The organism is Paenalcaligenes sp. GW821-LYS-B07-1 (assembly GCF_058803365.1).
On the sequence record NZ_CM179516.1, the window covers coordinates 1313551 to 1427131 of the forward strand.

Here is a 113581-nt window from a genome sequence, read left to right on the forward strand (position 1 = left end):
TTCGTACAGACTACGGGAAAAGGCGGTACAGGCGAAAATCAGCAGTAACATGTTGCGTGTGACTGCCAGACTCATAGGTTGTCGGTAGAGATGAAAAATAATGGGTGGTCCAGGAATACCAAATAACCCACCGCATAGGCCAGAAATAAAGCCTGCAGAGAAAAAAGAGCGCAGGCTGGATATTTCGGTATGTTGACGGGGGCGTAGGGCAAAGCTGATGCCGCTATAGCCAATCACGCAGCCCAGCAAAAACTCCAAAATGCTAGTGGCTTGCGCATTCAGAAAGTTCAGTAGCACTACACCTAGCACACTGGCAGGAATCACGCCTAACAAGGTGGTATTAGCAAGCCGCCAATCAATGTGATGTAGGTGGCGCGGTAAGGCCACACCGCTGTTCACTAAACTCACTAGACTCACTACCGAGGCGATAAACGGCACGCTAGTGAGCCCGACTGCGCTGTTGATACCGATGACAATCATGGCTAGGCCAAAGCCAGTCACGGTTTGAAAGTACGTACCAACAATAATAATGAGCAGTAAAAGCAGGGTGGTGATCAAGCTCATGACGTGGAGTGTGTTTGCAGAGAAGTGATGGCAATCACAGCGTAAATATCGTCACTGCTGCAGCCTCTGGATAGATCATTAGCCGGTTTACGTAAACCTTGAAGCAACGGGCCAATGGCGGTGAGCTGGCCTAAACGTTCGGCCGCTTTATAGGCTATGTTACCAGCCTCTAGTGTAGGAAATATTAAGACGTTAGCCTGACCTTTGACGTGCGAATTAGGGAGTTTTCGTGCAGCAATTTCAGGCACTAATGCCGCGTCTAATTGTATGTCTTCATCAATGGCTAAATCTGGGCAGTGTTGTTTCACCAGTTGTGCCGCTTTGATGACTTTATCGACGGCAGGGTGGTGAGCACTACCCGCGGTAGAAAACGACAACATGGCAACGCGAGGTTCAGTTTGTAGCAGTCGTCGCGCCGATTCGGCCGCCGCTAGGGCAATGCTGGCTAACTGTTCAGCATTAGGATCAATGACTAATCCGCAGTCACTAAAGATCATGCCACCCTTATAAGGATGGTGGGGTTGGCACATGAGCATCAAGAAAAAGCTAGATACTAACTCCGCATCTGGGGCTTTGCCGATGAGCTGCAAGGCGCAACGTACGACGTCGGCAGTGCTATATACGGCACCGGCTACAGAGCCATCAGCAAGATTGCAATGCACCAGCATATTGGCAAAGCACAATGGATCTTGGATTTGCTTTGCGGCATCTTCAGGCTGCATACCTTTGGGCGCGCGCAAGGCTAGCAACGCTGCCTCTACTGTCGCTAAATGGGCTGACGTAGCAGGGTCCTCTATGACCATATCGTCTAGGGAAATCCCGTGTTGTTGGGCGCATGCCTCAATTTTTTGGCGTGTACCAACCAAAATAATGCGGGCAATACCTTTGGTCTGCGCACGCTGTGCAGCCGTCAAAATTCGAGGGTCATCGGCTTCACATAAGACGATGGTGGCAGGTTGACTACGTGCCGCCTCAATGATGTTGTCCAATAAGCGCACCTTAGTCTCCTTCTTGTTTATCGAGATAATTTGTTCTGTTTAATGAGATTTATAGCAGATTTTTAGCGTTTGAAACAAGTGTCAAGCATTTTTTGATATACAATGGAACGCAAAGAGTCTGAAAAGTGAGTTCTGTATATGGCTGAAAAACAAGCAGAAGTACGTGAGTCAAAAGTAAAAAACTCTGGCGATACACCCACTATGCGTTTGTTCGGCATATTGGAGCTGATAGCCAGTCAAGATCGAATGTTTGCGTTGCAGGATGTGGTGGATGCAATTGAGCTGCCTAAACCTACTGTGCACCGCATGCTGCAACAGTTAGAAGGCGCGGGTATGTTGGCTCGCGATACCGATGGCCGTCACTATTGTGTGGGTGGGCGTTTGCGCCGTTTAGCCGAAGATCTACTGCTAAACGACACTAAGTACGGTGCTAGACGTGCGGTATTACGCAATTTAGGTAATGAATTGGGTGAAAGCTGTAACCTGACAGCGTTGTCTGGCAGCGAAGTGTTGTACATGGACAGGGTAGAAACCGAAGCGCCATTACGCTTTTATTTGCGTCCAGGTTCTCGTGTGCCTGTGCATTGCTCGGCCAGCGGGAAAGTCTTGTTGGCACAGATGAGCCCGGCGCAGCGTAGACGTTTACTGGCCGATACGCCACTGGAAAGCTACACCAAAAACACCATCACCACTCTGGATGATCTAGAAAAAGAGCTAGCGCAAGTAAAAGAAAGTGGCTATGCCTTTGATAACGAAGAGTTCTTACCCGGGTTGTTTTGCGTGGCTGTGTTAGTGCCGCGTGCCGATGGTGGTCGTTCCAACATGGCTGTAGCCACTCAAGCGCCTGTCATGCGTATGACGCCTGACAAAGCGCTGTCGTGTTTGCCTGCACTAAAGCGTGCTGCTACAGCTTTGGCTAAGATCGAGAACCAAGGCCAAGGCGAGTAGGGCGCAGGCTGCGTATAAAATCATCTAGAAAATGGTTATCTAAGCCGTGCTCGAAATCCGCAATCAACGACTGCGGATATAGCCGGCTTAAATCCAACCCTATGCCTATACCCCATACTTCAATCCCTTGTTGGGTGGCCGAGCCTAACACCTGCAATAGGTGGTTTTCTAGATAGTGTTCGTTGTTCCCTAAGTTTGTGGCGCTGTCCATAGGGCAGCCGTCAGAAAGTACGTACAGTATTTTGCGTTGGCTTTCCAGCGATTGCAGACGTTGGCATGCCCACTGTACGGCTTCACCATCTATACCTTCGCGGTAATAATCCAGTTTCATCAGCGCGACGATGTCTCTATTGGCACGTTTCCATGGCGTTTTGGCGTCCTTGAATACGCGGTGGCTAACTTCGTTTAAGCGACCTGGGTGAGCAGGGCGTTGCCTAGCCATCCAGCGTTTAAAGGGACGACCGCCATTCCAGGCGTGAGTAGAAAACCCCAATACTTCTGTTTGTGCGCCGGCTTGTTCTAAGGCTCGACTCAGAATATCCACCATCAAGGTCACTGTTTCCGCGTGATGCTTCATAGAGCCTGAGCAATCCACCAAAAAACTGATACTGCATGGTGTGTGTGGCGCTACGGTGGGCTGCCTAAACAAACGTCGTTCATTTGGATTGCTGATGATTTGGCTTAATCGCGCACCGTCTATGTAGCCCGCTTCTTGATCATTCTCCCAACGAGGATCGCTGTATTGCGTGAGCGCCCTACGTAAACGCTGCAGCAGTAGGTTGATGTGCAAATTCTGCTGGCTAATGCGTTGGTTAATTTGTTCGCGATAACCATTCAGTAACTCAGGTCGTATGAACTCAGCCAGATGCTCTTCTTTGTCATATTGGTTATCGAAAATTTGATACCGCTCTTGAGTCATTGTGGTGCTGCGCTCAGTGTCGCTAAGCACTTCTTCGTAGGCAGCGGCCTCATCGCCATCAAAATCCAGCAGCAATGAAAAGTTGTCCCACTCTTGCTCGTCCTCTGTGTCGGTACCAGACTCAGACTGTGCTTTTTGCATGGCCTCTACTTCTTGGTGCACTAACGCTGCGACACGTAGTGCATAAGTGGCGTAGCTGGCTTGGTCGGCGCGATGCTTACGTAGTTCATACAGTAAGGGCCCCAGCACCGGCGTCAAATTAGCACGAGTACTTTCGATGAAGTCTTCGGTTTCTGGGTATACGGGCAGAGCGTTTAAGCGGCTCCAGCACATTTGTGCCAAGGTATATAGCCAAATGCCTAATTCACTTTCTGTGTGACGAGCATGGTAGTAGCCAGCTGACCAAAAATAAAAGCGTTGCTGTAGGTTGTGACGCATGCCGGGCATGGATTCCGGAGCTAACGATTCTGTGCGTAGTGCTTCCAACCAATCAAAAATCAGTCTAGAAACAGCATCTGCTGGCATCAGTTGTTGATGCAAAGCATGTTGCGTGTGCAGCAGGCGCAAGGCTAAGCTGTCGGCCACACCTCTAAGGTGTTGCAGGCTTTCGCTGTCGTGTACACGTAAGTGTGGGGCTAGCGTGACTAACGGGCGGTTTGCTCTAAAAAATAGCTGCTGGCGTATGTGTACGTGTGGGTCGTCAGCCAAAGCACGGGTCACCATGGCGCTAAGTTCTAGTACACGGCGTTGCTCACGTAAGTCTGGGGTGGGGCTGTTCATGCGAAGGCTCCAAAATCAATTCGCGTCGGTAGGTAGCAATTCCTCGTTAAAACAGCGCTGATACAGCTCTTTCACCAGATTCTGTTCGCTCTCATCGCATTTATTGAAAAAAGACACCACAAAGGCACGGCGCTTGTCATGAAACAAGGTGCAGTTCTCGGCCCAGGTAATGACTGTGCGGGGCGACATCAATGTAGATAGATCACCGGCAGCAAAGGCTTGCCGTGTGAGATTGGCTAACGCCACCATCGCTTGAATATCGTGTTTGCCTTGTTCTGTGTTTTTGATGGGAACACGGCCCAGCACAATGGCTTCTTCTTCTGCAGCAGGTAAATAATTCAAGGTGCTGACGATGTTCCAACGGTCTAGCTGGGCGTGATTCAGCGTGTGCGTGCCTCTATATAGCCCGGTTTGGTCGCCTAACCCCAATGTATTGGTGGTAGCAAAAATGCGGAAGTAGGGGTGTGGGTGCAAAACGCGGTTTTGATCTAGTAGGGTAAATCTACCGTCCTGTTCCAGAATCTGTTGAATCACAAACATAACGTCAGGTCGGCCAGCATCGTACTCATCCAAAATAAGCGCCATGGGGCGTTGCATGGCCCATGGAATGACGCCTTCCTGAAAACGGGTGACTTGTAGCCCGTCTTGAATGGTAATGGTGTCTTTACCTACTAAATCTAACCTACTGATGTGGCCATCTAGGTTCACGCGTATGCAAGGCCAGTTCAGTCTGGCAGCGACTTGTTCTATGTGGGTGGATTTACCAGTGCCGTGACGGCCTTGGATGAGCACACGTCTGTTGTGCGCAAAGCCAGCTAACAGCGATAGCGTGACCTCAGAGTCAAAGCGGTAGGCCTCATCAATGGCAGGAACGTATTCAGTAGCGTCACTAAACGCCGGTACCTGTAAGGGGCTATTTATGCCGAATTTTTCTTTAACCGATACTTTTTGTTCTGGTATTTCTATTTTTTGAGACATGTCTACTCCTTTGCTGCAGAACTTAGGGTTTACATCTATTTATACACAATATATGGTACTAAATATATCGAATATTGAGATTATTATCCATTTTATGATTGACAAGCATATTTTGTCTCGATAAAGTGTTTAAAAAATCTCGAAAAATAAGATTTTTGATGGATGTGGTGTGCCATGCACTGTATTTGTATATAAATGGAGACTAGGTGATGAGCCAGGTAGCAGATAACCGTAAGCCGGTAACCGGATTGACAAAAATGACCCCTTCAGAGGCTTTCGTAGAGACCATGGTGTCCTACGGTGTGAAGGATATGTTTGGGATCATGGGGTCCGCTTTTATGGATGCCATGGATATTTTTGCCCCAGCAGGTATTCGCCTGATTCCTGTGGTGCATGAACAAGGTGCGGCACACATGGCTGACGGTTACGCTCGCGTATCCGGCAAACATGGTGTAGTGATCGGCCAGAACGGTCCTGGTATCAGTAACTGCGTAACAGGTATTGCTGCCGCATACTGGGCACATAGCCCAGTGGTAATCGTGACACCTGAAGCTGGTACGAACACAATGGGTCTGGGTGGTTTCCAAGAGTGCAATCAGTTGCCCATGTTCCAAGAGTTCACTAAATACCAAGGGCATGTGACCAATCCTGCCCGTATGGCTGAATACACTAGCCTGTGTTTTGAACGTGCGATGACAGAAATGGGCCCAACCCAGCTGAACATTCCACGTGACTACTTCTACGGCGAAGTCACCTGCGAAATTCCTACACCTCGTAAATTGGATCGTGGTCACGGTGGTGAACAAGCCCTAGAAGAAGCCCTGGAATTGCTGGCTAGCGCTAAATTCCCAGTCATCATTTCTGGTGGCGGCGTAGTGATGAGCGATGCCGTTGAAGAATGTAAAGCCTTGGCTGAGCGCCTAGGTGCTCCGGTAGTGAACAGCTACCAGCACAATGACTCTTTCCCTGCTAGTCACCCACTGTGGTGCGGTCCTTTGGGTTACCAAGGTTCTCAAGCAGGTATGAAACTGATTTCCCAAGCCGACGTGGTGATTGCACTAGGTACACGTTTGGGGCCATTCGGTACGTTGCCACAGTACGGCATCGACTACTGGCCTAAAAACGCCAAGATCATCCAGATCGATGCTGACCACAAAATGCTGGGCTTGGTGAAGAAAATCTCCGTTGGTATTTGTGGCGATGCACGTGCAGTAGCTAAAGAACTGTTGGCTCGTATCAGCCAGCGTAAATTGGTGAGCGACGCCAGCAAAGAAGAACGTGCGAAGAAAATCGCTCAAGAGAAAGCAGCGTGGGAAGCTGAGTTGGATGCGTGGACACACGAAACCGATCCATACAGCTTGGACATGATTGCTGAAAACGCCAAAGAGAAAACCTTCAACGGTGGCGAGTACCTGCACCCACGACAAGTATTGCGTGAGTTGGAAAAAGCCATGCCTGAGAATGTGATGGTGTCTACCGATATCGGTAACATCAACTCGGTGGCACACAGCTACCTGCGCTTTGAAAAACCACGCAGTTTCTTTGCACCAATGAGCTTTGGTAACTGCGGGTACGCATTGCCAACTATTATCGGCGCGAAAACGGCGGCTCCAGATCGTCCAGCGATTGCTTACGCCGGTGACGGTGCTTGGGGTATGAGCATGATGGAAATCATGACAGCAGTACGTCATGAAATTCCAGTCACAGCGGTGGTGTTCCATAACCGCCAATGGGGTGCAGAGAAGAAAAACCAGGTGGAGTTCTACAACCGTCGCTTTGTAGCTGGCGAGTTGGATAATGCATCGTTCGCTGATATTGCCAAAGCCATGGGTGCTGAGGGTATAGTCGTGGATCGCCTGGAGGATGTAGGCCCTGCGCTGAAACGAGCCATTGACATGCAGATGAACGAAGGTAAAACCTGCGTGCTGGAAATCATGTGTACACGTGAATTGGGCGACCCATTCCGTCGTGATGCCTTGAAGCGTCCTGTACGTCTGCTGGAAAAATACAAAGACTACGTCTAATTTTTCTGCACACTGTAGTACCTGGAGGGGGCGCCTCGCCCCCTCACTATGAAGTCAACAAAAGAACAGGTTGTTTATGGAAGACGCACTCGTTATCGCAGGCCGCTCATACCGTTCTAGATTGCTGGTAGGTACTGGCAAGTACAAGGATTTTGTGGAAACACGCGAAGCGGTAGAGCAGAGCGGGGCAGAGATTGTCACCGTGGCCATTCGTCGCACCAATATTGGTCAGGATACTGGCGAGCCCAGTTTGCTGGACTACGTGTCCCCACAAGATTACACCTATTTACCCAATACAGCAGGTTGCTTTAGTGCTGATGATGCGGTGCGAACACTGCGCCTGGCGCGTGAACTGCTGGATGGTCATGCGTTGGCCAAGCTGGAAATTTTTGGTAGTCAGAAAAACTTATATCCCAATATGCCCGAAACCCTGAAAGCCGCGAAAACGCTGGTGAAAGAAGGGTTTGATGTGATGGTGTATTGCTCTGATGACCCTATACAAGCTCGTATGCTGGAAGACATGGGTTGTGTCGCTATCATGCCGCTGGCCTCTATTATTGGCTCGGGCATGGGCATTCTGAACCCATGGAATATCCGTTTAATTCTGGATCAAATTAACGTACCAGTACTGCTGGATGCAGGGGTGGGAACCGCCTCTGATGCCACCATCGCCATGGAGCTAGGTTGCGATGCAGTACTGATGAATTCTGCTATTTCGTATGCGCAAGATCCCATCCGTATGGCGCGCGCCATGCGTAGGGCAGTGCAAGCAGGGCGTGATGCATTTTTAGCGGGGCGTATGCCCAAGAAACATTATCTGGCCGAAGCGTCCTCACCTACTACAGGGCTAATACATAGTGACGCACAGCCGGTAATGCAATAACGACGATAACTGGAAGGAGCACAAAAGATGAATCAAAAATTAGAACTACTGAAAGCCTATAGCCAAGCGTGGAATGACCACGATATTGACACCATCATGAGCATGATGACCAAAGATTGTGCGTTCTACGCGATTGCGGGTAATGAAGTAGAGGGCACGATTCATCAAGGTCATGAAAAAGTGCGAGTGGCCTTTGAGTCAGCGTGGAAAAACTTCCCTGATGCGGCATGGCTAGATGGTGATTTCTACATGCTGGATGCTAACCATGCCATGTCTACATCACGCTTTAAAGGCACCGATCTGAATGGTGGCAAACACGAAGCCTTGATGGTGGATTTGTTCACTTTCGACGGTGACAAAATCGCCATTAAAAATGCTTTCCGTAAAAACCGTCCTCCAGTGACTAGCGGGAAATAATATGCTCCAAGAAACGTCAACACAGACTACGGCTGAGACGTTAGGGCATGCCACACCTGCTAAACGTCCCTATGACCCAGCTTATGACCCGTTCACTGCGCGTAGTAATCCTGGTGAGGGTACTGAATATGCGCCTACTTATTGGGTAGGCACCGCCGGTGAACCGCCTGAAGATGATGGCCCTATCACCCACGATATAGAAGTGGATGTGGCAATTATTGGTTCAGGTTTTACCGGTTTGACCACGGCTATTTTCCTGGCACAAGAACACGGCATCAAAGCTACAGTGCTGGAAGCTAACCGTACTGCGTGGGGTTGCAGTACCCGTAATGGCGGGCAGGCGCAGTGCGCATCTGGTCGTCTGAAACGCTCTCAGTGGATACAGCGCTGGGGTGTGGATACGGCGCTCAAAATGCACCGCGAGTGTGTAGAGGGCATGGAAAACTTCAAAGAGCTGATCAAAGATATAGACTGTGATCCGCAACCGGGTGGCCACTTGTATATCGCTCACCGTGAGCGTGTGATGCCCGTGTTAGAAAAAGAAGCAGCCTTGCTGCGTGACACCTTCAACTACGATGCACGCATTTTGAGTGCTGACACCGTACGTAATGAGTGGGTGAATGATCACGAAGCTCACGGCGCGATGCACGAGCCAGAAGGCATTGGTATTCACGCCGGTAAATTGGCGTTTGGATATTTGAAAAAAGCCCGTGCGTTGGGTGCTACTGTGCACCCTTCTAGCCCAGTACAAAGCTGGAAAACACGCAATGGCTACCACTATTTGCAGACACCAGGAGGAGTGGTGAAAGCGAAAGCGGTAGGCGTGGCTACAGGGGGGTATACCTCTAATGGTCTGCACAAAGAGTTCAAAAATCGCTTGTTGCCGATTTTGTCTAACTCTATGGTGACTCGTCCGCTAACTCCCGCAGAAATTGAAGCTTGTCGTTTCTACACGCACCAAGTACTGACTGATACGCGAGTGCTGCGTAACTACTATCGTTTATTACCGGATAACCGTTTGCAGATTGGTAGTCGTAGCGCGATTACAGGTAAAGATGCACCGCAGCGTAAGTATCAAGATCTGCTGGTAGGTGCAATGGAACGTAAGTTTCCCGAACTAAAAGGCATTGATATTGCGTACTCCTGGTGGGGCTGGGTAGATGTGAGTCACGACATGATGCCGCGTATTGTGCAACCTGATCCACAACAAACCATTTATTACGCCATGGGGTATGGCGGTAATGGCGTGATGTACTCATCCCAAGCGGGTAGACGCATGGCGCAATGGATTGCAGGTAAAGGCCAAGAGTTAGATCTACCTATATTCAAAGACCGTTTACCGTACCCGAATGTGCGGGAGATGGTTGAGTCTGAGTTTTTTGCCCCGTTCCGACGTTTTGGTCAGCGCTTCTTGTATCGCTGGTATCACTTGAAAGATGAGGTGCTGTAAGGGCTGAAATCCCCAAGCACTGGAAAAAGGAGTCTGGTGCTTGGTTTTGCTGTAATACACATACAACCTCTGAAAAAGAGGGAGGAGACTACGATGACACTCAAGAAATGGCTCACAGGTTCTGTTTGGGCAGCAAGTTTGTTGTTGGCAACGGCTGCCAGTGCTACAACCTTCAAGGTAGCGATTGGTGACGCAGCAGGTGGGACTCAGTATGAACTGGGCAAGGCGTTTGCCGAGCAGTTAAAAGAAAAAAGTGGTGGCAGCATGACCGCTGATCTGTTCCCAAACAGTCAGTTGGGCGATGAACAAGATACGATTAATGACGCAGCAATGGGGTTGCTGGACTTCTCTATTCTAGCGATTAACAACATTACCCCGTTTTCCCCTAGTGTGGCTGTGCTCACACTGCCTTATGTGATTCAAAGTCTGGACGATGCTAAAACCTTAACGCAAGGGGATGTTGGTAAAGAGCTGACTGAAAACACCATTCGTGATGCTGGTGTACGCATCATTGGTTGGTCGTATTCGGGCTTCCGTGTACTAACAAACTCCAAACGGCCAGTACGTACGTTGGATGACTTGAAAGGTTTGGTGATCCGTGTACCTAAAAATGAGTTGATGATTGCTTCCTACAATGCTTGGGGGGTGAACCCAACCCCTATGGCGTGGAACGAAACCTTCACTGCATTGCAGCAAGGGGTGGTGGATGGTCAGGACAATCCTTATATGACTATTTCTGCCATGAAGTTTGATGAAGTGCAGAAGTACATCACACCAATTCGTTACCTGTTCTCGTTGGAGCCACTGGTAATGAGCGAGCAAGTTTTCCAAGCGCAAACGCCAGAAGTTCAAGCATGGATTCTGGCAGCAGGCCAAGCAGCAACCGAGCATAGCTACGAATATATCCAAGCTACTGAAGACCGTATTAAGCAAGAGCTGCAAGCAGCCGGTATGGAAATCGTAGAGCCTGCTAACAATGAGCAGGAATGGATTGAGGCAGCAACAACTAAAGTGTGGCCTGCATTCTATGATTCCATCGGCGGCAAAGAGCGTTTGGATGCCATTCTGGCCACGCTGAATCGTTAACCCCGAGTTTTTCATCAAAACCTGAAGTACTGCAGATACCTGCCATGAGCCGGTATCTGCCTTGATGCTGCCTGATGCACGCCTAAATCAGGCTAAAGAGTGATGTTGGAGACAGGTATGACGATTAAAAAAGTACTGGTGCACATAATCGATCACGTAGAAGAATATATTTGTGCCTTATTGCTGAGCACCTTTGTGGTCCTGTTGTTTGTGCAGATTATCTTGAGGCAGTTTTTTGCGTACAGCATCCCCTGGGGAGAAGAGGTCGCAACCTACATGTTTGTATGGTTTGCCTATTTGGGGGCAGTGGTGGCAGCCAAAATGTCAGCGCATAACCGTGTGACGTTCCAGTTTAAGTTTTTTCCTCCCATCGTGAAGAAAGTGACAGAGAGCATCGCCGATTTGCTGTGGGTGGCGTTCAACCTGTATTTCACATGGTTGAGCTATGACTTCGTGTTCAATCGTATGAACCTGTTCTGGAAGTCACAGACTACAGGCATTCCAATGAAGTATTTCTTCATGGTGTTGCCAGCAGCGTTCTTGCTGATGTCAGTACGTATTTTGTGGAACAACTATTTGATCTGGTTCAAGCATGTGGAATTGGTTGACCCTGAAAGCCAAGAATTAGAAGCGATCAAGCGTCAGGGTGCTGAAGCCCGCGACAGCGTGGTGGAAGGAGCCTAAGCATGGAACAGTCAATTGTAGGGTTATTGTTTGGCGGTTTTTTTGTGCTGCTGTTGTTAGGGGCACCGATTACGGTGTCGCTAGCGGGGGCCGCCATGTTTGCCTTTTTGGCACTGGGTAAGAACCCCATTTCCTTTGTACAGATTGCATTTACCTCGGTAGGAAGTTTCCCGTTGATGGCGTTACCCGCATTTATTTTGGCTGGAGCGCTGATGGAGGCGGGGGGGATATCGCGGCGTTTAGTGGATATAGCTGAAACCTTAGCAGGGCCGGTTACAGGCGGTCTAGGCATGGCAACCGTTCTGGCCTGCCTGTTTTTTGGTGCGATTTCGGGTTCAGGTCCAGCAACAACAGCGGCGGTCGGTATGTTGATGATTCCTGCCATGACACAGCGTAACTACGACTTGAGCTACGCATCGGCACTGACCGCATCGTCGGGCGGTTTAGGAATCATTATTCCACCTTCCATTCCTATGGTGATTTTTGGGATTTCAGCTTTGGGCCTGCGTCCACCTGCAGAAGCCATTGCGTTGCACGGCCAGTTTTCTACCGTTTCTATTTCTAAGTTGTTTATTGCCGGTGTGGTGCCTGGTTTAGTGATGGCTAGCAGTTTATTGGTGATGAACTACATCATTTCACGTAAATCTGGCTACAAGGGGATGGGCTCAGGCTGGTGCTTGGCAGATCTTAAAAAAGCCTTGCGTCGTGGTGTGTGGTCTATTTTTGCACCGGTATTTATTTTGGGCGGGATTTACGCGGGTTTCTTTACGCCTACTGAGTCTGCGGTAGTGGCGATTTTCTACACGTTGTTTGTGGGGGTGTGTATTCACCGTGAAATGAGCTGGAAAAAACTGTTTAACTCGTTGCGCACTACAACGTGGATTACTGGTCGCGTATTGTTGATTCTGTTTGCCGCAACGGTATTTGGTCGCTTGTTGGTAGAGCAGCGTATTCCTGCCTTGATCGCAGAATCCTTGATTAGCTGGACAGACAACATGTATTTGATCTGGACTATCCTGATCGCCTTCTTGTTGTTCGTGGGTATGTTCATGGAAACCTTGGCGGCCATCATGATTTTGGTGCCAGTGTTGTTACCTGTGACCTATATGCTGGGCGTAGACCCTACACACGTAGGGATAGTGGTGATTTGTACCTTGTCAGTGGGATTTATTACACCGCCATTGGGTGAAAACTTATTTGTGGCATCGGGTATAGGGGGAGCTACGGTAGAGCAGGTAGTGGCTAAAGCATTGCCATTCATTCTGGTGTTGGTGGTGGCTATTTTCATCATTGCATTCGTACCGAGCTTATCGTTATGGCTGCCTGGCTTAATGGGGTATTGAGATGACGACACGACGCAATAAATGGCTCACGGCATTGCTCAGTGGCTGTGCGGTGATAGCAGTAGGAACAGTGCAGGCAAGCTCCATGGTAGTCAGTAGTGAGGGGGCTCAGGCGCAGATTAGTCAGCAGCAGCAACGCGTGCATCAGCTATTAAATAAAGCGGTAGCACACATACGTAAGAATGGCCCATCAGCGGTGAATGACTTTACGCATGATCCTGAGTTCATTGACCAGGACTTGTATGTGTATAGCCTTAGCCCCGCCGGACAAATGCTGTCCAGCGGTGGCTGGTCTGCCGGGTTGATAGGGCAAAACGTGCTGGAAGAAACCGATGACTCTGGTCAGCCCTTTTTCAAGCAAATGCTGAAAAAAGCCAAGCAAGATAAAGAGGGCAGCATTGAGTACTACTGGTTCAATCCTAACGATGGCCAAGACGAAATCAAAATTACTTATTTTGAAGTGGTAGACGGCATCGTTGTGGCAGTGGGTTTCTTCCCAGGTTATCCAACCGAAGAACAGGCCAAACAAATGTTAGAACTGGCTGTCAGCGAATATTTCGCTAACCCAATGCTGGCATTGCGTAAATTCCGTAATAAGCAGGGTGAGTTCAGACGCCAAGATCAGTATGTATTTGTGCTGGATAAAGCACAGCGCAAGGTAGTGCTGAACCCCGCATTTACAGAAAATAATGATGTTTCTGTCGATGATATTGCTGACGTGCAAGGCCAGCACTTCCTACGTGACATGCTAGAGCAAGCATCTCCCAACAGCATACAAGCCATTGACTACTGGTGGTTAAGCCCCGAAACGCGTCAGGTAGAGCATAGACGGGCATTTTTTCAGCAGGTGGGGGAGCAAGTCATTGCTGTAGGCACCAACGTATTTCCTGGCACTGAAGAATAAGAGTCATCTGCTCCAAGGTTACCGGCCCCATGGGCCGGTTTTTTTTATGCTTACGCCACATTCAGCACACGTATAGCCTCATCCAGTTGGGTAGTTTGTTTAGCCAATTCTGCAGCAGTGTGATGGATGTTTTCTATCAAGTCGCTGTTTTGTTGAGTGGTGTGGTCAATGTGTTGGATGGCGACGCTGACTTGTTTTAAGCCAGCGGCTTGCTGTTCCGATGCACAAGAGATTTCTGCCACGATGTCAGAGACGCGTTGACTGGATTCCAGCATTTGTTGCAGGTGTTGGCCTGAACTTTCAGCCTGTTTTACCCCTGCGTCTACGCGCTGAACGGATGCGTCTATCAGCGCTTTGATGTCGCTGGCGGCACTGGCACTGCGTTGTGCCAAGCGACGTACTTCGGATGCCACGACAGCAAAACCTCGCCCAGCTTCACCCGCACGGGCGGATTCTACGGCGGCATTCAAGGCCAAGATATTGGTTTGGAATGCGATGCTATCTATGAGTGTGACGATGTTGGCAATTTTGGTAGAGCCTTGGTGTATGTCTTGTATGGTTTGTATGAGCTGGCCCACTTCGTGACTACCACGCTCCGCAGTTTTCATGCTGGCTGCGGCCAGTTGATTGGCTTGCTGAGCATTGTCTGCATTTTGCTGCACGGTAGTGGTGAGCTGTTCCATGCTGGTTGCGGTTTCTTCAATGGATGCTGCTTGGCTGCTGTTACGTTCAGTCAGGTGAGCATTCGCGTCATACAGTGATTGCACTGCTTGGTTAGCGGCGTGTATACCATAGCGTGTTTCGCCAGCAATGCCAGTTAAGCTCTTGCGCATCAGCTCTAGGTTATAGAAGAGCTTTTTGTGCTCTTCTAAGCCATGCAGGGCTAGGTGATCAATATCCAGAATCAAGTTGCCGGTAGAGATCTGTTGCACGATGAGGTTGGCATGTTGCAGGGCGGGACTAAGGTTGCGCTGCAAGCGCCATGTGTATAACAGTACGGCCAATCCTAATACAGCAGGTAGTGCACAGAATACCCATGTTGGTGTTTCGGCTGGCAGATAGTAGGGACTGCCTACACTGGCAGCAATGGACAGCAGAGACAATGTGGTGAGGCGTGTTAATGCACCAGGAATGGTATTGCGGAAGGGGCGCTTTAGCGTATGCAGGATACGGCGCCATCCGGTAGGCACTAACAGCCCCTCTTGTAAGCAGGCAGTAGCGCGTTTTTCTTGCAGGGCTTTGTAGAAGGTTTCGGCGGTTTCTATTTGCTTGCGACTGGGCTTGGTGCGCACTGACGCATAACCTACAACCTGTCCGTTTTCATACAGCGGTGACACTAGCGCTTGTACCCAATAGAAGCCACCGTCTTTGCGGCGGTTTTTGACCAGTCCCATCCACGGTTTACCTTTTTGTAGGGTTTGCCAAAAATCAGCAAACGCCTCGGTGGGCATATCAGGGTGTCTAACAATGTTGTGGGCTTTACCGATGAGCTCGTCACGCTCAAAACCACTGATGGTGACAAACTCAGGGTTGGCGTAGGTAATACGTCCTTTGAGGTCGGTCTTGGATATCAGATACTGTTCCGGCCCTAGCTCGGTTTCAATCTGGGTAACAGGCATGTTAATGCGCATGGGATTGCTCCTCAATCTGTCGGAGTAAATACAGCGGCTCAGAGCGTTTGAAGGGCCTGAGTCCGCACGATAAGTGAGATCACGACGATTACGGCAAGCGGTGTATGTGCTTTAAGCTTAAATAGAAACATAAATGCAACAAATGAAACAGGAAACAATAAAAAATGCCTGTTCCAGTGCGGAACAGGCATGGATAGGGCGATAGCGCCCGTTTGAAATTTAGGCTGTTGTTACAACTTTAGTTCAAGCGTGAGTGTGGCGTATGCTCTAGCGCCGGTGTTTGGCGGGTAGCTTCTGTATTCAACACGCGTATAGACTCATCCAGCTCTGTGGCTTGATGGCTGAGTTGCTGCGTTGTGCGGCCTAAGTCATCGACTAAGAAACCGTTTTGGCGTGTGACTTCATCCATATGCGCAACAGCTTGGTTAATTTGCTGCAGGCCTATAGATTGCTCTTCAGATGCGTACGAAATTTCGTTAATGATGTCGCTCACACGTTGCACGGATTCTTCAATGTCGTGCATAGTTTGGGCGGCGTGATCGGCTTTTTGCACCCCTTCGTTCATCAACGTGACGGATTCGTTAATCAGCAGTTTGATTTCACCGGCAGCCTTAGAGCTACGTTGTGCAAGGCTGCGTACCTCGCCGGCTACGACTGCAAAGCCTCTACCGGCTTCACCAGCACGAGCTGATTCAACTGCTGCATTTAGCGCCAAGATATTGGTTTGGAAGGCAATGCCTTCAATTAGGCTCACGATCTCGCTAATTTGGTTGGCGCTACTGTGAATACCTTGCATGGTTTGGGTAAGCTCAGCGACGGCGCTACCGCCGCGTTTGGCGGTTTGCATGCTGTTGTTTGCCAGTTCGCTGGCACGAACAGCATTGTCTGCATTTTGTTTAACGGTGACGGTAAGCTCTTCCATGCTGGCGGCTGTTTTTTGCAGCGAGTCGGCTTGGTGGGCAGTGCGTTCAGACAGCAGTCGGTTATCTTGATCTAACTCTTTAGCTACTTGAATAGAGGCCAGCACACCTCTGTGGGTGTCAGCAGCAATGGCAATCAAGCTTTTACGCATGATTTCCAAGCAGAAGTTCAGCTCGCCAGTTTCATGGTTTTGTTGTTTAGATTGTTCGGCTTCATCAATGTGCAAATCTAAGTTACCGGCAGCAATTTGCTGGGTAATCTGAGAGGCGCTTTTGAGTGCTTTATTGATGCGTTGACTAATGCGCCAGCCATAAGCCATAAACGCAGAAAAACCTACGCCCAAAAATAAACCAGCGGGCAGTTGGTAGCCGTCTGGAATACCTTGGTTGAAAGCTGCCACGCTGATGGTGCCGGTAATGACAGTGGCTAACATGGACAGACGGAACATGCTGGCACGCAAGGAGCGATTAAATGGCCAGCTTGCCCATTGCAGTAAACGTCTCCAACCCGTAGGCACAATACGTCCAGCCTTGAGGGCGTAGCCACTGACATTGCCTGAGTTAACCTGTTCGTAAAACTGCTCTGCTTCGGCGACTTGTGCATCAGAAGGGCGTACACGCACGGATGCGTAGCCTGTTACCTGCCCATTTTCAAAGATGGGTGATACCAGTGCTTGTACCCAGTAAAAACCACCATCTTTACGACGATTTTTGACCAGACCTAACCACGGTTTATGAGCCTGTAGGGTGTCCCAAAGATCTTGGAAGCCAGCTGGTGGCATGTGCGGGTGACGCACAATGTTATGCGCTTTGCCCAGTAGCTCGGCGCGAGTGAAACCGCTAATGTCCACAAAGGCCGAGTTTGCATACGTGATGCGGCCTTTAAGATCCGTTTTAGAAATCAGGTACTGATTGGGGTGTACCTTGGTTTCTACCTCGGTAATTGGGTAGTTCTTGCGCACGGCTCAACCTTGTCACAGCAGAATTTACAATAGGGTCCTCTTTAACGGTTGGTTGGTAAAAAACTTTAGGCATGGTCATAAAGAGTAATAGTTTCTTCTGCCAGTATAGAAAGAGGCTTACGGCTATAATCCTATGAGTGATCCATCCATCATTGACAGGTTTGTGTGAATTTGAGTCATTCTGATATTTTGGTGCGAACAGAACTGGTAGCGGTATTGGTTGCTGTGAATCAAGGCCAACCGCGCGTATTGACCACAAGTGAGGGTCGCTGTCTACCGGCAGGTCCTTTGGAAAATACACACCACTCACTCCAAATGGGCTTACGAGCCTGGGTAGAAACGCAGACTCATCACCCCATAGGCTATGTAGAACAGTTGTATACCTTTGCTGATCGCAGTCGGTTCTCGGCGGCAGGTGAGCGCATCATTTCGGTGAGCTATTTAGGGCTGACACGAGAAGGTGATACCCCTAAAGATGCGGGGGTGAGTTGGCAGGATTGGTATCGCTACTTTCCGTGGGAAGACTGGCGCCAAGGTGAGCCTGCTCTGATACAAGACTATATTCTTCCGAAGCTGCAAGCTTGGGCGTCTGCTGATGTTGCGGTAAAAGCCGAGCGCTGGCAGCGGGTGTGCTATGCCTTTGGTTTTGATGGCGCGGCATGGAATGAAGACATGGTGCTACAGCGTTACGAGTTGTTGTTTGAAGCCAAGCTCATACCCGAAGCACAACGCGACAGCTCAGACGAACACCCCGGAGACGAAGGTAAATTGGGTTTACCTATGCGCTATGATCACCGCCGTATTTTGGCCACGGGCGCAGCACGGTTGCGTGCAAAAATTAAGTACCGTCCTGTAGTGTTTGAATTAATGCCTCCTGAGTTCTCGTTGTTGCAGTTGCAGCAAGCGGTAGAGGCATTGGCAGGGCGTGGTCTGCATAAACAAAACTTCCGACGCTTGATGGAACAACAAAATCTGGTGGAAGAAGCTGGTGGCATCGTCTCTAGTGGAGCGGGTAGGCCTGCCAAGCTTTTCAGGTTTAAAGGCGATGTTGTGCTAGAACGCTCTATTGCTGGCACGAAGTTGCCGCTGGCTCGTCAGGCACGTTAATCATAAGGAATAGCCATGCTTGCTGCACACACGCTTTTCAGTCCTAGCCAAGTGGCGATGTTAGATGCAGCAGCAGTAGAGGCAGGGGTTTCGTTGCAAACGTTAGTGTACGTGGCGGGTACGCGCGCAGCTGAAGCCATTCATGTACGCTGGCCTACGAAAGCGATTGTTGTGTTGTGTGGCCCCGGTAATAACGGGGCAGACGGCTGGATTGCTGCACAGCATTTACGTACGTTGGGGCACAAGGTACGTATACGCATCGTGGCACCCATAGAAAACGCAAATGCCCAAGTGCAATGGGCAGCCAGCTTGTGGCCAGAAAGTGTACAGCCTAGCGATGATTGTGATGTGCAGTCTGATGAATTGGTGGTAGATGCCTTGTTTGGTACAGGGCTGAAATACGCCTTAAGCCCTGTGTTGCAGCAGTGGGCTACGCATATTCAGGCTTTAGGTGTGCCAGTGTGTGCGTTAGACATTGCCTCAGGGGTGAATGGTGCAACAGGTGCCGTAGCAGGGCAGGCGATTAAAGCCACGTTAACGTTGAGTTTTTTGTGTGCTAAACCTGGGCATTATCTATTGCCTGGGCGCGAGTACACCGGTGAGCTGCAGGTATTGGCCCTGCCATTTCCGTTTGCTTTGTGGCAGCGTGTAGAAACCGATACCGCATGGCGTCAGCGTTTGGGTACTGTTGTGCAGCTAAATAGTCCAGCATTGTGGGGTACACAGTTTCCCGTTGCAGGTATGGCGGGACATAAATACACCCGAGGACACGCCAGTGTTGTAGGGGGTGAGCAGCTAACTGGTGCCGCTAGCTTAGCGGCGATGGCTGCCCAGCGTAGCGGTGCGGGCTTAACTAGTGTTGTGGCGTCCGCACAGGCATGGTCGGTATATGCCACGGCTTTGCCCAGCAGCATTATGGTGCAAAGCGTTGAGCCAACTGAGTGGCAGCAGGCGTTACTAGATGATCGTCAACACACATGGTTGGTAGGCCCAGGGGCTGGTGTGACTGAGCACACCAAGCAATGTGTGCTACAAATTTTGCAGGCAAAGAAATCGGTGGTGTTGGATGCTGATGCTATCACGGTATTCAAAGGGCAGGCGGCGTTATTAACACAGACCATTGCTTCGCACTGCGTGATGACACCCCACGAAGGCGAGTTTGCGCGGCTCTTCACGCGCAGTAGCGATAAGCTGCAAGACGTAGTGAATGCGGCCAAACAAACAGGTGCTGTGGTTGTGCTTAAAGGCGCAGACACGGTGATTGCTGCACCCGATGGGCGAGTCGTGATTAATGCGAATGCTCCTGCCTATTTGGCTACTGGTGGTAGTGGTGATGTATTAGCGGGGATAGTGTGCGGGTTGTTATCGCAAGGTATGCCGGCTTTTGAGGCAGCGTGTGCGGCAGTATGGATGCATGGCGAAGCGGCGCAGCAGTGTGGCGTAGGGTTAGTGCCGGAAGATCTGATCGCGGCATTGCCACTGGTGCAACGCCAACTGTTGCCGTTATTGCAGGGCTAAAGCATAGCCACTATACTGCGTAGATCGTAGCGCCTGTTGAGGCGCTTTACTTTCATCCATAAATACTCATAATGAGCATAATAATTCCTAGGAGCAAAGCATGACAACCGCTATCCATTCATTACCGCGCATCATGGTAGAACCCGTGGTACGAACCGCATTATTGGAAGATTTAGGCCGCAGTGGCGACATCACTAGCCAAGCCGTAGTGCCTGCGGGTACTCAAGCACACTTGCAATTGGTGGCGCGTGAGAATGGGGTATTGGCGGGGATAGAGGTCGCAAGGCTCGCTTTCATGTTGATGGATGAAAACTGTAGCTTCGATGTGCTGTGTGAGGATGGCGCTGATCTACAAGCAGGTACAGTGATTGCCGATATCCAAGGGGATGCCCGAGCAATGTTGACGGCAGAGCGCACTGCGCTGAATTTTCTGGGGCATTTAAGTGGCATAGCATCGGTTACTAGGCCTATTGCGCGTGCTGTTGCGCCGTATGGCACCACAGTCAGTTGCACACGTAAAACCTTGCCTGGTATGCGTATGCTGCAAAAGTATGCTGTACGTGTAGGAGGTGGGAGCAATCACCGTTTTGGCTTGGACGATGCAGTATTAATTAAAGACAATCACATTGCTATTACAGGTGGTGTGCGTGCAGCCTTAACGCGTGCCAAAGCGAATGTGGGGCATCTGGTGAAAGTAGAGCTAGAGGTGGATACCCTTGAGCAGCTAGATGAAGCACTGCAGTGCGGGGTAGATGTGGTGCTCTTGGATAATATGCCCATACCCATGTTGAAAGAGGCGGTGCAACGCATAGGAGGGCGAGCTATCTGCGAAGCGTCAGGCGGCATTACCCCAGAAAGCGCCATCGCTGTGGCGCAAACTGGGGTAAATCAAATTGCGATGGGTTGGCTAACACATAGTGTGCGTGTGTTAGATATAGGCTTGGACAGCGTGTAAGGCGTAACGGACCAAGCCTATGGCCTGTTGTTAGAAGCGACCAGAGTGTTGGCCACCACCGTGGCGAGGGCCATTGTGTGAACCATCCATGTCACCTCGGCAATCACCTCGGTCGCCACGATTACTGTGTCGGCTACCGCGCTGTTGATCACGGTTAGCAGCTTGAAACTGCTGCAGTTGCTGACGTTGTTCAGGAGTTAGTACCGCCATACGTTGGGCTTGCAGTCTAGTGCGTTGCAGGCTTAGGTCGGCTTCGGCTTTGGCTAATTTTTCGCTGCTGGCTTTAGCTTTGGCTTCATCAAAGGTTGCTGCGTTAGACACATTACGTAATTCGATGCGGGCATCGCGTACGGCATTGTGCAGACGGCGCATTTCCGGTTCCTGCTGGTGACGCAGTTCAAACAATTGGTCTTGTTGTGCTTGGCTCAGGTTCAGATCACGGAAGTCAGACATACCGTGGTTAGATACCGGGGTACCAGTGACTTGTATAGGGCTAGAGGCTGGTGGTGTGCTTTCTACCGCTTGAGTCAGAGGGGAAAACACAGCCGCTACGGCAACAGTGGCAGCCAAGAGGGAAGTACGTAGTTTCAGCATGGTGAATCTCCTTTTGCGTTAAGCGTTGAGCTGATGACTACATAGTAGGACCGCACTGTGCAGCAAATTGGCAAAAAATATGGAGAAAATGTGAAGCTTAGGCACTGCCTTCTTCAAATTTGTAGCCCACGCCATAGATGGAGCGTATGACCTCTTGGTCAGGGCGAATGGCTTCCAGCTTCTTGCGTAAGTTCTTGATATGACTATCTACAGTACGATCGGTTACGATGCGATGATCGTCATAAATCAACGTTAGTAGTTGATCTCTGCTGAAGACTTGGCCAGGGGAATTCGCCATCAGGGCAAACAACCGGAACTCTACGGGTGTAAGGTCTAGGGTGACCCCATCCAGTTGTGCTAAGAAACGGGTTTCATCAATATACACACCACTGGCGGTGGCGTTATCGGTAGCAGTTTGCGGCTGTTGATAGCGTCGTAGTACGGCTTTGGTGCGTGCGACCACTTCGCGTGGGCTGTAGGGCTTGCAGATATAATCGTCAGCGCCTAGCTCTAAGCCTAAGAGCCGGTCTATTTCTTCCACCTTGGCTGTCACCATGATGACGGGGATTTGGCTGTGCTGGCGTAACTCACGGCAAATAGTCAGCCCATCTTTGCCGGGTAGCATGAGGTCTAACAGTAGCAAATCGGGTTTGAAAGCGGTGAGCGCCTGTTCTACATCATTGCCATTGAACACAGCATGGCATGCATAGCCAGCGGCTTCTAAGTACAGAGTCAGCAGCTCTACCAGCTTGGGTTCATCTTCAACAATCAGTATGCGTGCAGAAATGGTCATGATGGTTGTCGCAAAGGAAGCATCACATGAATACGTACACCGCCTAACGGCGAGTGTTGCGCTTGAATAGTGCCGTGGTGGGCATGTGCAATGCGTTCACACAGCGCTAGCCCTAAACCTGATCCGCCTAATGCTCTGCTGCGCGACGGGTCTACACGGTAAAGGCGTTCGCATAAATGCGGTAAATTTTCAGACGCTACACCAGGTGCAGAGTCATCAATAAACACATGCAGGCCGTCAGCCTGTTGTTCGGCCTGTATGCGGACGTCGCCGGGCGCATGGGTGTAGCGCAGGGAGTTTTCTAGCACATTGCTAAATAGCTGATTTAAGCGCGTGCTATCGCCTTGCAGGGTGGGTAGCTCTGGCACATCAATGTTAAGCGTCAAGCCTTTGGCTTCCAAACGAGGTTGGTACGCATCGTAGCAACGCTGCAAGATAGCACGCAGGCTAGTGTTGGGTTGTAGGTCAAACTCTAACGCACCGGAGTCAGCAAGTGACAGCATGTGTAAATCATTAATGAGCTGATTTAATTGAACCACTTCTTGCTTTAAGGACTGTAGAGTCTCTGGTGTGGGTTGGCGTAGGCCATCCAGCAGGGCCTCTATTTCACCTTGCAAAATAGCTAGGGGGGTACGTAGTTCATGCGAGATATCAGCTACCAACGCTAAGCGTAGCTTTTCAGTGGCTGCCAACGAGTGCGCCATGGCATTGAAGTCTTGGGCAAGTTGGCCCAACTCATCTTGGCTTTGTGTGGGAATACGTACGCTGTAATCGCCAGCGGCTACTTGTCGGGTAGCGCGCGCCATACGCTGTATGGGCTCAAGCAACAGGCGGGCAAGTAAGTAACTGACCAAAGCGGCTAGCAGTACGCTCAACCCGGCTATAGACCATGTGGCCTGTAGTTGTTGCTGCTCAAAACGTTGTTCAGCTGCGCTATCAAAGAGTTCTATAGAAGGGGGAGGGTTGTAGAGCAGCGTACCAATGGTAGTACCGTCTTGCACCAGTTCGTGGCGTATCCACCCCGAGGTTTGTCGGCTTAACGACCCGGCAATGAATTTGTCGTTGGGATCAACTAAGGCAATAAAGGGCATACCGCCTTGGCCATGGCCACGAGGGTTACCATGACCAGGCATTTCATTGCTGGTGGCTTGTAGTGCACGCCACCAACGAGAACGGCCCTCTATAAAAGACCAGTTACCTTGTTGGGCATATTCATCCAATAAGAACGAGGCTAGTGACTCTATGCGTTGTTGCTCGCGCTCTAAGCGGTAGTCCACAAAACCGCGATCAAAACTCCAACGAATGGCGCCACCCATTGCCACAATCAACAAGATGCTGGTGGCGAGTATGGCTAAAAACAGCTTGAGAAAAAGATTCAGGCGCATGGCAACAATCCGGCGGCAGGGATAGTGCTAATAGTGTAGCGCCTTATGTGGGTTCGTCAGTCAACAATGAAAAGCTTGGCACCAGTTTGAGTGCTGGATCGGTGGGCTTCGGCGTGATCTGCCACCTGATAGCTAATGCCCGGGGTGAGCGTAAAGCGACGGCCGTCGTCCAGTTCGGTGTCTAAACAGCCTTCCAAACACAACAAAATATGCCCTTTGCTGCACCAGTGATCGGCCAAGTAGCCCGCTGAATACTCCACCATACGTACTCGAATATCGCCAAAGTGGCAGGTGCGCCAGTGCGCAACACCGTGTATGCCGGGGTGTTCAGTTGGAGAAATAGTGGACCAGTCGGTTAAGCCAAAAGGAATGTTGTGCAACTGCATGGGGGCTCACAGGGAGAAAGAGAAAACTAGGTTGTACCGTGAGTGCTATGGCTTGTCATCCTAGGAATCTCCCTGTTGGTTTCGTGATGACTTAGTGTGTGTGCTGTTGCATCCATTGCATAGCGGTTTCTAGCTGCGCACAAAACTCGGCAACACCAGAGGTGGGCGTGTGGGCATGTTGCAAAAAGAAGGGTAAAAACTCCGCTGAGCTAGGGTGGTGTGCTACAGCAAAGCTCACATACTCTTCTAACGTGTTAGGCCAGTAATCAGCCGAAACAGGGCGCAGAATATTGGTCGCACGTATCAGCTTTCTAGAGGCCTCTTTTTGCAGACGGCGTATGTGAGATTCCGGGGCAGTTTCTTGCAATCGCAGCCTGTAACCTTGCAGCACAGCAAGGTAGTCACCATTGACCGCGATTGCAATTTCATGTGAAGGTGAAAAAAGCGGAAAATGCTCACCCAGATCATCCCCCTTGATGCAACGGCAATGGTGTTTGAGCCAATAGCCCCAACTGTAATGATTTTTCTCGGTCAGTACCTCGGCCCTAGTCCCGCAATCAATATCGACTTTGCTCACACTGAAGTGGCGTGCAGCGGTAGTGGTACATAAGTCGGCCAACTGCTCGGTTTGGGCAATGCTCAGCGGATGGCGAGTAATCAAGCATAGATCTACGTCTGAGCTACCCACGGTAGCGGTGCCTCGGGCCACACTGCCGTAGAGGTAAAGACTATCTATAGCGTCACCCAGTATGCGCTCAAGAGCACGACAGAGTTCATCCACTACAGGCTGGAATTCCACCTGCAGTGGCATAGGGGCAATAGTAGGTAGGGTGGGGGCGTGTGTGGTGGTCATGACCTAAGAGCGTCTAGCTTGAGGTGTTTAAGATGCGAATAATGCTAGTACGGTCACATGTAGAGTATGTGGAGATTTGGATATGGATTATGGAGACAGCGTCAACACCATCGTTTGCGACAGCAAGGTAGAGCCTTCGCGCAATGGGGTAGGTGTACCGATGGGGGTAAAACCATAACGACTATATAGATGTATAGCAGCTGAGTTGGATTGTGTGACCCCTAACTCTACCGTGCGCATGCCAGCGTCTTTTGCCCAGTGTATGGCGGCATCCAGTAGGAGCTTGCCTGCGCCGTGCCCACGTTTGGCAGGATCAACCCACATTTGGAACAGGTCGGCGGTAGTAGCGGATTTAGTAGCCAGCTTGCACCACACCAAACCGCATGCGACGCCGTGATGATAAGCAATAAAAATACGATCATGTGGCGATGCTAGAGCGGTAGCAATGCGTTGAGCCCAGTCAGCATCAGAGCGTGTATGTTCAGCCTCGTAGGTGCTGCCAAATGCGTCGGGTGAGTCCTGCAACGCGTGTAGACGCAGTGTTTTATGTTGCTGCCATTGCGATGCGGCTAAAGGGCTGATGGTGATCATGGGGTACTGCCAAAAGAATACGTGCGTTTCAGTATGCCATGCTTATTCAGTGTGGTGGGTGCGGCGTTGATGCAAGCCTAGCCAGATTATTGATAATGCAGATAATCCTAACCACGGTAACAACATGAGGTTCATGCTAGCCCAGCCTATGGTTTCCAATAGCCAACCAGCGCTAAATGCACACACTACACCTACGATAAAGATCACCATGTCATTGGTAGCTTGAGCGCGTGCTTTTTCGTGTGGGCTATAGGAACAGGTGAGAAGTGTGGTGCTACCTATGTACATGAAGTTCCAACCCACACCCAGCAAAGTGAGTGAGCTGACAAAAGACACAAAGCTAGTACCCGTCATCGTTATGAGAATATGAGCGGCAAACAGTAGGGCGCCCACAAGCATGATGCGTAATACACCAAATCGTGTGATGAGCGATCCTGTAAAAAATGAGGGTAAAAACATACCCAGCACATGCAACTGAATAACGATAGTTGCTGTGCCCAGCTCGTGGTTGTGGTAGAGCATGGCTAAGGGCGTTGCTGTCATGGCCATAATCATGATGCCGTAGCTGGTAGCACCACCAAATAAGGCTACTAAATAGGTAGGCTGGGCCACAATATGCAGCAAAGATCTGGCGGGTGTGTTGTGGTGGGTTACCGCGGCATAAACAGGTGGTGCGTGAAAACTTAGCAGCACACCTACTGATATCAAGGCTATTAAAGCAATAAGTAAAAATGAGCCCAAGTAGTAGGGTTGCATGAGCGGTCCGCCCATTTGCGCGAGTACCGGTCCAATCAACGCTGCAGCGACACCACCAGCAAGCACCAGTGAAATGGCGCGAGGTCTGAAATCTGGGGCAGCAATTTCACTTGCCGCAAAGCGATAGAACTGAGCAAAAGCTTGATAGCAGCCAATAAAAAACGTGCCTAATCCCAATATGGCCAACGAGTTTTCCAAAATGCCTATGCTGGCAATAAGCCCACCTGCTGTGCCCAGCAAGGCTCCCACCAGAAAACCCATGCGTCTACCTACTTTGGCCATCCAGATTGATGCGGGAAACATCATCAGGGCGGTACCGAGGAACATAGTAGCGATGGGCAGTGTGGCCCAGCGAGCCGAGCCAGACATGGCTGCGCCCGCTAAGCCGCCAATGGTCATGATGGCAACATAAACGATTTGAAAAAGAGCCTGAGCACTAGCAAGAATAAATACTTGCTGGTGCATGGTTTTGGTGAACATACGCTGCCCCGCGTGCCTATACCTTGCTGCCCATGTACGCTAACCATAAAGGCTAGGTGCTGGTAGTTGTTTTATTCAATAAATCTTTTGATTGTTGTGTTGGGCAGGAAAAGTTGTCAAGAAAACATCTTCAACAGGGCGTAACGATTTGCGAATAATGTCTTTTGAAAGTAGGCGTTTAGCGAATGAAGGTGCCTTGGTGATAACGCATTTTCCAGTGGTCAGAGTCGCGTAACCACAGGGAACTGCGTAATGAGTGGGTCATGGTTTCAGCATGGTGCTTCTCTAGTCTATATGTAACAAGGATGACATCACTGCTGAGTTTCTGTGCTTGCATCTCGTGTACAGAAAACGTCGTTTCTGATTCTGTAGGCAAGGTGGCCAGCACAGTTTCTTTGCCAAAGGCCTGGCCGGAGGCCCCTACTTCTTGAAAATCATTACTCAGTAATGCATTAATACGCTGCTTGTTAGCACGAGTAGTAGGGTGCAGCAGCTCACGCTCCATGAGCATGACAAGGTTTAGGTCGTTATTCATCCAGATAGGGGGCGTGAGTAGCTACAAAAAATGATGGTCGAGTCGTCAGTCTAGCGTCAAAGCCAATATTTTGGGTAGCTGTCTGTGCTGCGGGCATTATTCACAAAGTACGCGATGATGACGATCACTAACGAGCCCAATAAAACGGGGGAAATCAAATAACTGATGGATGTGTGGGCGGCAATCACAATCAACGGGTCGGCACCTGCGGGGGCGTGTACGGTACGTGTAATTTGCATGGCAGCTAAGGCTAAACCCACACTAAGGGCTGCGGCTAACCATCCATCACCGACTAGCCATAACACCAGTAACCCTACGGCAGTGGCGACCAAGTGACCACCCACAATAGCGCGAGGTTGGGCTAAAGGGGAGTCAGGCACCCCAAAAGCCAATACACAACTCGCACCAAAGGGTGCCATTAGCCAAGGCGTGCCTGATAGCACGCTTAACCAACCCGTGATGGCGATGGCAATGGCCGCTCCTACTGAGGAAATAAAGATGAACTTTAGAGGTGGTGCAGGGGGCGCATTAGAAGAAAGTAAACGACGCATAGACATGGTTAATGCTCTTTTAAGTAGTCAAGAAGTGCTAGTTTGAGCTAGTATACTGATCAGTATCTTTAAGTCAACCGATCGGTATACTTGTTGCCATGACTACAGCACACCATATTGCATCCTCATCCTTACAGTTGTTTTATCAAAATGGCTTTCATGCGACTGGAGTAGAACTACTTAGCCGTGAGGCTGGCGTGACGAAAAAAACGCTTTATAGGCATTTCGCTAGTAAAGATGTATTGATAGCGGCAGCATTGGAGTTACGACATACATGGTTCATGGATAAAATGCGCTGCTTTGTAGAAGCTTCACCTGAGGTGGATCGCCCGCTAGCGTATATAGATTTCATTGCAAGTTGGACGCAAGAAGAGGGTTTTTTTGGTTGTGCGTTTATTAACGCAGCAGCAGAGTTTGCGGCCGCGGATATGCCGCCGCATCAACAGGCGGCTAGCCATAAACAAGAGGTATTGGAATACGTGCAGCAGTTATGTCGCCATGCTCAGGCTACACAACCAGAGCTGATTGGCGAACAACTGTATTTATTGGGTGAGGGGCTGATTGTGACTGGCCAAGTACAGGGGTACCAGCAGTCAAAAGTAGAATCTGCCAAACTCATGGCGAAAATGGTATGGCAGTCTGCGTGTTAAATGATCGCAAATAGCAAACCGGAAATTTTGGTAAAGCTGCAGGGGAATAAATGCTGGCGTTAATGCATTTGGGTTATGCTCATGCAATAGCGAACGCACGGTAAAAGGTTTTATAGTGATGTTTCGTGCTTCCCCAACATTGATATGCTATTTGGATTCTAAATATGTGCACCTCTTTACTCTATTTTGATCAACAAGCAGCACCATATGCGGGGCGCACCTTAGAGCTTCCTTTTGATATGCCGTATATTGTGGTGTATCAACCTAAAGGAACGGCCTTTTCATCGCAGGCGAATAAGCATGTGGCATTACCATTTATTGCCAAGTACGGGTTTTTGTCAGTGAGTATTCCAAATGGTTCGGTCGACGAACTTAAAACCGTAGAAGGGGTTAATAGCCAAGGTCTAACCTTTAGTCTGTTGGCGTTTGCGACGACGCAAGGCCCCGAAGACACCTTAGATAACAGCGTGCCAGTATTGGCAGCTATTGATCTGGGCAATTGGGTATTGTCACAGTTTCAGTCAGTGGCTGAGGTAAAAGAGGCCATCACCAATCAACCTGTGCTGACAACAGCAATTGAGCAGATGGGCGGTGCACAAACACCGTTTCATTACGCCATACATGATGCAACTGGTGCATCACTGGTGATCGAGTATTCGCATGGTAAACAGCAAGTGTATGACAACCCACTAGGGGTAATGACAAACGGCCCAGATTTCTCGTGGCATCTGACTAACTTAAGCAATTACACCTTCTTATCTAATATTGATCAGTCCAGTCTGACCATTAAGGGCCAAACGTTCCAGCAGCCAGATTCGGGTATTGCAACGGTGGCATTGCCAGCATCAAATACTGCGGTAGGGCGTTTTGTGCGTGCGGTGTACTACGCACACTTTAGCGAAAAAGCGAAAGACGCAAATAGTGCAGTAACAACGCTGTCGCACATTATGAATAACTTTGATAGGCCGCGTGGTATCACCATAGACTCACAAAGCACTAATAAGGGTGCTGATGCTATGGCGCCTGACGTAAACGGTTTTGCAGGTTACAGTTCTGAGTACACTACATGGACATCATTAACTGATTTGCGCCAAGGCCGTATCTATTTACGTACCTACGACCAACTGAATTATGTGCAGTTTGATTTGCAGCCGTTGTTAGCGTCTACACAGCGTATGTTGTTGCCATTGGCTAAGTTCCAAGCAGGAAGTTTGGACGGCACGAGCATGTTGCAGCAAACGGTATAAGGTTTAGTACGCGGCATAAAGAAACCCGTCTTGCGTGAGGAGGACGGGTTTTTTTAATGGGTACATGGGCGTAGTGCGTTCAAAAGGTGGTTTGTGGAGTTGCTGGGCTAGTTACCTGCGCTGTGCTCTAGTTCCATCATGTAGCCTCTATGCACAGCAGTGAAGCCTAATTGCACATAGAAACGGTGGTTATCTGGCCGCGCTGTATCGAAGGTTAATTGTGCGAATTGGCAGTGACGGGCTTTGCATTTTTCTATTGCCCATTTAATCATGCTTTCTATCAAGCTGTTGCCTCGGATAGTACGAGACACACGTATGGTATTGATTTCTCCTCGCCAGGCACCTTGGTAAGACAAGCCGGGGATAAAAGAAATTTGCAATGTGCCACAAATCACGCCATCTATTTCTACGACGGCTAAGAAGTGGTTAGGGTCGGAATCTAAGGCTTGAAAAGCATTTAAGTAGTTTATAGGAAGGGGCCAGCGTGAGTCTTCCCTTTCGTGGCCAAGTACGTCATCGGCTAGGATGGCGACGATTGCTTCTAGATCTGATTCTTGAGCGCGGCGAAAAATAGGGTCAGACATATATTCAATCTCCTGTTGGTTAAAGAAATGGCTACATGTTTTTAACTAAAGGGTTGTGATATGTCTTTCTATTTTTCATGAATTATTATCCCAAATCTAAGAAACAAAGAAAATAATTACGTGGATAATCAGTTTCTGATGGGAAGTCACAACACTAGAAGTGTTAGATGTAGTGCGGGTAAGCATTTTCAAATAATGAATAAAAGTTCACAATAGATACTTATGTGATGTGCCAAGGTATAGGGTAGGGATGAAAGAGATAGAAGGCAAATTGGCCTTTCTTGAAGCAGCGGAAAGTCTTAAAAGCGTATTGCGCAGTGGGTTCACCTCCAGCGGGCGTGCCAAGAGCACGGCCAAACACAGCAGCGTATAGAGCAAGACACGCAATAAAAAACCGCCTAAGGGCGGTTTTTTATTGGTAGTTAGTTTATTTTGAGTTGGCTGTAAATGGAGCAACCTTCAGAGAGTCCCGCTGCACAAGACTTTCCAAACCACGCCAGAGCTTCCGCATCACTTTGTGGTACGCCTTGGCCACGATAATGCAGCACACCCAATTGGAATTGCGCCAGCGCTTCATTCTGTGCGGCGGCACGGCCAAGCCATTTATGAGCTTCTGCATAATTCTGAGGCACAGAGTTCCCTTCTATATACAGCACGCCTAACGCCGCTTGAGCAAAGCTTTCGCCTTGTTCCGCCAATTTGTGCATTTCTTGTACTTGTTGTGGGGTGTAGTCGGCTTCTTGTGCTTGAGCACCAGTAGCTAACGCCGTAAAGAGGGCCACGCTAGCGGCAAGTTTCATCATTGTTTTAATCATGATTATCCTAGTGGTATGTAGCGATTCAAGCTGTTATGCAGTAGAAAATAGGGTGAGGCTTTTAGCCATTGTAGTACAGCGCATGTCAGTAACTGGTGTGTTGCCGCTGTCTCTATCACCGCTTTATAACAACTCTATTCATGTGAATGAAATTTTCATGCACGATAGGTTTCAGCAGTAGAATAAACATAAAAATAGTTTAGAACTAAAGGAGTTGAAAATGGGAGCAGAGACAACGGACGCTATTGTGATTGGAGCGGGTCACAATGGATTAGCTGCGGCGGTAGAGTTAGCCAGCCGCGGTTGGAAGGTACGTGTAATAGAAGCTAAAAGTTCGGCAGGTGGTGCTGTAAGCACACAAGAGCTAACGTTGCCAGGGTTTAAACACGACGTATGTGCCATGAACTTATCTTCTTTTGCAGGATCCGCCTTTTATCAGCGCCATAAAGAATCATTAGAGCGCCATGGTTTGGCGTTTGTACCAGCGCAGCATTGTTTTGCGAGTGTGTTTAGAGACCACAGCTACCTAGGTGTTAGTACAGATATAGACACGACCTTACAACGCATACGTGCCGTGTCTGAAAAAGATGCAGCGGCGTGGCAGAGCATGCTGGCAGATTTCCAGCGTAAAGCACCACACCTGTTTTCAGTACTGGGTAGCCCTATGCCTTCTACCGCCTTGGTGAAAAGTGTGTGGCGTAGTTGGCGTGAACTGGGCAAGGATGGGGTGGCTGAACTGTTGCAGTTGCTGTTGGCGACGCCACGCGACTTTCTCGATAAGCATTTCGAAAATGACTCTCTTAAAGCCATGATGGCAGCGTGGGGGTTGCATGTGGATTTCGCGCCAGATACAGCGGGTGGCGCCTTGTTCCCGTACTTGGAGTCTATGGCTAATCAAGCGTTTGGAATGGTGATAGGAAAGGGCGGGGCAGATACCATTATCAAGGCGATGATGGGGTTACTGCAGGAGCTGGGGGGCGACATTCTGTTGAATGCACCTGTGCAGCATATTGAGCAGACCAAAGGCAGGGCGAGTGGCATTGTGCTTAGCGATGGCCGTCGATTTTGCGCTACTAAAGCGGTGATTGCGAATTTACACCCGCAGTTGGTGTTTGGGCGTCTGGTAGACACACAAACAGTGCCCGTACCGTATCAGAAAAAAGTGGATGCCTTCCGTCCTGGTCTGGGCACGATGATGATTCACTTGGCATTGGATGAGTTACCCGACTGGAAAGCTGGGGCAGAGCTACAGCGTTTTTCGTACGTACATATAGCCCCCGATTTAGCCATGATGAGTAAGGTGTATGCCGAGGCGGCAGCCGGCTTATTACCGGCTGAACCGGTATTAGTGGTGGGGCAGGGAACGGCGTTAGATTCCTCCCGTGCACCGGAAGGCAAGCATACCTTGTGGGTGCAGGTGCGTGTGTTGCCTGCCGACATACGCGGTGATAGCTTGGGCGTGATAGCGCCTGCCAAATGGGCACAGGTGAAGGCCGCCTATGCAGAGCGTGTATTGGATGTGCTAGAGCAGTACGCTCCTGGGCTGCGCAGCAAAATTCTGGCCTCGCACATTCTGTCTCCCAGTGATTTAGAGCAGTTCAATGCCAATTTGATTGGTGGTGACAACCTATCGGGCAGTCATCACCTAGATCAGAACTTTTTTTTGCGTCCAGTGGCGGGGTATTCCAAATACAAAACACCTATCAAAGGTTTGTATTTGTGCGGAGCTTCGACATGGCCAGGGGCGGGTACAGGAGCGGGCTCTGGCTATATGTTGGCGACTATGTTGGCAGCGTAGTAATGATCATGAGCCAAAATACCTAGGTAAAAATAAGGCGCCGTATAGGCGCCTTATTTTTACTGATTAGTGTGCGTGAAAGGTACTATAGTGCCGTCTATGACAGCCCCGCGCTTTACCGCGTCGCCGTAATCATCCAGCTCTTCTACTATCCCATCAAATGCACCGTTTTTCAGTTGAGCGCGCATCGCTAACAGATTGCTGTCACTGTCGTGATACTGACGAAATGAACCATGTGGAATGCCATTTACCACAGATAGCTCATACTGTAGGTTGCCATTTGGGTAGTAGCCTTTTACTACGCCATTCGCCTTACAGTTAGAGATGGGTATAGAGGTTTTGGGCTTACCATTTTCATAATACGTGTCTAGCTTCTTATCGAGGCAATCACCACGCACCCACGAGTGCTGTTTGACTTGGCCATTAGGGTAATGTGCTATGAATTCTCCATCCTCTGCGTCCTGTAGCTCTTCAAGCTGGAAGTCTGGGAATGGGCCTAAATCCACCGCTAGTTTAGGCTTCGGGGCAGTACAGCCTGCCAGTAGCGATAGTGCCAAAATGGGGAGTATGTAGTGACGTGTCATGATGTGCGCTTAGAGTTGAGAAATTCCATCGATTTCGTTTACCCACCACAGGTCTTGTTTGTCCTGAATCAAGTCAATACTGGAGCTTTTTTCTAACCAGCGTGTGGGGCTATGACGAGTGACATAAGGTAGATCAATGTCATAGTAGTAGGTAAGCGAGTTGTCGCTGCCGTATTTTTTAACATCAGTAATTTTAAGATTTTTATAGCCACCATTATTGTTAACGTATTGGCCTATGTTTTCTACTACAAAAATTAGTCTAGAAGCAACGGTATCAGCAGAGCTTTGATCTACCTTGGAACCAAGGCCGGGAATAGACATGCAGGCAGATAATAAAAATACCCAAATAGCCAGTGATGCTATGTTGAGTAATCTCATGAAATCCCTTAGATAGTTTACGCCACGCAGTGATAGCGTTTTTCTTGTTGTGAAGCTGGCGTAATTATCGCATTCTTATTTTTTGGGGACGGTATATTGACACCGCGACACAGAAGGCGCGATTTATGAGAAATATGTGGCGGTATGTCTTGCCCTTAGTGGGCGGAGAGACACAGCCATATCCATTACAAGGGCGAGTCAGGTCTTTCTTTGTTTTTGGCCCTAAAGTAAGCCGTAATAGTGATGGAATAGCCCAGCATTCTTATCTCATCTTGAATTTCGCAAATACGTTTAGGGTTTGTGATGTGCTGTTCTTTGCAATACTCCTGAACCTCATTAGAAAGGGTAGTGTTTGCCGAGAGGTTGGTAGAGAAAATAGCATTCTCTATATCGTGGTTAGCAGAAGAGTCGGGCTTGCAATAGTAGTTTCTATTGATAGACATAAGATTTCCTATTTCTAGTTTCCTACATAGAGTCGTGGCATCACTTTTTGTTTACTAGCATCTAAACATCAGCATCTCTACCAGCCTGATGCCGTTTTTTGTCGTAGATGTGAATAACGCCCTCAACAAGGTGTGTAGTGAAGCTACCTAGAATATGCTCTCATCGGTAATGACGCTGTGATCATCAGTCATTGCTGTTCTCCTGTAGCGTACTGCGTGCGTGAGTTGCCATTAAGCACTACCATAATGCATGCTTTTCTAGACTCGGTATCGCACTGTTTGACACGTTTAATAGCGTCATGGCGGTCGGAGCTATTGACCTCATAGCGGCGTAAGCATCCATTCTCTCGTCTGAAATACACGTTCATGACAGGCTCCATAAGGGTGGTACATAACTAAGTGTTGGGCAGTGCCAATACGCATTGAACAGCCACACTTCACGACCCAATTCGTACGAGCTAATACAGATATTTATATGTTTCAGCCACCGCCACGTGTAGACCTTTTAGCCTTCTTGCTTATTATTTTTACGTGTTTTTGTCAGGGCTAAGTGGTAACTGCAGCAGTGCATAAGCAGTATGAATACAGCCTGATTTTGGCTATTACATATACTGTCTCTTCGTTTTCAGAGTAAACGCTTATCACGCCTGCATTCTTTGTTCTTAATCAAATCCTGCAAGGTTAAAGTGTTAGGTATTGATAAGCCGGCTATGCTTATAAGCTGATGTTATAAATAAGCATTTCTATGAGGCAGCCCCCGTTATTTGGATTGCTGCATTTGTTGATACTCTCGTAGCTCTTCTGCCTCTCGTGCACAGATGCGATCTTGCTCGGCTTTGGGTAGCGAGGCGTAGTGCTGTTTAGCGTCATGATAGATGGTCATGATCTCAGCAGCCTCGCCTTTGGTGGACTCATTAGACTCTAGTTTTTTAACGAACCTATCTATGGCTGCGTAGTAGTCTTGGCAGATTGGCGTGAGTTCGTTAGAAAAGGCGGCTGATGACATGGATAAGGCTACAACCGCAAACAGTATTTTTTTCATGATGCCCCTAGAGCTTTGAATTAACTATTAATCTGGCAGAGTGTCCGGAGAAGTCTGTAGGTAATTGGCAAGCATGCTACCACATCGTTAGTAGCGAGTTGTTGAGCGATAACATTATCGCCATATTTCAATAATTTGTTTCCAGTCTGTAGTACAGGCAGGAGTCATGTGTTTTTGGCGTGTCTTCCATGGCGCATTCTCTATCCCCAAGCTTCTGGCAGGGGCAATCATGCCTCGGCCAAATCGTTGATTAATGTCATCAATAACGTGCATGAGGTTAGAGGTAGTGCTTTGTTCTATGGGGTCGGCAATATCAAAGAGAGACCCTTGTATATTGTGTGTTTGCGCATTTTCAATATCCAAAAGGCACACTCCCGCTTTGGTGTATTTGGCTCCCTTTCTATAGATGTGGTCTAGCGCTTTTATTGCCGCGGCATTGAGTTCTGTGGTGCTGTTAGTGGCATGCAGTAAGGTGGTCACGGTGCTTGCAGAGTAGTGTGGGCTATCGCCAAACGAACTGGTGCGTATAAAGAGCAGCAAAGATGAGGTTTTGGATTGTTGAATCCGTAACTTTGCGGCCGCAGCTGTGGCAAAAGTTGATACGGCTTGTGCAAGGTCTTCTTTATCGTAGACCGGGCTGCCAAATGATCTGGAGTACATAATTTGCTGTCGCGCAGCAGGGACTTCATCCCAGGCTAAACAGGCCTCGCCACTCAGCTCACGCGCGGTCTTAGCTAACACAATAGAAAATTTGTCACGTATCACACGTCTGTCAGCTTGGGCGAGATCGGCCGCAGTGCGAATATTCAGCTCAAGCAGTTTCTTGCTCAGCCGGCGTCCCACGCCCCACACCTTATCAATGGGTACATGGCGAATGGCGCGCATTAATTGTGGGCCATCCAGCATACTTAAATCACAGACACCATCTAAGCGTGGTACTTCTTTTGCCAGATGATTAGCGAGTTTAGCGAGGGTCCTGGTTGATCCTATGCCCACACAGGTAGGAATACCTACCCATTGTTTGACGCGTTTTCTAATGGCTTGACCAAGCTCTCGGCCAGATTCTTGAATGCCGCTTAAATCAAGAAAGGATTCATCAATGGAGTAGATTTCCTGACGTGGCGAAAACTGCCCAATCACACTCATCATGCGACGACTTAGATCAGCATACAGGCTGAAATTGGCAGATAGAGCAATTAACCCATGCGATTGGGCCAAATGCTTAAATTGAAACCAAGGGGCTCCCATTTTGATGCCTAAGGCCTTAGCCTCTGCTGTGCGCGCGATGGCGCAGCCATCATTGTTGGATAGCACTATAAGAGGAAGACCTTCATAAGCAGGATGCATTGCCCGCTCGCATGAGCAGTAAAAGCTGTTTCCGTCGATGAGCGCTATACGTGTACGTGGTTTTTGAGCGTCCATGTAACGATTCCCCAGACGGATAGCTCCTGACCGTCTTTGAACTCAATATCGTGAAAAGCAGGATTAGCAGCTAAGAGCTTCACGTGCCTCTGTTGCTGGTAGAGCTGCTTGATGGTGAACTCTCCATCCACCACCGCCAAAACAATGTGACCATGTCGTGGTTCTATAGAGCGATCAATCACCACGTAATCGCCATCATCAATACCAGCATCGCGCATAGATGGCCCACGCACACGCATGAAGTAGGTCGCATCTGCTTGATGAATCAGCAAATCGGTAATATTGAGCGTTTTATGATCATAATCACCCGCAGGGCTAGGAAAACCGCACTGCACGGTGCTGTTCATGATCCGCACGGGAGTTGGGCTGGACGAAAGAGGGGCAGGCGAATCCATGTTTATTTTTATGCTGTATAAATAAACAGTATTTTCGCCGTTTATAGGAGGCTAGTCAATGGTGATGAAGAGGTTGTGTGGTGCAGATTAGAGGAGTTTTCTAGAGAGCATAGCAAGCGATAGGTGCTTATTGCTATTTTGTGGAGTGCCACGATAATTGCGGAGCAAACTGAAACCCGGCTTAAGCCGGGTATCTCGTTGCGTCTGTAGTGAGAGCGGCTTTACGCATCATTTTGATAATGGTTGTTCTGTACGGGCCTAGCGACTGGTATGTGGCTGCGCTAGCATCGCAGCGGGCGAAGACAAGTGTTCTACTTAATGTCTCCTGACGACTGATCAACTCTTTAGACAGCATGTCCTATCAGCGGCATGCTACTGGCGCTCAGTCAGGATTAGCTTAAGCAGGTCTGCTTGGCTTAGGTTTTCGAGTGCTTATGTCTTTCTAGAGGTAATTATAGGAATAATCTTATTCGTTTTTTCTATGAGTTTTGTTTAAATTAGTGAACGAAAGATAAAGGAAAAATAATGGCAGGAAAAACCAATATAGGGATAAAAAAAATACTCTCTCTTTTTTTCTATGCCAGCCTCATTGTTTTGAGCGCAGAGTCTCATGGACAAGTAGCTAACGTCTGCCAAATGAATATCGGTTTAAAGGTTAATAAGTGGACGATGGCTCCGGATGGAGGTGCTTTTTTTAATGGTCAAGTTATCGGCACTGGCTCAGCAAATACAGTGTTTTATTATGGTCCTACTGAGAAAAAAGCCTTCATAGATAGTAGAGGCTTAGCATCTTACCCTTTGAGTGCTATTCCTATGCCTAAAACGCCCGGGATAGGGGTACGTATCAGTTGGCAGGGGCATTGGTCGCATGGAGGGTATTCGTTTACTGTTGATAGTCAAAGACCTAAAGGAACATACGTGTCCACCACGCATTCATATAACCTGTTAACAGGGTCTGCACCCCGTAGTTTTCTTCTGAACTACAATTTTGATTACGAAATTGTTGTGATAGATGCCAGTAAATATAAGGGGGGGAAACCTGTTTTTACACATGAAGCTGATATCAAAGCTATGGTGTATTCAGACAATGTGAATGGTGGTCGACGTTTATGTAATCGAGGTGAGATTGATTTTCTTGATGCGTTGGTAAACGATGTCACTATTCCTGAGTTACCACGACCACCTGTACCAACCTGTTCTTCGACAGATATAGACCAGGTAATCACTTTACCTCCTGTGACGGTCTCGCAGTTGGCTGAATATCGTAGCGCGCGTAGTGAAGGCATGACAGCTGAGCAACGTTTTGAGCTTGTCGGTAGAAGGTGTCCACAAGGTACAAAAATTATGGCCTTTTTCACGGATGCGCGTTCCAGCGCAGAGGAAAAGGACTATTTGAAGTCTAGCCATCCAACCGTAGGTGTGCGCCTGTATCACAGAGAAAACCAAAACCCCATACAGTTCGGAGCAGCCCCTATTGGTTCAACCATCCCGAGTCGTCCTGCTATTGTAGAAAATCAGTTGGGCTCAGCGACCTCTGATATATATTTGCCTTTGACAGCGCAATACGTGATTGCTCCCAATGTAGATCGTAGTTTAGTAGTGCCTGGTGGGTTGAATGCTGAGGCAGTAGTAACGTTTATATATGACTAGGGGATGAATATAAGCCTTTTGTAGACGGGGCTATGACGTCGGCTTCTCTAGCAGAGAAAAGATAGGGACTAAAGGCTACCACTTCTCATGCCACACGTTTTTCGCCTCCCAGTGCATAGCGAAAATCAGCAAACAGGCGGTTTGTGACGTACTAATCGTTGGAGAAAGGTTTTTTCAACTACTTAAATGAGAACGTATCAAATGCAAAATTTTCGATATTACTCATACCATCCCGTTGCATCTCCATGTTGAAATGCATCTGGTTTCCATGCGCATACGTTTTTTGTTACGTACTCATAGGTGAGAGGTTTATAACCTTCTTGAATTAGAAAGTAATCTCCTAGAATTTCCCTGTACCGTGCGCCATTTTGGTTTTGTTCTACCTTTTTAATATTAATTGTGTTTGTTTTGCAATAATCTTTGTCTGTGTTGTTGATTCCATGACCACCATAAGAGTAAAGACCCACTAAATCTAAAGTACTTTCTTCTAATTTTGTATAATTTCTATTTGAAATAGCATTATTTAAACTTTTAATAGATGTTTCGTAATAGTAGTAGCCTTGATTGTTAATAATTAATGTCTCTAAAATTGATACGTAATTTCTGTTAAATGAAATTAATTTATCAATAATAATATCTCTATTTTCATTGCCACATATTAAATCAGCTATTTCGTAACCTTTTTCTATTTCTGGGTTTATTTTTTCTTTTTTTATTTTTGATAGAATTTTCTTGCTCTCTCTTGTGCTAAATTCTTCTCCGTCTTTAGTTATTAAAATTGGTTTTGACCAAATTGGTCCGCTCATTTCTTTAATTCCAAATGGGCATAACTCAAAGTAAGAAGAGCAGCCGGAAATGGATATCGATAATAATATTATTAATGGCGTTTTTTTTAATAGAATATTCATGTGCTGTTTTTTATAAAAAATAGATTTATGTTTTTAATTGCAGAATACCATTCTATGAAGTAAAGGTGGGTATTAGCTCCTGTAAAGCATATATTTAATTTGGTGGCAAAGTTGTAATAAAAAGTAGTTCTCAGAATAACTGTCCATAACATGAATATATCCAAAGTGTTTGTTTTTCAAAAAACACTTTGGTCTGTAGCAGGTGTATGCGTTTGGCTGCCATTATGCGGTCTCCTATAACGCTAGTTTTAGGGATTCTGGTGGTGGGTTACTGTGCGCTCGAACTCCATCAAGCTGGCTTCAAGTTCTTCGATAACCCCTCGTCACGCTCGATTCGGATAGTTTTCATTTTCCGTGGTTCGTGTACCCACAAAGCATGGTCAATCCATGTGCGACCAAGTAGCCATAGCGCGCCGTTACCCTGATCAAGGTAGTTGGACACACCGCTTTTTAGCTTTTCACGGCAGTATGAATAATTAAACCCTCAACCATGGTTGCTCCTGTGTGAGTATTTTCTTCTTGTCGATTTGGCAAACTAGTGGGGATGGATTGCAAAGACGCTACACATGTAACGGTATGATGAACCCTCTAAGCTTGCTACCTATGGACGTTGATCTTCAACAATCAACAGCGAGGGTGAGGGCGGAGAATGCTAAATCAGGTTATGCCAGAACAGTGCCTCTTCATGCTGATGCTCTAACAGTAATAAAGCGGCGCATGCGCAAAAGTTGGCATGGAGGATTTCAGGTTTCACGACCTGCGCCACACGTGGGCAAGCTGGCATGTTCAGTCTGGAACGCCTTTGATGATTTTGAAAGAATTAGGCGGATAGGAGACGTTGGAAATGGTACAGAGGTATACTCATTTAGCAGCTTCGCATTTGGCACATCACGCAAATTAGGCCATGTTCTGGGTGCGGCAAGCCGGAAAAGAAAAAGAGCAACCGTGCAAGGTTGCTCTAATATCTTGATTCTGATGAAGATTATGGTGGGCCCAGCTGGACTTGAACCAGCGACCAACGGATTATGAGTCCGCTGCTCTAACCAACTGAGCTATAGGCCCACGACCTTCATAAGAATGCAATTATGACATAAAGAAGGTCGCTTTGCCTAGTGAGTCCGGCAATGAAAAAAAACGCGATTTCGACTGTGTCTGCAACCGGTTATCAATGCTATGGTGAAGGGCGTATATAGGCAGACAAAAAGGACAGGTATGGAAGCATCTACTCGGAACGATAGCGCGCCAGGAACGAGCCGTAGCCGTGCGTATTTGTATACGTCTAAAGGGGTTGATCAGCACGAGGATGTGACTACGGTAGGGGAGTTGAATCGCTCGGAAGGGGATGTGCTGTGGGTGATGTTGTCAGACCCTACTGATGTCGAGGTTCAGCAGGTATGCGCAGATTTATATATTTCTGAGTATGTGCAGCAAAACATGCAAGAGCGTCATAGACGAACAAAGCTGATTAGCTTGGAAGACGTGGGTTTTATGGCGGTGATTACGGTGGCCCTAAAGGGGGAGCGCCCCCTGTTTGCCGAAATGCAGTTAATCATTGGGCGTAATGTGCTGATTACGGTCAGCAGAGGGCAAGAGCTTCATCATGAAGATCTGCAGCAACGTTTGTCGTCTTTAATGCGGGCAGCAAGGCGTGGTAGTGATTATCTGGCGTTTGAGTGGCTGGATTTGGTGATTGATCATTATGTGCAGTCGTTGGATGTGCTGGAAGTTGCGGTTGAGACAATGGAGCAACGTTTGTTGTTACATGGCTTTCAGCCTAAAGATGTACAGGGAATTTATCGCTTACGCCGCGATTTACTGCGTATAGAAATGGCGATTGCACCGTTATCCGAGATTTGCAGGCGTATAGCGCGTCTTGATACCCCTTTTATAGAAACGTCGAATCAAGCGTATTTTGCAGAGGTGTCTGATAGGGCGTTACGAGTCACGGAATTGATTCATGCTTTACGTGATGTATTGGCGTTTGCCTTTGAAGGCGGGCAAATGCTAGAGCAAATAAAGCAGACCGATACAGGACGAAAATTAGCCGCGTGGGCAGCAATTCTCGCAGTTCCTACGGCCATTGCAGGTATCTACGGCATGAACTTCAAGATCATGCCAGAGCTGGACTGGGACTTCGGGTATCCGATGGCGCTAATCGGTATGGGGAGCTTATGCGGGTTTCTGTATTACCGGTTCAAGAAAGCCGGGTGGTTGTAGAAGTGAGTTGTAGCATTTTTTTTGTGACCACTCTGCAAGCAGGTAATTACTGACCAACGAACCTCGTTTGTATGATTGATGCGTCTCTCGGTAGTTTCTTCTTAAGATATCCCCAAAGTTATCCACAGATTTTGGGGATATCTTTTGGCTTGACTTTTAACGGTTCTTAAAAATCGTTCAGTGCGATGTGAATACTCAGTCACAAACTGCCTAATGTTATTTGTTTGTTTTTGTTTCATAGGAAATAACCTATTTTAATCAATGGCTTATGTTGATTTTTTGGTTTTTTTGGCCATTTTCTGACATTATGCTGAATGTTTTTTTAGTGCCAATTCTTGAGGTTTAAAAGACTTGATAAGCATAAGTAAAGACTAGGAAATTTTAGCTTTTAGTCACGCGAAGATTGAAAGATATCCACTGTTTTTAAAATGTCAAGATGGAAATAACGAGGGGCTTGATCTTAGTCTATAGACTTGATTGTGGCTTCCACATCAATGACGGTGCCACTCGAGGTTGGGTTGCTTTGCTGGTGGGCTAACAGTTGGCTGGCAATGTTGAAACATTCGTCTATGTGCTTGTGACCTACTCGTCGCAACACAACATAGCTTAGACCTGACGCTGCTACTGAACCTAGCACTGGAATGTATTTGCCGCCATATTTGGTGGCTAGGCTTTTCATGCCCATACTTTGCAGCAGGCTGATGACCCGCTTGGGAGTGACGACTTTGCCTAATAAACCGATGCTGAAGTTAGCACCACCAACGACCAGGATTTTCTGTAGTTCGGGGCTTAATGCTTCTACTTGTTGAGCACTTAAGCCGAATTTTTCATTGATTTTCGGCAGTATTTGCAGCAATAGGGCAACGTCGGTACTAACGTCTAATCCGGGGATGGGAACGACGGCTGCGGCGGCTGAGATCAGTGCGCGTTGACTCACCAGCCTACGGCAGTCAGCACGTATTTGTTCGAGTTCGGCAAGAGATGTGGCAGCCATAAGGGTTCACTATATAAGGGTGCAGAAGGCCTACACGTCTTAATAATGCTAGCAGAAATAGCTAGGCGATGGCGGCGGTTTTTGTAGGAAGGACGGGGAGACGCCGCCCTTCCTGTATGGGTTAGCGCTGTATGCCCAACGCTTGCAAACACTGCTCTAAAGAGCGTTGTGCGGTTTGTGCATAGAGCTGCTGTTCATCAATCACGGTTTGACCCAATTGGGATTCAAAAATTTCTTGATTGGACAACTGGGCGTAGCTGCTGTTATTACCGTCACCCAAGTTGGATTGGAAAATACCTGCTGCACTGACAGGTAGAAAGTCTTCATATACGATGGGGGACAAACGTACGTCACCATCTTGTATCAACTGGGCAATAGAGGTGTTAGCGTCGTAATTGCTTGCTTTGGCTAAACCTTGGGTGGTAGGTAGATAGTTGAAATACACCAAGTCGTTGTTGAACATCTGCTCCAGCGTGTCGGGGAAGCTTTCAAAGTGCTTGCGCATCAAATGTGTGTAGGTCTCTGCGTTGTGCTCGGCTGGGGCTTCACCTAGTTCTACACGTGCCGCATTGAGCAGACGGTCATACAGTTCTCGGCCTTTGTGCGTGACGGCGGCCCCACGTTGTTCGATTTCACCAAAACGGGCAGTGTGGCTGCCTTGCTCGTGAGCATCTTGGTCTGCAAAACGCACAGGCTCATTTAAGGCCTTGAAGCTAGTTTGGCGCAGCAAAATAGGGTGCTGGCGAGTAGGAGGGCCCTCAATCACTGCTTTGGGCGTAATACCGTATTTAGGCATGTTTTCTTGTACAGAGTCTATGTCTAAGGTGCGCGGAGTCAGGTGATTAATATGCGGGCCTTTGAACGCTACCACGTCTGCAATCAGTCGGTGCTGGTCATGCAGATCTTTGTATTGCGCGCTAGATACGGTGGACTCGCCATGCCACCTAAAGGTTTTAATCGCTTCATTCACAAAGCGAGTGGCGTCATCAGCGCTGAGTCCGCCGTCTTGTTCGCACTGGGCAATCAGTTTGAGGGCATCAGGGCTGAAAATTTGACGATTAGCCAAAATAGCATGTGCTTCTTCACGCAAGCCGGCATCCTCGATTAACTCCAGACGTAGCAGTGAGGTGAATACGCGGAAAGGGCTAACACGTAGCTCATCTTCGTGCAGAGCACGAAAGGCTGTAGAGTGCACGGGTACGCCAGCAGGAGTTAAGTCGTAGTAGCCCACGGGATACATGCCCATGACTGCAAACAAACGGCCAATGGTGTGCAGCTCTTCAGGTGTACCAACGCGAATCGCGCCATGGCGTTCTTCGTCTAAGCGTTCCAGCTCTTTAGCTTGTTGCAGGTTTTTATGCAGGTCTTGGTCGGCTTGTAAGGTGTTCTGGTTGATGTCAGCCACCAACTCCATCAACGTACCGTAGAGTGGCACTTCATCTTTGTACATGGCAGACATGGCAGCAGAAAATTGCGCACGAATCTGGCTAGGGCTTACAAAATTAGGGGATGTCATACAAGCTACTCCTTTGCGTGATGACGGCATAGATCAATAGGAAATCAGTGACATTCAGCCAAGCATTCACCCAGAATGCTTAAGCCTTTATCCAGCAGTTCAGGCTCAATGGTCAGAGGAGCCAACAGACGAATCACGTGACGTGAGTCGCCGCTAGGCATCAACAACAGACCGCGTTCGCGAGCGCGTTGCAGGACTTTTGCTAGTTCTTGTGTGCCGGGGCCACCTTGTGGGTTACGCAGCTCAATGCCGCGCATAGTGCCCACACCTGTGAGGCGTTTGATGACCGGTAATTTTTGTGCTTCCCAGTGCTGATAGTGTTTGAGCACAAGGTTTTCATAGGTGCTAGCCCACTGCTGCAATTGCTGCTCATCACTGAGTTGCTGGATGATTTGCAACGCAGCGGCACAAGCAACGGCGTTGCCAGAGTAGGTACCGCCTAAGCTGCCAGAGGGCATGCTTTGAAACAATACAGAACGGCCCATCACCGCGCCTAAAGGTAGGCCACCAGCAATACTTTTACCTAACAGCAATAGATCGGGTTCTACGCCTAGTTGTTCGAAGCCAAAGCGTTTACCGGTACGACCAAAGCCAGATTGCACCTCATCCCACACTAGTAATATGCCGTGCTCATCACAGAACTGACGTAGGTAACGGGCAAACTCTGGATCTAACATTTGGAAGCCACCATCACCTTGTACGGGTTCAGCAATAATGCAGGCGATGTCGTTTACATCTAGCTCTACCTTGATTAAGCGCTGCAAGGCCGAGATCGCAGTTGCGCTGTCAACGTTGCTGTCGTGGCTGGGGTAGGGGATGTGATAGACCGGCCCTGGCAACGCACCTAAACCTTTTTTGTAAGGGGCAACCTTGCCATTCAGATTGAGTGCTGCCAGTGTACGGCCATGGAATGCGCCATCAAAGGCGACTACGGCACTACGTTGGGTGTTGAAACGAGCAATTTTTAAGGCGTTTTCAGTTGCTTCAGCACCGCAGTTGGTGAGCATGCCTAAGTACGGTTCTTTGCTGGGAATAAATGCGGCCAGGGCATCCATCAGTTGGCTGTAGGGCTGATGGGGGATGGCATTGAACGCTGAGTGCGTCATGCGTTGTGCTTGATCGATAATGGCAGCGACTACAGCAGGGTTGCAGTGCCCCAAGTTAAGCACGCCAATACCGCCGATAAAATCAATGTACTCGCGGCCTTCACTATCCCACACGCGGGCATTCTTGCCTGAGGTCAGCGTGATAGGGTGAACAATAGACAGAGCGGGGCTGATGTGCGCGCTGGTTTGCATGGAAAATCCTTTGTGATGTTGTCTCGATATTCTTCTTGGAGTGCGAGCCTGTATCACAGCAAAAATCATGCAGTGCAGCAAACGAAAAAAAGGGAGTGTGTTATTCCTTTTTTTCGTGTTCTTTAAGTTTCAAGTGTTGGATGAGCCAGTTAATTAATTGGCGTATACGGGGTTCATCTGCTGTATGTGCTTCATAGGCGACATAGTAGGCCCCCAAGCTGGGCAGTTCGTGCTCCCACGGGCAGACCAATAGTTGCTGCTGTAGCGCATCTGCTGCCAGAAATTTGGGTACTAAGGCGATGCCATATCCGGCTAAGGCTGCTTGTATACACGCAGACCATGTGGCGAAACGGGGGCCGTGGTAGCTGTGCTCTACAGGATCATTTTGATCGGAAAAATAGAGCTCCCAAGCATTCGGGCGTGAATGACATTGAATCAATCCAAAGCGGGCTAGCTGCGAGGCGTGTCGTATGGTTTTATTGCCTAATAGGCTAGGCTGGCAAACGGGAATCATGCCTTCTTCGAAAAGCTTAATACATTCCAAATTTTCCCAGTTTCCATGCCCAAATAAAAAAGCGACATCAATATTCTTTTGCGCCAAGCTAAAAGGCTGCAGTGAGTCGTGCATATCTATCTGTATATGCGGATGCAGATCATGGAAATGCTTCAGGAGTGGGATAAGCCAATGCGCCCCCAAGCTAGGGTGTGCGGCAATACTAAGTAACTCACGCTCGTGGTCGTAAGACAGCATTTGCAGGGTGGATTGCTCTATATGCAGCAGTATTTTGCGGGCTTGTTCCAGATACAGCTGTCCGGCGGGGGAGAGGCTTAATCGTTTGCGCAGCCGCCTAAATAGCGGGGTTTGCAGCGTGTCTTCTAACAAAGCAACTTGTTTGCTGACCGCGCTTTGCGTCAGATGCAGTTCTTTGGCCGCATGTGTGAAACTTAGGTGCCTAGCAGCCGCTTCAAAACATTGCAGCGATGTTATGGAAGGGTAGTGGTTACGGGAAAGGCCCTGAAAGCTCATGCTAAAACCTACACAAACAAAGAGTAGGGCTATTTTAGCCTGTGAAGGACGGAGAGGGGAAAAGGTGCGCGCAATAAAAAAACCAGCCCGCAGGCTGGTTAAGAGGAGGAGACCACCACAGAAAACCTGAAAGCTACAGTGCTTGATTTCATTATGGGTGTATTGGTTATAGCGTCAAGGAATAAATCCCATTAAGTTTTTGTAAATGAAAATGGTCAGTAAGGAGAAACAGCTATATGATGGTTGTAAAGCTAATGTTTATATGGCTTTGTGGATTTTTCTCGTAATTTATTAAATTGCTTTTTGTTACGATATAGCGATAAAAAAAAGCGAAATTTTGCGTGTTTTTCACTAAAGGAGTGCAGCAATGGCTAAGAAAATACTGATGTTGTGCGGTGATTATTGCGAAGATTACGAAACGATGGTCCCGTTTCAGACATTGCAGGCAGTAGGGCATAGAGTGGATGCCGTATGTCCGGGTAAGAAAAAGGGTGAAAGTATCGCTACGGCGATTCACGATTTCGAAGGGGAGCAAACCTATTCGGAAAAACGTGGCCATAACTTTGTATTGAATGCCGATTTTGATGCCATTCAGGCTGCTGATTACGATGCTTTAGTCATTCCCGGAGGGCGTGGGCCTGAATACTTGCGATTGAATCCGCAAGTGATTGCAATCGTGCAGCACTTCTTTGTAGAAGATAAACCGGTTGCAGCGGTGTGTCACGGAGCGCAATTACTGGCGGCAGCTAAGGTGCTCAATGGCCGAACATGTTCGGCGTACCCAGCGTGTCGCCCTGATGTAGAACTTGCTGGCGGTCGTTACGCAGATATTGCGGTGAATGCGGCGATCACGGAAGGCAACTTGGTGACGGCACCAGCATGGCCGGCACACCCCGAATGGTTAGCGCAATTCTTGAAGTTGCTAGGCACTAAAATCACGCTATAAGCGATTAGCTTATCAGCGAGTAAACGTAAAAAGCCCTGCTGTGTTTGCAGGGCTTTTTGTGGGTGCAGTGTGATGAAGGTTAAGCGCTGTGTGCTGGTTCTACCAACAACATAGCCCCTTCAATACCGACTACACGTACAGGATCGCCCTCAGCAATAGGGGCCGAGCATAGCGCTGTGTAAAAGCTGTCATCCAGGCGTACACGACCTTGGCCTTGGGTAAAGGCCGTAATGGCTACAGCCTGACGCCCTACATAGCTGATCAAGCCGCTGTTAAGCGAGCTTTGCTCTGGGCTGAGCTTGCGTTTGCGGTGCAATCGCAAGCCTACCCAAACTGATAAACCAATGGCTACGGCTAGCACCAGAAATTGTATGCCCAAGGGAGCCTCTGGCCACGCGCTCACGAATACGCCCACGACAATAGCCGCCACGCCTATCCATAGGATAAATACGCCTGGAATCAGTGCTTCCAGAGCCATCAGCAAGCAGCCGATAATAAACCATGACCATGGGCTAGCGAACATGTTGGAGCCTTCTCTTAGGGTTTAGGGGTGGTGTTGGTGGATAGATTTTTCAGTAGTTCACCAATACCGGCAACCGCGCCAGTTACGCCCGTTGCTTCCAGAGGCATCATCACCAGTTTGCTGTTATCGGCACTACCGATTTTTTCCAGCGCTTCCACGTATTTTAAGCCTAAGAAGTATTGCACGGCGTGCAGATTACCATCGGCAATCGCAGCGGATACATCACGCGTTGCTTTCGCTTCGGCTTCAGCTTGGCGCTCACGTGCCTCAGCGATCAGGATGGCGGATTCACGTTCACCTTGAGCACGTAATACGGCCGCTTGCTTTTCACCTTCGGCTTGCAGAATTTCGGCTTCACGTTGACCGTTGGCTTTAGTAACCAGTGCACGACGATGACGCTCGGCTGTCATCTGCAGGTTCATGGCTTCTTGCAGCTCTGGCGACATGGCCAAATCGCGAATCTCAATACGTGTTACCTTCACGCCCCACGGTGCGGTAGCGGAGTCTACAGCAGACAGCAGACGCTCGTTGATTTGCTCACGGTTGGACAGCATGTGATCCAGTTCCATGGAACCCAATACCGAACGTAGGTTGGTAGTAGTCAGGTTCACAATCGCACGTTGCAGGTTATCTACTTGGTAAGCAGCTTGTGCAGCGTTATCAATACGGTAGAACACAACGCCATCAGCAGTAATGGAAACGTTATCGCGTGAAATCACATTTTGTGTAGGTACATCCAACACTGATTCCATAACGGAAAGCTTGGTACCAATGCGATCAATAAACGGAACAATAAAGTTTAAGCCGGGGCTTAATGTGCGGGTGTAGCGGCCAAAACGCTCAAGCGTCCACTGTCTACCTTGAGGGATAACTTTGACCCCAGCACCTATTACTACTACCGCTAGAATGACTAAAACGACAGTAAAATCAAAAAAACCACCTAACATATGAGAAATCCCATTTAAAGTACAGTAAATTGCTATAAATTGATTTTAGCGTATTGCGCGAGGAAGTTTTTATGCTTGAGATGGTAATTGAAACTCGGTTACACAATATAGGGGCATTTGACGTAGGCAGAGTATTGCCTTTCCGCAAACGTAGAATGGTGGGGCCGTTTATTTTCTTTGACCGTATGGGGCCGCAACATTTTGCTGCACCTATTACAACTGACGCAGACGTATTACCACACCCGCATACAGGTTTGGCTACTGTCACGTATTTGTTTGAAGGCACCATGACTCACCGCGATAGCTTGGGCGTGCAGCAGCAAATACGTCCGGGCGAGTTAAATTGGATGAGTGCGGGTTCAGGCATTAGCCATTCCGAACGCTTTGACGATATGCGTGCAACGGGCGGCAATTTGGATGGTATACAAGCCTGGGTGGCATTGCCTAAAGAGTTTGAAGAAAGTGATCCTAGCTTTCAGCACTTTAATGAGCAGCAATTGCCTTTGCTAGAAGACACCATGTTCCGTGGCCGTTTGATCGCTGGTAAAGCCTTTGGCTGTGAGGCTCCTGTCGATGTGTTTTCACCGTTGTTTTATGTGGATTTGCAGGTGAAAGCAGGTGGGCGCATCCCATTACCTATGCCTTATACAGAGCGTGCCGTGTATGTGGCTAAAGGTTGTATTGAATACGGCGGTCATCGCTACGAGTCTGGTCATATGCTGGTATTTACACCAGGGGCAGATCCCGATGTGCGCGCAGTAGGCGATGCGAGGGTAATGCTGTTAGGTGGTGAATCGGTGGGTGAGCGATTCATGTGGTGGAACTTTGTGGCGTCCAGCAAAGAGCGCCTAGAACAAGCTAAAGAGGACTGGCAGTCGGGGCGCATTGCTTTGCCACCTATGGATAACGATGCGTTTATCCCGCTGCCAGAACAGTAAATTAGACTGTAGTGGTTGGTGATTCGGCTTGTTGCTGGAGTATAAAACAGGGTTTGACCAGCAGTGTCAGCGTGATTGCCAGCACAGCCAACGACGAACAGAAACTAATCAACGCTGCATGCATACCAAAATGGTCAGCAATATAACCTATGGCTAGCATGGGCAAGATAGCACCTAAATAACCCATAATCAGATAGGTGGACATCAGCGCGGCACGTTGCTGAGGCTTAGCCACCAAACTGACCGTAGCCGTGCCCGAGGTCAGACACAGGCCGTGGCCTAAAGCCGTAGTGAATACGCTCACAATAAACAGCCACGACCAGCCACTAAACAAGTTTGCCATGAGCAGTACGCCACTGATGGCAATAAACAGCATGCCTTGCTGCATATTTTGCTTGGGCGACCGGTGACGCAGCATGAGCTGGAACGAGGCTGATAAAAACAAAATAATGCCAATAGATAAGCCACTCACGGCTGGGCCATGCCAAGGCACCATGCTTTGCATGAAGCTAGGGGCTAGCGAGGCAAATAAACTGAAAATAGAAAACGCAATAAAAGCGGAGCCGCCTGCAATCAAGAACAGAGGACGGCAGGTGCCCTTAGGTAGCTCAATCTTGGGCAACGGTAGGCGCTTGGCTACATTCAGCCTAGCGGATTCTGGCGTGTTGTGACGCAATGAGAATAAGGCGTAGGTAGCCAAACAGCCCATCAAAATAGATGGAATATAGCTGCTACGTAGTGGCGCAGGGAAAATCTGTGCAATCAAGCCACCTATAGCGGGGCCCATGCCAAAACCAAAGGCCAGCATCAGACTGGTGGTCGAGGCTGCGCGTTGCAAGTCTCGAGACGGACTAAGTTGCGCTAAACCAATAGAAGCGGATGTCACAATGAGGCTGGAAGCCAAGCCAATCATGACACGGCTTACAATAAAGATGCTGAAGCTATTTGCCACAGCTGAGAGAATCAACCCCAATGTCACTAATACTAGGCCACCACGCAAAATAGGCATGTAGCCGTATTGGTCGCTTAACTTCCCTAGAAACAGCAAACTGCACAGCGCCGAGAACATATAAATCACGTAGACCAACGTGATGTCTCCGGTGCGTAAGCCCCACAGTTCTTGGTACAGCGGGTACAGCGGACTGGCTAAAGCTGTGCCCATTACGCCTACGAACATGGCGTAGCATACCCACGCATAGGGGTTGCGATGCAAATGTCGTGAAAAAACAGAATGCGGTTTAGCTGGTGGATGAGAATGTGACATGAGTGGAGTATTATGGCGGTGTTGCGCATCTGCCTATTCAGGCAAACCTTCATAGAATACAACCGCCTACATTATGAAAATAATTCCGTTATCTGTGTCCTTGGCTTTGGCGCTAGGGGGCGCCGTGGCGTCAGCACAAACTTTGAAAGCCCCTCATTTTACGCCTGAAATGGGCGAGGGGGGGCTAGGCCTACGAGCGGTTGTGGCAGATTTTGGCCAGAACGTCGCTGTATTGGGCCGCCAATCAGAGGCTCCCTTTATCGTACAGTGTGACGATCCTGAGGCTGTAGGCGCGGGTAGATGGCTAGATGCAAGGCGATGGGTCTATGAGTTTGTAGAGTTGATATCAGCTGGGACGAGTTGTACAGCGCAGACAAATCCGGTTTTTATTGCAACACAAGATAGAAAGCTGTCACCGAACGTTTCGTATTCGTTCAATTCAGGCGGACCTAAGCTTTTAAGTTCCAGACCTTACTACTATTCTGATATTAGCGAAGATCAGGCCGTGGTGATGCGCTTTGCTGCGCCGGTGGACCCTAAAGAATTAGAGCAACTGGGTGGCTGCGCGGTAGATGGTGTAGGGGAAATGATTCCTCTGAAAGTGATAGACGGCGAGCGCAGAACTGAACTGTTGAAAGCCGTGTTGTATGACTTTGATCCTGAGAACGATAGCGCAGCTGATCAGGTGGTGCAGTGCGCGCGGTTGTTGCCTGCCAGTGCCGATGTCAAGTTTGTGGTGGAAGCAGGATTAGGCAGCGCGTTTGAAGGGCGTGAGCCAGTACGCTACGCTGAGCCTATTTTGTTGAATTTCCAAGTACGCCAACCGTTTTTGGGCCGCATTACTTGCGAGCGCAGTAATCCTGATGCGCCGTGTAACCCCTTGCTGCCTATACACGTCGTGTTTTCTTCCATTGTGGAAGAGGAACTATTGAAGAAAGTGTATTTGGAAGGGGGCGGTAAACGTTGGGATCAGGCCAAACCAGAAGAAGACGAGTACTACTATGGCAATACGCGTGTGGTGCGTTTCGAAGGTCCATTCCCTCCAGAAATTAGCGTTAAGGTCAATATTCCTGATGGTTTTGTAGATGACAGTGGTCGTACGCTGGAAAATGCACAAGCCATGAAAGACGCGACTGTGGCGTTGGCGAGTTATCCGCCGTTGCTGAAGTTTGCTTCAGGCAACTTCGGTATTGTGGAGCGTTTCGCGCATGCTGGTGTGCCTGGCGAAGAAGATAACTCACCTGCTGCTGTACCACTGACTATACGTGGTTTAGAAGCTGATTTCCGTGTGAAAGAGCTGCAGCGTAGTGCAGGTAACGTCAAAGACTACGCTACTCAAGACGACCAAGAGGTTTTGCGTTGGCTATCGCGCCTGCGTAGGCTGTATGAAGGCACCATGCAGTTGCATCAGGTCGATAATATTTTGGCGGATAGAGAGTGGTCGTACACCAATGGTGGTGTGGATGTAGACACGCGTTCTATTTCTGTATTTCAACGCTTGGGTGTAGAGACTAAAGAGCTCACCTTACCGGGTGTGCCTGATCAAGGTGAAACACCGTTTGAGGTCATTGGTGTGCCGTTGACGGAACCTGGTTTCCACGTTTTGGAAGCAGGATCCGAAAAACTGGGTGAGGCTTTCCTAGCAGACCCAGAGCCTATGTATGTGCGTACTAGCGCCTTGGTGACTAACTTGTCTGTACATATGAAGCATGGTCGCGATGACATGCTGGTATGGGTGACAACGCTGGATGATGCGAAACCAGTACCAAACGCCGAAGTGCGTGTGCTGGATTGTGATGGCAACGAACTGATGCGTGGCACCACGAATGCTGATGGTGTATTTCATCGCGAAGCTACTATACAAAAGCAATATTGCCCTCGACTAGGTACAAGCGCATTGTATGCGTCTGCACGCATTCCTGCAGATCACCCACAAGCGTATGGCAAAGCAGATTTCTCTTTCGTCTTGTCGGATTGGAATAGAGGGATTGAGCCATGGCGTTTCAACGTGGCGGTAGGGTATAGCGAGAACAAAGATCGCATTGCACATACCATTTTGGATCGCTCGTTATTCAGAGCGGGCGAAACAGTACACATGAAGCACTTGTTGCGTGAACAAACGCGTAATGGTTTAGAGAATCCTAATTATGGTTCATTGCCTGATACGGTAGAACTGACGCATTACGGTTCAGGCGAAAGTTTCGAGCAGCCGCTGCGTTGGTCTAACGATGAGCACGGTTCACGCGCCTATTCCAGTTTTGAGCTGCCTAAAAACGCACCGTTGGGCGAGTACATGATTATGCTCAGTGGTTCCCGTGATTGGCATACCACTGGCACGCTGCGCATTGAAGAATTCAAGCTGCCGTTTTTGAAAGGCAGCATTAAGTTGAGTGATGGTAGTGATGCAGCCAGCATGGTGCGTCCAGCGCAGTTACAAGCCGATTTGCAACTGGGTTATGTGAATGGCGGTGCGGCCAGTGCATTACCCGTTACCGTGTCTGCCGTGTCACGTCCGTACTTCCCGAATTTCTCGCAATATGAAGAATATAGCTTTGGCAACGTACGTAACTACAGCTATGACGAGGAAGAAAACACTGCGCCATCCGAACAGAAGCTGTTCTTGAATAAGCATGCGTTGGTACTGGATGTGGAAGGCGGTGCCCGAGTACAAGTAGATGAAGTGCCAGTGGATGAGAAACCTCAGCAATGGTTGGTAGAGGCAAGCTTTCATGATCCTAATGGTGCTATCCAAACCTTGAGCCAAACTACAGTGGTATGGCCGTCGGCTGTAGTGCCGGGCATCAAGTCTGATGGTTGGATGAGCAAAGGCAGCAAGAATACTGTGAAGTTGTTGGCGTTGGATACACAAGGTCAGCCTATCTCTGGTCAAGCTATGACATTGCGTGGTCAAGTGCGCAAAACCTTGTCTACCCGTAAACGTTTGGTCGGTGGTTTCTATAGTTACGATAATCAGCAACAAGTAGAAGATTTGGGTCAACTATGCAAAGGCTCTACCAATGAAAAAGGAGAGCTGGAGTGTTCTATTGACCCTAAAAAAGGTGGTGAGATCGTCTTGATTGCCGAGGCAGAAGATGCCGCAGGCAATAAAGCAGATGCTTCCACCAACGTGTGGGTGAGCAGTTCCGAAAGACTATGGTTTGGCGGTGAAAACGATGACCGTATAGACCTGATTCCTGCTAAGAAAGTGTGGGCACCTGGTGAAGAAGCTGAGTTCCAGGTTCGTATGCCATTTGAAAAAGCCACCGTTCTGGTGAGCGTAGAGCGTGAGGGTGTACTGGGTTATGAAATCATGGAAGTGTCTGCTGACAATCCAGTGATCAAACTGCCAGTGCTGGCTGAGTGGGGGCCAAACGTGTTTGTGTCGGCGTTGGTCGTGCGCGGTCGTTTACGCAGTGTGCCATGGACGTCTTTCTTTAGCTGGGGGTGGAAACAACCCTTTGACTGGTACGATGCGTGGAGCAATAGCGATGCCGAATATGAGGCACCTACCACTACCGTCGATTTGTCTAAGCCTACGTACCGCTTAGGTCTGGCTGAAATCGAAGTACGTACTGATGAAAACCAGTTGAAAGTTGAGGTGAAACCTGAGCAGCCACGTTACGCAGTACGTGAAAAGGTAGATGTAGAAGTACAAGTTAAGTTGCCAGATGGCAAACCTGCGGCTGGCGCATTACTGAGCTTTGCAGCTGTCGATGAAGCCTTGTTAGAGCTGTCTCCTAACCGCAGTTGGGATGTGGTGAAAGCCATGTTGCAGCCACACGCCTACGGTGTGAATACGGCAACCGCGCAATCTGAGGTAGTAGGGCGTCGACACTATGGTCGTAAAGCCATTCCTGCTGGCGGCGGTGGCGGTAAAGCACCTACACGTGAACTGTTGGATACCTTGTTGCTGTGGCAAGGCGAAGTACGTACGGATGAGCAAGGTATTGCACGTATACAAGTGCCGCTGAATGATGCACTAACTGCCTTTAAATTGGTGGCCATTGCAGAATACGGCGAGCAGCGCTTTGGTACAGGCAGCGCCTCTATTGTGGTGAGCCAAGACGTACAGTTAATTTCTGGCTTGCCAGAGGTGGTACGTAATGGTGACAACTACCAAGCTACATTCACCGTGCGTAATAGCAGTGAGCAAGATCGCACCATCGTGTTGAAAGCCACTATGCAGTGGGCAGGTCAAGATAAACCGGTGGCATTACCTGCGCAAGAAGTAGCGTTGGTAGCAGGGCGTGCGCAAACCGTACAGTGGCCAGTAGATGTGCCTGCAGGGTTAGCCGGTGAGGGCGATACGAAAATTACGTGGCGCATTGATGCCGAAGATGCTTCGCAGCCTAATGCACGCGATTCGCTAACTGTGACACAAGTGGTGAAGCCAGCTGTGCCTGTGATCACTCAGCAAGGTTTCTGGGCACTGGTGAAAGAGGACAAGGCTTACGATGCGCAACTGAGCACACCAGAAGGGGCATTGCGTGATAGCGCAGGTCAGTTCTTGGGTGGTATTGCTATTCAGTTGCAATCAGGTTTGTCGGCAGACCTGCCAGACGTGCGTCGGTGGTTCCAGCGTTACCCCTACACATGCTACGAGCAACAAATGTCTCGTGCAGTGGTATTGGATGACACAGCATTGTGGCAACAGCTAACGTTGGGTGCGGCAGCTTACATTGCGCCAGACCAATTGCTGCGTTACTTCCCAAGCCCTGTGTTGAAAGGTAGCCCTGTGCTGACCTCCTATGTGATGAACTTGGCAGACGACGCCAAACAGCGCAATGAGGCCTTTAGCCTACCTACCACTATGCAAGCGCAGTTGTTGCAAGGTTTGCGTAACGTGGTGTTGGGTCATACCGTACGAGAAGAGTGGTTGTCACCTGAACAGCGTGCATTGCGTCAGTTGATGATAATTGAAACCTTGTCCCGTTATCAGTCGGCAACGGCCAATATGCTGGACAGCATCACGATTGAGCCGCAAAACTGGCCCGTAGAAAGTATCTTGGATTGGTTGCTAGTGTTGGATCGCGTTCCGAATATTGCGAATGCGGCAGAACATAAAGCGAAGGCTATAGAGATACTGCGCACCCGATTAGTAACGCGCGGTAGTTCCTTGCGCGTGAACGAAGGTGACTATCAGTGGTGGTTGATGCGTAGCCCTGTGACAGCACAAGCGAGATTGCTGGTGTGGGCACAGCAGCAAGACACTTGGCAAGATGACGTGCCACTGTTGTTGCAAGCGTTGATCAACATGCAAACCAAAGGTCATTGGCTGAGCACTACAGATAACGCCCAAGCATCACAGTCTATCGGTCTGTTAGCCAAACAAGTGAAGCCTGCTGAAGGTATGGCATTGCTGAGCTTGGGTGAGAAAACCCGTATGGTGAACTGGGCGACGGTGAACAGCAAAGGGCCTGATTCTCGCAGCTACAACCAGCAGTTGGATTGGCCAGAACATCAAGTGCCACTGCAGATACAGCAAGAAGGTGCGGGCGATGTGTGGGCGTTAATACGTTTGCAAGCCGCAGTGCCTACTGCTAGACCTGTGATGTCGGGCTACTCTGTGCAGCGTGAAGTGATTCCTGTCACGCAAGCAGTAGCCGGTGAGTGGACGGTAGGTGACGTGTACAAGGTGCGTCTGACTATTGATGTGAATGCGGCATCAGGTTGGACCGCCGTGAACGACCCTGTGCCTCCAGGTGCGGTTATTCTGGGCAGTGGTTTGGGGCGTGACTCGGCAATAGAAGCTGCAGGCACCCAACAAACCGGTATGTGGCCAAATTACGTAGAGCGCCGATTTGATGCCTATCAGGCGTACTACGAGAACCTGCCTGCTGGTAAACATACGTTGGAATACCAAGTGCGCTTGAATACGGCAGGAGAGTTTGTCTTGCCTGACACCAAAGTTGAGGCGTTGTACGAACCTGAAACGCACGCTTTGCAACCTAACGCGCCTATGGTGATTGGTGAAGCAAAGTAAGGTGAAGAAAAGCGCACTATGGATGGTGGGTGTGGGCGCTATGCTGCTTTCTACAAGTGGCATAGCGCGCTATCCCGATCTACCAACTCTACAGCAAGAAAATCCTGCGTCTGAGTTCATTGTGCAAGATCATAGTGGCTTGCCACTACAAGCTTTGCGCGTCAATTTCCAGCAGCGACGAGGCGATTGGGTGTCCTTGTCACACATTTCGCCAGCATTGCAGCGTGCCGTGTTGGCCTCTGAAGATCAGCGTTTCTTTGAACACGGTGGTGTGGATTGGTTGGCGGTGGCCAATGCGGCATGGGATCAGTTATGGGACCAGCGTGTGCACCGTGGAGCATCCACGTTGTCCATGCAATTGGCCGACTTGATGGGCTTAAGCGAGCGCCCAAGTGTGCAACGGCGTTCTTGGCAAGGTAAGCTAGATCAAGCCTATGCGGCCTATCAGTTGGAGTCCTTATTTACCAAAGCAGAGATTCTAGAGGCCTACCTTAACTTAGCTCCCTTTAGGGGAGAGCTAGTTGGTATTGATGCGGTAGCTCGCGTACTCTTTCAAAAGCAAGCCAATGCTTTGACGATGCAAGAGGCGGCGTTGGCTGCGGTGATGCTGCGTGCGCCCAATGCTTCGGCATCGGTATTGCAGCAGCGTGCCTGTTCATTGTTGATGAGCATGGGCAGAGCAGAGCAATGTGGGTCATTAGGGTACGTATTGAGTACGGCATTGTCGCGCATGCAGGCACCCATGTGGGATCAGCCGCAGTCTGCCAGACACTATGCACGCCTTCTACAAAATCAAGGGCTAACAACCGAGGGGGCTAACCTGCGTAGCAGCATAGATGCTAGCTTGCAGGCCGAGGCTAACCGTGCTGTTGATGCCACTTTGCAAACCTTAAATGTGGCACGTGTGAGCGATGCCGCTGTTGTGGTGCTAGATAACCGCAGTGGTGAGGTATTGGCGTACGTGGGGGCGAGCTCAGGGTCTTCGGCTATTGAGGTGGATCACGCTCGTGCTAAGCGGCAAGCAGGCTCGACGTTAAAACCCTTTTTGTATGCTCAAGCTATAGGGGAAAAACGCTTAACCGCAGCATCGCTGTTAGATGATTCGCCTTTAAATCTGGCTACCGCTAGCGGGTTGTATGTGCCACAAAATTACGACCAGCAGTTTTCGGGTTGGGTGAGTGTACGCACGGCACTGGCATCCTCCTTAAATATTCCTACTGTGCGTACCTTGGAAATGGTGCAGGTAGACAGCTTTGCCAATCACTTGCGTGCGCTGGGTTTGCCGTTAGATAAAGCCACAGAGCACTATGGTTTTAGTTTGGCTCTAGGCAGTGCGGACATTGATTTGTTGTCGTTAACCAATGCTTATAGGGCGCTGGCGAACGGCGGTTGCTACAGTCCTGTGCGGTTTGTGCCTAGCGATGCAGCGGATGCTGCGACATGCCAGAGCGTTTTGGATGCGGATGCCTCTTGGATCGTGGCAGATATTTTGTCGGATAGACAGGCAAGGTCTTACACCTTTGGGTTGGATAGCGCATTGAGCTTGCCATTTTGGGCAGCAGTCAAAACCGGTACCAGCAAAGACATGCGCGATAACTGGGCTATAGGTTTTAGCGATCGTTATACCGTAGGGGTTTGGGTAGGAAATAGTGACGGTTCCCCCATGCGTAATGTGTCTGGCGTAACAGGGGCGGCACCTATATGGCATAGGATGATGCGTACCTTGCACTATAATGCGTTGTCAGTGCCACCAGCTATGCCTGATAACGTCGTAGCACGTGTTTTACATTACGAAGGTGTTCCCGAAGCTGACCGTACCGAGTACTTTCTGGCAGGCACAGAGCAAGAGCTTATACGTTTGGCAACAAAGAATACTACAGTGCAGCAACAAGGGCGGGCACGCATCGTGTCACCAGCCACTGGCAGTATTTTGGCATTTGACCCAGACATTCCACGAGAGCATCAATTGTTGCCGCTGCGCGCCACCGGAGGCGGTCAATTGTATTGGCGTGTAAATGGACAGCCCTATGCGGAAGGTGCCGAAGCGTGGTGGGCTGTACAACCAGGTAGAATTACGGTGGAATTAGTAGATGAAAAGGGCGTAGTGCACGATAGCGTAACGCTGCAGGTTCGTGCGACTATTAATTAGAATTAACATTTAATCATGTTAGGTAACGTAGTATGCTGCTACACTCCCGACATATATTTACTTTGAGAGGAAAAGCCATGTCCGCGAAGCTCTGGATGAGCCGTACCCTTGCTCCAATTGGTTTGTTGGCTTTGGCTGCGTGCCAAACCGTACCGCAAAAAACGGATGCGGATGCTGCTAGCACAGCAGCAGCCCCAACTACGGCTACAGCACCTGCACAGCAGCCCGCTGCAGCACAAAACCAAAATGCACAGCAGATGATGTCTCCTGTATTGGTTTTCCTTGCAGACACCAAACCTCAAACAGGTTGGGCAGAAGTGAGAGTAGGCGAAAACAGCAGTCTATATCTAGAGCCTGAAGCCTTTTTGGCTTTGGAAGACTTCACAGGTGTAGAGGCTGGTCGTAGTGAATCGGGCGAAGGTTTGTTGGCGCTGGATATGAGCGAGCGAGCTATTGCTAACGTTACTCGTGTGACTTCTGCTAATCCAGGTAAACGTCTGGCATTGGTGGTAGATGGTACGTTGTTGGCTGTTCCTGGTTACTCCGAGCCTATTACCAGCAGCCGTCTGGTATTCATGGTGGGTAGCGAGCAGAACGCTGTAACTGCTGCTCGAATCATCGCTGGTGATGCAGCTCCTGCACCAACTCAGGCTCCAGCTAGAAAGTAATACGTTATAGATTAGCGTGTTATGAACAACGCCCCGGAATGTGTATAAGCACTTCCGGGGCGTTGTTGTATGCGCGTTGTTTGATTCCGTCTACAAAATAGTCTCAGTGATGTAAAAAAAACGCATACCTCTTCGTGTTTTGACTATAAAATGTGCGCATTGCGTATAGTTCTATGGAGCGAATGATGGCTGTTTCCCAACAAGTGTTTTTGCGCGATGCAATGCGTCGTCTGAATTTGACCCGAGATGTTTTTGCAGCTCGTGTAGGTGTGAAGCGTCGTGCATTAGACACCTGGTTGCTGCCAGAGGGTTCGCAAGAGTTTCGTTCTATGCCTGAAGTGGTGCTGCGTTTCGTGACTGAAATCGTAGAGAACGACTCGCTTTTGACTAAGTATGCGCAGAGCGTACAGTCAGGTCCTTTGCGTGATCGCATTGCGGTAGGTGGCAAACATCAGTTGCTGTCTGTAGAACAGTTCGGTCGTGAATCTGTAGAAGAGTTATTCCGAGTTGCTGACTTGATGCAGCCTATAGCACGACGCCAGAAAGTGTCGCGTGTATTAGAAGGCGCGGTGTTGGGTAACTTGTTCTTTGAAGCCAGTACTCGTACTCGTGTGAGTTTTGGTGCCGCATTCTGCCGTTTGGGCGGTTCGGTGTGTGACACCACTGGTTTTACGTTTTCCTCCATGGCCAAAGGCGAATCTATCTATGACACAAGTCGTGTCATGAGCGGCTATGTGGACGCCATGGTGATCCGTCACCCTGAGCAAGGTTCGGTGGCTGAGTTTGCACGCGCAACCAATATTCCTGTAGTAAACGGTGGTGATGGCGCGGGTGAACACCCTAGCCAAGCATTGCTGGATCTGTACACCATTCTGACGGAGTTCTCTCGTCTGGGTAAGTTGCTTGATGGTGCTCACATCGTGATGACGGGCGACCTGAAATATGGCCGTACAGTGCACTCGTTGTTGAAGTTGTTGGCTTTGTATCGTGGTCTGAAATTCACGCTGATTTCCCCGCTGGGTTTGGAAATGCCAGAAGAGATCATTGAGCATGTGGCCAAACTAGGTAATCACGTGATTGAGCAATCTCATGATTTGGCAGATGTGAAAGGCGCTGATGTGATTTACGCTACTCGTGTGCAGAAAGAGCGCTTCTCGGATGAGCAACTGGAAGGCTACACCGCAGAGTTCCAAGTATCCAAAGCGTTGATTGATCAGTACTGCGATGAAAACGTGATCGTGATGCACCCGCTGCCACGTGACAGCCGTGAAGGCGCCCACGATTTGAGCGTAGACTTGAACGACGACCCTCGTCTGGCTATTTTCAGACAAGCTGATAACGGTATTCCTGTGCGTATGGCAATCTTTGCGGTATTGCTGGGGGTAGAGAATCTAGTACAGCACTCCATGCGTGACGTGACATGGAACCCACCTTCACACGTGGGACCCGACGATGCTGTCTTCCACGGTATGTACTAAATAGCAAAAGGGCACCAAACGGTGCCCTTTTTGTATGCGGGGTACGTAGTTGTTTACACTACTTTTTTCTCACCACCCAGCGCATTCAGCAAGTCATCAAACAGCTTCGTTAATTCAGCAGTCATAAGTGTCATGTCTGAATTGAACAATTCTGCTTCATCACCAGCCAACACTTCGTTTTGCTCTTTCAGTACATCTAGAGGTGCGACGCGTTTTAGCTCTAGGCCATCGGTCAGAACGAAAGAAATGCGATCATCCCATGTTAGGGCCAAGCGCGTGCACTGTTTGCCGGACTCAATATGACGACGCAGTTCATCTGGCTCAGCGCTGTGGCGCACGTAGCGAACCACGGCACGGCTCTCGCTAGTAGAGCGCAACTCAGTGTCTTGGTCGATGCTGAAATTAGTAGGGGCTTCATCTTCGATCAGCCAAGAGGTCATCGCCGCACCGGGAGATAGTTCGGTGTAGAGCGGCAATACAGGGAAGGGGTTCAGGCTTTTCGCCAACAAACCCATCACTTCGTCGCCAGTTGCAGCCGACGCAGCATCTACCACCAACCACAGGTTTTTAGTATCAATCCAGATGCGGGTGTCGCGCGCAATACTAAAAGCACGAGGCATCAGCTCAGTGATGACCTGTTCTTTAATTTCACTCATTTGCTTGCGACCTGGTTTGTAGCCTTGTTCGGCTTCCATGTCGCGAGCTTTGGCGCGAGCCACCTGATTAATCACAGTGCTAGGCAGTAGTTTTTTCTCGCTACGCAGGCAAATTAGGAACTGGTCGTTCAGCGTGTGTACCAGCCCTTCACCTTCGCGTGGCGCAACCCAACCCAAGCTTAGAGGGTCTTGGCTAGTGCCTGGTTGAAAAGCATGTTCTTGCAGTGCTGCTTCTAGCGTGTCTGCAGTGTAGTCCCACTCGGGGGAGAGGCGGAAAATTCGTAGATTTTTAAACCACATGTGCAAGTGTCTTTGTTGAAAATGATGCCTGCTATGGGTGCAGGTTGGTGAATAGAATGGATGAATTGTACGCGCATTTGTCAGGCTGTCAGGTGAAAAAGTCCATGCATAGGCATAAAGTGCAGGCCTGTGTTTTAATGGCTGATTTCTTGACTATGTAGCAGTGTGGCATGGCGTATACGTACAATCTTGCATGGCTTTATACAGCGTAACGCACGTTCAAGCGGGCTTTGGCGCGTTACGCTACAACAGAAAATAGTTACGTAATTAGGTGTGGTGTAATACTGGATATCTGTTTATTTATACAGTATAATATTTTTTTGAATTTCATGCCTCTCTTTGAAGGATTACCCCATGGACGATAAGCGCAGTAAAGCGGTATCGGCAGAACGCGCCAAAGCGTTGGCAGCCGCCTTGTCTCAAATCGAAAAACAATTCGGCAAAGGCTCGGTTATGCGTTATGGCGATAACCAGATTGAGCACGATATTCAGGTTTGTTCTACCGGCTCATTAGGCTTGGATTTGGCGCTGGGCGTAGGCGGTTTGCCTCGTGGTCGCGTTATCGAAGTTTACGGTCCAGAATCCTCTGGTAAAACCACGTTGACCTTGCAAGTGATTGCAGAAATGCAAAAGCTGGGTGGTACATGTGCGTTCGTTGATGCCGAGCACGCGCTAGACGTACAGTATGCCTCTAAACTGGGTGTAAACCTGAGCGATTTGCTAATCTCTCAGCCCGACACTGGTGAACAAGCGTTGGAAATTACCGAAGCGCTGGTGCGTTCCGGTTCTGTTGATTTGATCGTGGTCGACTCCGTTGCTGCACTAACTCCTAAAGCCGAGATCGAAGGCGATATGGGTGATGCATTGCCAGGTCTGCAAGCTAGGTTGATGAGCCAAGCACTGCGTAAGCTAACTGCTACGATCAAACGTGCTAACTGCATGGTGATCTTCATTAACCAGATTCGTATGAAAATCGGCGTGATGTTCGGTAACCCCGAAACCACCACAGGCGGTAACGCGCTGAAGTTTTACTCTTCTGTACGTCTGGATATACGCCGTATTGGTTCTATCAAGCGTGGCGACGAAGTGATCGGTAACGAAACACGTGTGAAAGTGGTGAAAAACAAAGTAGCGCCACCATTCAAACAAGCAGAATTCGACATCATGTACGGCGCTGGTATTTCCCGTGAAGGTGAAATTGTAGACTTGGGCGTACAGGCAGGTATTTTGGATCGTGCTGGCGCATGGTACAGCTACGGCAGCACACGTATCGGTCAGGGTAAAGATAATGCACGTGATTTCTTGCGTGAGCATCCTGCCTTGGCAATCGAGATCGAAAACAAAGTACGTGATAAGTTTGGCGTGGCACAAGTTGCCGTGACAGAGTTCGTGCCCACAGAAGAAGAAGCTTCTGAAGGTACTCCCGAGCCAGATGCCGAGTAATGTCTTGGGACGATGAGTTCGAAACGGACCCCGCCGAGCGCTTAGAGCGTGAACAACGCAAAGAGCCTCAGGGGCCGTCTCTGAAAGCACGCGCCATAGACCTACTGTCACGGCGCGAGCATTCTAGGCTAGAGCTACAGCGTAAGCTGTCACGCTATAGCCAAGATGAAGACGAAATTACGGCGTTGTTAGATTTGCTGGAACGCGAAAAATGGCTGTCTAACACACGCTTTGCACAAAGTTTGGTGAACAGGCGTGCATCTAAGCACGGCACCTTACGCATCGTACAAGAATTAAAACAAAGCGGTGTGGCACAAGAAGATATTTCCCTCTTAACGGAAGAGCTGCGTGAAACTGAATTTGAGCGCGCTGTAGAGGTGTGGTTTCGTAAGTTTGGTTGTTTGCCCGAAGATCAAAAAGCCTATACCAAGCAGGCTAGGTTTCTGGTGTCCAGAGGTTTTGCCTTAAGTACCTTGCATCGCATTCTGGATGCGGTGAAAGCGGGTGATATCGATCTGGATGACTACTAGAAGCTAACCGGGTAGGCTTCCTCAATATTACTCAAGGTGGCAAAACATGTTTTGCGTGCCTGTTCCAAAAACGCTTGTATGTAATCCGAATCGTGATCCTCATCACGCAGTGCGGCATACAGGTTTCTCCATATCCCATGCTCGCCCAATTTAATGGTGCGCAGCCATCCCGAATGTGTAAATTCTGACAGCGCCCAGTTAGGCAGGGCGGTGACGCCACGGTGGCTGGCTACCAATTGCATAATCATGGGGGTTAGTTCGGCTTGTCGTATATGTAATGGCTCTATGCCGGCCGGGTCTAAAAATTGTGTAAACACATCTAGTCTGTTGCGCTCTACGGGGTAGCTAATCAGAGTTTGATCGCTTAATTGCGTTGCTTCTATATAGCGGTATTGCGCTAAGGGGTGGCCTGAACTTACGGCCAACACTAACTCATACCTGAATAGTGGTACGTAATTAACGCCAGGCAAGTCTTTAGGGTCTGATGTGATGACCACGTCTAAGTCGCCGCGCAACAAGGCAGGCAACGGGGCAAAGGAAAAGGCCGCCGATAAATCTAGGCTGACATCTGGCCAGTCTTGTCTGAATTTATCTAAGGCGGGCATTAACCACTGGAAGCAAGAGTGGCAGTCAATAGCGACGTGCAGTCTACCCGTGCGCCCAGAAGATAGACGCTGTAACTCGCGTTCGGTGTTTTTGATGCGCGGCAGTATGTCATCCGCCAAGGCAATGATGCGCAATGCTGCTGTAGTGAGACGGGCAGGGCGGGTGCGGCGGTTGAGTAGCCTCAGCTTGAGACGTACTTCTAAATCACGAATTTGGTGTGATAAGGCCGACTGCGTGACATAAAGCCGTTCCGCAGCTTCTTGCAAACTTCCTGTGTCACGTATGGCGCAGAGGGTTTCTAGGTGACGGATTTCAAGCATGGCGGCAAGCAAAAATTAAATATGAAAATTATTCATTCTAAGAATGGTGTATTTGATTTTTTTTCATTTAATTGTACAGGCACAATACATGGGTTGAAGAATTTTTCCTGTAAATACGATTTCCAGTAGGCATAAGATGACAGTGATTCATAACTTAGGTTTTCCTCGCATTGGTAAGCAGCGTGAGCTGAAGCGTGCTGTAGAAGCGTATTGGGCGGGTGACTTGCCACAAGACGTTTTATTGCAAACAGGTAAAGAACTGCGTAGCCACCATTGGGCACTGCAAAAAGCGGCAGGCTTAGACCTCATCCCCGTGGGGGACTTTGCGTGGTACGACCAAATTTTGGAGTGGACGTGCTTGCTAGGTGCCGTTCCTGCACGTTTCGAACACGCTGCGGCGGCGGATGTTGATCTAGATACCTTGTTTAGAATGGCGCGTGGTCGTGCTCCACAAGGTAAGCCAGCCGCTGCATGTGAAATGACCAAGTGGTTTGATACTAACTACCACTACATCGTCCCTGAAATTCAGCCTAACCAGAACTTTCGACTGGCACGTACTGTGTTGCTAGAGCAAATCGCCGAAGCCGTTGCGGAAGGCTATAACGTGAAGCCTGTTATTCCGGGCCCGTTGACCTGGCTGTGGTTGGCCAAAGGCGAGGCCTACACGCAGGGTGCTGCTGATGCAGCGAAATTGGATTTGCTGCCCGCGTTGCTGCCGGTGTATCAAGACGTCTTAGCGCGTATTCAAGCCTTGGGCATAGAGTGGGTACAAATTGATGAACCTATCTTAGCGGTGGATTTACCGACTGTATGGCGTGATGCGTTCAAGGGCGTGTACAGCAGCTTGAAGCAAGGTGGCTTGAAAGTGCTGCTGGCAACGTACTTTGACGGCCTGCGCGATAACGTATCGGTATTGCAAGGTTTGCCTGTTGAAGGTGTGCACATTGATGCTGTGCGTGCGCCAGAACAAATCGCAGCTGTGCGTGCTCAGTTGTCGGCTGAGCAAGTATTGTCTGTAGGTGTCATTAACGGCCGCAATATTTGGCGTACAGATCTAGATAAAGCCGCTCAGGTACTGAAGCCTCTTAAAGCAGAATTGGGAGACAAGCTTTGGATCGCGCCTTCGTGCTCACTGTTGCACGTCCCTGTGGATGTGGAAGGCGAAGAGGGCTTGGATGCCGAACTCTATAGCTGGTTGTCGTTTGCTACGCAAAAGCTAGACGAATTGCAGTGGTTGCGTGCGCTGGTCGATAACAAGGTAGATGCTACTGTTGAAGCTGCTTTGGAAGCGCAGCGCAAAGCGCTGAAAACACGAGCAGAGTCTCCACGTACACATAATCCTACTGTGGCTGAAAGGGTAGGGAAACTCGCTACCTTGCAACGAGATCGCGCACCGTTTGCTGAACGTATCGCTGCACAGCAAGCACGTTTGAACTTACCCGCTTTTCCAACCACGACGATTGGTTCTTTCCCGCAAACACAAGATATACGTAAGTTGCGTCGTGACTGGCGTTCTGGCGCATTGAGCGATACCGCGTATGAGAAAGAAATACGTGCTGAAATCGAGCGTGTGATCCGTTTCCAAGAAGACATAGATTTGGATGTGTTGGTGCACGGTGAAGCCGAGCGCAATGACATGGTGGAGTACTTTGGTGAGCTATTAGGTGGGTTCGCCTTCACCCAAAACGGGTGGGTGCAAAGCTACGGTTCCCGTTGTGTGAAACCACCTATTATTTTTGGTGATGTGCTGCGTGTAATGCCAATGACTGTGGCATGGTCTCAATATGCGCAGTCCCTCACAACGCGCCCAGTTAAAGGCATGTTAACGGGGCCAGTGACAATGCTGCAGTGGTCGTTTGTGCGTGACGATCAGTCTCGTGCCGATACTTGCCGTCAGTTGGCGTTAGCACTGCGTGATGAGGTACATGATCTTGAAGCGGCAGGGGTGAAAGTCATTCAGATTGACGAGCCTGCTATTCGCGAAGGTTTGCCACTGCGCAAAGCCGATTGGGATGCGTATTTGCAGTGGGCAGTCGATTGCTTCCGTATTTCTACTAGCAATATCGAGAACGACACCCAGATCCATACTCACATGTGCTACTCAGAATTCAATGACATTATTGAAGCCATTGCGGCCATGGATGCAGACGTGATCACCATCGAGACTTCACGTTCCAATATGGAGTTGTTGGAAGCTTTTGAAAACTTCCATTACCCCAACGATATTGGCCCTGGTGTGTATGACATTCACTCGCCTAACATTCCAGACCAAGCGTGGATGGTTGAATTGATGCGTAAAGCGGCGAAGCGTTTGCCCGCAGAGCGTTTATGGGTGAATCCAGACTGCGGGTTGAAAACACGTGGTTGGCCAGAAACTACGGAGGCGTTGAAAACGATGGTAGCGGCTGCCAAGGAGTTACGTCAGGCTTAACACCGGTTTCAATGTAGAGGTAATGAACGCCATGCGTGCAGACGCATGGCTTTTCTTTATGCTTGAAATTTATGAATAGCGCGTGCTTTTGTCATCAGGTTGCATGAGTGGTCATCTGCCATTACGCCTAAGATCAATCTGATGAGCTGGGCATGATTGGTTTTCTTTTGTTGGTAGTACGCGCATGTTTCTAAATAGGTTTAGTTTACTTCGTCGATTCAGAGTCACGATTTGGGTGTTCTGGTGTGTGTTTGTGCTGGCAATGGCGGCAGGTATCTGGGGCTTGATGCAATCCAAGAAAAGCTTGGAGACGGTGTATCAAACTCGTATGAGTACGATGGCGCAGGTAGATAACATGGTTCGCAATTTCTACAACACCCGGCAAAGTGTGTTGTTGGCGTTTCAGCACGACCCTAATGGGCCTTTGTATTCATTGCATGATCATCCTACTTCAGCACATTTGGATGATGTATGGATGAATGTGCAGCGCAATGGCGAAATACGTAAATTGCTAGCTGAACGCATCCAAGATCAGGACGAGTTGCAGCTACTTGAGCAGGCGACTAAGGCGCAAGCTGAGTGGCGTAAAGTGCTAGAGCAAGCGGTAGGGCAATTGGAAAAAGGCAACTTTTCTCCTGAAGTCATGCAAGCGTTTTTGATCGGTGGGCGCACTCAAGGCGAGCAGGCGGTCACGGCGTTGCAAGGTTTACAGTACTACCAAATGGCGCAGGCGGACCAAGAGGTAAAGCATGCCGAGCGACGCTACAACCAAGGTCAGATGCTGTTTGCTGCGATTGCATTGTTAGGGGCGCTACCTGTAACCATCATCTTGTTGCTGACATTGCGTCGCTTGAGCAAAGGTTTTGCTGAAGTGAATTCAGCGGCGCAATCTATCGCTAAAGGCGATTTAAGCCGATCTGTGCAAACCGATGGTGAAGATGAAATTACTCAGTTGCTTCAACAAATACGCACGATGCAGCAAAATCTGCGCTTGTTGATTTCCCGCATTACACGTAGCGCCGCGACGTTAGCGGATGTCACTAACCATGTGGCAGATAGTGCATTGTTGCTGTCAGATAGAACTGATCAGCAAGCAAGCTCACTACAAGAAACCTCTGCGGCAACAGAAGAACTCAACAGTACAGTGCATCAAAATGCGGCTAATGCTCAAGAGGCTGAAGAGGTGGCAGATCAGGCAGCTTACGCCGCACGACGTGGCGGTGAGACTGTGGGTAGCGTTATTTCTACGATGGAACAAATCACGGCATCTTCCCAGAAGATATCCGATATTGTGGGTATTATTGATAGCATTGCCTTCCAGACTAATATCTTGGCGTTGAATGCGGCCGTAGAAGCTGCTCGCGCTGGCGAGCAAGGTAGGGGCTTTGCCGTTGTGGCGTCTGAGGTACGAGCCTTGGCCCAGCGTTCTTCCAGTGCTGCACACGAGGTGAAGCTGTTAATTGAAAGCTCTGCGCAAGTAGTGAGTCACGGCGCGGGCTTGGTGGGTGTGGCAGGCGATACCATGCACGAAATCGTGACCAATAACGAGCGTATGTCCACGTTGATTCGTGAGATAGCGAGCGCTAGCCAAGAGCAGTCGTTGGGCTTAAGTCAGATTAATCAGGCTATTACGCTGATGGATGACACCACACATCAGAATGTATTGCTGGTAGAGCAAACCAGTGAGGCAGCAGCGGCATTACGTACCCAATCTGACGAGTTAGTGGCATACGTGTCAGCGTTTAAGCTAGGCGAAACGGTGGATGTGGATGTGATTGAGACCGTAGAGTCAGATACTCATGAGCGGGTAGCGCTAGCAGATAATAGGGCACAGTTAGCCTAATACATGAAAAAAGCCCCATTATGTCAATGGGGCTTTTTTTATACTCCACCAATCAGCTGCGGTATACTGGGGCGTTTATCGTTATTTTTACCCTTGGTGAGAGATGCCACTTCCACCGTCTACTGTATCCCGTAGTCTTCTGCATACCCGTACGTATCAGGCTCAAGCATTTGAGCGTGAGGACGGGCTATTGGATATAGAAGCAGAGATCATGGATGTCAAAGACTATGATTTTCCGTCGAAAATGTCGGAAAGTGGTGTGCATAATGCGGGCGACCCAGTGCATCACATGTTGATGCGCGTCACCATCGATAAGAATTACGTTATCCAAGATGTAGTGGCTACTTACGGCGCAGCGCCGTATAGACAACATTGCACGGGTATTGCGGATGCGTATCGCCAGCTTATAGGATTAAGCTTGGTCAAAGGGTTTAAACGTTCGGTAAGAGAAATTATGTCTCGTACCTCTGGCTGTACACACATGACCGAATTGACTGATATTCTGCCTACGGTGGCAATTCAGTCTATGGTGAAAGAGGCGCGAAGCACCAAACAAGCTGCAGAATCAAATGAATCGCAACAGCGACCGTTCCAGATTGATGGTTGCCACGCCTTACGTAGTTCAGGCGAGGTAGTGAAGATGTTTTACCCTAAGTGGTATGAAGCAGTTGAACACACAGAAGTTGTACCAGAGTAGTCAACAGTGGTGGATGTAGGCAAAGTTTTTTTTGTGTTTTTATTAAGACTGACAGGTAATCAATGAAAATTCATGAATATCAGGGTAAGGCCCTGCTAAGAAAATACGGAGTAGTTGTTCCGCGCGGCAAACCTGCTTTCTCGGTAGACGAAGCCGTTGCCGTAGCAGAAGAGCTAGGCGGCCCAGTATGGGTTGTTAAAGCCCAAATTCATGCGGGTGGTCGTGGTAAAGGTGGTGGCGTTAAGCTGGCACGTTCCATGGACGAAGTACGTCAAATCGCCGGTGAAATTCTGGGTATGCAGTTGGTAACACACCAGACTGGTCCTGAAGGTCAGAAAGTACGTCGCTTGCTGGTAGAAGAAGGCGCGGACATCAAGAAAGAATACTATGTTGGTATCGTAACCGACCGTGCTACTCAGCGTGTTGCCGTGATGGCATCTGCTGAAGGCGGTATGGAAATTGAAGAAGTGGCTGAGCGTAACCCTGACGCCATTCTGAAAGAATTCGTAGACCCAGCGGTTGGCCTGACTAACGAGCAAGCTATAAAACTGGCTCGTGGTATTGGTGTACCTGAGGCTTCTATCGAGAAAGCTGTTGCTGAGTTCCAGAAGCTGTACCAAGTGTACACAGATACTGATGCTGAACTGGCTGAAATCAACCCACTGATCCTGACTGGTTCCGGTGACATCATTGCATTGGACGCTAAGTTCAACTTTGATAGCAACGCCTTGTTCCGTCATGATGACATTCTTGAGTTCCGCGATCTGGACGAAGAGGATCCTGCAGAAATCGAAGCTAGCAAATTTGACCTGGCCTACATTCAGCTGGACGGCAACATTGGTTGCTTGGTAAACGGTGCCGGTTTGGCGATGGCCACAATGGACACCATCAAGCTGTTTGGCGGCGAACCTGCCAACTTCTTGGACGTTGGTGGTGGCGCTACTGCCGAGAAAGTGACCGAAGCTTTCAAAATCATGTTGGCTAACAAAGACGTTAAAGCCATCCTGGTAAACATTTTCGGTGGCATTATGCGTTGTGACGTGATCGCCGAAGGCGTGATCACTGCGTGTAAGGCAGTAAACCTGAACGTACCTCTGGTTGTACGTATGAAAGGTACCAACGAAGAGTTGGGCAAGAAAATGCTGGCTGAATCCGGCTTGCCTATCATCAGTGCCGACACGATGGCTGAAGCAGCCACTAAAGTCGTTGCCGCCGCCAAATAAGTACAGGAAGGGATTTTTCAATGTCGATTCTGATTAATAAAGATACCAAAGTTATTACTCAAGGTATTACAGGTAAAACCGGTCAATTTCACACACGTATGTGTCGTGAATACGGTAACGGTAAAGAAGCGTTTGTTGCTGGCGTGAACCCACGTCGCGCAGGCGAGGACTTCGAAGGCGTGCCTATCTACGCAAACGTAAAAGATGCACGTGATGCAACTGGCGCAACTGTGTCCGTTATTTACGTTCCACCAGCAGGTGCTGCTGATGCGATCTGGGAAGCAGTAGATGCTGATCTGGATTTGGTGATCTGCATTACCGAAGGCATTCCTGTTCGTGACATGCTGCGTGTACGTAACCGTATGCGTGCTGAGAACAAGAAAACCTTGTTGTTGGGCCCTAACTGCCCAGGTCTGATCACTCCAGACGAACTGAAAATCGGTATTATGCCTGGTCACATCCACCGTAAAGGTCGTATTGGTGTGGTTAGCCGTTCCGGTACATTGACATACGAAGCTGTTGCTCAGGTAACTGAGTTGGGCTTGGGTCAATCCAGCGCGGTAGGTATCGGTGGCGACCCAATCAACGGTCTGAAACACATCGACGTACTGAAAATGTTCAATGACGATCCAGACACTGATGCCGTGATCATGATCGGCGAGATCGGTGGTCCAGACGAAGTGAATGCTGCTCTGTGGGCTAAGGACAACATGAAAAAGCCAGTAATCGGCTTTATCGCTGGTGTTACAGCGCCTCCAGGGAAACGTATGGGTCACGCAGGTGCTCTGATTTCCGGTGGTGCTGATACTGCAGACGCCAAACTGGAAGTTATGGAAGCTTGCGGTATTCGTACTACACGCAACCCATCCGAAATGGGCAAGTTGCTGAAGTCCGTACTATAAGAGCTGTTCATGCCCAGTTGCGGTAAACTGGGCATAGGCATGCAAAAAGAAGTGCCCTGCATTGCGATGTAGGGCACTTTTTTGATGGTGGAATCATTACATGCGTGAATAGCCTAACTTTGCCATTCAGAGGATAACGCAAAGTAAGCTATGACCATTATCTAGGTTGGACACTACAGAAGCTCAATGATCGAATTTTTTGAAACGCTCCATTTGGGCGCATTGTTTCAGATCGTTTTAATTGATATTTTGCTGGGCGGGGATAATGCGGTAGTTATCGCGTTAGCGTGCAGAAATCTTGACCATAAGCAACGCATCAAAGGCATATTGTGGGGTACGGTAGGGGCGATTATCCTGCGTGTACTACTGATCTTCTTTGCCTTAACGCTACTAGATATTCCATTTTTGAAGCTGGCAGGTGCAGCAATGCTGTTCTGGATAGGCTTGAGGTTGCTGGTGCCTGATGAAGGTGGGCACGGTAATGTGCAAGCGGGCAGTAGTGTATGGTCAGCTGTCAAAACCATTTTAATTGCAGATTTTGTGATGAGTCTGGACAACGTGATTGCGATTGCTGGCGCTGCACAAAATACGCAGGCTGATCACCAAATGTTGTATGTGATCTTTGGTTTGCTGCTAAGTGTACCCATCATTATTTGGGGTAGCACCTTAGTATTGAAATTGATTGACCGGTTTCCTGTGCTCATCACCCTGGGCGCTGCCTTGTTGGGCTGGATCGCAGGGGGCATGTTGGTGACTGATATTGCTGTTACTCGCTATGTGGGTGATATCTCCTCTACAACGAAGTTGATTGTAGAAGCCTCAGTTGCCGTTATACTGGTCATATTGGGCAAATGGATGGCAATGCGCCAACCTACCACTAAATAAAGGATGAAATCATGAGTTTTTTACCTGACTCTGATCGTAAAAAACATGAATCAGGCCTGTCCTTACTGCAAGGGCTGGCGATTTTGGCTATCTTGGGGATCGTAGGCGCCGCTGTGGCCCGTTACTTTGCTGGGTAGGAGTTGTTTTGTTGGTACCTGATCAGTTGATTATTGCAACACGTGCTAGCCGACTGGCATTGTGGCAGGCCGAATTCGTACGTGACTCTTTACAGACGCTGTATCCTACCTGCAAGGTTGAGCTGCTGAGTATGACTACTCGCGGTGATCAAATCCTTGATCGCACGCTATCTAAAGTAGGCGGTAAAGGGTTGTTCATCAAAGAGCTGGAAGTGGCTTTGTTAGAAGGCAAAGCCCATTTAGCAGTGCACTCCTTAAAAGATGTGCCTTTTGATCTGCAAAGCCCTTTTGCTTTGCCAGTGATTATGAAACGCGAAGACCCGCGTGATGCCTTTGTATCTAACCACTATGCGTCGTTGGCTGATTTGCCTGAAGGCGCGGTAGTAGGTACGGCAAGTTTGCGTCGTGAAGCGCAAATACGTGAGCGTTACCCGCACCTGACCATCAAGCCTTTACGTGGCAACCTAGACACCCGCTTAGGTAAACTGGATAACGGCGATTACGATGCCATTATTTTGGCAGCAGCTGGTTTGATCCGTTTGGGGCTAGGTGAACGTATACGCTCATGGTTGTCCCCTGAAGACAGCCTGCCTTCAGCAGGCCAAGGTGCGCTCGGTATAGAAATTATGGAAGCCAATGTAGAGCTACAGGCTTTGTTGGCTCCATTAGCATGTGCAGAGTCTACAGCGCGTGCGCTGGCGGAGCGTACTGTGTCACGCTTGTTGGGGGGCTCATGCCAAGTGCCAATGGCTGCTTATGCCACTATTGAAGACGACCAATTGCATTTGCGTGCGTTGGTTGCCGAACCTGACGGTTCTCGCATTATTCGCGCAGAAGCTCGTGGTAATGCCGACGATGCTGTTGCATTGGGTACTCAAGTAGCCAATGCACTATTAGCAGATGGGGCTAAAGACATTTTGTCTAGATTGTCCATTGCGAGTAGCGAGAACTAACGCGTGAGCGAAGGGCGTTCTGCTACCGCCATACTGACTCGTCCAGAAGGCCGTAACCAAGCCTTGCAGGAGGCCTTGCAGCAGCAGGGCATGCAAAGTTTGGTGCTACCTGCCTTAGTGCTAGAAGAGCAACACCATAATTTCGACCCCCTTATTCATCACCCCTCTAAGTTTGATGTGGTGGTGTTTGTCAGCAGCCAAGCGGCACTCAGTTACCTCAATATCATTGCGCAGCATGGCATCGTCTGGCCGGCTAACGTACGGGTAGCAGGTGTGGGGCAGGCGAGCGTTGTGCCGTTTCGTGAGCAACGCGTGGTATCGGAACAACTGTTGCTGTACCCCGCTAGTCATACAGCACAAGATTCCGAGGCATTATGGCAAGTGTTGCAACCTCATCTCTCTGCACTCAGTAATGTGCTGGTAGTGCGAGGTCAGAAAGGCCGTGAATGGTTAGGTGCAGCGCTAGAGGCAGAAGGAAAGCAGGTACAGCGTTTAACGGTCTATCAGCGCCAACCAGCGCTATGGACGGGCGACGAAGTCGTGCAGTTGCAGCAGGCTTTGTCGGCTACACAATGCTCCATCTTATTTAGCAGTTCTGAAAGTGTCACAGCGATTTTGGATAACGTGTGCCGCCTGGGTTTAGAGCCGTATTGGGCCAAGGTAGGTGGCGTAGTCATTCACGAACGCATAGGGAAACGACTACAATCGGAACAAGAGAAGCGGAATTTGGCCCCGCTACATAGGCTGCGTTATGCTTCACCTAGTGTGGAGTCCATGTGCGTGGCCTTTAGCGAGCTGGCCAGCGTCAACAAAACGTAATCGGATTACATCTTGCTATGACAGATAAAACAGATAAAACACCTGAAATCGATCCGTCTCAGCCCGAGAAGGCCATTGTGCAGGATACGCCTGCCACAGTAGCCGCTGAGCAAACCGGCAAGAAAAGCACCTATTTTTCGCAGAATGACACTGCCAAGCAGCAGCCAGCCGCTAAAAGCAAGCATGGCTTAACCGTATTGGCGGCAGCGATTGTGTTGGCATTGGTTGGTGGCGGTGTATGGTATGGTCAGCAACAGCAACAAAAAGACTATGTTGACCTTGAACGTCAATTACAGGCCAACATTCAGGCAAGCAACAAAGCGGTAGATCAAGTGCAGCAGGTGCAGTCCCAGTTACGTGACCTGCAACAAAAATACCAGCAATTACAGCGTGAACTGGCCGACAGCCAAGAGCGTACGCAAGATTTGCACCAAGCCTTTCAAACACTCACAGATGCAGGCGGGCAGCAAGCTCTCTTGAATGACGTCGAGCATTTGGTGAATTTGGCTCAGCAGCAATTGCTGATAGGCGGCAACGTCAATAATGCAATTGTGTCCATGGAAACAGCGCAAGCGCGTTTGGCCCGAGCCAATCGCCCAACGCTGGCCTCGCTACAGCAAACCATTAATGGCGATCTGCAACGTTTGCGTGCCATTACCGTAGTCGATGTGTCCTCGCTATCCCGTCAATTAGACACCTTGCAGGCAGAGCTAAATCGCGCTGTGTTGTTGGCGCCTGATGTCGCGGTAGAAGCAGGTGAAGAAACCGTACAAGAACCTACCATTCCAGAGCCTGTGTTTACGGAAGAAACACCGTGGTGGGAACGTACCGCAAAACAAAGCTGGTACTGGGTAGAGCGCGGCTGGGATGCAGTATCTCAAGACTTAGGTGATCTGGTATCCGTACGTCGTATTGATGATGCGTCTGCTTTATTGTTGTCACCCGAACAAGCTGACCGCTTGCGCGATAACCTGCGTTTACGCATCACCACAGCGCGTTTGGCGTTGATGACAGGTCAACCGTTGGTGTGGCAGTCTGAGATGAATGCCGTATTGGCCGTATTGCAGCAGCGTTTTGATGTGCAAACTGGTGCAGGCGCAGAAGCGCTGCAATTGACACGCAGTCTGCTCGAAACACCTATAGTGACCCACTTGCCTACACTGGATAACAGTTTGCAGGCATTGGAGTCCATGATGCAGAAAGAGGCTGTAAACGATGCCGCAACGGCAAATGAGGCTGATGAACCCGCCGAAGCGGGCACAGAGGCAGTGGAGCAAGAGGAAGCAGGGGATGCGGTAGCGGATGAGCCTGACGCAACTACTGATAACGCGACTCAAGCTGCATTGCGCACACTGGCCACCCCTTTTCAAGGATAAGTCATGAGAGCCTGGATTTGGACGCTGGTAGTATTAATTGCGGCGGTGACTCTGGCGCTGGTATTGCGTGAGCACAGCGGTAACGTGGTGGTGTTGGTGCCACCATATCGTGTGTCGTTTGGCTTGAACTTTGCCGTAGTCGCTGCAATCGTTATTTTTATCGTCCTGTATGTGACACTGCGCTTCATCAGCTGGATTTCCGGTAGCCCTGAGCGCTTTCGCTCGTGGCGTGGGCGTAGAGCGCAAAACCGTGACCGAGCATTGTTGGAAAGTGGTTGGTTAAATGTGTTGGAAGGCCGATACGACCAAGCCGAGAAAGATCTATCTAAGTTATTGGCTAAAACACGTTCGCACAGCAGTCGTGTATTAGCGGGTTTGGCCAGTGCTAGAGCTGCCCATAATCAAGGCGAATATCAGCGCCGTGATGAGCAGTTCAAACAAGTACAAGATGAAGCTGCTAAAGACGAGCGCCTGAAAGTGGCTGCCGCAACAGCGATGGCTGAAATGTGGTTGGATCAAGGTAATCCTCAAGAAGCCGTTGCACTGTTGCAGCCGTTGCAAGACGTTAATGCTCGCTTTTTGCACACCACTCGCTTGCTGTTACGCGCTTACCGTCAGTTAGGGCAACACGATCAGGTGTATGAACTGACCCGTCTTTTGGTGCGTCGTAGTGCCATCGACCGAGACGAAGCTTTAGCTGCTATAGAAGAAGCCGCTGCTGCACGCATTAAAGCGGGTGGCATAGAGCAGTTTAAAACGGTTTGGGGCGATCTGCGTGCCGACGAAAAAACACTGCCTATCGTGGCATTGGCCGCTGCACAAGTGAAAGCTGAGGCCGACGAGTACGACGATGCTACTCGTATTCTGGAAGCTGCTATCAATGTTCGTTTCGAACCTTCGTTGATCATGGCATATGCAAATTGCACGCCAGAACACTATGCGCGTCGTTTGAGCAAAGCGGAAGAATGGCTACGTAAGTACCCCAATGATGCCGATCTGTTAGCAGCATTAGGCCAATTGTGTTTGACTGGCCAGTTGTGGGGACAGGGCGAACACTATCTGAAACGCAGCATGAAAATCCGCAATGACATGCGTATTCATGCATTGTTGGGTAACTTGTACGACGGTTTAGGCCGTAGCCAAGATGCGATGCGTCATTGGCAGTTGGCTTCTGCAGTTGTTGTGGGAACGTTGCCTAGCGTACGTACTAGCCGTTCGTTACCCGCAGCCGACACTCAGGCTGATCCTGATATTGTCGATACAGCGTTTGTACCTGATGCCGTGCTTGCTGATCCAACGGATGAGCAACCTATAGCAGCCAGTGCCGCTGACTTTTATTCTGACGATCCAACTAGCCCAACACCGGCAGTTGACGTGATAACACCATCCTCCACAACACCGGCAGCAAGCTCATCTAACGATGATGACGAGTACTTTGACTCGGCTCTGCCACCAGGGGTGGATACCAGCATTATTTCTGACCGCCCTGATCGCAGGGTTGATTAATCATTATTTGAAGGTTCGCTCATGAGCTTAAATCTCGTCACCCCAGGTGCTAATGCACCGGAAGAGTTCAACGTCATCATCGAAATTCCCATGAATTCCGATCCAGTGAAGTACGAAGTGGACGACGAAACTGGCGCGATCTTTGTAGATCGTTTCATGTTGGCCGCTATGCACTACCCAGTGAACTACGGTTACGTTCCACAAACTATCGCTGACGACGGAGATCCAGCTGACGTGTTGGTATTGGCTCCATTCCCAATCCAAATCGGTGCAGTGGTGAAATGCCGTGCGATTGGCGTATTGATGATGGAAGATGAAGGTGGTGGCGACTCCAAAGTATTGGCTGTGCCAGTAACTAAACTGTACCCTCCATACCGTCACATCAATGGTCCAGATGATCTGCCAGAAGAAGAATTGGCTCGTCTGAAACACTTCTTTGAGCGTTACAAAGACCTGGAAAAAGGTAAATGGGTCAAAGTAAACGGTTGGGAAGGTGTTGAGTCCGCGAAACGTGAAATTTCCAACAGCATTGCTCGCTTCCAAGAAGGACAAAAATAAAATGACTTGGGCAATCCAACCACAGGACGTTGTTGGGCTAGAGGTGACAGGTAGTGAACAGCGTTTTCCGGTAAACCGCATTTTTTGTGTAGGCCGGAACTACGCTGAGCACGCTCAGGAAATGGGTCATAGCGGTCGCGAAGACCCATTCTTCTTTGCCAAGCCAGCGGGTGCCGTATGGGTCATGGGGACTGATTCAGCCCCCGTATGGCCTTATCCAGTACAAAGCCAAGATGTGCACCACGAAGTAGAGCTTGTGGTGGCATTGGGCTCTGGCGGCAAGAACCTTAGCCTAGAGCAAGCGGAACAGAGCATTTGGGGTTATGCCATTGGTTTGGACATGACCCAACGCGACGTGCAGACGCAGTTGAAAAAACAAGGTAGACCTTGGGAAGTGGGTAAAGCATTTGATGCATCTGCTCCTATGGGGCCTTTGCATCCACGTGCAGCGCTTGGTGTGCTGACCAAAGGGACTATCAGCTTGGATATCAATGGTGAGCGTAGACAATCTGGTGATATCAACCAGATGATCTGGCCTATCGTTGAAACCATTGCCTACTTGTCTACACGCTTTACTTTGCAAGCAGGTGACTTGATCATGACAGGTACGCCAGCAGGCGTAGGCCCTGTGCAGGTCGGTGACGTGCTGACAGCAACAGTAGAGGGGTTAGGCAGCGTACAGTTAACTGTGGGGCGCTCGTAACTAGCGAGTACTACAGTAGTAGCAACCCGGTTTTGCAGCACAGCTCAACCGGGTTTTTTTATGGATGACACATGAAGCAGGCAACACAGCAACGTGGTTGGAAAGCAGTACCAGGTGGCGTTTGGGCACTAGGCTTTGTCTCTATGTTGATGGATATTTCGTCGGAAATGATCCACGCCTTATTACCCATCTACATGGTAACGGTGCTGGGGACATCAGCACTTAGCGTGGGCTTTATTGAAGGTATAGCCGAGGCAGTGGCGTCCATCACTAAAGTGTTCTCTGGGGCGGTGAGTGATAGATTAGGCAAGCGCAAGATTTTGGCGGTGTGTGGTTATGGACTGGGCGCCTTAACCAAACCAGTATTCCCCTTGGCGGGTACCTTAGGGTGGCTGGTAGGGGCAAGGTTCGTAGATCGTATAGGTAAAGGTATACGTGGTGCGCCACGTGATGCGTTGGTAGCGGATATTACGCCTGCTGAATTACGCGGTGCAGCCTTTGGTTTACGCCAAACCTTAGACACTATAGGTGCATTCTTAGGGCCTTTGCTGGCTATAGGGTTGATGTGGCTTACCGCAGATTCTTTCCAAAGCGTATTTTGGATTGCTGTCATTCCGGCATTTTTAGCGGTATTTGTGCTGATTGTGTATGTCAAAGACCCAGCGCCAAGCTCTTTAAAAAAAGACCCTAAAAAGGTTTTGAAATGGCGTGATTTAGTGAAGCTGGGCAGTGATTATTGGTGGGTGGCTGGAGTAGGGGGCGTATTTGCCTTAGCGCGTTTCAGTGAAGCTTTCTTGATCTTGCGCGCCGAGGCGGTAGGCATAGAAATTATGTGGACGCCCATAGTGCTGGTGTTGATGAGTCTAGCGTTTTCGGTCTCTGCGTATCCTGCAGGAGCCTTATCTGACCGCATCAATAGAATCAGTGTGTTGGGTATAGGTTTGGTGCTATTGATTGCTGCCGATTTGGTGATTGCGTTAGTGCCAGGCTTAACCGGTTTGCTCGTGGGTGTAGTACTGTGGGGGCTGCACATGGGCTTTACCCAAGGGTTGTTTGCTGCATTAATTGCCGATTGCGCACCAACGGAATTGCGCGGTACGGCTTTTGGTATGTTCAACCTGCTAACGGGTATTGCGTTATTTATTGCTAGTGTAGTGGCCGGTTTGTTGTGGGATGTCGTGGGCTTCCAAGGCACGTTCTTGGTGGGGGCGGGGTTTGCTGTACTGACGGCAATAGGGTTGGTGGCATTAAAACGCAAAACGTCCTTATAACGCTGTAAGTATTATCGCTGCGCAACACACATGAAACCATGCCTAGTCATCGTGCATGGTTTCTTTATTTAGCTAGGTGTAAAGTAAAGAGATAGTGAGCATATCAATGGGTTTATATAGGGCAGAGAGGTACTCAGCATGCACGTAGTCGTACAAGAAGAAACCACCGGATGCGGTATAGCATCGGTCGCCAATATTTTGGGTAAAACATACGCGGAAGTAAAGGCGACTGCCAATGTGATGGGTATTTATGCAGAAGACACATCGCTATGGTCTGATACCCACTATGTACGTAGGCTACTCAGTCATGCAGGCATCAAAACCTCTGCAGATGAACTACCTTTTGAGTCGTGGGCAACACTGCCCAATACCGCGCTGTTATCCATTAAACACCACGAAGAAAATGGGAAAAACTTCTGGCATTGGGTAGTGTTTAAACGTGTTCAAGGTGAAGCTACTGTATTGGATTCTGCCAGTTATTTACCGTCGAATATACGTAAAGATTTTGCTGATATGCAGCCTAAGTGGTTTATTGCCGTAGACGCGTAGCTAAGGTTGTTATTCGTTGCAGAGCGTGACGATCTTGTCATGCGCATACGCAGGTCTGCGCTGTATACTGAGCCACTTTTTAAGTAAACGACTAACGCGGGCTAGGGGTATACATGTTTTCTAGAATATTTGGTTCACTGGATAGAACCTATTTGATCAGAGCGTATTGCGTAGGTGCTCTGTATTTCGCCTTGTTTCTATTCATGGAAAACAACATAGGGTGGAGTACCAATGGGTTGTGGAATCGCATTATTCCTGGCGTGATTTGTTTGATCCTTTTTCCGTTTTCTAAATTGGTGTACGACGAGCTAAAACGCTTTGTGTTTGGCGATAACGTTTTCTACATCAACACATGGGTGATGTTGGTGGGGAAGATCATCATTAACCTAGTTTTGTTTGTGATGGCGTGGATTATTGCTCCAGTGGGTATTGCCTACATTTGGTTTAAAACACGCGGGCGTTAATGCTGCGGAAACTAGGTTGCTTGCTCTAAGCTAGTCTGCAATCCCTGATTAACTGATAAAAGGTTCGTTTCACATGACACCCAAGCTAATGCGGGTACTACGTAAGCTATATAAGTATCAAAATGGTGAGTACGATGCCGAGCGTCGCGTGTCTATCTACAATGAGCAAACACTCAGCGATAAAGAGCGCGACATTTTGCAAGAACATCAGTGGCAAAGTAATACCATCACGTATTTTTCTGGTCACGAAGAAGTAATTGAAAAACTGCTGTCGCTAAAAGATAGCCCAGAACTCACACAAGAACGCATACTGACAACCTTCATTGCGGGAGTAGGTGGCAGTTATTTGCGTGGGCGATCGGTATTATCGGCATGGAATAAACTGAAAAATATCGCCGCCCATCATTATCTAGAGCGGCCCGAATACCGCTGTTGCTGGGTGTGTGCGAATCATGACGAACCTAAATATCTGCATGATTCCTATTTGCAGTACTGTTTGTATGTAGGGAATGCTTACAGTAGTACGCCTACCTACGCATATTTGAATTTGACCCATTTGTTGACGCAGCCAGCAGTGGTCGCGACAGCAGAGGATAAACAGGCCTTTCTCAGCTTGATTGATTTGCTGCGCAATGCACCAGATGACGAGACGCCTGGGCAGTTTGAAAAACGCTTAACTGCAGCGAAGATTATCAAGGGTGATGTCTATACTAAACGCGGCATACTAGATAGTTTGGCAAGGCTAGGCGTGATACCCAATCAGTTCCTCGTGTTAAGCGATAGTACATGGACTGACTTTGGAGATATTGTGAGCTGTGAAAATCAGTTGAAGAACACCAAAGGTCGATCGGACATGGAAATGCCATGGGCTGGTTGGAAAGGGCATTTAAAAGTTGATGAATCTAGATTGCAAAAGGTTTTTGGCGCATATGTGTAAAGCACAGGTCTTTAGCGATAGGATGCGTTTCATGCTTATCTGGTGATATTCGTCGCATGTGTTTTTGCTAGTAGTGCTATAACCATCATATGGTTTGTTGAGGAGCAATTATGTACCGCATGGGAATAGTAGTTGCAGCAGTGTTATTGGCTGGCTGTGCGCCAATAGAGCCAAGAGCAGGTATGGCGAACCCGGCTTCTGTCTATTGTGTGGATATGGGCGGGACAGTGAGCATTCAAGATCAAGCGGGTGGGCAAGTAGGAATTTGCACCTTGCCGGATGGTAGCGTGGCTGAAGAGTGGGAGCTTTTCAGGCGTAATAACCCCCAAAACTAAGATAATCACTTTAGTGCTTGACAGAATATCTTTTAGAGCCCATAATACTGTCTATCAATACAGTAATGGTTGATAAGGATTTTAAAGCCTCGCTTTAGCGGCGAGGTTTTTATTTGGTCAGACGCGGGATGGAGCAGCATGGTAGCTCGTCGGGCTCATAACCCGAAGGTCGTAGGTTCAAATCCTGCTCCCGCAACCAAACGTATCTACGTCCCCTGAGGCACACGCCAAAGGGGACGTATTTATTTCTACCCACGGAAAACCGTGATCATCTTGCCCAACCACGGGCGCCCCAAGTATTTCACGCAGAATCTCACGAGCCACTTCGGTATCGTCTTTCAGCGCATCATCTAAATTCTCCAGCATCTGTCGATACGTATTGATTGCAGCCTGCAGCTCAACTTCCTGCACGGGCTCATGTGGTTTCGAGCGCAAATCAGCCAGCTCTTTTTCTGCTGCAGCTAGCCGCTCCCCCAGCGCATAGGAGTAACCCATTTTCACCAATGCATCCGTTAGACGCTCTATCTCTGTTTGCAGTTCAGAAATACGGCGGTTGGTGTGGTGAGTGTGCTGCTTAGCTTCTTGCTGCTGCGCCTTGGCAATTTCCTTTGCTTGCCGCTGCATATCGGCCAAGGCTTCAGGTGATAATAGGTCGCTGCGGATGATATCGACCAAACGAGCATCAGTGTCTACTCGCGGCACAAGCAGGCCAGAGCAGGTGCCTCTATCTTTTTTTGCTGAGCAGCCGTATTGATATTGGGATACTGCTACTACAGGCCCGCCACAGTTAGCACAGCGTAGTATGCCGCCGAGTAGTGTGGATTTTCTTCCCCCTTGTTGTTTCTTGTCCCGCCGCGACATTCTTGCACGCGCAGCAGACCAGTGAGCATCATTCACTATTCTAAGGTGCGGCATTTCCGTCACCGACCATTCGTCTAGGGGGCGATCCATGCGAGTGCGCTTTCCAGTGTCAGGGTCTTTTACCCACTGGCTACGGTTCCACACATATCGGCCAACATACAGCTCATTGTTTAGAACGCCAGACATGCGAGTGGGGTTGCCATAAATAGCAGACACAGCCCATGTGCCGCCGCGCAGACTAGGTACGCCAAGGCGGTTCAGTTCATGGGCAATGCGCTGACATGACCAGCCTTCAGCGTAACGCGCAAAAACCCAACGCACCCATTCGGCTTGCTCTTCATTGACTTCCAGCTTGCGGCCACCATCGGCAGCTACTGAGCGGTACCCGTAGGATAGTCCGCCAGCATGCATGCCACGACTAACTTGGCCAGCTAAGCCGCGATGCGTCTTTTCGCGTAAGTCATCTAAATATACTTCGTTGATAATGCCGCGCATTCCGCGATGCAGTTTGCGAGTTTTAGATTCAGAATCATAGCCATCGGCTACGCCAATAATGCGTATGCCACGATGCTCCATGCGACGAATGATGGTCTCTTGCTCCACCATATCGCGTGAAAGTCGGTCAAGGCCTTCAACTAGCAATAGGTCAAAACGGCCTGCCAGCGCGTCAGCTAGCAGGGCCTTTCCGCCAGGGCGCATAGCAACGGGAACGCTTCCGCTTACCCCCTCATCGCCGTGTTCGATCTGGATGGATGTACCAAGCGAAGCCGCGCGCGCGGAACATCCTCGTTTTTGGTCAGAGATACTTGTTTCTCTCTGCCTGTCGGTGCTGAATCGTCCGTAGAACGCTGTACGCATTTGAATGATTTCTCCAAAAGGTGTCTGATTAAAAGTCGGTGGGCTGGGGTAAGCATCATAGCGCGCCCCTTATTTTTGGTTTGCAGTGGCTAGCTGCGCTATAGGTACATCTGTTTTTTTCTTCATTGTTATCTCCAACAAAAACCCGGCTTATGCCGGGTGTGTAGTTGCGTCTGTTTTATCCAGTATTTTGATAATGGCCGTTCGGTACTGTCCTAGTGATTGGTAAGTGGCTGCGCTGGCATCGCAGCGGACGAAGGCAAGAATTTCATTTATTGCAGTTTGGCGGCTGGCCAACTCTTTAGATAGCATGTCCATATCATCTGCATGCTGCTGTAGTGTGTGGAGGTGATGCTCTATTAGAGCTTCTTTGCTCATGTCTTCGTATGCTTGTATCTGTGTCATGTAAATAGCTCCTATGTATAGGCGCAAAAAGAAACGCACTAAGCTAAACTTGTGCGTCTATGGGATGGAGGGGGTATGGGGAATTATTTAATAGAGAAAGTAAAAGTAGCACTTACAAAAGAGTGGGTGCGGGCATTTTTGATTTTTGCTCTACTGTCTATGGTGGCTGTGAGTGTTTTTTACAGTAAAGATCGCTGGGCTTCACTTGGGGTTGTTGGTACATGGGTTACCGGCACTATGGCTATTCTCATAGCCTATAGACAGAGCCAAGAATCAAAGCGTAGAAAGATAGAACTTGCCAGAAAAAGTGCTGAATCAATTAACCATAAAATAATTCTATTTACAGAAGATCTCATTTATCTCTATAGAGGGGTTTTCAACTTATTGGCTCTTTTCGAGAAAGATAAACGGTATAAATCAGTTTTTCTAAAAGGAGCACATCAAGAAATATCAATTTGTATTAACAAGATCGAGTCTATTGAAATTGGAGATTTTGAGAAGGAAAATAGTCATGATCAGTTGATTCAAGATGTGAATAAGCTAAATCATGGAATTTCTCATGTGAAGCAGTTAGCATCAAATTACAATAAAGACAACGATAATGGTGGGTATTTAGCAAATTTTGCCAAGAAATTACTACAAGCGGGAGATGAGGCAATGAGCGTATCTGCCCGAATATACAAAGAAAATCCAATGATTAGTACTCTCAAGCATTTTGAGCTCTCGCTTAAGGTGATTATAGAAAAACTACTCTAATACATATTCTATTTCGCTGCAGGCTGTAAGGCTTAAAAGAAGGGAGGGCCTTCTTCGTTTGTTTCATAGATGCTTCCATCCGCCTTCGCAAAAACTCATACAGTCTGGTGAGATTTCGGTACCGAGAGCGATTTTTCCAGTTGAGTGATAGCAGTATGTTTTGCAGCGGCTGAGCATTTTTAGCTTGTGGCCGCCGTCAGCTGCGGTAAGGGTAAAAAATTGCCCCGGTTCAATATGCTGAATGCGGGGCTTAGGCTTGTATCCATCGGATATTTTATTTTCTGGTTCGCTCATAGGCCACCACGTTTCACTACTTCATTGAAATAGACTAGCCAACCGGCAGCAGCCAAACAAATGACTACTGCCAAGATGGTCCAGACTGCGCACTTCTTACACCACACGCTTTTCGCCTCCTAGCGCATCGAGCAAATCAGCAAGTAGGCGGCTAAGCTCTCGCGTGATGAGTGCCATTTCCGAGTTAAAAATCTCGTCATCATTGCCAGAAATGGACGTTTCTTGCTCTTTAATGACGTCCAAAAGGGTGATGCGTTTCAGCTCTAGACCATCGGTCAGCACAAAGCTGATTCGGTCATCCCATGTGAGTGCCAGACGTGTGCATTGCTTGCCAGCCTGAATGTGCCGGCCAAGTTCTGCGGGTTCAGCGCTGTGACGCACGTACTTCACTAAGGCACGGTTTTCGGTGGTCGAGCGAAGCTCGGTGTCTTGGTCGATAGAGAAGTTGGCCGGCGCCTCGTCGTCCAACAACCAGGTCGTCATGGCACCACCAGGCGAAAGCTCGGTATAAAGCGGCAGCACAGGGAATGGGTTAATCGTCTTGGCCAACAGCCCCATAACTTCATCACCAACAGCACCAGAGGCTGTATCAACGCACAGCCAGCGGTTTACCGGATCAATCCAGACCTGAGTATCACGCTGCACCGCAAAGGCGCGTGGCATCAGATCAGCGATTACCTGCTCTTTGATTTCCTGCATTTGCTTGCGACCTGGCTTGTAGCCTTGTTCGGCTTCAAACTCAACGGCTTTGGTGCGTGCCACCTGATTAATTACGGTACTGGGCAGTAGCTTTTTCTCACTACGCATGCACAGTAACAATTGCCCGTCATTTTGGTAGACTAGGCCGTGTCCGGAGCGAGGCTCAACCCAACCAAGTGATAGAGGGTCTTGGCTGGTGCCTGGTTGAAAGTGATGGCGCTCAAGCAGTTCGGAGAGCTGGGCAGCATCGAGCGCCCACGATGGATCTAAACGGTAGATCCGTAGGTTTTTAATTTGCATGATAGGTATTAAGACAAATGACCGAAGAAAAAGCCGATCAGATTATTAGGTGTGTGAAGGAGTGTTGGTGGCAGGTTTTGATTCTGCTTACTGTTGGGTTTGGGCTTTCTTTGGCTCTTTTCCGAGGCTGGCCTGCTGGGGAGTGGAAGCTCGGATGGACTGCTGTTGCTGCTATAGCTACTTTTTTTGCAGCATGTGTTGCTCTGGTTTTGGGCAGGTCTCAGCAGAATAAAGAGCGAAAAGAAAAGAGGGCTAGAGCATTGATTGCCGCCTCATATATGGAGCCAATCTTAAAAAAAACATCCATGACTTTATCTTTCTATTCTCTAATAAGAGATGATGTTGAGCTTTCTGAGCAGCAACGTTCATCACTTAGTGGGCTATGGGATATCTCAAGAATCACCCGCACAGATTTAGCTGACTACTCTGCATTGGAGCCAAGAAATGCTGCTGTCATCTCACAAAGTATTTCTATTTTAGAAAACCTTCTAAATATGTGCGGTGTCCCAGCAAAGAGAGCACATTCAATGGATTACTCTGCCTTCCTGCGGACTTTACAGAACAAAGAGTTGATTAGCTCAGTTATTCGAGTTTTTTCAAGCTCCGCAGCGACTATGGATGCCTACAAGCAGATGCATTAATAAAAAGGATATACCTAGCAGTGCAGCTTTATCAGGTTTATAAGTCACAGATTCTGTTTTAGGTTGCAGCGGAGGGGGTTAGGCAAGTTCACGTGCTATTTGCCTTAACGCTGCACTACTTCCAGTCACAGTCTCCCCACAATCGGTTTTTGCGTAAGCGCATCGTATGCGATGTTTTTTACTCGACTCAGGACGAGATCCGTAGACTGTAACGGACTCTCTTGCCTCAAGGCGCCGCGGCCAAGGGCCTCTGTCAAGTAGTATAGGTTGTGTGTATGCACTTCTGTTTGTGGTCCCACGATGGAACACACCAACTTCTATAATTGTGACTGGGAAGTTGCTTCGATTTATGACCTCTATGCAGAAATCAATGTGTGAATCAGCGGCGCCAAATTGGATTGCATGTTTTGGGGTCACTTTCATCTTCAACTTGCTTTGGTTAATACTATGCCAAGTATTGATTATTCCTAGTACAGCCCCTAAGGCCGCAAGACAAAGAGTGATAGCTTCTGTATAGGTCATTTGAATTTTCGGCAGATAAATTACAGAGGTGTATGCTAGCTTAGCTTACTTCTAAATAGAGGGGTAAATTGCCATATATTCCTCAGAACGGGATATCGTCATCCATATCAGCCAGATTATCGACAGGGGCTTGGTATGGATTGGCGGCTGGTTGTCGTGGTTGTTGATGTGATTGCACGGGCGCAGATGGTTGAGTCTGGCTAGCGCTCTCAGGGTGTGATGCGAACTCTATGGCAGTTATTCGCCCAACCAACTTGCTTCCTCTGGTTCCATCTTGTCGCTGGAAGTCCTCAATATGTGGGTCATCCAAGGTCACAACGACTTTCGTACCTTTTTTGAGGTAGGGGGCAAGTGACTCTGCGCGCTGGCCCCAGAGTGAGCCATCTACCCACTGCGTTGGTTTATTGCCTGTATTTGGGTCTTTTCTGCCGTAATTAAATGCGAGTGATACGCCAGCCACTTGTGTACCATCTTGGGTGTACCTAACTTCGGCATCACGGCCAATTCTTGCCAGTCCGATAATTTGTGCCATTATGCGGCCTCCTTTAATGCGAGTTGTAGGGATGTTTGGTGACGGGTAACGGTGCGCTCAAACTCCACCAGGTCAGCTTCCAGCTCTTCGATGACATCCTCGTCACGCTCAATGCGGATAATTTTCATTTTCTGTAGGTCGTGAGCCCACAAAACAAGATCAATCCATTTGCGGCCAAGAAGCCATAAAGCGCCGTTGCATTGGTCTAGGTAGTTGGATACATCACCATCAACGAAAGCCGTAAATAGGGTGTCGCTGCTAACCATGGTTTTGATTTCGATAAGACCATCGTCACCAACAAGGCCATCCACGCTCACGCCAAACAGACGATCGGCAGAGGTAATAAAACCCGCTTCTTCCACGATGTGGCCTGTCTTACGCTCGTAAAGCATACGAGCATAAGGCTCTTGCTCCGTGCCGAGGCGCATGGCGCTGTTAGAGAAAGCCTGTAATGGTTCACCACCTTCACGTTCACGCGCCACGTCTTTAGCGTAATCAATGCTTTTCTTTGCTGGCGCACCGCTCTTTAGTTTTTCACGGCAGTCACGGAATCGGCTGCCAGTGATTACGCCTTTACGGGCCTCTAGCCATTCGGCTGTGCCTTGTTCGGCAGTATGGATAATCAAACCTTCAATCATGATTGCTCCTGTGTGAGTATTTTTTTCTTGTCGGTCACGGCCTTTTTAAAGGCGTTGTAGTCGGCAAGGTTGTTGGTTGCGTAGATAATGTTGCCGCCTTTATCCCAGATGGATTCCAGCTGCTCTAGTGTTTCGGCTTGTGCTACTTTGCTGATCCAGTCATCCCGCAGGTCTGTGTTGCTTGGTGGGTTGCCGTCAGTGTCGTCGTCTTGCTCAGAGAGGCCTGTAATAGCTTTCAGTGTGTAGCGCTCAAGGTATGACTTAGCGCTTGCTCTGGCTTGAATAGCGTTCTTTGCGCCACCAACATCGGGTGGGCCGCCCATGCTTACGCTTTCTTCGTGGCCGCCAACGTGGCGTAGGTAGCAAGTAACCTCTAGCCAGTCCTTATCATCTTTGGTTAACTTCCACGACGATGAAAGGCCGTGCTTAGATAGGGCAGGGGTTACGGCATTCACCCAGTCGTGCAGCTTGGCGTAGGACTTGCCGCGCAATGGACCGTCTTTCACGTCCTCACTTTTGATTACCTTGATGCTTTCAGCCTTAAACGCAGCGAATGCCACGTCATAAGCTTTCTTGGCCTGCTCTTTATCCCAGCGCTCCTGTAGATCCATCATCTTTTCGATTTGATCTAGGCTGGCACCTTGCTGCATGGCCGCCATCATCATTCCCATGGGGGAGTTTGCTGGCGCACTTGATGGAGCCGAGGCAAGTTGTGCCTGCGGTGCCTCAACAATGTCTGTACTCATAATGTCCTCAGTAATGAATAGCGACCGCAGGAATAACGCCCTTAGCGATCAAGATGACGGCTTGCTTGGCGCATTCCTCGGACAGTCCGTTTGCGATGAAAGCAGCTAATGCAGTGTTGTTGATGCTGGCTTTATGGGCTTTATCAGCCTCGCGACGCCGCTGTTCGGCTTCTGCTGCGGCCTGTGCATCTGCTTGACGTTTGATTTCAGCCAGTCGTGCGGCTTCGGCGGCATCTTTGGCGCGTTGCTCTGCTGCCAGCTTTTCAGCATCTGCACGGGCTTCGGCTTGCTTCTGGCGTTCGATAGCTTCGGTCTTTTCGCGTTCGGCTAGTTCTGCCGCTGCTTTGGCATCAGCTTCACGCTTGGCGGCTGCGTCACGTTCGGCCTGTGCTTTGGCCTCAGCATCTGCGCGGGCTTTCTCTGCGGCTTCTTGAGCAATACGGACGTCGCGGTCTTTCTGCTCCTGCTCGGCCTGTTTACGGCGAAGTTCTACAAGTTCAGCTTGTTCGGCTTCGCGCTTCTGGTGCTCCGCATGCATGGCTTTTAGATGTGCCAGCGCCTCAGCCTTGGCGCGGTGCGCTTCGGCCTCAAACTCTTCCCACGATTCATCGACTACTACTTTTTCCTCCAATTCGTGAAAGAGGATTTCGTAAGGCTGTGGATCGCCACCAATAAGACCTGCTGCACAATCTTTGATGTGCTGGATGCCTGCTTGATGAGTGGCTATACGCCGTGCCTCGGCTTCCTCCCACTCAGTAAGCGGTTTGCGAATCTCGGCTTGTAGCGCATCAAAGCGTTCTTTGCTTTGGCGGCGTGCAGCATCAATTAGCTTCGGTATTTCTTTGTGCTGCGCAGACAGCTCAGCCCCCATCTTTTCTACAGCTTGTTTACTACGCGCGACTTTGTAGGCATCACTAGCGCAAGCATCACGGTCTTTCTTTTTGCTCATGTCGTACACGACACCGGATACCTTTTGCTTTACCTCATCAAAAAGGCGGTCTAGGCCGCCTGGTGTAGTAAATGCTTCCAGCGCTGAGGCTGGGTCGGGGAGGGTGACTAATTCAGTCGTTTGGTTTGCTTGCATGTCTTTCCCTTAATATTTGATCGTTTATGTCTTGGACTCGCAGAGCGGCATACTCACGCTCATAGTGCGTTTCAGCCCAAATTTGGTTGTCTGTGGGTTCTAGCTCTGGCTCGGCCGGCACGATGCCTGTAGCCAAAAGCAGAAGGAATGCGGCTATGTAGTGCCAACGTTTGATGGGGTAGTCATCCATAGATAAGCTCCCGCATTTCAGCAGCATCCATTGCGTCTACAGCTTCTTTGGCGAGGTCGCGAACGGCGTCGTTAATACGTTTACGCAGTGCGTCTCTTACCGGTTCAGAATCAATAGAGTCAAAAAAATCCCAGAGGAGGGATTTAGGAGGGTTGCTGCCGTCGAGTTGTTCTTGGATGAGCTGCGTTATGTCGTCTGGCGTGTACTCGATGCTTCGTAGCCATACAGTTGCTTTACGACCGCCAAGCACATCATTGATCTGATCTATCTTTAGCTCTAGCGCTCGTTGCTCCTGCCAGTCAGTAAAGAAAACAGAGCCATTGGAGAGTTCTTCACGTTGTAGTACTGACATTGGATGCTCCTGATAGCGTGGCTTTGGCTAGTCCTTGGATTCTGTCTAGTCGCTCACTGCATGGATGTTTTCTAGGATCGAGATGAGCAATTTCGATAATCTCTTGCAGTACCTTTTCCAGATTCTGGACGGTTTCCACTCTTTGATTGTCTGGTTTTGGAGCAGACATTAGGTCTTGGTTACGAGCCAAAAAGTGATTGATGATGACGTGGTTAATGGCTGTTTCAGGCACGGATACAGCACCGCCACCTACTAGTGGTAGTTCGATATTTTTCATAGTGGATTCCTAGTGCGCCTCAGCGCTGGATAGTAAATAGCCAGCACCGTGCGGAGCCGATGCAATAGTGGCTCTGGCTGTGCTGTTAAGGGAGTGTCTCCCGCGTTATCAACAGATCGTGGGGATAAGGTGCTAAGTAGATCTATGTTGATCTATATGTGTATTTGGTACCCTCATAGATGAAGGGATCATGTGGCAAGAGGTTGACTAATCGTCGGAATGAAGCTGACAACTAAGGTGTTACGTGCTGTAATCCATCGCGATACATGAATTAATTAATCTGCTGCACTATTCAATACTAATTAAGAGGGAAGCAGTGAACGATTTGTTAGACGCAATAAAGTCACGCCTCAAGGCACCATACTTCGGGTATGCCATTCTTGCTTTTTTCGCTTTGAACTGGCGTAGTGTCTTTATGTTGGTAATGACTAAAGGCACGCCACAAGAGCGCTTAACGGCCTTTGATAGTCATACAAATATCTGGTTTTTGTATATTCTTCCGATAGCTACAGGTTTTCTCGTTACTGTTGCTACACCATGGCTTCAATGGTTCTTTAATTGGTGTTCGCGCAAACCTTTTGAGAAAACAGCTTTTCTTGCTTTGGTAGCTGATAGCAAACAAATCGCTGAAAAAACAAGGTTAGAGCAAACTCGATCTGAGCAATTAGCTAACAGAGAAAAGGAGTTGATTGCCCGCGCTGAGCGTGATGAAAGCATTAAAAATCTAGAAGATAAAGAGCGAAAGGAGTTACTACAGCAGGAGATCCAAGTACTACGAGAAGAGCGTGATCGGCTATTTAACGAGAAAGAAACATCTTACCTCCGATCTGTGTGTGAGTATGAGTTACTCAGCCGAGCCGGTAAGACTAAAGGTGGGCTAATTTCCATTCGTCAATATGGTACATCCCGTGTTCTACAAGCAGGTACCATGATCTTATCGACAGACTCAGCTCCCGAGTTTCATGATTACCTATCAGCGATTGAGTCTTTATTGTTGCAAAAACTCATTGAACCAACGGCTATGGATCAGACCTTTTCACTCACCGATAAAGGTTGGGAGGTCAGTAGCTCTTTATAACCATCTTTTGGGGAAATAGTACATAAGTACATATCAATATTATTTCAGTTTCTGGGTATGCGCAGCAGGGATAAATAAATCTGTGCGCTTGGCTAAGGCAATCCAGTCATTGCAGAACTGCGGTGCGCAGAACTCAGTTGAGACCTGACGAACCCTGCCGCTTTTAAGGATCTCTAGCGCTTTCTCTTTGCGCCATTCTGCTAGCTGTTCGGGTGTAAGTGCTTTACGTTGAGATAGGGGGGTGGGACTTGTTTGCCAATTGCTTGGCCACAACATCAGTCATACCAAAAACACAAAAGGCAGACATAAATATCCTCGCTTCAGAAAGCCCTCACTATTAAGGGCTTACCAAAGCGGCCTCCGAAAAGGCCGTATTTCTTCAGCTATTTAGCACCACCAGAGAAGCTGACATAACTCAGAGTTAATGAGCAGGGCAGATTGTCTTGCCTACCGACCACTCAAGCGCATTACCCGCCATGCGCTCCCCAGGCGTCCAGTCGCTTATCAATAAGTGACCAATGGATCGTTGCCGTCGTTCGTATAAGCGCTCCTTGCGCACGAACCGTACAGTTTTTCGCAGGTTTTACTCCAGCCCCCACGTCGTCCGGCTGCCGATCTCCTTACAGCGCTTTCGCACGGATCGGTGTTTATGGTGCATTTTGTAAAAGAACAGTTCGGCTAGTGCCTGCAACTCTGTTTGGCTGCCCTTTGGGCTAGGCTTTGGTGAGTTGTTGATATTAATATTACCTATGGGTAATTTATACGTCAATACCTATAGGTAACTATATTTGGGTAAGGTTATAGGTAAGCATTAAAGTAAGATGGGCTAAAGAGATCGCCCGCGCACGGCTACGCCCCAACAATAGGTGGTAAGATTTTGTGGCGTATAAAAATATCTAGAAGTGGAGTGCGAAGAGGTTTTGAAACTTACTTACGCTTTTACTGAGGAGGAATTCGTTGCAGCTTGCGCGGAGGAGCTGCGGCGTGACGAATCTACTGTCTGTGAAGACGTCTTCTGCGTCCTGTCGAAATTTCTCTCCAATCCAGTTGCTAATGATGCAATAAATAGCAAGGTGAGAAGTAGTTTCGTATTTGATTACTATGACGAGTCGCTGTCTTTGCTCGATTACATTGAGGCCGGTAGCTTGGGGTTTCCGTACCTGAAGCTGACGGTTTATGGTCCGAGAGGTGCTGATCTAGATATAGTAGCAGTGGATTTGCCTGCTTTTCTGGCTTTAGATGAATATAACTATGGGTCTAATTGTTTGCGCTCTTTCAAGATCAAGCAGGGAAACCTAAAGACTAAAAGCAAAGCAGAGATCCAGCTTAATTGCTTGAGGGTCAGCGCAAGTGCGCTGCAACAGGTGCGCGACAGGCTGGCTCATGCGCCGAGCAAGCTCATCCCGTCACGATTGAGTGTGTACGAGTGGCGACAGACGTTCTATAACAAGATATCAGGGGACTGTTTTCTGTGTGAGTGCTTTAGAAAAGTCGTTGAGGTAAGCACTTTAGGCGCACGTGACCGACACGTGGAGCGCGCGCTAATCAAAAGCTCTTTCAAGGAGGGTATTTGTCATCTTTGCACGGGTGACAACTCTTCGCTGTCGTTCTGCAGCACAGTGCACGGATCTACATTCAAAGATCGCTATGGAGCCTACATCACGAAAATCAGTATCGAGAAAAACCTTGATGAGCGCACGGCCGAAAATTTAGTTCGTGAGATGAGAGGCGTAGCCAAAATCGGTGAGCGCTGGGTCAATGAGACTCTGCTTTTCAACTATATCAAGATGCTTTTCCCCAATCTCGCTGTTGAGCGTGAAGCATCTCCAGCATGGATTGGTAGGCAACGCCTTGACATGTACATCCCAGAACTAGGCCTGGCAGTGGAGTACCAAGGTAAGCAGCATTATGAGGTTATTCAGCACTTTGGCGGTGAAGAGGGTTTGGCGCGAGCGCAAGAGCGTGACAAGCTAAAAGCGAGGCTTTGCAAGCAAAATAATGTCGATCTGGTGTACTTTACATACAGGGAAAATCTGACGGAAAAGCTGGTGAATAAGCGACTGAAAAAGTACGTGGAGAGAGCGATATCATCAATTTGATGCATGGTTTTAGGTATTTGTTTGTCAGTTCTCTATACTCAAACCCCATCTTTTGACAGTTGTAATTGGGAATGGATACCGCCCAACATTTGCTTAGTTGGAGTAGACGCAAAAAAGCCCTCGGAGGAGGGCTTGGATGCAGGAGCGTTGGGGCTGCTAGTCTGGCTGATCAGCCTTTAGCTTGTTGTTTATGTTATTTATCGACCTAAGGGCGACAGTGCGTCACCATACCCAAAGCAGTTGAGGATGCAAGTCGACTAACTGGCCAGCGGCCAAAAAATTGCCCTTATATGCTGAATCCAATGCTTCGCAGGTTATAGTACACCCAGTGTAAGCGTGTCGGACTTCACGCAATTTTTAAACCTGAGCATTTACACAGAGAGTGGGGCGCAAAGCCAAACTACAAACCAACCCCAAGAGAAATTAGTGTCCAAAACCCCTCAGCACTCAATTTATTTCTCAAGTTATGCGAGAAGCATTACGTTAAGCCTGAATTTCAGTCAAGATTATTGCCGATGAGATTACTTCGTTTTTTCCTGTTCGCAGGGGTATTTTTAGGCCCGCTCGTGGCATACTTTTGGGTTTTTCATGGCGAGCTATCTGGTGTTCACGGCAGGTGGGGAGAGTTCGGGTCGTATCTGGGCGGCGTTTATGGCAGTCTTGCCCTCATTATCTTGGCGTACACAACGTATCTCACACGTGAACAATTTCGGCGCCAGAATGAAGACGAAATGTTTTTTCGACTTTTTGACTCCATACAAAACAGAATTGGATCCAGCTCAATCGAGGTAGGCGGGAGAACGTTGTCTGGACACCAATGCCTGAAACATATTGTAGAAAGATTCGATGATGAGCTTTCTGTTGAGGCGGTAGAACTGGCTCGCCTACTTCTTACCAAGACCCCTGAAGCCGTTGACAACACACAATATATGAAGCTTTTCTATGCCATGCAGGAGCCTAATCTCTACACAACCTTTGAGGGGGGGCGATCGGAGTTCATCACTGAAATTCAGTCTGCAGGAGACCTTAATGAAAGATGGGAGAAATTGAAACACTACATTGGCTCCAGGGGAGATGAGACTGAAAAAGTCCGAGAGGCTCTTTGCTCAATGGGAAGCGTCAATTTTTACAAAATCCCATTTAAAGATCGTCAACATCATTACGCTGCTGCGCTTGGTCGGATCATGCAGGATTATGGGGAGTTGCTTGATGGCTATTTGTCGACGGTGCTTCTTGTTGTTGATGTCGCGCGTAGTGCCGCGAATCGAAGTATCTACGAGAGGTACATTCAGTCTCAACTCTCTCGCTACGAGGTGATTATTATTTTCTACATGTTGATTGGTCCCTACGATCAGATTAATGGGCAAGAAGCCGTGCGCGATGTTGGGGCATTGAAGCGGTTACGTACATTAGATTGCCGAGCACTAATGATTGATGTGCCCGACGCTGAGCAAATTGATGCCGAGCTGAGCCACCTTTTTTCTTATTGAGCCTTGCGCAAGTTCAAACAGCAGGTGCAGCGCAGCCACACAAGCATTCACCACCAGTCTAGTTGGTTGCTCAACAGAGGCTCCAATACTTTGCCGTATCGGTTCCTATTTACTTTGACATAGAGCGACCACTGTTCCCTACCACCATCGGCTGCTTTTGACCGATAGCTGACATTATGAGGTCTACCTAGAAATAGGGCAGTCCACAAGAAAGCCCTCGTAAGAGGGCTTTTTTCTTGGGCGGTGGTTATTCTTCGTCCGGCTGATCGGCCTTTAGCTTGTTGGGTATGCTGGCCTTCGAAGCTGAGCAGCCTTCAATCTTGAGTGCATGATTGAGGGGGGGTGACCAAGAGGGCTGTGACGTCAAGTGAGCATGCTTTTGCTTAGAAGCAGAAAAAGGTGAGTCCAAAGTCCCCAGAGCTATACATACCCAATCATCCCAATCGCCAGTTTGTTTGGACCAGAAAAGGGAGGAGCCGCAATGCTTACAAAACTGTCTGAACACCGTTTCCGAGGATGCGAAGGACTGTATTGCCTCGTTACCCGCAACGATGCATAGGTCTTTACGAGGCACTGCGCCATAGGTAGCAAATGCAGCACCATGACTCTTTTGACATTGTTTGCAGTGGCAATGAGTTACAGCCTTTGGTGATGATAACAATTGGTAGCTGACTCGCCCACATAAACAGCTTCCTAAATAATGCTCCATCGCGTCTCGATCTCCAGGTTCAAAAGGCGTATCGTAAGCAGCGCAGCCTAATTTCATGAGTTCCCGAATTTGGCCGATTGCGGACATTATAAGGTTACCTGCGGAGAATGGGCAGCCCACAAAAAAGCCGCCTAGAGAGGCGGCTTTTTTAAGGGGGTAGATATTCTGTACTGCTTAATTTAGGTTTTCATGAGTTCTTTGATGGAGATTACAGGGGCCATGTTCTTGGGCAGAAAAATATCGTAGTTTACGCCTAGAAACCGGCTGACTGCTTTTGCAGATAAAGGAATGTCTCTTGCAAATTCCTGTGGTGATTTAATGCCATGGTCAACTATTAGTTCAAAAGACTGCCTTAGCATTTCAGGTTCTTCGATTGGAATCTCGTCATCAAGAGGCTCAATAGTTCTCATTTTTTGGGCACTGATTTGCTTCCTTAGATTTAGAACTTGAGCATCACTAAAAAGCTCAAGTGAACTGCACCTGTAAATCATTGCTGCAATAGAAACCTTCCATCTCTTTTTTAGCTGCACAAAATGGCTAAGCCGGCTAGAGAAGATCTCAGCTGGGAAGGAGGTGTGTGGTAGTAAAAAAGCCCCAGCAAAAGAGTTGGCTTCCATTTCTATTCTTTTTAGGGTTTCAGGGTTTTCTTCTAGCTGGTCGCTGGTTATACCGCCGTGTAGGATTAGATGTCCTAATTCGTGAGCAGCATCAAACCTTGATCTGCATGAAGAGTTTTTATCAGACCCTAAGAAGATAAACGGCCGTCCACCATACCAAAATGAAAAAGCATCAATCTTGTCATTTGATAGCTCAGAACGGACTACAACTACACCATTTGCCTCGAGTAGTTCGACCATATTGCCAATAGGGCCATCCTGCAATCCCCACGCTGATCTACACTGCATGGCGATAGCTTCAATATCCTCAGAAGAATAGACCTCATCTTGGTACTCAATGAGGTTCACCTCAGATAGATTGATGTACTTTTCTATTTGGCTATAAATATCAGTGAGCCATTGTTTCTGCCTTATACATGCCTTACGTGATGAGGCGGCTGCAGATTTAAAACTCCGAAAAAAAGCCGGTCCTGAGGCTGAATGAGATAGCCCTCTTCTTGTCGTAAAGAAAATTGATGGCTGCTCTAGAGCAGCTTGAATTTTTGAGAAAACCTCTGGACTCGGCTTTAGACTACCAAGCTCATATCGAGATACGGCCTGCCTTGTTACACCTAACCTATCAGCTAGGTCTGTGAGGTTGAGGGCTTTAGCCTCCCTTGCTTCAGTGAGTCTTTCCGGGATGAAGTCAGCAATACTCTCTTTGTTAAGGCATTCTGTAATTAGTGCCATTTCTTTCTATCCATTCCTTAAACTCTTCCTTGACCTGTGGTTTGACTTTTTCTGTTGGTCTTTCTTCTTTAGGAAGGTCTGTTTTGACAGTCTGGAGTTGCATCATTATATTCTCCGACCTCCAGCTCCACGTCTTTCTTTCAGAGTGCGGAATATATAACCTAGCAAAATCAGGCTCTTGGTAACCGTGGCCAAGTATAAGGTGAAACCTTTCTTTTTTTGGCTGTACAAAAGCGTTTTCACTGAGTAGAGTGAGCTGCGCTGGGTTGTTATTTAATCTCAGATTTTCTCTAAAAACGGCTTTCCGAGGAATTTGATTATCATCTTGCAGACGACTAGCTGTAATGATGGAAGATTTCGACATGATTTGTAGGTATCTTCCTGTAGGTTTAGGGAAAGCCTCCCACCGATAGTCAAATGGCCATTGTCCGCTTTCTATTAGCATGATTAGTTGATAATCAACGGAGTACTGGATGATATGTCCACGCGCAGCCATGCTGTGATTTTTTGATAGAAAGGGAGTATCTGTGATTAGAGCATCAGCAAGGTCGTAAGCCCGTTTAAGAGCGCCAGGGATGTGTGCTTGGCTAGCTGCAGGAATTTCCGAATCTACTAATTGATCATAACTTTCGATGGTCATATGCGCCTATGTTGTCAAATTATGTTGTCAACATGATATGAAAATCAATGACTTTTGTCAACCAAACGGAAAGGCTTTTCCACTTATACATCAGACCGCAGCGATACGACTTGTGCGCGGTGTTACTGCTGGGTGGGGCTAGTGTTACGCCTAAAACTCTTGGCTACGCCATACCTTCAAAACACGCCCCAAGACTTGAAAGTCCATCTTTGGCGTGATGTTGAACGCTTCGTATGCGCTTTTATTTTCTGAAATGGCACGTATAACTAAACCATCCTCGGTAGGGATGCGTTGCAGCCGCTTGATATAACCCTCAGTGCCTACTCTAAAAAAGAACACCGCATCAAACTCAACACACGTAACTCCTAGGTCAACCAGTAATGGGTCACCTGGATTAAACATTGGCTGCATTGAGTCGCCAAACCCCGTGACGATACAAAGGTTGGTGCTGCCGGAGTGGTTTTTGACGTTCTGATTCAGCCAGTCCTTGCTGACACGCCAGCTTTGAATAACGCCAGGCTGGTCCCTCAACTCTAATCCATGCCCCATAGCCCCCGCTGCATCCTCTGGATCGTACTGAGTAATGATTACGTCCGTTGTTTTCTTGGTGCTGGAAATGGACCCTATATCTTCGCCATCATGCTCATCAGACAGATGGGCCGAATCAGGATCTAAAAACCAGCCAGGGAACGCTTGGTTTAAGTCATCAAGCGAGTCCTCGCCAATTCTTTTGTAGCCACTCTTGGATGGTGGATAAAGCATGCGCGAGACATAGCTAGGATCCTTGCCGATTTTTTCAGCAATTTTCCTGATGGCTCCGTGGCCAATGCTTTCTCGTAGAGCAATAAGCGCTGCTCTTCGCGCTTCGTATTTATCCATGTGCGTATTTCATCAAACACTTACCTGTAAGTAAATGACCCACAGGTATTGATATTTATCTTACCTATGGGTAATATTTCGGCATGAACGAACTAATCAACTACCTAAACAGCATGAGTAGTGCTGACCAAGCAGGTTACGCCAGCAGATGCGGCACGACTGTTGGGTACCTGCGCAAAGCATCCTCAATCGGCCAAAGATTGGGCGAAAGCCTATGCATTGCCCTAGATAGAGAATCTGGCGGCAAAGTTCGCTGTGAAGTGCTTAGGCCTGATGTTGATTGGGCTTACCTATTGCAGCGACCGACGCCGCTTGTGGTTACTGAGGCCCACCTTTAATGCAGGTCATGAGAGGAGTTTTGCGGCTCAAGAACTTCTTGCATGTCTTGCTCCATACATAGCCGCTCAAAAACGGCATGCAGTAATTCGTAGCTAATGTCTGATCGTTTTGTCACAGATTGGCAGATCAGGTTGGCTTGTGTCAGTAGTTTCTCGGTCGAGGTAATTGCGATCATTTTTAAATAATTTCCCGTTGGAGATTGATATGGAAACAGTATCGCCTGAGCGGGTTGAAAGCACCCGCAAGAATGGCGCAAGAATTCAATCAGTAGTTTTGCGCAGACTTGCAGTGGTCACTCAAGACCGTGCAGCTGCTTTCATGGAGGTTTCTCCAAGCACGGTGAGTAGAACAAAAGAGGACCTAGATAAGGTCTGTCACCTGCTGGCAGCGCTAGGGCTCCAGATTGCACCAATTGATTCTGTGGTGATGAGCCAAGACGATATCCGGGCGCTTGAGCGTATGGCCTACAAGTACCTGCAATCAAAGGTAGACGAGTCAGAAGAGGGTTGATATGCAAATCGTGAATAGTGATGAGTCTTTACAGCGGTTCATGGGCGATGTTCGGCAGCAGTTTCAAGCTCATCGCTATCTACGCATTTCAATTAAGACCGGTAAAGCACGCACCTTGCCTCAGAACGACATTACCCATGTTTGGTATGGGCAGATAGCTAGAGAGCTACCTGAGGACGATGCACTAGGCTGGCGCTGCTATTGCAAGCTTCACCATGGTGTGCCGATTCTTCGCGCCGAAGATGCTGAGTTTCAGGGCATGTACGACTCAATCATTAAAGGCCGCAGCTACGAAGAAAAGCTATTGATGATGAAGTACCTGCCAGTCACGTCGATCATGAGCCGCAAACAGTTAAGTGCATATGCAGAAGCCGTGCGGGCTGATTTCCGTGCGCGTGGCGTGATGTTGGAGTTTCCGGGGGCGTCACGATGAAAGCCTACAACAGCACCTTTAAGGCACCTACCAAACCAATGAAACGTAGTGCCTGGGTGAAACGATCATCTAAGCGCAGCACAACAAAAGCTGAGCGCACTCACATGAGCCAACAGGCTGGCGCTGGCTGCATTCTTTGCCGTCATTTGGGCTTTGGCGCTACGCCAGCAGAAATACACCACCTACGCCACGGCATGGGAGCAGGGCAGCGCAATAGCAATCTACTGACTATTCCACTATGCCCAGAGCATCACCGAGGCAATACCGGCTATCACGGCTTGGGCCGACGCGCATTTGAGCGTACGTACGGCGTAACAGAAATGGATTTATACGCGATGACCCAACAAGAAAACCATACAGCCGTACGAGCTGTTTGTTTTGAGAGTGCGATATGAAGCCACTAGATATGACGATCACAAGGGAAGAGGAAAAATGAGTACTCAAAAAATGCCATGGTTCCGCGTGTATACGGACTTTCTGAATGACCCAAAGATGATCTCTTTGGCTTTTGAGGATCAACGCCATTTCATGGGCGTGCTGGCTCTTAAGTCTGATGGTGCACTTGATGAGGGCTGCGATGCGGACTTATTAGACCGTATCGTTGCTCAGCGCTTATGGATCGACCACGCCGTCATTCGTGAGGTGAAGAAGCGCCTCATAGCTGTTGGGCTAATTGATAGCGACTGGCAACCCTTAGCGTGGGACAAGCGCCAAATGCGCAGTGATGTAGACCCTACTAATGCAGAGCGTCAACGCCGCTACCGACAAAAAAAGAAAGAAGAAGAGCCCGCCCCAGAGAGCGCTGATAGTTCGGTGAGTTCAGATAGTAACGGCAGTAACGCGTTACGTAACGCACCAGTAACGGCGCTAGATAAAGAAACAGATACAGATAAAGAAACAGAAGTAATAACTACTTCGTCCGGTTCTGCCGAACCAGACATAGTGGGAAAACCTAAAAACCGGTTCCAAGAGTTTTGGGAAACCTACCCAAGCACTGGCCGCAAGGTGGCAAAGGCAAAGTGCGCCCAAGTCTGGAAAACCAAAAAGCTCGAATCCATTGCTGACGAAATTCTGGATCACCTACGAGCCGTGAAAACCACACAGCAGTGGACGACTGGCTATGAGCCTGCGCCGCTTACGTACCTGAACCAACGCCGTTGGGAGGATGGGTTGCCGGAAGCTGTGCCAGCACAAGGGCTTCATGTGATCAGCAGATCCGCTGCGCCTACTGGCGGCATGAACAAACAGGAAGCGCTAGAGGCGCGAAACATGGACGTAGCCCAGCGTTGGGCACAAAGGGGCATGTGATGCAGATATCGGATCAACCTCAGTTCGCGGCAACGCTAAGTGGCGTATACGCAATGTACAGAAGCGATCTAAGCGACGCACTGATCAGTATTTGGTGGGAAACCTGCAAGAGCTTTGATTTTCCTGCTGTTAGCGAAGCATTCACACGCCATTGCATGAATCCCGATAACGGCCAGTACTTGCCAAAACCCGCTGACATTATCCGACTTCTTGGCGGCACATCGCAGGATGGCGCATTGGTTGCATGGGCAAAGGTAGACCGTGCTGTGCGTAGCGTGGGCACTTACCAGACAGTGGTGTTTGATGACTCAACAATCCACGCTGTGATTATGGACATGGGCGGATGGGTTTCATTTGGTATGAAATCCGAGGATGAGTGGCCCTTTGTAGGTAAGGAGTTCCAGAACCGGTACCGCGGCTATCGTTTACAAGGTGGGGCGCGTGAGCATGTGAAATCGTTGATCGGGCTGGCTGAGGCACAGAACAGCCAGAACGGTATGCGCTCACAGCCGCCAGTCCTGATTGGTGATACACCCAAGGCAATGCAAGTGTTGGCTAACGGTGCGGAAAAGATTGCTATTGGCTGGAAGCAAATGGATGCCGCAGAGCATTTACAGCTTTCTGCGCCCGTTCGGGAGGTGGCATGAGAAACCCATCTTTTGCGCTAGGCAGGCTGAAAGTAGGCCAGATGAACAAAACAGAGGCCGCCTATGGCCAACACCTTGAGATGCTGCGAGTTGCTGGTGAAGTGGCGTGGTTCAAGTTTGAGGGTGTGAAGCTTCGTCTAGCAGACAACACGTTTTACACGCCTGACTTCGCGGTGATGCGTACTGATGGGGTTATGGAACTGCACGAGGTTAAAGGCTTTTGGCAAGACGATGCCAGAGTAAAGATCAAGGTAGCCGCTGACTTGTACCCGTTTCGTTTTATAGCGATCAAAGCCAAGACCAAGAAAGAGGGTGGTGGCTGGGCATTGGAGGAGTTCTGATGATGATACCGGCGTGGGTAGATGATGAGATCTGGAACTGGTCACGCATGCACTGGGAGGGCGAGTATCCGGGGCCAAAGAAGATAGGGGAGGCGGCGCGTACCTGTGCGTTTCCGTATCAGGAGGTAGAGGCAGACGATGAGAGCAGCATTCCGGTAAACCACGAACGCGCCAAGACGGTAGAGGCCATCTACCAAACGCTATGCCACGACGAAAAGCGCGTCATCCACGCAGAGTACACGCGCATTAAGGAATACGGGAATTTGTCAGATCACATCAGAGGGGAGAAAGCCAGCCGTAATATCGGCATATCGGCTCTCTACTACAAGCTGGCATTAAGGGATTTTAAGGTAAAGGTTTGGGAGGCGTTCAGATGAAGTACGCAAGCGAGGTGATCGATCTGATGGGGTGTATGCCAGGGCGTCGCTTTAAGGTGATTGAGATAGTTCGCCACGTAGTGAGGGGAAAGCCAAACAAAGCTGAGTGGGAGCGAGTTAGGCGTGGCGTTAGACGAGTGCTAGAGCACCTAGAGGAAACGGGTGTTGTGGAGTCTGATAAGGCAGATCTAGTAAGCGGCGGCGCAGCTACATATGCTTGGAAAAAGCGGGACATGAACTTTTGCAAAGCGGGACTGAAAGCGGGACAATATCAGCAAGCCCCGGTGCGCCTATAGGTTTTGAGCACTAGCGAACAGAGTCATTTCAGGTATTGAGTAAGCAGCCCGCCAGTCGAAAGATTGAGCGGGTTTTTCTTTACGTGAAGGGCTGTCCGGCTCTTTCGGATGGTCGTATCAGAGCGCAGAGAATATATAGAAATACACCGCAGAAAAGCCTGCACTTAGTACCGTAATTGCAAGGCTGAGTGCCCGATCAACGCCGCGAGTTCGCCAGGCTAGGACAAGTGAAAGCAATGTAATGATCGGGATCAGGATAGTAATTGGCATGAGTTGGCTTTTCCTGTGGAGAAAGCGTGCGATTTTATCACTCAACAAAGGTAAATTATGCCCGCCTATTGTGAGATCGGCGGGTTTTTTGTTAGCGAACAAACTGTTTAGCAAGTTCTTGAGCTATATGGTCTGGGCATGATGGTGCGCACTCATGGATCTGGGAGTGTGTTGCATCACTGAAATGTCCAGATTTAGTACGTATTTCTTTCGCAATACCGAACACGTTTTTCCCAAGCCTCCTCACAAGTTGCCTAGCTTGGCTATAACTCTTCATGTTGACATGAGGTTGTTCAACTAGGAGAAGTGCGCAGCAATGTAAAGAAAACTCTACTGCCAAACCTTCTTCAAGCCAGTTCGCACCAGCTTCGGGTGTTGATGGTCTTGGGTCTAGTAGGTGCAATGTTTCATGGGCAAGCTCGTAAATTGCGGTAGGCCAATAGTTAGCAGCGTTAAGGCTTAGCTCAGCATACCCTCCATCGAGATTGGGGGTGTTTCGAACAAATGGGCCATCCTCTGCAAACACTGGTTGGTAGAGTTTCTTGTTTTTATTTCTGCTGCCGAATAGTTCCTGAGCTATTTCATCAAGGAGTAATTGTAGTTCCCACATTTTTTCAGGGGATTCTATTGGAGGTATTTCAGGGATGGAGAATTTTTTTTGTAATGACATATTATGCGGGCTCTCTTGTTTTTGGAAAAATCTATAAGTTTCACCATCAGATATTCTGTTGAGTCAAAAGTTTTATAAACATTAAATTTGACCACTTAAAGTGAGGTGGCACTCAGTGTTTGGGTGTCTAGTCGGACAAGGCTATAAGGTGCTTGGTTTGTTGTAGGTATGAAATCAGCAGGTCAATTTGTTCTTGTGTAGTAGCAATAGGGTATTGACCGTGGGTTGCTCTCAAGACCCCTCGATGATCGAGTGAAAAGATGTCGGTCTGAATATAGTTGCTGTATAGCTCAGCGCTGGATTCTCGCATTTGGTCGGTATCCATAACATCCTTACCTGCCTGAAATTCAATTTTTGTATTTGGGTAGTTGGACATCACTCGCATCCTTAAAATAGGTGAATTACATGGCGCTTACCGCAAAACAGCGCCGCTTCTTGGTAGCGGTTAGCCTTTGAGGCACTCAACCAGGGCTGCACGATTTTGCTGAAATTCACTCAAGAGTTGCTGCCTCCGTCCTGCATCTGGTCTAGAAAAGACATCTGGGTCACCGACAACAACTATAGATGTCAGGTTATCGAGTCTCTCCTTACTGTTTTTTGTTAACTCATCTAAATACGCGCATTTTTGTTGTGCCGACGCTTTAAAGTTAGCAGAGATTAACTCCTGTTGAACGGATAGAAGAGACTCTTGTAAGCGAGCGCTTTCAGCGTTGTGTGTGGCCGTGATGTCATCAATACGCTGCCTAAGAGATGCCACCTCTAGATCTAAACGGTCAGCCCTGTCTTTCTCGCGTTGACGTTGGTTTTCAAGGTCTGGAATTCTGGCTGTTTGGATTTCAAGCTGCATCATTTTTTCGCTTTCTGCGCCTCGCCTCCAGAAGTCTGAGAGTAACCAAGTGGCTCCGCCGCTAATAATGGCAGTGAGCAGGCTTATAGCTGCAATTTTTTGATCAAATTTCATTGAACCTATCTTAATGTAAAAACTCTTCACTTCGTGGGGAGGTTTCTGGCAGTTTTATATGTTTTTTATTATGCCTTTTCCAAATCTGGCTCTGTGAAGTTTCATATATTTTCGCTGCTCTTTGTTGAGTTTGGGTAACGAGAAAGCGGTGATTCCAAGTGCGTGCATCTGGTCAGCAACTCTCTCACTCATAATCAGTTTTCCGCTATCAGAAAAGCTGATGAGATGGCGATCAAATAAAGCATCGATGCTGGCAGCAAGCAAAAGCCCATTGTTTACATTCAGTCTGTCATGGTTGGACGCCCGTTTGTCGGCCCAGGGGAGAATGTGTGAGGCACGGAGGGCTTCAGGGATAGAGCATCCGGTTATTGGGCAGGTTTCATCCCATACTTCTAAAAGTTTAGCGCGGAAAGGTCCTTGGCCTACCCGGGCTTCTATTAAAGCTGTTCGCGTTGTTTTTGATGGTTCTGCCTTAACAGCCTTGAGAGCTTGTTGTCTATCAATATTTTCATCGGTAGTAAGGATAACGTCAGGGTCAAACTTATTCCAAATAAGCTTGGTTGGGTCAAAACCAATTTTTTTAGTTGGTATATAGCTGAAAGGTGACCGATTTACAGGCCCATATTTAGGGATATTAAGATATGCGTACTCACTTATGTTTACGCATATACGGTCATATCCATTAGTGGTGACCCCGTTTACTCTCCCTATAAAAAATGCCTGCCTGTGTAAGTCGGGGGATTTTTTTTGATTATGAGTGCAGATTACGAAGTCACATTTTTCTACTCTCTTTTCTGCAGCCGTCCACCAGCCAATGCCATCCTCATCGAAGAAATCTGCCATGCCTTTACTGGTAAGAACTATTAGCGATTCTTTCATGTTTAGCCGACCACTCCTCTTTTTATGTTGTGTTGTGTTTATTGTAAGGCTCTAAGTTACAAAGTGTGTGCTCTTGCGTGAAAACCAATTGGAGGAGATGTATGACAGCACAAAGCAAGGAGGTTGCCAAATCTAAGGGCGGCCGCCCATCACGATACAAGAAAGAGTTTGCTGAGCAGGCATATAAGCTATGTTTGCTTGGGGCTACTGATAAAGAGTTGGGTGATTTCTTCGATGTATCAGAGCAAACAATCAACGCCTGGAAGAAAGCACACCCGGAGTTTCTTGAGTCCATAAAAAAGGGCAAGGAGATTGCTGATGCTGAAATTGCGTCAAAGCTTTTTCATCGCGCATCCGGTTATGAGCACCCTGATGTTCATGTAAGCAACTATCAGGGTGAGATAACGGTAACGCCGCTCATGAAGCACTACCCGCCTGATACCACGGCAGCGATCTTCTGGCTCAAGAATAGGCAGCCAGCTAGATGGCGTGACAAGCAAAACATTGAACATACAGGCAAGGACGGAGCGCCGTTAATACCTACAGGGTTGGGTCATTTTTATGGAGAAACAGAAACCGACTCTTAACCCTGTTTTAAGAGATTTTTGGCTAAAGCCTGCTCGTAACCGTGTTCTGTACGGTGGCCGAGCATCATCAAAGTCATGGGATGCAGCAGGCTTTGTTGTCTATCTAGCTGATAACTACAAACTGCGCGTTCTGTGCGCTAGGCAGTTCCAGAACAAGATTGCTGAGTCGGTGTATTCGCTACTCAAAATCCAGATTGAGCGGTTTGGCCTGATTGACCGGTTTGATATCCAGCGAGACAAGATCATTAATCGCCACACCGGCACAGAGTTCATGTTCTATGGCTTGTGGCGCCATATTGATGAGATCAAGTCACTAGAGGGTATCGATATCCTTTGGATCGAAGAGGCGCATAACCTGACCGAAGCGCAGTGGGAGGTTTTGGAGCCCACGATTCGTAAGGCTCACTCTCAGGTTTGGATCATCTTTAACCCTAGATTGGCGACTGACTTCACGTATAAGCGGTTCGTTGTTGATCCACCGCCAAATACGATAGTCCGCCGCGTTAACTACGATGAGAATCCATTCCTCTCGCAGACGATGCTGGATATCATCGCGGCTGCAAAAGAAAGCGACTACGAGGACTACCAGCACACATACCTGGGCGTACCTAAGGACTCTGATGAGGGGGCGGTTATTAAACGCTCTTGGGTGCAGTCTGCTATTGATGCGCATTTGGCTGTTAAGGCTGATTGGACTGGACGGAAATGCATTGGCTACGACGTAGCAGATGACGGACAGGACAAGAACGCCAACGCAGGTATAGATGGATCCATCCTGTGCTTGCTTGATGAATGGCGGGGAGGTGAGGATGAGTTGCGCGAGTCAGCTGCTAGAACAAAGCAAAACGCTGAAAAAATCACCGCTGATGTCATCGGCTACGACAGCATTGGTGTGGGGGCTGGCACAGGCTCGCACCTGAATAGCATGGGCTGGCGTCGCCATTTCAAATTCAATGCTGGCGCAAAGGTGGAACGACCTGAGCGCAACTACAGCGACACGAGAATACAAAACAAAGATTTCTTCGCCAACCTCAAAGCACAGGCGTGGTGGCTGCTGGCTGATCGATTCAGAAATACGCACTTAGCGGTCACTAAGGGGCGCAGCTTCAAGGCTGATGAAATGATCAGCATTGATAGTGAGCGCATCGACAGCAAGCTGCTAGATCGGCTCATGGATGAGTTGGCTACACCACTACGTGATTACGACAATCAAGGCAAGGTGAAGGTCGAGTCGAAAAAAGACTTAGAGAAGCGCGACGTTAAGTCCCCGAACTTAGCTGATGCGGTTGTTATTGCCGCAAGCAGAGGAATGCTAGCGCGAGTTTCTATATCGGATATGTTATGAAAAAGCCGCACATTAAATTAAAGCTACAACCTACTACAGACGGCTTGGTAAACGTCATGTCTGGGCTGGGGATGGGCAAAGGCAAACGGGACTACAACAGGTTTGTTGCCAGTGGCATGCTGGGGTACCAAGAGCTTGAGGCGGCGTATCAAACGAACTGGATAGCCCGGCAGATTGTCGATATTCCTGCGGACGACATGACGCGAGAGTGGCGCACGATCAAATGCCAAGCTGCTGATGAAATCCGCAAAGAGGAAGACCGGCTGAACTTACAGTCTTGCGTTAACGAGGCTCTGTCCTGGTCACGTTTGTACGGTGGCGGAGCTATTTTGCCCCTCACTAATCAGGATTTCGAGAAACCTTTCCGCCCAGAGTTGGTTAAGAAGGGTGGGGTGCAGCGCCTAATGGTGTTTGATCGTTGGGATCTGTCTCCGCACGACATTAATACATGGGACGTATTGGCTGATAACTACCTGCAGCCAGAGTTTTATACGATTTATCAGGGCGGCCAGCGCATACATTGGACGCACTTTATCCGCTTCGCAGGTGCCAAGCTCCCACGCAGGCAGAGAGCAATGCTTCAGGGCTGGGGTGACTCACAGCTACGACGATGTTTAGAAGACATCAAGGACACCGTATCCGCTAAAGACGGTATTGCAGAGTTAATGCAGTCGGCGAACGTGGATGTGATAACACGAGAAGGGTTGAGCGAGGATCTGTCTACTGATCAAGAAGCAGCCATTATCCAGCGCTACACAATCTTTGATCAGATGAAGTCGATCATCAACACTGCATTGCTAGACAGTGATGAAAAGCTAGATCGACTGACGCTGAATATGTCTGGTATTGCTCCAGTGCTGGAAACGCTGATGGTGTGGATCTCTGGCGCTGCTGACATACCAGTCACGCGCCTTTTTGGTCAGTCCGCTGCGGGCCTGAATGCCACGGGCGAAGGCGATTTAAAGAACTACTACGACGGCATCCGCAGTCAGCAGACAAGTCAACTAGATCGCCCCATGGCATTGCTAGATGAAATCATGGTGCGTAGCGCGTTAGGTCATATGCCAGATGACTACAACTATGACTGGAATCGTCTAGCGCAGCCAAACCGGAAGGAAGAAGCAGAGGCTCGCAAGATTGAGGCGGAAACAGATGTCGCTTTGCTAGATGCTGGAGTGGTGGGACGAGCCCAAGTGATGCGTAGGCTTGAAGCTGATGAGGTGTATCAGTACAGAGATGGGGTTATCGAAAGCATAGAGTCCAGCGAGGATTTGAGCGTTGGGCCTCTCGGTAAGCCTATAAAGGGTGATGACGATGACTTCAGGCTCTGAGATTCGATACAACCAGATACTGCAGCGCATCGTGAACTCTGTGAAAAAAGACATCGATGGGCAGTTACTCCCCGCGATCCATTCATTGAAGTCTGATTATGTACGTGACTCTTGGGGGACGGACATTCAGGGCGTCATTGAACACCTGCGAGAGCGTTGGACGTCGCCGGGGTTTCGTAAGCTGGCCGATAAGCTGGCATCACAATTTGTGCGTACCACGCTATCTGTAATTGATCGCCAGCAGAAACGGAGATTCGGTATAGACGTTTTACAGAACTCGCCCGAGGTTATTGCAAACATGCAGGCGGCATCCATTCAGAACGCAAGCCTAATCCAGTCGATACCTGAGCGTTATTTGGGCAACGTTGCAAACTCTGTGTTGGCCAATATGCGCACGGGTCTATTGCCGCGCGAAGTAGCAAGGCAAATCGAGGATGAGTATGGCGCAGCACAGAGCCGCGCACGCTTTATCGCCCGTGATCAAACGGCCAAGATAAACGGAGAACTCGCTGAACGTCGTCAGCAGGATGCTGGGTATGAGTTTTTTGGATGGATGACTTCGCATGACGAGCGCGTTAGGCATAGCCATGACGAAGTAGCAAAGGCGGACGTAGGGTATGGGCTGGGGATTTATCGATGGGACGACCCGCCAAAAAATGAACGCGGGGAAACAATCAAGCCTGGTAGCGACTACCAGTGCCGGTGCTGGGCTAAACCCATCCGCAACTCTATCGTTCGGCGATATCAGGAGAGTAAAGCCGCATGAGCAAGATTTTTATACAAGACAAAGCAACGTTTAAAGCCACAGCCCGCACCTACACAGATGCGGGCTTTTTGTTGGTCCCCGGGCGTGCATCGAAAACAGGTACGCAGCAGTACCTACGGCGAGAACTAGGGCTGGATGGCGATCCTAACGCCGTAGTTACCGTGTACCGACCACCAGAGGAGGTTTTTAGCGTAGATAGCCTTGCCTCGTTTGATGGCGCAGACATTACCGTTTTGCACCCTGATGAGCTGGTTAACGCTCAAAACTATAAAGCTACCTCAGTCGGATTGATTAAAGGCGCAGGTGTACGGGATGGCGATTTTGTTATGGCCAACCTAATCATCAAAGACGCCGATGCTATCAGGATGGCGGAGGAGCGGGGATTTGTAGAACTCTCGGCAGGCTATACGGCCGAGTATGAGCATGCGCCAGGTATTACGGATGGCGTGAGTTACGACTATGTGCAGCGTGGTATTCACATTAACCACGTCGCACTTTTGCCCGCAGGGGCGGCACGAGCAGGGCGGCAAGCCCGAATTTTTGATAACCAAGCAAAAGGAAACACTATGAGCAAGATTACGCTCGATAGCGGTCGCTCGGTGGAAGTCCAAGACGAGGCCACTGCCGCGCTCGTATCGGACTTCATTGAGCGCTTACAGAAACAAGTTACCGATTCCAGCGCTGAGCTAGATAAGCGTCAGGCAACGATCGATGGCCAAGCTGAGCAGATCACTGCTTTGAAGGCTGAGGCGTCTGATGAAGCAGTAAGCGCGCGAGTCACTGCTGTGATTGATGCGCAGACGAAGGCGGGCAAGGTTGCGCCAGAGGCAACATGCGACTCCCTTAACCCGGTGGAAATTCAGCGCGCAGCATTGGCTAAGGCTCGCCCCACAATCGATTGGGCGGGTAAGTCTGACGCATATGTGCAGGCGGCTTTTGACATGGCTGTAGAGCAGGCAGAAGCAACAGATCCGCATGCAGAACAAAAACGTAACTTGGCGCAGGATGCTTCCAGCGTCCGTACATCAGATAGTCAGACGACGCTTGATGCGGCTTATCACGCCCGCATGGAGCGTATCTCCAACGACTGGAAAGGAGAGTAACGATGTCAGTAACTCAAAGCAATTTTTCGCAATACGCCGCGATTGGCTACCACGGGCAGTTGAATACTGATTTTCCATGGTGGGCTGATTCGTTTCATGCCGAAAGCGGTGCTATTGGTTTTGGTGTTGCGGTCAGCCGTGGCACCGCAGATAAGCAAGCTGCACTAGGGGGCGCAACCGCTGACGCATTAATTGGCGTGACATTGCGTACTCAAGCCGTAGAGAACGATATCGATGGCGTTTCCGCCTACACAAAAAACCGCGCGATGTCCGTCCTGAAAAAAGGGCGCATGTTTGTGAAGGTCTCTGACGGGTCTGCAAACGGCGCGCAGGTTTACGTTGTGCCCACCACCGGTGAGCTGGTGTCGACATCAACAGACAACGTAGCTCTAGCCGGTGCAAGTTTCGTGCGCACAGCGGCGCCTGGCGAAATCTCTGAAATTGAACTGAAGTAAGGACGAACGTTATGAAGCGTAATACATTTGACGCTAGCCCAGAATCGGCAATGTCGTTTCTGATTAGCCAGCGTACACACATTGAGCCCAAGGTCTACGAGACCAGGTACCCAGATGTTACATACTCTGAGCTGATCCCTGTGGATAGCTCTGCTCCTGAGTGGGCGCCTATCGTTGCCGTGGCCTCTGTTGATGCGCGCGGCGAGTTGGCCTTTGTAGGCCCTAACTCCAACGACATTAATCGCGCGGATGTTGGCTACAAGC

115 protein-coding genes, 2 tRNA genes and 1 pseudogene (2 of these 118 running past the window's edge) are annotated in these 113581 nt (G+C 48.9%); 64 read left to right on the top strand and 54 right to left on the bottom strand.

Annotated elements, in window-relative coordinates; genetic code table 11:
• Both AC3QL0_RS06125 and pta read right to left on the bottom strand, forming a co-directional pair.
• Positions 1–564, bottom strand: the 5' portion of a protein-coding gene (locus AC3QL0_RS06125) for a sulfite exporter TauE/SafE family protein (RefSeq protein ID WP_493010536.1). It extends 198 nt beyond the left edge of the window; 564 of the gene's 762 nt are visible here — the first part of the coding sequence; the start codon lies at positions 562–564; the stop codon falls past the left edge of the window.
• A complete protein-coding gene (gene pta, locus AC3QL0_RS06130) occupies positions 561–1562 on the bottom strand; it encodes a phosphate acetyltransferase (protein WP_493010537.1) in 1002 nt (333 codons plus the stop codon). Before pta ends, AC3QL0_RS06125 begins: the two co-directional genes overlap by 4 nt.
• A gap of 138 nt (positions 1563–1700) precedes the next feature.
• On the opposite strand from pta, the gene AC3QL0_RS06135 reads away from it, so the two are divergent.
• A complete protein-coding gene (locus AC3QL0_RS06135; RefSeq protein WP_430219462.1) occupies positions 1701–2510 on the top strand; it encodes an IclR family transcriptional regulator in 810 nt (269 codons plus the stop codon).
• Here the strand turns inward: AC3QL0_RS06135 and AC3QL0_RS06140 are convergent.
• Together AC3QL0_RS06140 and AC3QL0_RS06145 are read right to left on the bottom strand one after the other, a co-directional pair.
• Positions 2479–4209, bottom strand: a complete 1731-nt coding sequence (locus AC3QL0_RS06140) for a cobaltochelatase CobT-related protein (RefSeq protein WP_493010538.1) — start codon at positions 4207–4209, stop codon at positions 2479–2481. The genes AC3QL0_RS06135 and AC3QL0_RS06140 overlap by 32 nt on opposite strands.
• Before the next feature lie 15 nt (positions 4210–4224).
• On the bottom strand, positions 4225–5187 hold the full coding sequence (locus AC3QL0_RS06145) for an AAA family ATPase (protein ID WP_493010539.1): 963 nt from the start codon (positions 5185–5187) through the stop codon (positions 4225–4227).
• Positions 5188–5396: 209 nt separating this feature from the next.
• On the opposite strand from AC3QL0_RS06145, the gene xsc reads away from it, so the two are divergent.
• The 8 genes from xsc (at position 5397) to AC3QL0_RS06185 (ending at position 13978) form a co-directional block, all read left to right on the top strand.
• The gene (xsc, locus tag AC3QL0_RS06150; RefSeq protein ID WP_493010540.1) at positions 5397–7211 is read left to right on the top strand and encodes a sulfoacetaldehyde acetyltransferase; all 1815 of its coding nucleotides are present in this window, start codon (positions 5397–5399) and stop codon (positions 7209–7211) included.
• Positions 7212–7287: 76 nt separating this feature from the next.
• Positions 7288–8094 (top strand): thiazole synthase, encoded by an 807-nt coding sequence (locus AC3QL0_RS06155; RefSeq protein ID WP_493010541.1) that lies wholly within the window; start codon positions 7288–7290, stop codon positions 8092–8094.
• Positions 8095–8121: 27 nt separating this feature from the next.
• A complete protein-coding gene (locus tag AC3QL0_RS06160; RefSeq protein WP_135863887.1) occupies positions 8122–8511 on the top strand; it encodes a nuclear transport factor 2 family protein in 390 nt (129 codons plus the stop codon).
• 1 nt (position 8512) lies between these two features.
• A complete protein-coding gene (locus AC3QL0_RS06165) occupies positions 8513–9961 on the top strand; it encodes an NAD(P)/FAD-dependent oxidoreductase (protein WP_493010542.1) in 1449 nt (482 codons plus the stop codon).
• A 93-nt stretch (positions 9962–10054) separates the two neighbouring features.
• Complete coding sequence (locus tag AC3QL0_RS06170) at positions 10055–11047, top strand: TRAP transporter substrate-binding protein (RefSeq protein ID WP_135863882.1); 993 nt, start codon at positions 10055–10057, stop codon at positions 11045–11047.
• Between the two features lie 117 nt (positions 11048–11164).
• Positions 11165–11731 carry a TRAP transporter small permease gene (locus AC3QL0_RS06175; RefSeq protein WP_493010543.1) on the top strand — a complete coding sequence of 189 codons (567 nt, stop codon included), beginning with the start codon at positions 11165–11167 and terminating at the stop codon, positions 11729–11731.
• Positions 11732–11733: 2 nt separating this feature from the next.
• Positions 11734–13074, top strand: coding sequence for a TRAP transporter large permease (locus AC3QL0_RS06180; protein WP_493010544.1), 1341 nt, complete (start codon positions 11734–11736; stop codon positions 13072–13074).
• A gap of 1 nt (position 13075) precedes the next feature.
• Positions 13076–13978: a cache domain-containing protein gene (locus tag AC3QL0_RS06185; protein WP_493010545.1), complete on the top strand. Its 903-nt coding sequence runs from the start codon at positions 13076–13078 to the stop codon at positions 13976–13978.
• Positions 13979–14028: 50 nt separating this feature from the next.
• Here the strand turns inward: AC3QL0_RS06185 and AC3QL0_RS06190 are convergent, their stop codons facing one another.
• Positions 14029–15609 carry a methyl-accepting chemotaxis protein gene (locus tag AC3QL0_RS06190; RefSeq protein ID WP_493010546.1) on the bottom strand — a complete coding sequence of 527 codons (1581 nt, stop codon included), beginning with the start codon at positions 15607–15609 and terminating at the stop codon, positions 14029–14031.
• A gap of 238 nt (positions 15610–15847) precedes the next feature.
• Entirely contained in the window at positions 15848–17491 is a 1644-nt protein-coding gene (locus AC3QL0_RS06195) for a methyl-accepting chemotaxis protein (protein ID WP_493010547.1), read from the bottom strand.
• Between the two features lie 171 nt (positions 17492–17662).
• Between AC3QL0_RS06195 and AC3QL0_RS06200 the strand changes: the two genes are divergently transcribed.
• The 3 genes from AC3QL0_RS06200 to nadC all read left to right on the top strand — a co-directional run bounded on the left by AC3QL0_RS06200 (position 17663) and on the right by nadC (position 21071).
• Positions 17663–18598 carry an NUDIX hydrolase gene (locus tag AC3QL0_RS06200; protein ID WP_493010548.1) on the top strand — a complete coding sequence of 312 codons (936 nt, stop codon included), beginning with the start codon at positions 17663–17665 and terminating at the stop codon, positions 18596–18598.
• 15 nt (positions 18599–18613) lie between these two features.
• Positions 18614–20116 (top strand): NAD(P)H-hydrate dehydratase, encoded by a 1503-nt coding sequence (locus AC3QL0_RS06205; RefSeq protein ID WP_493010549.1) that lies wholly within the window; start codon positions 18614–18616, stop codon positions 20114–20116.
• A 100-nt stretch (positions 20117–20216) separates the two neighbouring features.
• Positions 20217–21071: a carboxylating nicotinate-nucleotide diphosphorylase gene (gene nadC / locus AC3QL0_RS06210; RefSeq protein WP_493010550.1), complete on the top strand. Its 855-nt coding sequence runs from the start codon at positions 20217–20219 to the stop codon at positions 21069–21071.
• 30 nt (positions 21072–21101) lie between these two features.
• Here nadC and AC3QL0_RS06215 read toward each other — a convergent pair whose 3' ends face one another.
• The 9 genes from AC3QL0_RS06215 to AC3QL0_RS06255 form a co-directional block, all read right to left on the bottom strand.
• On the bottom strand, positions 21102–21665 hold the full coding sequence (locus AC3QL0_RS06215) for a Spy/CpxP family protein refolding chaperone (protein ID WP_493010551.1): 564 nt from the start codon (positions 21663–21665) through the stop codon (positions 21102–21104).
• Positions 21666–21762: 97 nt separating this feature from the next.
• Positions 21763–22458, bottom strand: coding sequence for a response regulator (locus AC3QL0_RS06220; RefSeq protein ID WP_493010552.1), 696 nt, complete (start codon positions 22456–22458; stop codon positions 21763–21765).
• Complete coding sequence (locus tag AC3QL0_RS06225) at positions 22455–23843, bottom strand: ATP-binding protein (protein WP_493010553.1); 1389 nt, start codon at positions 23841–23843, stop codon at positions 22455–22457. Before AC3QL0_RS06225 ends, AC3QL0_RS06220 begins: the two co-directional genes overlap by 4 nt.
• Before the next feature lie 56 nt (positions 23844–23899).
• Positions 23900–24229, bottom strand: a complete 330-nt coding sequence (locus AC3QL0_RS06230; RefSeq protein WP_493010554.1) for a DHCW motif cupin fold protein — start codon at positions 24227–24229, stop codon at positions 23900–23902.
• 91 nt (positions 24230–24320) lie between these two features.
• Positions 24321–25082, bottom strand: a complete 762-nt coding sequence (locus AC3QL0_RS06235; protein ID WP_493010555.1) for a nucleotidyltransferase domain-containing protein — start codon at positions 25080–25082, stop codon at positions 24321–24323.
• Positions 25083–25169: 87 nt separating this feature from the next.
• On the bottom strand, positions 25170–25673 hold the full coding sequence (locus AC3QL0_RS06240) for a GNAT family N-acetyltransferase (protein WP_493010556.1): 504 nt from the start codon (positions 25671–25673) through the stop codon (positions 25170–25172).
• Positions 25674–25715: 42 nt separating this feature from the next.
• Positions 25716–26909 (bottom strand): MFS transporter, encoded by a 1194-nt coding sequence (locus AC3QL0_RS06245; RefSeq protein WP_493010557.1) that lies wholly within the window; start codon positions 26907–26909, stop codon positions 25716–25718.
• Between the two features lie 178 nt (positions 26910–27087).
• The gene (locus AC3QL0_RS06250) at positions 27088–27444 is read right to left on the bottom strand and encodes a nuclear transport factor 2 family protein (protein WP_493010558.1); all 357 of its coding nucleotides are present in this window, start codon (positions 27442–27444) and stop codon (positions 27088–27090) included.
• Between the two features lie 56 nt (positions 27445–27500).
• The gene (locus tag AC3QL0_RS06255) at positions 27501–28001 is read right to left on the bottom strand and encodes an HPP family protein (protein WP_493010559.1); all 501 of its coding nucleotides are present in this window, start codon (positions 27999–28001) and stop codon (positions 27501–27503) included.
• 92 nt (positions 28002–28093) lie between these two features.
• Between AC3QL0_RS06255 and AC3QL0_RS06260 the strand changes: the two genes are divergently transcribed.
• Complete coding sequence (locus tag AC3QL0_RS06260) at positions 28094–28645, top strand: TetR/AcrR family transcriptional regulator (RefSeq protein WP_493010560.1); 552 nt, start codon at positions 28094–28096, stop codon at positions 28643–28645.
• Between the two features lie 164 nt (positions 28646–28809).
• On the top strand, positions 28810–29892 hold the full coding sequence (locus tag AC3QL0_RS06265; RefSeq protein WP_493010561.1) for a linear amide C-N hydrolase: 1083 nt from the start codon (positions 28810–28812) through the stop codon (positions 29890–29892).
• A gap of 107 nt (positions 29893–29999) precedes the next feature.
• On the opposite strand, the gene AC3QL0_RS06270 is transcribed toward AC3QL0_RS06265, so the two are convergent.
• Both AC3QL0_RS06270 and AC3QL0_RS06275 read right to left on the bottom strand, forming a co-directional pair.
• Positions 30000–30476 carry a GNAT family N-acetyltransferase gene (locus tag AC3QL0_RS06270; protein WP_493010562.1) on the bottom strand — a complete coding sequence of 159 codons (477 nt, stop codon included), beginning with the start codon at positions 30474–30476 and terminating at the stop codon, positions 30000–30002.
• Positions 30477–30898: 422 nt separating this feature from the next.
• Positions 30899–31291, bottom strand: coding sequence for a tetratricopeptide repeat protein (locus AC3QL0_RS06275; RefSeq protein WP_493010563.1), 393 nt, complete (start codon positions 31289–31291; stop codon positions 30899–30901).
• Positions 31292–31511: 220 nt separating this feature from the next.
• Here AC3QL0_RS06275 and AC3QL0_RS06280 point away from each other — a divergent pair, with 220 nt between their 5' ends.
• Entirely contained in the window at positions 31512–33089 is a 1578-nt protein-coding gene (locus AC3QL0_RS06280) for a phytoene desaturase family protein (protein ID WP_493010564.1), read from the top strand.
• Between the two features lie 59 nt (positions 33090–33148).
• Here AC3QL0_RS06280 and AC3QL0_RS06285 read toward each other — a convergent pair whose 3' ends face one another.
• The 7 genes from AC3QL0_RS06285 to AC3QL0_RS06315 all read right to left on the bottom strand — a co-directional run bounded on the left by AC3QL0_RS06285 (position 33149) and on the right by AC3QL0_RS06315 (position 37353).
• Entirely contained in the window at positions 33149–33673 is a 525-nt protein-coding gene (locus AC3QL0_RS06285; protein ID WP_493010565.1) for a toxin-antitoxin system YwqK family antitoxin, read from the bottom strand.
• Between the two features lie 9 nt (positions 33674–33682).
• Complete coding sequence (locus AC3QL0_RS06290) at positions 33683–34051, bottom strand: hypothetical protein (protein ID WP_493010566.1); 369 nt, start codon at positions 34049–34051, stop codon at positions 33683–33685.
• 185 nt (positions 34052–34236) lie between these two features.
• A complete protein-coding gene (locus AC3QL0_RS06295) occupies positions 34237–34494 on the bottom strand; it encodes a hypothetical protein (RefSeq protein WP_493010567.1) in 258 nt (85 codons plus the stop codon).
• Positions 34495–34682: 188 nt separating this feature from the next.
• The gene (locus AC3QL0_RS06300) at positions 34683–34862 is read right to left on the bottom strand and encodes a hypothetical protein (RefSeq protein ID WP_493010568.1); all 180 of its coding nucleotides are present in this window, start codon (positions 34860–34862) and stop codon (positions 34683–34685) included.
• Between the two features lie 392 nt (positions 34863–35254).
• Positions 35255–35536, bottom strand: a complete 282-nt coding sequence (locus AC3QL0_RS06305; RefSeq protein ID WP_493010569.1) for a DUF5339 family protein — start codon at positions 35534–35536, stop codon at positions 35255–35257.
• Positions 35537–35650: 114 nt separating this feature from the next.
• On the bottom strand, positions 35651–36958 hold the full coding sequence (locus tag AC3QL0_RS06310; RefSeq protein ID WP_493010570.1) for a Y-family DNA polymerase: 1308 nt from the start codon (positions 36956–36958) through the stop codon (positions 35651–35653).
• A complete protein-coding gene (locus tag AC3QL0_RS06315; protein WP_493010571.1) occupies positions 36928–37353 on the bottom strand; it encodes a LexA family protein in 426 nt (141 codons plus the stop codon). Before AC3QL0_RS06315 ends, AC3QL0_RS06310 begins: the two co-directional genes overlap by 31 nt.
• A gap of 525 nt (positions 37354–37878) precedes the next feature.
• On the opposite strand from AC3QL0_RS06315, the gene AC3QL0_RS06320 reads away from it, so the two are divergent.
• Positions 37879–39003, top strand: a complete 1125-nt coding sequence (locus AC3QL0_RS06320; protein ID WP_493010572.1) for a fimbrial protein — start codon at positions 37879–37881, stop codon at positions 39001–39003.
• 218 nt (positions 39004–39221) lie between these two features.
• On the opposite strand, the gene AC3QL0_RS06325 is transcribed toward AC3QL0_RS06320, so the two are convergent.
• Positions 39222–39911 (bottom strand): hypothetical protein, encoded by a 690-nt coding sequence (locus tag AC3QL0_RS06325; RefSeq protein WP_493010573.1) that lies wholly within the window; start codon positions 39909–39911, stop codon positions 39222–39224.
• Positions 39912–40641: 730 nt separating this feature from the next.
• Between AC3QL0_RS06325 and AC3QL0_RS06330 the strand changes: the two are divergent.
• Positions 40642–40812 (top strand): annotated as a pseudogene (locus tag AC3QL0_RS06330) (tyrosine-type recombinase/integrase); the annotation flags it as partial.
• Positions 40813–40896: 84 nt separating this feature from the next.
• Here AC3QL0_RS06330 and AC3QL0_RS06335 read toward each other — a convergent pair.
• Positions 40897–40973 (bottom strand) — tRNA-Ile (locus AC3QL0_RS06335).
• Between the two features lie 150 nt (positions 40974–41123).
• On the opposite strand from AC3QL0_RS06335, the gene AC3QL0_RS06340 reads away from it, so the two are divergent.
• Entirely contained in the window at positions 41124–42128 is a 1005-nt protein-coding gene (locus AC3QL0_RS06340; RefSeq protein ID WP_493010574.1) for a magnesium and cobalt transport protein CorA, read from the top strand.
• Positions 42129–42588: 460 nt separating this feature from the next.
• Here AC3QL0_RS06340 and AC3QL0_RS06345 read toward each other — a convergent pair whose 3' ends face one another.
• The 4 genes from AC3QL0_RS06345 to AC3QL0_RS06360 all read right to left on the bottom strand — a co-directional run bounded on the left by AC3QL0_RS06345 (position 42589) and on the right by AC3QL0_RS06360 (position 46963).
• The gene (locus AC3QL0_RS06345; protein WP_493010575.1) at positions 42589–43122 is read right to left on the bottom strand and encodes a hypothetical protein; all 534 of its coding nucleotides are present in this window, start codon (positions 43120–43122) and stop codon (positions 42589–42591) included.
• A gap of 121 nt (positions 43123–43243) precedes the next feature.
• Positions 43244–44638, bottom strand: a complete 1395-nt coding sequence (gene hglS / locus AC3QL0_RS06350; RefSeq protein ID WP_493010576.1) for a 2-oxoadipate dioxygenase/decarboxylase HglS — start codon at positions 44636–44638, stop codon at positions 43244–43246.
• A 44-nt stretch (positions 44639–44682) separates the two neighbouring features.
• Positions 44683–45936 carry a 2-aminoadipate transaminase gene (locus AC3QL0_RS06355; protein ID WP_430223558.1) on the bottom strand — a complete coding sequence of 418 codons (1254 nt, stop codon included), beginning with the start codon at positions 45934–45936 and terminating at the stop codon, positions 44683–44685.
• Between the two features lie 100 nt (positions 45937–46036).
• Positions 46037–46963: a LysR substrate-binding domain-containing protein gene (locus tag AC3QL0_RS06360; protein ID WP_493010577.1), complete on the bottom strand. Its 927-nt coding sequence runs from the start codon at positions 46961–46963 to the stop codon at positions 46037–46039.
• 367 nt (positions 46964–47330) lie between these two features.
• On the opposite strand from AC3QL0_RS06360, the gene AC3QL0_RS06365 reads away from it, so the two are divergent.
• A complete protein-coding gene (locus AC3QL0_RS06365; protein ID WP_430219504.1) occupies positions 47331–47909 on the top strand; it encodes a DJ-1/PfpI family protein in 579 nt (192 codons plus the stop codon).
• Positions 47910–47988: 79 nt separating this feature from the next.
• On the opposite strand, the gene AC3QL0_RS06370 is transcribed toward AC3QL0_RS06365, so the two are convergent.
• Together AC3QL0_RS06370 and AC3QL0_RS06375 are read right to left on the bottom strand one after the other, a co-directional pair.
• Positions 47989–48432, bottom strand: coding sequence for an NfeD family protein (locus AC3QL0_RS06370; RefSeq protein ID WP_493010578.1), 444 nt, complete (start codon positions 48430–48432; stop codon positions 47989–47991).
• A gap of 14 nt (positions 48433–48446) precedes the next feature.
• Positions 48447–49379 carry an SPFH domain-containing protein gene (locus tag AC3QL0_RS06375; RefSeq protein WP_493010579.1) on the bottom strand — a complete coding sequence of 311 codons (933 nt, stop codon included), beginning with the start codon at positions 49377–49379 and terminating at the stop codon, positions 48447–48449.
• Positions 49380–49450: 71 nt separating this feature from the next.
• Here AC3QL0_RS06375 and AC3QL0_RS06380 point away from each other — a divergent pair, with 71 nt between their 5' ends.
• On the top strand, positions 49451–50317 hold the full coding sequence (locus AC3QL0_RS06380; RefSeq protein WP_493010580.1) for a pirin family protein: 867 nt from the start codon (positions 49451–49453) through the stop codon (positions 50315–50317).
• A gap of 1 nt (position 50318) precedes the next feature.
• Here the strand turns inward: AC3QL0_RS06380 and AC3QL0_RS06385 are convergent, their stop codons facing one another.
• Positions 50319–51581: an MFS transporter gene (locus AC3QL0_RS06385; protein WP_493010581.1), complete on the bottom strand. Its 1263-nt coding sequence runs from the start codon at positions 51579–51581 to the stop codon at positions 50319–50321.
• Positions 51582–51654: 73 nt separating this feature from the next.
• Here AC3QL0_RS06385 and AC3QL0_RS06390 point away from each other — a divergent pair, with 73 nt between their 5' ends.
• The 4 genes from AC3QL0_RS06390 to AC3QL0_RS06405 all read left to right on the top strand — a co-directional run bounded on the left by AC3QL0_RS06390 (position 51655) and on the right by AC3QL0_RS06405 (position 61859).
• Positions 51655–57564, top strand: a complete 5910-nt coding sequence (locus tag AC3QL0_RS06390) for an alpha-2-macroglobulin family protein (RefSeq protein WP_493010582.1) — start codon at positions 51655–51657, stop codon at positions 57562–57564.
• 1 nt (position 57565) lies between these two features.
• Complete coding sequence (gene pbpC, locus AC3QL0_RS06395; protein WP_493010583.1) at positions 57566–59713, top strand: penicillin-binding protein 1C; 2148 nt, start codon at positions 57566–57568, stop codon at positions 59711–59713.
• 77 nt (positions 59714–59790) lie between these two features.
• Entirely contained in the window at positions 59791–60381 is a 591-nt protein-coding gene (locus AC3QL0_RS06400) for a hypothetical protein (RefSeq protein ID WP_493010584.1), read from the top strand.
• Between the two features lie 185 nt (positions 60382–60566).
• Complete coding sequence (locus AC3QL0_RS06405) at positions 60567–61859, top strand: aspartate carbamoyltransferase (protein ID WP_493010585.1); 1293 nt, start codon at positions 60567–60569, stop codon at positions 61857–61859.
• Positions 61860–61912: 53 nt separating this feature from the next.
• On the opposite strand, the gene AC3QL0_RS06410 is transcribed toward AC3QL0_RS06405, so the two are convergent.
• Entirely contained in the window at positions 61913–62815 is a 903-nt protein-coding gene (locus AC3QL0_RS06410; protein WP_493010586.1) for a recombination-associated protein RdgC, read from the bottom strand.
• 354 nt (positions 62816–63169) lie between these two features.
• Here AC3QL0_RS06410 and recA point away from each other — a divergent pair, with 354 nt between their 5' ends.
• Both recA and recX read left to right on the top strand, forming a co-directional pair.
• Positions 63170–64258, top strand: coding sequence for a recombinase RecA (gene recA, locus AC3QL0_RS06415; RefSeq protein WP_135866963.1), 1089 nt, complete (start codon positions 63170–63172; stop codon positions 64256–64258).
• On the top strand, positions 64258–64788 hold the full coding sequence (recX, locus tag AC3QL0_RS06420; protein ID WP_493010587.1) for a recombination regulator RecX: 531 nt from the start codon (positions 64258–64260) through the stop codon (positions 64786–64788). Before recA ends, recX begins: the two co-directional genes overlap by 1 nt.
• Here recX and AC3QL0_RS06425 read toward each other — a convergent pair.
• Positions 64785–65714: a LysR family transcriptional regulator gene (locus tag AC3QL0_RS06425; protein WP_493010588.1), complete on the bottom strand. Its 930-nt coding sequence runs from the start codon at positions 65712–65714 to the stop codon at positions 64785–64787. The two genes, recX and AC3QL0_RS06425, sit on opposite strands and share 4 nt — an antisense overlap.
• Before the next feature lie 136 nt (positions 65715–65850).
• Between AC3QL0_RS06425 and metE the strand changes: the two genes are divergently transcribed.
• The 19 genes from metE to AC3QL0_RS06520 all read left to right on the top strand — a co-directional run bounded on the left by metE (position 65851) and on the right by AC3QL0_RS06520 (position 83502).
• A complete protein-coding gene (gene metE / locus AC3QL0_RS06430) occupies positions 65851–68145 on the top strand; it encodes a 5-methyltetrahydropteroyltriglutamate--homocysteine S-methyltransferase (protein WP_493010589.1) in 2295 nt (764 codons plus the stop codon).
• 184 nt (positions 68146–68329) lie between these two features.
• Positions 68330–69988: a methyl-accepting chemotaxis protein gene (locus tag AC3QL0_RS06435; RefSeq protein WP_493010590.1), complete on the top strand. Its 1659-nt coding sequence runs from the start codon at positions 68330–68332 to the stop codon at positions 69986–69988.
• 103 nt (positions 69989–70091) lie between these two features.
• Positions 70092–70685: a DUF2889 domain-containing protein gene (locus tag AC3QL0_RS06440; RefSeq protein ID WP_493010591.1), complete on the top strand. Its 594-nt coding sequence runs from the start codon at positions 70092–70094 to the stop codon at positions 70683–70685.
• A 62-nt stretch (positions 70686–70747) separates the two neighbouring features.
• The gene (gene sucC, locus AC3QL0_RS06445; protein WP_493010592.1) at positions 70748–71908 is read left to right on the top strand and encodes an ADP-forming succinate--CoA ligase subunit beta; all 1161 of its coding nucleotides are present in this window, start codon (positions 70748–70750) and stop codon (positions 71906–71908) included.
• 20 nt (positions 71909–71928) lie between these two features.
• Positions 71929–72810, top strand: a complete 882-nt coding sequence (sucD, locus tag AC3QL0_RS06450; RefSeq protein ID WP_135866077.1) for a succinate--CoA ligase subunit alpha — start codon at positions 71929–71931, stop codon at positions 72808–72810.
• Positions 72811–72996: 186 nt separating this feature from the next.
• Positions 72997–73695, top strand: coding sequence for a TerC family protein (locus tag AC3QL0_RS06455; protein WP_493010593.1), 699 nt, complete (start codon positions 72997–72999; stop codon positions 73693–73695).
• A gap of 11 nt (positions 73696–73706) precedes the next feature.
• Positions 73707–73832 (top strand): hypothetical protein, encoded by a 126-nt coding sequence (locus AC3QL0_RS06460; protein WP_430219521.1) that lies wholly within the window; start codon positions 73707–73709, stop codon positions 73830–73832.
• Positions 73833–73840: 8 nt separating this feature from the next.
• Positions 73841–74785 (top strand): hydroxymethylbilane synthase, encoded by a 945-nt coding sequence (hemC, locus tag AC3QL0_RS06465; protein ID WP_493010594.1) that lies wholly within the window; start codon positions 73841–73843, stop codon positions 74783–74785.
• A gap of 3 nt (positions 74786–74788) precedes the next feature.
• A complete protein-coding gene (locus tag AC3QL0_RS06470; protein ID WP_493010595.1) occupies positions 74789–75604 on the top strand; it encodes a uroporphyrinogen-III synthase in 816 nt (271 codons plus the stop codon).
• A 17-nt stretch (positions 75605–75621) separates the two neighbouring features.
• A complete protein-coding gene (locus AC3QL0_RS06475) occupies positions 75622–76980 on the top strand; it encodes a uroporphyrinogen-III C-methyltransferase (protein ID WP_493010596.1) in 1359 nt (452 codons plus the stop codon).
• Positions 76981–76983: 3 nt separating this feature from the next.
• Positions 76984–78486, top strand: coding sequence for a heme biosynthesis HemY N-terminal domain-containing protein (locus tag AC3QL0_RS06480; protein ID WP_493010597.1), 1503 nt, complete (start codon positions 76984–76986; stop codon positions 78484–78486).
• Positions 78487–78507: 21 nt separating this feature from the next.
• On the top strand, positions 78508–79044 hold the full coding sequence (gene ppa / locus AC3QL0_RS06485; protein ID WP_135867027.1) for an inorganic diphosphatase: 537 nt from the start codon (positions 78508–78510) through the stop codon (positions 79042–79044).
• 1 nt (position 79045) lies between these two features.
• A complete protein-coding gene (locus tag AC3QL0_RS06490; RefSeq protein WP_493010598.1) occupies positions 79046–79747 on the top strand; it encodes a fumarylacetoacetate hydrolase family protein in 702 nt (233 codons plus the stop codon).
• 71 nt (positions 79748–79818) lie between these two features.
• Positions 79819–81018, top strand: a complete 1200-nt coding sequence (locus AC3QL0_RS06495; RefSeq protein WP_493010599.1) for an MFS transporter — start codon at positions 79819–79821, stop codon at positions 81016–81018.
• 138 nt (positions 81019–81156) lie between these two features.
• Positions 81157–81567, top strand: coding sequence for a hypothetical protein (locus AC3QL0_RS06500; protein WP_493010600.1), 411 nt, complete (start codon positions 81157–81159; stop codon positions 81565–81567).
• Between the two features lie 113 nt (positions 81568–81680).
• Complete coding sequence (locus tag AC3QL0_RS06505) at positions 81681–82031, top strand: hypothetical protein (RefSeq protein WP_493010601.1); 351 nt, start codon at positions 81681–81683, stop codon at positions 82029–82031.
• A 73-nt stretch (positions 82032–82104) separates the two neighbouring features.
• Entirely contained in the window at positions 82105–82968 is an 864-nt protein-coding gene (locus tag AC3QL0_RS06510) for a hypothetical protein (RefSeq protein ID WP_493010602.1), read from the top strand.
• A 119-nt stretch (positions 82969–83087) separates the two neighbouring features.
• A complete protein-coding gene (locus AC3QL0_RS06515) occupies positions 83088–83303 on the top strand; it encodes a putative hemolysin (RefSeq protein ID WP_493010603.1) in 216 nt (71 codons plus the stop codon).
• A 122-nt stretch (positions 83304–83425) separates the two neighbouring features.
• Positions 83426–83502: transfer RNA gene (locus AC3QL0_RS06520), tRNA-Met, on the top strand.
• Here AC3QL0_RS06520 and AC3QL0_RS06525 read toward each other — a convergent pair.
• Together AC3QL0_RS06525 and AC3QL0_RS06530 are read right to left on the bottom strand one after the other, a co-directional pair.
• Positions 83481–85022 carry a recombinase family protein gene (locus tag AC3QL0_RS06525; RefSeq protein WP_493010604.1) on the bottom strand — a complete coding sequence of 514 codons (1542 nt, stop codon included), beginning with the start codon at positions 85020–85022 and terminating at the stop codon, positions 83481–83483. The two genes, AC3QL0_RS06520 and AC3QL0_RS06525, sit on opposite strands and share 22 nt — an antisense overlap.
• A gap of 150 nt (positions 85023–85172) precedes the next feature.
• On the bottom strand, positions 85173–85427 hold the full coding sequence (locus AC3QL0_RS06530) for a hypothetical protein (protein WP_493010605.1): 255 nt from the start codon (positions 85425–85427) through the stop codon (positions 85173–85175).
• 75 nt (positions 85428–85502) lie between these two features.
• Here AC3QL0_RS06530 and AC3QL0_RS06535 point away from each other — a divergent pair, with 75 nt between their 5' ends.
• Entirely contained in the window at positions 85503–86183 is a 681-nt protein-coding gene (locus AC3QL0_RS06535; protein ID WP_493010606.1) for a hypothetical protein, read from the top strand.
• Between the two features lie 63 nt (positions 86184–86246).
• Here AC3QL0_RS06535 and AC3QL0_RS06540 read toward each other — a convergent pair whose 3' ends face one another.
• Complete coding sequence (locus AC3QL0_RS06540; RefSeq protein WP_493010607.1) at positions 86247–86477, bottom strand: hypothetical protein; 231 nt, start codon at positions 86475–86477, stop codon at positions 86247–86249.
• 96 nt (positions 86478–86573) lie between these two features.
• The gene (locus AC3QL0_RS06545) at positions 86574–87476 is read right to left on the bottom strand and encodes a recombination-associated protein RdgC (protein ID WP_493010608.1); all 903 of its coding nucleotides are present in this window, start codon (positions 87474–87476) and stop codon (positions 86574–86576) included.
• A gap of 17 nt (positions 87477–87493) precedes the next feature.
• Here AC3QL0_RS06545 and AC3QL0_RS06550 point away from each other — a divergent pair, with 17 nt between their 5' ends.
• A complete protein-coding gene (locus tag AC3QL0_RS06550; RefSeq protein ID WP_493010609.1) occupies positions 87494–88117 on the top strand; it encodes a hypothetical protein in 624 nt (207 codons plus the stop codon).
• A gap of 604 nt (positions 88118–88721) precedes the next feature.
• On the opposite strand, the gene AC3QL0_RS06555 is transcribed toward AC3QL0_RS06550, so the two are convergent.
• From AC3QL0_RS06555 to AC3QL0_RS06580, 6 genes are all read right to left on the bottom strand, one after another.
• Entirely contained in the window at positions 88722–89171 is a 450-nt protein-coding gene (locus AC3QL0_RS06555) for a single-stranded DNA-binding protein (RefSeq protein WP_493010610.1), read from the bottom strand.
• Complete coding sequence (locus AC3QL0_RS06560; protein WP_493010611.1) at positions 89171–89809, bottom strand: lambda exonuclease family protein; 639 nt, start codon at positions 89807–89809, stop codon at positions 89171–89173. Before AC3QL0_RS06560 ends, AC3QL0_RS06555 begins: the two co-directional genes overlap by 1 nt.
• Positions 89806–90555, bottom strand: coding sequence for an ERF family protein (locus tag AC3QL0_RS06565; protein WP_493010612.1), 750 nt, complete (start codon positions 90553–90555; stop codon positions 89806–89808). The genes AC3QL0_RS06560 and AC3QL0_RS06565 overlap by 4 nt, the downstream gene beginning before the upstream one ends.
• Positions 90556–90562: 7 nt before the next feature.
• The gene (locus AC3QL0_RS06570; protein WP_493010613.1) at positions 90563–91639 is read right to left on the bottom strand and encodes a hypothetical protein; all 1077 of its coding nucleotides are present in this window, start codon (positions 91637–91639) and stop codon (positions 90563–90565) included.
• 182 nt (positions 91640–91821) lie between these two features.
• Positions 91822–92181, bottom strand: a complete 360-nt coding sequence (locus AC3QL0_RS06575; protein WP_493010614.1) for a hypothetical protein — start codon at positions 92179–92181, stop codon at positions 91822–91824.
• Positions 92162–92458, bottom strand: a complete 297-nt coding sequence (locus AC3QL0_RS06580; RefSeq protein WP_493010615.1) for a hypothetical protein — start codon at positions 92456–92458, stop codon at positions 92162–92164. Before AC3QL0_RS06580 ends, AC3QL0_RS06575 begins: the two co-directional genes overlap by 20 nt.
• A 316-nt stretch (positions 92459–92774) precedes the next feature.
• On the opposite strand from AC3QL0_RS06580, the gene AC3QL0_RS06585 reads away from it, so the two are divergent.
• The 3 genes from AC3QL0_RS06585 to AC3QL0_RS06595 all read left to right on the top strand — a co-directional run bounded on the left by AC3QL0_RS06585 (position 92775) and on the right by AC3QL0_RS06595 (position 97125).
• The gene (locus tag AC3QL0_RS06585; RefSeq protein ID WP_493010616.1) at positions 92775–93536 is read left to right on the top strand and encodes a hypothetical protein; all 762 of its coding nucleotides are present in this window, start codon (positions 92775–92777) and stop codon (positions 93534–93536) included.
• Between the two features lie 920 nt (positions 93537–94456).
• The gene (locus AC3QL0_RS06590) at positions 94457–95635 is read left to right on the top strand and encodes a putative endonuclease domain-containing protein (protein ID WP_493010617.1); all 1179 of its coding nucleotides are present in this window, start codon (positions 94457–94459) and stop codon (positions 95633–95635) included.
• Between the two features lie 515 nt (positions 95636–96150).
• Positions 96151–97125, top strand: coding sequence for a hypothetical protein (locus tag AC3QL0_RS06595; RefSeq protein WP_493010618.1), 975 nt, complete (start codon positions 96151–96153; stop codon positions 97123–97125).
• A 247-nt stretch (positions 97126–97372) separates the two neighbouring features.
• Here the strand turns inward: AC3QL0_RS06595 and AC3QL0_RS06600 are convergent, their stop codons facing one another.
• The 5 genes from AC3QL0_RS06600 to AC3QL0_RS06620 all read right to left on the bottom strand — a co-directional run bounded on the left by AC3QL0_RS06600 (position 97373) and on the right by AC3QL0_RS06620 (position 101213).
• Entirely contained in the window at positions 97373–97921 is a 549-nt protein-coding gene (locus AC3QL0_RS06600; protein WP_493010619.1) for a GFA family protein, read from the bottom strand.
• 92 nt (positions 97922–98013) lie between these two features.
• Positions 98014–99180 (bottom strand): ImmA/IrrE family metallo-endopeptidase, encoded by a 1167-nt coding sequence (locus tag AC3QL0_RS06605; RefSeq protein WP_493010620.1) that lies wholly within the window; start codon positions 99178–99180, stop codon positions 98014–98016.
• On the bottom strand, positions 99155–99820 hold the full coding sequence (locus AC3QL0_RS06610) for a hypothetical protein (RefSeq protein WP_493010621.1): 666 nt from the start codon (positions 99818–99820) through the stop codon (positions 99155–99157). Before AC3QL0_RS06610 ends, AC3QL0_RS06605 begins: the two co-directional genes overlap by 26 nt.
• Positions 99821–99970: 150 nt before the next feature.
• The gene (locus tag AC3QL0_RS06615; protein WP_493010622.1) at positions 99971–100699 is read right to left on the bottom strand and encodes a S24 family peptidase; all 729 of its coding nucleotides are present in this window, start codon (positions 100697–100699) and stop codon (positions 99971–99973) included.
• Positions 100700–101033: 334 nt separating this feature from the next.
• Positions 101034–101213, bottom strand: coding sequence for a hypothetical protein (locus AC3QL0_RS06620; protein WP_493010623.1), 180 nt, complete (start codon positions 101211–101213; stop codon positions 101034–101036).
• A 29-nt stretch (positions 101214–101242) separates the two neighbouring features.
• Between AC3QL0_RS06620 and AC3QL0_RS06625 the strand changes: the two genes are divergently transcribed.
• Genes AC3QL0_RS06625 through AC3QL0_RS06655 form a run of 7 tightly spaced genes read left to right on the top strand, consistent with a single transcriptional unit; the run spans position 101243 to position 104654 of the window.
• Positions 101243–101548, top strand: coding sequence for a CII family transcriptional regulator (locus tag AC3QL0_RS06625; RefSeq protein ID WP_493010624.1), 306 nt, complete (start codon positions 101243–101245; stop codon positions 101546–101548).
• 1 nt (position 101549) lies between these two features.
• Positions 101550–101981 carry a hypothetical protein gene (locus tag AC3QL0_RS06630; RefSeq protein WP_493010625.1) on the top strand — a complete coding sequence of 144 codons (432 nt, stop codon included), beginning with the start codon at positions 101550–101552 and terminating at the stop codon, positions 101979–101981.
• Entirely contained in the window at positions 101978–102376 is a 399-nt protein-coding gene (locus AC3QL0_RS06635) for a Ref family recombination enhancement nuclease (protein ID WP_493010626.1), read from the top strand. Before AC3QL0_RS06630 ends, AC3QL0_RS06635 begins: the two co-directional genes overlap by 4 nt.
• Before the next feature lie 37 nt (positions 102377–102413).
• The gene (locus tag AC3QL0_RS06640) at positions 102414–103289 is read left to right on the top strand and encodes an LvrA C-terminal domain-related protein (protein ID WP_493010627.1); all 876 of its coding nucleotides are present in this window, start codon (positions 102414–102416) and stop codon (positions 103287–103289) included.
• Positions 103289–103936: a DUF6475 domain-containing protein gene (locus tag AC3QL0_RS06645; protein ID WP_493010628.1), complete on the top strand. Its 648-nt coding sequence runs from the start codon at positions 103289–103291 to the stop codon at positions 103934–103936. Before AC3QL0_RS06640 ends, AC3QL0_RS06645 begins: the two co-directional genes overlap by 1 nt.
• On the top strand, positions 103933–104277 hold the full coding sequence (locus tag AC3QL0_RS06650) for a DUF1064 domain-containing protein (RefSeq protein ID WP_493010629.1): 345 nt from the start codon (positions 103933–103935) through the stop codon (positions 104275–104277). Before AC3QL0_RS06645 ends, AC3QL0_RS06650 begins: the two co-directional genes overlap by 4 nt.
• Positions 104277–104654 carry a hypothetical protein gene (locus AC3QL0_RS06655; protein ID WP_493010630.1) on the top strand — a complete coding sequence of 126 codons (378 nt, stop codon included), beginning with the start codon at positions 104277–104279 and terminating at the stop codon, positions 104652–104654. Before AC3QL0_RS06650 ends, AC3QL0_RS06655 begins: the two co-directional genes overlap by 1 nt.
• Positions 104655–105311: 657 nt before the next feature.
• Here the strand turns inward: AC3QL0_RS06655 and AC3QL0_RS06660 are convergent.
• The 4 genes from AC3QL0_RS06660 to AC3QL0_RS06675 form a co-directional block, all read right to left on the bottom strand.
• Entirely contained in the window at positions 105312–105890 is a 579-nt protein-coding gene (locus AC3QL0_RS06660; protein ID WP_493010631.1) for a hypothetical protein, read from the bottom strand.
• Positions 105891–106017: 127 nt separating this feature from the next.
• Entirely contained in the window at positions 106018–106215 is a 198-nt protein-coding gene (locus AC3QL0_RS06665; RefSeq protein ID WP_493010632.1) for a hypothetical protein, read from the bottom strand.
• A gap of 120 nt (positions 106216–106335) precedes the next feature.
• Positions 106336–106851 carry a hypothetical protein gene (locus AC3QL0_RS06670; protein WP_493010633.1) on the bottom strand — a complete coding sequence of 172 codons (516 nt, stop codon included), beginning with the start codon at positions 106849–106851 and terminating at the stop codon, positions 106336–106338.
• 54 nt (positions 106852–106905) lie between these two features.
• Positions 106906–107730: an HNH endonuclease gene (locus tag AC3QL0_RS06675; RefSeq protein WP_493010634.1), complete on the bottom strand. Its 825-nt coding sequence runs from the start codon at positions 107728–107730 to the stop codon at positions 106906–106908.
• A 101-nt stretch (positions 107731–107831) separates the two neighbouring features.
• Between AC3QL0_RS06675 and AC3QL0_RS06680 the strand changes: the two genes are divergently transcribed.
• The 7 genes in view from AC3QL0_RS06680 to AC3QL0_RS06710 are tightly spaced (at most 11 nt apart) and all read left to right on the top strand, a layout consistent with a single transcriptional unit that may run on beyond the window.
• Complete coding sequence (locus tag AC3QL0_RS06680) at positions 107832–108317, top strand: helix-turn-helix domain-containing protein (RefSeq protein ID WP_493010635.1); 486 nt, start codon at positions 107832–107834, stop codon at positions 108315–108317.
• Entirely contained in the window at positions 108292–109662 is a 1371-nt protein-coding gene (locus tag AC3QL0_RS06685; protein WP_493010636.1) for a PBSX family phage terminase large subunit, read from the top strand. Before AC3QL0_RS06680 ends, AC3QL0_RS06685 begins: the two co-directional genes overlap by 26 nt.
• Positions 109659–110993: a DUF1073 domain-containing protein gene (locus tag AC3QL0_RS06690; RefSeq protein WP_493010637.1), complete on the top strand. Its 1335-nt coding sequence runs from the start codon at positions 109659–109661 to the stop codon at positions 110991–110993. Before AC3QL0_RS06685 ends, AC3QL0_RS06690 begins: the two co-directional genes overlap by 4 nt.
• Entirely contained in the window at positions 110977–111759 is a 783-nt protein-coding gene (locus AC3QL0_RS06695; RefSeq protein WP_493010638.1) for a phage head morphogenesis protein, read from the top strand. Before AC3QL0_RS06690 ends, AC3QL0_RS06695 begins: the two co-directional genes overlap by 17 nt.
• Positions 111756–112862 carry a DUF2213 domain-containing protein gene (locus AC3QL0_RS06700; RefSeq protein WP_493010639.1) on the top strand — a complete coding sequence of 369 codons (1107 nt, stop codon included), beginning with the start codon at positions 111756–111758 and terminating at the stop codon, positions 112860–112862. The genes AC3QL0_RS06695 and AC3QL0_RS06700 overlap by 4 nt, the downstream gene beginning before the upstream one ends.
• Positions 112863–112864: 2 nt before the next feature.
• Positions 112865–113317, top strand: a complete 453-nt coding sequence (locus AC3QL0_RS06705; RefSeq protein WP_493010640.1) for a structural cement protein Gp24 — start codon at positions 112865–112867, stop codon at positions 113315–113317.
• Between the two features lie 11 nt (positions 113318–113328).
• Positions 113329–113581, top strand: partial view of a DUF2184 domain-containing protein gene (locus tag AC3QL0_RS06710; protein WP_493010641.1) — the beginning only. The gene runs 698 nt beyond the window's last position; only the first 253 of its 951 coding nucleotides appear in the window; the start codon lies at positions 113329–113331; its stop codon lies beyond the right edge, outside the window.

Coding starts and splice junctions, on each gene's coding strand:
- AC3QL0_RS06455 (WP_493010593.1), top strand. CDS start 72,997: ATGATCGAATTTTTTGAAACGCTCCATTTGGGCGCATTGTTTCAGATC.
- AC3QL0_RS06600 (WP_493010619.1), bottom strand. CDS start 97,921: ATGTCCGCAATCGGCCAAATTCGGGAACTCATGAAATTAGGCTGCGCT.
- AC3QL0_RS06615 (WP_493010622.1), bottom strand. CDS start 100,699: ATGGATAAATACGAAGCGCGAAGAGCAGCGCTTATTGCTCTACGAGAA.
- AC3QL0_RS06650 (WP_493010629.1), top strand. CDS start 103,933: ATGAGAAACCCATCTTTTGCGCTAGGCAGGCTGAAAGTAGGCCAGATG.
- AC3QL0_RS06145 (WP_493010539.1), bottom strand. CDS start 5,187: ATGTCTCAAAAAATAGAAATACCAGAACAAAAAGTATCGGTTAAAGAA.
- AC3QL0_RS06685 (WP_493010636.1), top strand. CDS start 108,292: ATGGAGAAACAGAAACCGACTCTTAACCCTGTTTTAAGAGATTTTTGG.
- AC3QL0_RS06530 (WP_493010605.1), bottom strand. CDS start 85,427: ATGACACAGATACAAGCATACGAAGACATGAGCAAAGAAGCTCTAATA.
- AC3QL0_RS06310 (WP_493010570.1), bottom strand. CDS start 36,958: ATGGACGCTCAAAAACCACGTACACGTATAGCGCTCATCGACGGAAAC.
- sucC (WP_493010592.1), top strand. CDS start 70,748: ATGAAAATTCATGAATATCAGGGTAAGGCCCTGCTAAGAAAATACGGA.
- AC3QL0_RS06320 (WP_493010572.1), top strand. CDS start 37,879: ATGGCAGGAAAAACCAATATAGGGATAAAAAAAATACTCTCTCTTTTT.
- AC3QL0_RS06190 (WP_493010546.1), bottom strand. CDS start 15,609: ATGCGCATTAACATGCCTGTTACCCAGATTGAAACCGAGCTAGGGCCG.
- AC3QL0_RS06165 (WP_493010542.1), top strand. CDS start 8,513: ATGCTCCAAGAAACGTCAACACAGACTACGGCTGAGACGTTAGGGCAT.
- AC3QL0_RS06265 (WP_493010561.1), top strand. CDS start 28,810: ATGTGCACCTCTTTACTCTATTTTGATCAACAAGCAGCACCATATGCG.
- AC3QL0_RS06255 (WP_493010559.1), bottom strand. CDS start 28,001: ATGTCTATGCGTCGTTTACTTTCTTCTAATGCGCCCCCTGCACCACCT.
- hglS (WP_493010576.1), bottom strand. CDS start 44,638: ATGACATCCCCTAATTTTGTAAGCCCTAGCCAGATTCGTGCGCAATTT.
- AC3QL0_RS06230 (WP_493010554.1), bottom strand. CDS start 24,229: ATGCAGTTGCACAACATTCCTTTTGGCTTAACCGACTGGTCCACTATT.
- AC3QL0_RS06595 (WP_493010618.1), top strand. CDS start 96,151: ATGAGATTACTTCGTTTTTTCCTGTTCGCAGGGGTATTTTTAGGCCCG.
- AC3QL0_RS06505 (WP_493010601.1), top strand. CDS start 81,681: ATGTTTTCTAGAATATTTGGTTCACTGGATAGAACCTATTTGATCAGA.
- AC3QL0_RS06135 (WP_430219462.1), top strand. CDS start 1,701: ATGGCTGAAAAACAAGCAGAAGTACGTGAGTCAAAAGTAAAAAACTCT.
- AC3QL0_RS06435 (WP_493010590.1), top strand. CDS start 68,330: ATGTTTCTAAATAGGTTTAGTTTACTTCGTCGATTCAGAGTCACGATT.
- AC3QL0_RS06525 (WP_493010604.1), bottom strand. CDS start 85,022: ATGCGTACAGCGTTCTACGGACGATTCAGCACCGACAGGCAGAGAGAA.
- AC3QL0_RS06220 (WP_493010552.1), bottom strand. CDS start 22,458: ATGACCATTTCTGCACGCATACTGATTGTTGAAGATGAACCCAAGCTG.
- AC3QL0_RS06390 (WP_493010582.1), top strand. CDS start 51,655: ATGAAAATAATTCCGTTATCTGTGTCCTTGGCTTTGGCGCTAGGGGGC.
- AC3QL0_RS06670 (WP_493010633.1), bottom strand. CDS start 106,851: ATGAAATTTGATCAAAAAATTGCAGCTATAAGCCTGCTCACTGCCATT.
- AC3QL0_RS06380 (WP_493010580.1), top strand. CDS start 49,451: ATGCTTGAGATGGTAATTGAAACTCGGTTACACAATATAGGGGCATTT.
- AC3QL0_RS06235 (WP_493010555.1), bottom strand. CDS start 25,082: ATGACCACCACACACGCCCCCACCCTACCTACTATTGCCCCTATGCCA.
- AC3QL0_RS06375 (WP_493010579.1), bottom strand. CDS start 49,379: ATGTTAGGTGGTTTTTTTGATTTTACTGTCGTTTTAGTCATTCTAGCG.
- AC3QL0_RS06355 (WP_430223558.1), bottom strand. CDS start 45,936: ATGCAAACCAGCGCGCACATCAGCCCCGCTCTGTCTATTGTTCACCCT.
- AC3QL0_RS06400 (WP_493010584.1), top strand. CDS start 59,791: ATGTCCGCGAAGCTCTGGATGAGCCGTACCCTTGCTCCAATTGGTTTG.
- AC3QL0_RS06205 (WP_493010549.1), top strand. CDS start 18,614: ATGCTTGCTGCACACACGCTTTTCAGTCCTAGCCAAGTGGCGATGTTA.
- AC3QL0_RS06560 (WP_493010611.1), bottom strand. CDS start 89,809: ATGATTGAAGGTTTGATTATCCATACTGCCGAACAAGGCACAGCCGAA.
- AC3QL0_RS06605 (WP_493010620.1), bottom strand. CDS start 99,180: ATGGCACTAATTACAGAATGCCTTAACAAAGAGAGTATTGCTGACTTC.
- AC3QL0_RS06690 (WP_493010637.1), top strand. CDS start 109,659: ATGAAAAAGCCGCACATTAAATTAAAGCTACAACCTACTACAGACGGC.
- AC3QL0_RS06575 (WP_493010614.1), bottom strand. CDS start 92,181: ATGTCAGTACTACAACGTGAAGAACTCTCCAATGGCTCTGTTTTCTTT.
- AC3QL0_RS06570 (WP_493010613.1), bottom strand. CDS start 91,639: ATGCAAGCAAACCAAACGACTGAATTAGTCACCCTCCCCGACCCAGCC.
- AC3QL0_RS06325 (WP_493010573.1), bottom strand. CDS start 39,911: ATGAATATTCTATTAAAAAAAACGCCATTAATAATATTATTATCGATA.
- AC3QL0_RS06695 (WP_493010638.1), top strand. CDS start 110,977: ATGACTTCAGGCTCTGAGATTCGATACAACCAGATACTGCAGCGCATC.
- AC3QL0_RS06410 (WP_493010586.1), bottom strand. CDS start 62,815: ATGTGGTTTAAAAATCTACGAATTTTCCGCCTCTCCCCCGAGTGGGAC.
- AC3QL0_RS06510 (WP_493010602.1), top strand. CDS start 82,105: ATGACACCCAAGCTAATGCGGGTACTACGTAAGCTATATAAGTATCAA.
- AC3QL0_RS06555 (WP_493010610.1), bottom strand. CDS start 89,171: ATGGCACAAATTATCGGACTGGCAAGAATTGGCCGTGATGCCGAAGTT.
- AC3QL0_RS06645 (WP_493010628.1), top strand. CDS start 103,289: ATGCAGATATCGGATCAACCTCAGTTCGCGGCAACGCTAAGTGGCGTA.
- AC3QL0_RS06660 (WP_493010631.1), bottom strand. CDS start 105,890: ATGTCATTACAAAAAAAATTCTCCATCCCTGAAATACCTCCAATAGAA.
- AC3QL0_RS06475 (WP_493010596.1), top strand. CDS start 75,622: ATGACAGATAAAACAGATAAAACACCTGAAATCGATCCGTCTCAGCCC.
- AC3QL0_RS06370 (WP_493010578.1), bottom strand. CDS start 48,432: ATGTTCGCTAGCCCATGGTCATGGTTTATTATCGGCTGCTTGCTGATG.
- AC3QL0_RS06460 (WP_430219521.1), top strand. CDS start 73,707: ATGAGTTTTTTACCTGACTCTGATCGTAAAAAACATGAATCAGGCCTG.
- AC3QL0_RS06290 (WP_493010566.1), bottom strand. CDS start 34,051: ATGAGATTACTCAACATAGCATCACTGGCTATTTGGGTATTTTTATTA.
- AC3QL0_RS06490 (WP_493010598.1), top strand. CDS start 79,046: ATGACTTGGGCAATCCAACCACAGGACGTTGTTGGGCTAGAGGTGACA.
- AC3QL0_RS06285 (WP_493010565.1), bottom strand. CDS start 33,673: ATGACACGTCACTACATACTCCCCATTTTGGCACTATCGCTACTGGCA.
- AC3QL0_RS06215 (WP_493010551.1), bottom strand. CDS start 21,665: ATGCTGAAACTACGTACTTCCCTCTTGGCTGCCACTGTTGCCGTAGCG.
- sucD (WP_135866077.1), top strand. CDS start 71,929: ATGTCGATTCTGATTAATAAAGATACCAAAGTTATTACTCAAGGTATT.
- ppa (WP_135867027.1), top strand. CDS start 78,508: ATGAGCTTAAATCTCGTCACCCCAGGTGCTAATGCACCGGAAGAGTTC.
- AC3QL0_RS06535 (WP_493010606.1), top strand. CDS start 85,503: ATGGGGAATTATTTAATAGAGAAAGTAAAAGTAGCACTTACAAAAGAG.
- recX (WP_493010587.1), top strand. CDS start 64,258: ATGTCTTGGGACGATGAGTTCGAAACGGACCCCGCCGAGCGCTTAGAG.
- AC3QL0_RS06345 (WP_493010575.1), bottom strand. CDS start 43,122: ATGGCTGCCACATCTCTTGCCGAACTCGAACAAATACGTGCTGACTGC.
- AC3QL0_RS06385 (WP_493010581.1), bottom strand. CDS start 51,581: ATGTCACATTCTCATCCACCAGCTAAACCGCATTCTGTTTTTTCACGA.
- AC3QL0_RS06405 (WP_493010585.1), top strand. CDS start 60,567: ATGGCTGTTTCCCAACAAGTGTTTTTGCGCGATGCAATGCGTCGTCTG.
- AC3QL0_RS06340 (WP_493010574.1), top strand. CDS start 41,124: ATGGAAGCATCTACTCGGAACGATAGCGCGCCAGGAACGAGCCGTAGC.
- AC3QL0_RS06630 (WP_493010625.1), top strand. CDS start 101,550: ATGCAAATCGTGAATAGTGATGAGTCTTTACAGCGGTTCATGGGCGAT.
- AC3QL0_RS06180 (WP_493010544.1), top strand. CDS start 11,734: ATGGAACAGTCAATTGTAGGGTTATTGTTTGGCGGTTTTTTTGTGCTG.
- AC3QL0_RS06160 (WP_135863887.1), top strand. CDS start 8,122: ATGAATCAAAAATTAGAACTACTGAAAGCCTATAGCCAAGCGTGGAAT.
- AC3QL0_RS06675 (WP_493010634.1), bottom strand. CDS start 107,730: ATGAAAGAATCGCTAATAGTTCTTACCAGTAAAGGCATGGCAGATTTC.
- AC3QL0_RS06665 (WP_493010632.1), bottom strand. CDS start 106,215: ATGGATACCGACCAAATGCGAGAATCCAGCGCTGAGCTATACAGCAAC.
- AC3QL0_RS06315 (WP_493010571.1), bottom strand. CDS start 37,353: ATGGATTCGCCTGCCCCTCTTTCGTCCAGCCCAACTCCCGTGCGGATC.
- nadC (WP_493010550.1), top strand. CDS start 20,217: ATGACAACCGCTATCCATTCATTACCGCGCATCATGGTAGAACCCGTG.
- AC3QL0_RS06260 (WP_493010560.1), top strand. CDS start 28,094: ATGACTACAGCACACCATATTGCATCCTCATCCTTACAGTTGTTTTAT.
- AC3QL0_RS06425 (WP_493010588.1), bottom strand. CDS start 65,714: ATGCTTGAAATCCGTCACCTAGAAACCCTCTGCGCCATACGTGACACA.
- AC3QL0_RS06170 (WP_135863882.1), top strand. CDS start 10,055: ATGACACTCAAGAAATGGCTCACAGGTTCTGTTTGGGCAGCAAGTTTG.
- AC3QL0_RS06480 (WP_493010597.1), top strand. CDS start 76,984: ATGAGAGCCTGGATTTGGACGCTGGTAGTATTAATTGCGGCGGTGACT.
- AC3QL0_RS06360 (WP_493010577.1), bottom strand. CDS start 46,963: ATGAGCTTTCAGGGCCTTTCCCGTAACCACTACCCTTCCATAACATCG.
- AC3QL0_RS06185 (WP_493010545.1), top strand. CDS start 13,076: ATGACGACACGACGCAATAAATGGCTCACGGCATTGCTCAGTGGCTGT.
- AC3QL0_RS06550 (WP_493010609.1), top strand. CDS start 87,494: ATGACCGAAGAAAAAGCCGATCAGATTATTAGGTGTGTGAAGGAGTGT.
- AC3QL0_RS06175 (WP_493010543.1), top strand. CDS start 11,165: ATGACGATTAAAAAAGTACTGGTGCACATAATCGATCACGTAGAAGAA.
- AC3QL0_RS06545 (WP_493010608.1), bottom strand. CDS start 87,476: ATGCAAATTAAAAACCTACGGATCTACCGTTTAGATCCATCGTGGGCG.
- AC3QL0_RS06500 (WP_493010600.1), top strand. CDS start 81,157: ATGCACGTAGTCGTACAAGAAGAAACCACCGGATGCGGTATAGCATCG.
- AC3QL0_RS06155 (WP_493010541.1), top strand. CDS start 7,288: ATGGAAGACGCACTCGTTATCGCAGGCCGCTCATACCGTTCTAGATTG.
- AC3QL0_RS06250 (WP_493010558.1), bottom strand. CDS start 27,444: ATGAATAACGACCTAAACCTTGTCATGCTCATGGAGCGTGAGCTGCTG.
- AC3QL0_RS06610 (WP_493010621.1), bottom strand. CDS start 99,820: ATGACCATCGAAAGTTATGATCAATTAGTAGATTCGGAAATTCCTGCA.
- AC3QL0_RS06700 (WP_493010639.1), top strand. CDS start 111,756: ATGAGCAAGATTTTTATACAAGACAAAGCAACGTTTAAAGCCACAGCC.
- AC3QL0_RS06270 (WP_493010562.1), bottom strand. CDS start 30,476: ATGTCTGACCCTATTTTTCGCCGCGCTCAAGAATCAGATCTAGAAGCA.
- metE (WP_493010589.1), top strand. CDS start 65,851: ATGACAGTGATTCATAACTTAGGTTTTCCTCGCATTGGTAAGCAGCGT.
- AC3QL0_RS06515 (WP_493010603.1), top strand. CDS start 83,088: ATGGGAATAGTAGTTGCAGCAGTGTTATTGGCTGGCTGTGCGCCAATA.
- xsc (WP_493010540.1), top strand. CDS start 5,397: ATGAGCCAGGTAGCAGATAACCGTAAGCCGGTAACCGGATTGACAAAA.
- AC3QL0_RS06580 (WP_493010615.1), bottom strand. CDS start 92,458: ATGAAAAATATCGAACTACCACTAGTAGGTGGCGGTGCTGTATCCGTG.
- AC3QL0_RS06495 (WP_493010599.1), top strand. CDS start 79,819: ATGAAGCAGGCAACACAGCAACGTGGTTGGAAAGCAGTACCAGGTGGC.
- AC3QL0_RS06245 (WP_493010557.1), bottom strand. CDS start 26,909: ATGTTCACCAAAACCATGCACCAGCAAGTATTTATTCTTGCTAGTGCT.
- AC3QL0_RS06640 (WP_493010627.1), top strand. CDS start 102,414: ATGAGTACTCAAAAAATGCCATGGTTCCGCGTGTATACGGACTTTCTG.
- AC3QL0_RS06440 (WP_493010591.1), top strand. CDS start 70,092: ATGCCACTTCCACCGTCTACTGTATCCCGTAGTCTTCTGCATACCCGT.
- AC3QL0_RS06275 (WP_493010563.1), bottom strand. CDS start 31,291: ATGATTAAAACAATGATGAAACTTGCCGCTAGCGTGGCCCTCTTTACG.
- AC3QL0_RS06240 (WP_493010556.1), bottom strand. CDS start 25,673: ATGATCACCATCAGCCCTTTAGCCGCATCGCAATGGCAGCAACATAAA.
- AC3QL0_RS06625 (WP_493010624.1), top strand. CDS start 101,243: ATGGAAACAGTATCGCCTGAGCGGGTTGAAAGCACCCGCAAGAATGGC.
- AC3QL0_RS06300 (WP_493010568.1), bottom strand. CDS start 34,862: ATGAACGTGTATTTCAGACGAGAGAATGGATGCTTACGCCGCTATGAG.
- AC3QL0_RS06305 (WP_493010569.1), bottom strand. CDS start 35,536: ATGAAAAAAATACTGTTTGCGGTTGTAGCCTTATCCATGTCATCAGCC.
- AC3QL0_RS06280 (WP_493010564.1), top strand. CDS start 31,512: ATGGGAGCAGAGACAACGGACGCTATTGTGATTGGAGCGGGTCACAAT.
- AC3QL0_RS06680 (WP_493010635.1), top strand. CDS start 107,832: ATGACAGCACAAAGCAAGGAGGTTGCCAAATCTAAGGGCGGCCGCCCA.
- AC3QL0_RS06655 (WP_493010630.1), top strand. CDS start 104,277: ATGATGATACCGGCGTGGGTAGATGATGAGATCTGGAACTGGTCACGC.
- recA (WP_135866963.1), top strand. CDS start 63,170: ATGGACGATAAGCGCAGTAAAGCGGTATCGGCAGAACGCGCCAAAGCG.
- AC3QL0_RS06365 (WP_430219504.1), top strand. CDS start 47,331: ATGGCTAAGAAAATACTGATGTTGTGCGGTGATTATTGCGAAGATTAC.
- AC3QL0_RS06620 (WP_493010623.1), bottom strand. CDS start 101,213: ATGATCGCAATTACCTCGACCGAGAAACTACTGACACAAGCCAACCTG.
- AC3QL0_RS06540 (WP_493010607.1), bottom strand. CDS start 86,477: ATGAGCGAACCAGAAAATAAAATATCCGATGGATACAAGCCTAAGCCC.
- AC3QL0_RS06140 (WP_493010538.1), bottom strand. CDS start 4,209: ATGAACAGCCCCACCCCAGACTTACGTGAGCAACGCCGTGTACTAGAA.
- AC3QL0_RS06565 (WP_493010612.1), bottom strand. CDS start 90,555: ATGAGTACAGACATTGTTGAGGCACCGCAGGCACAACTTGCCTCGGCT.
- AC3QL0_RS06705 (WP_493010640.1), top strand. CDS start 112,865: ATGTCAGTAACTCAAAGCAATTTTTCGCAATACGCCGCGATTGGCTAC.
- AC3QL0_RS06295 (WP_493010567.1), bottom strand. CDS start 34,494: ATGTCTATCAATAGAAACTACTATTGCAAGCCCGACTCTTCTGCTAAC.
- AC3QL0_RS06225 (WP_493010553.1), bottom strand. CDS start 23,843: ATGCGCCTGAATCTTTTTCTCAAGCTGTTTTTAGCCATACTCGCCACC.
- AC3QL0_RS06635 (WP_493010626.1), top strand. CDS start 101,978: ATGAAAGCCTACAACAGCACCTTTAAGGCACCTACCAAACCAATGAAA.